Origin of the sequence: Stutzerimonas sp. R40042 (assembly GCF_026642215.1) — a bacterium.
GTDB lineage: Bacteria > Pseudomonadota > Gammaproteobacteria > Pseudomonadales > Pseudomonadaceae > Stutzerimonas > Stutzerimonas frequens.
The window spans coordinates 2,719,154-2,832,077 of record NZ_CP113258.1 but is presented as its reverse complement, the minus strand read 5'-3'; the positions used below and the strand labels follow the sequence as shown (position 1 = coordinate 2,832,077).

The 112,924-nt window shown below is 64.4% G+C and carries 105 protein-coding genes (2 of these 105 cut by a window edge); 57 read left to right on the top strand and 48 right to left on the bottom strand.

Going from position 1 to position 112,924, the window contains the following annotated elements:
• The 3 genes from yegS to OUY36_RS13270 all read left to right on the top strand — a co-directional run.
• A protein-coding gene (gene yegS / locus OUY36_RS13280) for a lipid kinase YegS (protein WP_267934630.1) crosses the window boundary here: on the top strand, positions 1-333 show its final stretch. 582 nt of this gene lie to the left of the window's left edge; only the last 333 of its 915 coding nucleotides appear in the window; its start codon lies off the left edge, out of view; its stop codon occupies positions 331-333.
• A 99-nt stretch (positions 334-432) separates the two neighbouring features.
• Positions 433-1,365 (top strand): chemotaxis protein CheV, encoded by a 933-nt coding sequence (locus tag OUY36_RS13275; RefSeq protein ID WP_102840270.1) that lies wholly within the window; start codon positions 433-435, stop codon positions 1,363-1,365.
• A 78-nt stretch (positions 1,366-1,443) separates the two neighbouring features.
• Positions 1,444-2,244, top strand: a complete 801-nt coding sequence (locus OUY36_RS13270; protein ID WP_110776582.1) for an MOSC domain-containing protein — start codon at positions 1,444-1,446, stop codon at positions 2,242-2,244.
• 36 nt (positions 2,245-2,280) lie between these two features.
• On the opposite strand, the gene OUY36_RS13265 is transcribed toward OUY36_RS13270, so the two are convergent.
• Complete coding sequence (locus tag OUY36_RS13265) at positions 2,281-4,203, bottom strand: transglycosylase SLT domain-containing protein (protein WP_267934627.1); 1,923 nt, start codon at positions 4,201-4,203, stop codon at positions 2,281-2,283.
• 294 nt (positions 4,204-4,497) lie between these two features.
• On the opposite strand from OUY36_RS13265, the gene OUY36_RS13260 reads away from it, so the two are divergent.
• Together OUY36_RS13260 and OUY36_RS13255 are read left to right on the top strand one after the other, a co-directional pair.
• A complete protein-coding gene (locus OUY36_RS13260) occupies positions 4,498-6,408 on the top strand; it encodes an ATP-binding cassette domain-containing protein (RefSeq protein WP_267934625.1) in 1,911 nt (636 codons plus the stop codon).
• Between the two features lie 132 nt (positions 6,409-6,540).
• Positions 6,541-7,233: a DUF6901 family protein gene (locus OUY36_RS13255; protein WP_156243884.1), complete on the top strand. Its 693-nt coding sequence runs from the start codon at positions 6,541-6,543 to the stop codon at positions 7,231-7,233.
• A 45-nt stretch (positions 7,234-7,278) separates the two neighbouring features.
• Here OUY36_RS13255 and OUY36_RS13250 read toward each other — a convergent pair whose 3' ends face one another.
• Positions 7,279-7,719: a universal stress protein gene (locus OUY36_RS13250; RefSeq protein WP_063540482.1), complete on the bottom strand. Its 441-nt coding sequence runs from the start codon at positions 7,717-7,719 to the stop codon at positions 7,279-7,281.
• 272 nt (positions 7,720-7,991) lie between these two features.
• On the opposite strand from OUY36_RS13250, the gene OUY36_RS13245 reads away from it, so the two are divergent.
• From OUY36_RS13245 to OUY36_RS13235, 3 genes are read left to right on the top strand one after another with little or no spacing between them, the layout of a single operon-like run.
• A complete protein-coding gene (locus tag OUY36_RS13245) occupies positions 7,992-8,468 on the top strand; it encodes an MFS transporter (protein ID WP_230724585.1) in 477 nt (158 codons plus the stop codon).
• Positions 8,469-8,506: 38 nt separating this feature from the next.
• The gene (locus tag OUY36_RS13240; protein ID WP_102840275.1) at positions 8,507-9,283 is read left to right on the top strand and encodes a class II glutamine amidotransferase; all 777 of its coding nucleotides are present in this window, start codon (positions 8,507-8,509) and stop codon (positions 9,281-9,283) included.
• Positions 9,283-9,798 (top strand): DUF2937 family protein, encoded by a 516-nt coding sequence (locus tag OUY36_RS13235; protein WP_102840276.1) that lies wholly within the window; start codon positions 9,283-9,285, stop codon positions 9,796-9,798. The genes OUY36_RS13240 and OUY36_RS13235 overlap by 1 nt, the downstream gene beginning before the upstream one ends.
• A gap of 60 nt (positions 9,799-9,858) precedes the next feature.
• Here OUY36_RS13235 and OUY36_RS13230 read toward each other — a convergent pair whose 3' ends face one another.
• The 4 genes from OUY36_RS13230 to OUY36_RS13215 form a co-directional block, all read right to left on the bottom strand.
• On the bottom strand, positions 9,859-11,037 hold the full coding sequence (locus OUY36_RS13230; protein WP_011913593.1) for a vWA domain-containing protein: 1,179 nt from the start codon (positions 11,035-11,037) through the stop codon (positions 9,859-9,861).
• A 42-nt stretch (positions 11,038-11,079) separates the two neighbouring features.
• Complete coding sequence (locus OUY36_RS13225) at positions 11,080-11,484, bottom strand: GFA family protein (protein ID WP_267934621.1); 405 nt, start codon at positions 11,482-11,484, stop codon at positions 11,080-11,082.
• A gap of 53 nt (positions 11,485-11,537) precedes the next feature.
• Entirely contained in the window at positions 11,538-12,386 is an 849-nt protein-coding gene (locus OUY36_RS13220) for an AAA family ATPase (RefSeq protein ID WP_063540477.1), read from the bottom strand.
• A 144-nt stretch (positions 12,387-12,530) separates the two neighbouring features.
• Complete coding sequence (locus OUY36_RS13215; protein ID WP_267934620.1) at positions 12,531-13,601, bottom strand: DUF748 domain-containing protein; 1,071 nt, start codon at positions 13,599-13,601, stop codon at positions 12,531-12,533.
• Between the two features lie 124 nt (positions 13,602-13,725).
• On the opposite strand from OUY36_RS13215, the gene cysK reads away from it, so the two are divergent.
• A complete protein-coding gene (gene cysK / locus OUY36_RS13210; protein ID WP_102840280.1) occupies positions 13,726-14,700 on the top strand; it encodes a cysteine synthase A in 975 nt (324 codons plus the stop codon).
• Between the two features lie 24 nt (positions 14,701-14,724).
• On the opposite strand, the gene OUY36_RS13205 is transcribed toward cysK, so the two are convergent.
• Entirely contained in the window at positions 14,725-15,642 is a 918-nt protein-coding gene (locus OUY36_RS13205; protein ID WP_267934618.1) for a DMT family transporter, read from the bottom strand.
• A 124-nt stretch (positions 15,643-15,766) separates the two neighbouring features.
• Here OUY36_RS13205 and aceK point away from each other — a divergent pair, with 124 nt between their 5' ends.
• Both aceK and OUY36_RS13195 read left to right on the top strand, forming a co-directional pair.
• Positions 15,767-17,488, top strand: coding sequence for a bifunctional isocitrate dehydrogenase kinase/phosphatase (gene aceK, locus OUY36_RS13200; RefSeq protein ID WP_267934616.1), 1,722 nt, complete (start codon positions 15,767-15,769; stop codon positions 17,486-17,488).
• Positions 17,489-17,696: 208 nt separating this feature from the next.
• The gene (locus OUY36_RS13195; protein ID WP_256070032.1) at positions 17,697-17,822 is read left to right on the top strand and encodes a PA1414 family protein; all 126 of its coding nucleotides are present in this window, start codon (positions 17,697-17,699) and stop codon (positions 17,820-17,822) included.
• Positions 17,823-17,831: 9 nt separating this feature from the next.
• Here OUY36_RS13195 and OUY36_RS13190 read toward each other — a convergent pair whose 3' ends face one another.
• Positions 17,832-18,500, bottom strand: coding sequence for a glutathione S-transferase (locus tag OUY36_RS13190; protein WP_267930639.1), 669 nt, complete (start codon positions 18,498-18,500; stop codon positions 17,832-17,834).
• Between the two features lie 86 nt (positions 18,501-18,586).
• Between OUY36_RS13190 and OUY36_RS13185 the strand changes: the two genes are divergently transcribed.
• The gene (locus OUY36_RS13185; RefSeq protein WP_267934614.1) at positions 18,587-19,171 is read left to right on the top strand and encodes a tRNA-uridine aminocarboxypropyltransferase; all 585 of its coding nucleotides are present in this window, start codon (positions 18,587-18,589) and stop codon (positions 19,169-19,171) included.
• Positions 19,172-19,209: 38 nt separating this feature from the next.
• On the opposite strand, the gene OUY36_RS13180 is transcribed toward OUY36_RS13185, so the two are convergent.
• The gene (locus OUY36_RS13180) at positions 19,210-19,629 is read right to left on the bottom strand and encodes a YbaN family protein (RefSeq protein ID WP_063540470.1); all 420 of its coding nucleotides are present in this window, start codon (positions 19,627-19,629) and stop codon (positions 19,210-19,212) included.
• Positions 19,630-19,847: 218 nt separating this feature from the next.
• Complete coding sequence (locus OUY36_RS13175; protein ID WP_102840284.1) at positions 19,848-20,435, bottom strand: UPF0149 family protein; 588 nt, start codon at positions 20,433-20,435, stop codon at positions 19,848-19,850.
• A 174-nt stretch (positions 20,436-20,609) separates the two neighbouring features.
• On the opposite strand from OUY36_RS13175, the gene recQ reads away from it, so the two are divergent.
• Positions 20,610-22,733: a DNA helicase RecQ gene (gene recQ / locus OUY36_RS13170; protein ID WP_267934613.1), complete on the top strand. Its 2,124-nt coding sequence runs from the start codon at positions 20,610-20,612 to the stop codon at positions 22,731-22,733.
• 181 nt (positions 22,734-22,914) lie between these two features.
• Positions 22,915-23,346, top strand: a complete 432-nt coding sequence (locus tag OUY36_RS13165) for a MarR family transcriptional regulator (protein WP_013983076.1) — start codon at positions 22,915-22,917, stop codon at positions 23,344-23,346.
• Here the strand turns inward: OUY36_RS13165 and OUY36_RS13160 are convergent.
• Positions 23,343-25,529 carry a patatin-like phospholipase family protein gene (locus OUY36_RS13160; RefSeq protein WP_267934611.1) on the bottom strand — a complete coding sequence of 729 codons (2,187 nt, stop codon included), beginning with the start codon at positions 25,527-25,529 and terminating at the stop codon, positions 23,343-23,345. The genes OUY36_RS13165 and OUY36_RS13160 overlap by 4 nt on opposite strands.
• Positions 25,530-25,599: 70 nt before the next feature.
• On the opposite strand from OUY36_RS13160, the gene OUY36_RS13155 reads away from it, so the two are divergent.
• Positions 25,600-25,881, top strand: a complete 282-nt coding sequence (locus OUY36_RS13155; RefSeq protein WP_063540466.1) for a SelT/SelW/SelH family protein — start codon at positions 25,600-25,602, stop codon at positions 25,879-25,881.
• A 2-nt stretch (positions 25,882-25,883) separates the two neighbouring features.
• Here OUY36_RS13155 and OUY36_RS13150 read toward each other — a convergent pair whose 3' ends face one another.
• From OUY36_RS13150 to OUY36_RS13135, 4 genes are all read right to left on the bottom strand, one after another.
• Positions 25,884-26,762 carry a DMT family transporter gene (locus tag OUY36_RS13150; RefSeq protein ID WP_133456758.1) on the bottom strand — a complete coding sequence of 293 codons (879 nt, stop codon included), beginning with the start codon at positions 26,760-26,762 and terminating at the stop codon, positions 25,884-25,886.
• A 139-nt stretch (positions 26,763-26,901) separates the two neighbouring features.
• The gene (locus OUY36_RS13145) at positions 26,902-27,660 is read right to left on the bottom strand and encodes a helix-turn-helix domain-containing protein (protein WP_267934608.1); all 759 of its coding nucleotides are present in this window, start codon (positions 27,658-27,660) and stop codon (positions 26,902-26,904) included.
• Positions 27,661-27,736: 76 nt separating this feature from the next.
• Positions 27,737-29,125 (bottom strand): adenylate/guanylate cyclase domain-containing protein, encoded by a 1,389-nt coding sequence (locus OUY36_RS13140; protein ID WP_110776596.1) that lies wholly within the window; start codon positions 29,123-29,125, stop codon positions 27,737-27,739.
• A 251-nt stretch (positions 29,126-29,376) separates the two neighbouring features.
• Entirely contained in the window at positions 29,377-29,694 is a 318-nt protein-coding gene (locus OUY36_RS13135; protein ID WP_267934606.1) for an Mpo1-like protein, read from the bottom strand.
• 125 nt (positions 29,695-29,819) lie between these two features.
• Between OUY36_RS13135 and OUY36_RS13130 the strand changes: the two genes are divergently transcribed.
• Together OUY36_RS13130 and OUY36_RS13125 are read left to right on the top strand one after the other, a co-directional pair.
• Positions 29,820-30,833, top strand: coding sequence for an AraC family transcriptional regulator (locus tag OUY36_RS13130; protein WP_253752003.1), 1,014 nt, complete (start codon positions 29,820-29,822; stop codon positions 30,831-30,833).
• 80 nt (positions 30,834-30,913) lie between these two features.
• Positions 30,914-31,837: a DUF808 domain-containing protein gene (locus tag OUY36_RS13125; protein WP_267938173.1), complete on the top strand. Its 924-nt coding sequence runs from the start codon at positions 30,914-30,916 to the stop codon at positions 31,835-31,837.
• On the opposite strand, the gene OUY36_RS13120 is transcribed toward OUY36_RS13125, so the two are convergent.
• On the bottom strand, positions 31,838-33,289 hold the full coding sequence (locus tag OUY36_RS13120; RefSeq protein ID WP_063540460.1) for a TrkH family potassium uptake protein: 1,452 nt from the start codon (positions 33,287-33,289) through the stop codon (positions 31,838-31,840).
• 188 nt (positions 33,290-33,477) lie between these two features.
• Between OUY36_RS13120 and OUY36_RS13115 the strand changes: the two genes are divergently transcribed.
• Both OUY36_RS13115 and OUY36_RS13110 read left to right on the top strand, forming a co-directional pair.
• Positions 33,478-33,849, top strand: coding sequence for a YkgJ family cysteine cluster protein (locus OUY36_RS13115; RefSeq protein ID WP_063540459.1), 372 nt, complete (start codon positions 33,478-33,480; stop codon positions 33,847-33,849).
• Between the two features lie 91 nt (positions 33,850-33,940).
• Positions 33,941-34,504 carry an NAD(P)H nitroreductase gene (locus OUY36_RS13110; RefSeq protein WP_267934605.1) on the top strand — a complete coding sequence of 188 codons (564 nt, stop codon included), beginning with the start codon at positions 33,941-33,943 and terminating at the stop codon, positions 34,502-34,504.
• Here OUY36_RS13110 and OUY36_RS13105 read toward each other — a convergent pair.
• From OUY36_RS13105 to OUY36_RS13085, 5 genes are all read right to left on the bottom strand, one after another.
• Positions 34,498-35,856 carry a sensor histidine kinase gene (locus OUY36_RS13105; RefSeq protein WP_267934604.1) on the bottom strand — a complete coding sequence of 453 codons (1,359 nt, stop codon included), beginning with the start codon at positions 35,854-35,856 and terminating at the stop codon, positions 34,498-34,500. The genes OUY36_RS13110 and OUY36_RS13105 overlap by 7 nt on opposite strands.
• 93 nt (positions 35,857-35,949) lie before the next feature.
• Positions 35,950-36,363: a Spy/CpxP family protein refolding chaperone gene (locus tag OUY36_RS13100; protein WP_125867839.1), complete on the bottom strand. Its 414-nt coding sequence runs from the start codon at positions 36,361-36,363 to the stop codon at positions 35,950-35,952.
• 157 nt (positions 36,364-36,520) lie between these two features.
• A complete protein-coding gene (locus tag OUY36_RS13095) occupies positions 36,521-37,198 on the bottom strand; it encodes a response regulator transcription factor (protein ID WP_125867838.1) in 678 nt (225 codons plus the stop codon).
• 12 nt (positions 37,199-37,210) lie between these two features.
• On the bottom strand, positions 37,211-37,597 hold the full coding sequence (locus OUY36_RS13090) for a hypothetical protein (protein ID WP_267934602.1): 387 nt from the start codon (positions 37,595-37,597) through the stop codon (positions 37,211-37,213).
• 73 nt (positions 37,598-37,670) lie between these two features.
• Positions 37,671-37,970 (bottom strand): YciI family protein, encoded by a 300-nt coding sequence (locus OUY36_RS13085; RefSeq protein WP_003294265.1) that lies wholly within the window; start codon positions 37,968-37,970, stop codon positions 37,671-37,673.
• Between the two features lie 344 nt (positions 37,971-38,314).
• Between OUY36_RS13085 and OUY36_RS13080 the strand changes: the two genes are divergently transcribed.
• The 14 genes from OUY36_RS13080 (at position 38,315) to OUY36_RS13015 (ending at position 53,777) form a co-directional block, all read left to right on the top strand.
• Positions 38,315-39,181 carry a PHP domain-containing protein gene (locus OUY36_RS13080; RefSeq protein ID WP_063540453.1) on the top strand — a complete coding sequence of 289 codons (867 nt, stop codon included), beginning with the start codon at positions 38,315-38,317 and terminating at the stop codon, positions 39,179-39,181.
• A 13-nt stretch (positions 39,182-39,194) separates the two neighbouring features.
• Complete coding sequence (locus OUY36_RS13075; RefSeq protein WP_267934599.1) at positions 39,195-39,818, top strand: L-threonylcarbamoyladenylate synthase; 624 nt, start codon at positions 39,195-39,197, stop codon at positions 39,816-39,818.
• 162 nt (positions 39,819-39,980) lie between these two features.
• Positions 39,981-41,156, top strand: coding sequence for a tryptophan--tRNA ligase (locus OUY36_RS13070; protein WP_267934597.1), 1,176 nt, complete (start codon positions 39,981-39,983; stop codon positions 41,154-41,156).
• A gap of 28 nt (positions 41,157-41,184) precedes the next feature.
• On the top strand, positions 41,185-42,003 hold the full coding sequence (locus OUY36_RS13065) for a segregation and condensation protein A (RefSeq protein WP_267934595.1): 819 nt from the start codon (positions 41,185-41,187) through the stop codon (positions 42,001-42,003).
• A 19-nt stretch (positions 42,004-42,022) separates the two neighbouring features.
• Positions 42,023-42,793 carry an SMC-Scp complex subunit ScpB gene (gene scpB / locus OUY36_RS13060; RefSeq protein WP_110776605.1) on the top strand — a complete coding sequence of 257 codons (771 nt, stop codon included), beginning with the start codon at positions 42,023-42,025 and terminating at the stop codon, positions 42,791-42,793.
• 183 nt (positions 42,794-42,976) lie between these two features.
• Positions 42,977-44,806, top strand: a complete 1,830-nt coding sequence (gene edd / locus OUY36_RS13055; protein WP_267934592.1) for a phosphogluconate dehydratase — start codon at positions 42,977-42,979, stop codon at positions 44,804-44,806.
• A complete protein-coding gene (locus OUY36_RS13050; RefSeq protein ID WP_267930629.1) occupies positions 44,803-45,765 on the top strand; it encodes a glucokinase in 963 nt (320 codons plus the stop codon). The genes edd and OUY36_RS13050 overlap by 4 nt, the downstream gene beginning before the upstream one ends.
• Positions 45,766-45,822: 57 nt before the next feature.
• Positions 45,823-46,557, top strand: coding sequence for a response regulator (locus OUY36_RS13045; RefSeq protein ID WP_063540451.1), 735 nt, complete (start codon positions 45,823-45,825; stop codon positions 46,555-46,557).
• Positions 46,541-47,992, top strand: coding sequence for an ATP-binding protein (locus OUY36_RS13040; RefSeq protein WP_063540450.1), 1,452 nt, complete (start codon positions 46,541-46,543; stop codon positions 47,990-47,992). The genes OUY36_RS13045 and OUY36_RS13040 overlap by 17 nt, the downstream gene beginning before the upstream one ends.
• Positions 47,993-48,151: 159 nt before the next feature.
• A complete protein-coding gene (locus tag OUY36_RS13035) occupies positions 48,152-49,399 on the top strand; it encodes an ABC transporter substrate-binding protein (RefSeq protein ID WP_200629812.1) in 1,248 nt (415 codons plus the stop codon).
• A 108-nt stretch (positions 49,400-49,507) separates the two neighbouring features.
• Positions 49,508-50,425 carry a carbohydrate ABC transporter permease gene (locus OUY36_RS13030; RefSeq protein WP_161612013.1) on the top strand — a complete coding sequence of 306 codons (918 nt, stop codon included), beginning with the start codon at positions 49,508-49,510 and terminating at the stop codon, positions 50,423-50,425.
• Entirely contained in the window at positions 50,418-51,260 is an 843-nt protein-coding gene (locus tag OUY36_RS13025; RefSeq protein WP_102840305.1) for a carbohydrate ABC transporter permease, read from the top strand. Before OUY36_RS13030 ends, OUY36_RS13025 begins: the two co-directional genes overlap by 8 nt.
• A gap of 11 nt (positions 51,261-51,271) precedes the next feature.
• A complete protein-coding gene (locus tag OUY36_RS13020) occupies positions 51,272-52,444 on the top strand; it encodes an ABC transporter ATP-binding protein (protein ID WP_267934589.1) in 1,173 nt (390 codons plus the stop codon).
• Between the two features lie 109 nt (positions 52,445-52,553).
• Positions 52,554-53,777, top strand: a complete 1,224-nt coding sequence (locus OUY36_RS13015) for a maltoporin (protein WP_102840307.1) — start codon at positions 52,554-52,556, stop codon at positions 53,775-53,777.
• A gap of 4 nt (positions 53,778-53,781) precedes the next feature.
• Here OUY36_RS13015 and OUY36_RS13010 read toward each other — a convergent pair whose 3' ends face one another.
• Positions 53,782-54,561: a hypothetical protein gene (locus tag OUY36_RS13010; protein ID WP_226687054.1), complete on the bottom strand. Its 780-nt coding sequence runs from the start codon at positions 54,559-54,561 to the stop codon at positions 53,782-53,784.
• An 81-nt stretch (positions 54,562-54,642) separates the two neighbouring features.
• Complete coding sequence (locus tag OUY36_RS13005; RefSeq protein ID WP_267934587.1) at positions 54,643-55,605, bottom strand: alpha/beta hydrolase; 963 nt, start codon at positions 55,603-55,605, stop codon at positions 54,643-54,645.
• Positions 55,606-55,750: 145 nt separating this feature from the next.
• On the opposite strand from OUY36_RS13005, the gene aroC reads away from it, so the two are divergent.
• The 6 genes from aroC to OUY36_RS12975 all read left to right on the top strand — a co-directional run bounded on the left by aroC (position 55,751) and on the right by OUY36_RS12975 (position 59,857).
• Entirely contained in the window at positions 55,751-56,842 is a 1,092-nt protein-coding gene (aroC, locus tag OUY36_RS13000) for a chorismate synthase (protein ID WP_156243934.1), read from the top strand.
• Positions 56,843-56,916: 74 nt separating this feature from the next.
• Entirely contained in the window at positions 56,917-58,068 is a 1,152-nt protein-coding gene (locus tag OUY36_RS12995; protein ID WP_267934585.1) for an MFS transporter, read from the top strand.
• Positions 58,069-58,177: 109 nt separating this feature from the next.
• Complete coding sequence (locus OUY36_RS12990; protein ID WP_200599541.1) at positions 58,178-58,723, top strand: 1,2-dihydroxy-3-keto-5-methylthiopentene dioxygenase; 546 nt, start codon at positions 58,178-58,180, stop codon at positions 58,721-58,723.
• Between the two features lie 163 nt (positions 58,724-58,886).
• Positions 58,887-59,096 (top strand): PLD nuclease N-terminal domain-containing protein, encoded by a 210-nt coding sequence (locus tag OUY36_RS12985; RefSeq protein WP_110776615.1) that lies wholly within the window; start codon positions 58,887-58,889, stop codon positions 59,094-59,096.
• A 5-nt stretch (positions 59,097-59,101) separates the two neighbouring features.
• A complete protein-coding gene (locus OUY36_RS12980; protein WP_102840313.1) occupies positions 59,102-59,293 on the top strand; it encodes a PLDc N-terminal domain-containing protein in 192 nt (63 codons plus the stop codon).
• A 3-nt stretch (positions 59,294-59,296) separates the two neighbouring features.
• Entirely contained in the window at positions 59,297-59,857 is a 561-nt protein-coding gene (locus OUY36_RS12975; RefSeq protein WP_267934582.1) for a histidine phosphatase family protein, read from the top strand.
• Between the two features lie 8 nt (positions 59,858-59,865).
• Here OUY36_RS12975 and OUY36_RS12970 read toward each other — a convergent pair whose 3' ends face one another.
• On the bottom strand, positions 59,866-60,741 hold the full coding sequence (locus tag OUY36_RS12970) for a DNA-3-methyladenine glycosylase family protein (RefSeq protein WP_267934580.1): 876 nt from the start codon (positions 60,739-60,741) through the stop codon (positions 59,866-59,868).
• A gap of 183 nt (positions 60,742-60,924) precedes the next feature.
• Here OUY36_RS12970 and speE point away from each other — a divergent pair, with 183 nt between their 5' ends.
• Positions 60,925-61,785 carry a polyamine aminopropyltransferase gene (gene speE / locus OUY36_RS12965; protein ID WP_267934578.1) on the top strand — a complete coding sequence of 287 codons (861 nt, stop codon included), beginning with the start codon at positions 60,925-60,927 and terminating at the stop codon, positions 61,783-61,785.
• A gap of 314 nt (positions 61,786-62,099) precedes the next feature.
• Entirely contained in the window at positions 62,100-62,441 is a 342-nt protein-coding gene (locus OUY36_RS12960; protein WP_063540435.1) for a ribonuclease E inhibitor RraB, read from the top strand.
• Positions 62,442-62,444: 3 nt separating this feature from the next.
• On the opposite strand, the gene OUY36_RS12955 is transcribed toward OUY36_RS12960, so the two are convergent.
• Positions 62,445-63,401, bottom strand: coding sequence for a LysR family transcriptional regulator (locus OUY36_RS12955; protein ID WP_267934576.1), 957 nt, complete (start codon positions 63,399-63,401; stop codon positions 62,445-62,447).
• A 109-nt stretch (positions 63,402-63,510) separates the two neighbouring features.
• Between OUY36_RS12955 and OUY36_RS12950 the strand changes: the two genes are divergently transcribed.
• Complete coding sequence (locus tag OUY36_RS12950; RefSeq protein WP_267934574.1) at positions 63,511-64,263, top strand: sulfite exporter TauE/SafE family protein; 753 nt, start codon at positions 63,511-63,513, stop codon at positions 64,261-64,263.
• Positions 64,264-64,269: 6 nt separating this feature from the next.
• Here the strand turns inward: OUY36_RS12950 and chrA are convergent, their stop codons facing one another.
• Entirely contained in the window at positions 64,270-65,487 is a 1,218-nt protein-coding gene (gene chrA / locus OUY36_RS12945) for a chromate efflux transporter (protein ID WP_267934572.1), read from the bottom strand.
• 59 nt (positions 65,488-65,546) lie between these two features.
• Positions 65,547-66,509 (bottom strand): DUF1853 family protein, encoded by a 963-nt coding sequence (locus OUY36_RS12940; protein WP_267934570.1) that lies wholly within the window; start codon positions 66,507-66,509, stop codon positions 65,547-65,549.
• Positions 66,510-66,734: 225 nt separating this feature from the next.
• Between OUY36_RS12940 and OUY36_RS12935 the strand changes: the two genes are divergently transcribed.
• The 8 genes from OUY36_RS12935 (at position 66,735) to OUY36_RS12900 (ending at position 77,360) form a co-directional block, all read left to right on the top strand.
• Positions 66,735-67,622 (top strand): NAD(+) kinase, encoded by an 888-nt coding sequence (locus tag OUY36_RS12935; RefSeq protein WP_063541006.1) that lies wholly within the window; start codon positions 66,735-66,737, stop codon positions 67,620-67,622.
• Positions 67,622-68,593 (top strand): metallophosphoesterase, encoded by a 972-nt coding sequence (locus OUY36_RS12930; protein ID WP_253751260.1) that lies wholly within the window; start codon positions 67,622-67,624, stop codon positions 68,591-68,593. The genes OUY36_RS12935 and OUY36_RS12930 overlap by 1 nt, the downstream gene beginning before the upstream one ends.
• Complete coding sequence (locus tag OUY36_RS12925) at positions 68,590-69,450, top strand: rhomboid family intramembrane serine protease (RefSeq protein WP_125867817.1); 861 nt, start codon at positions 68,590-68,592, stop codon at positions 69,448-69,450. The genes OUY36_RS12930 and OUY36_RS12925 overlap by 4 nt, the downstream gene beginning before the upstream one ends.
• A 71-nt stretch (positions 69,451-69,521) precedes the next feature.
• A complete protein-coding gene (locus OUY36_RS12920) occupies positions 69,522-69,800 on the top strand; it encodes a YeaC family protein (RefSeq protein ID WP_200595236.1) in 279 nt (92 codons plus the stop codon).
• Positions 69,800-70,639, top strand: coding sequence for a DUF2797 domain-containing protein (locus OUY36_RS12915; protein ID WP_267934566.1), 840 nt, complete (start codon positions 69,800-69,802; stop codon positions 70,637-70,639). The genes OUY36_RS12920 and OUY36_RS12915 overlap by 1 nt, the downstream gene beginning before the upstream one ends.
• Positions 70,640-70,919: 280 nt before the next feature.
• A complete protein-coding gene (gene pepN / locus OUY36_RS12910; RefSeq protein WP_267934564.1) occupies positions 70,920-73,580 on the top strand; it encodes an aminopeptidase N in 2,661 nt (886 codons plus the stop codon).
• A 410-nt stretch (positions 73,581-73,990) separates the two neighbouring features.
• Positions 73,991-74,989 (top strand): WD40/YVTN/BNR-like repeat-containing protein, encoded by a 999-nt coding sequence (locus OUY36_RS12905; protein WP_063541012.1) that lies wholly within the window; start codon positions 73,991-73,993, stop codon positions 74,987-74,989.
• A 16-nt stretch (positions 74,990-75,005) separates the two neighbouring features.
• Positions 75,006-77,360, top strand: coding sequence for an efflux RND transporter permease subunit (locus OUY36_RS12900; RefSeq protein ID WP_110776627.1), 2,355 nt, complete (start codon positions 75,006-75,008; stop codon positions 77,358-77,360).
• A 75-nt stretch (positions 77,361-77,435) separates the two neighbouring features.
• Here the strand turns inward: OUY36_RS12900 and cobA are convergent, their stop codons facing one another.
• The 4 genes from cobA to nirB are packed head-to-tail and all read right to left on the bottom strand — an operon-like array spanning position 77,436 to position 83,768.
• Positions 77,436-78,173: a uroporphyrinogen-III C-methyltransferase gene (gene cobA, locus OUY36_RS12895; protein WP_267934561.1), complete on the bottom strand. Its 738-nt coding sequence runs from the start codon at positions 78,171-78,173 to the stop codon at positions 77,436-77,438.
• 25 nt (positions 78,174-78,198) lie between these two features.
• On the bottom strand, positions 78,199-80,904 hold the full coding sequence (locus OUY36_RS12890) for a nitrate reductase (protein WP_267934559.1): 2,706 nt from the start codon (positions 80,902-80,904) through the stop codon (positions 78,199-78,201).
• Positions 80,905-80,948: 44 nt separating this feature from the next.
• Entirely contained in the window at positions 80,949-81,278 is a 330-nt protein-coding gene (gene nirD, locus OUY36_RS12885) for a nitrite reductase small subunit NirD (protein ID WP_200595223.1), read from the bottom strand.
• Positions 81,279-81,302: 24 nt separating this feature from the next.
• The gene (gene nirB, locus OUY36_RS12880; RefSeq protein ID WP_267934556.1) at positions 81,303-83,768 is read right to left on the bottom strand and encodes a nitrite reductase large subunit NirB; all 2,466 of its coding nucleotides are present in this window, start codon (positions 83,766-83,768) and stop codon (positions 81,303-81,305) included.
• A 492-nt stretch (positions 83,769-84,260) separates the two neighbouring features.
• Here nirB and OUY36_RS12875 point away from each other — a divergent pair, with 492 nt between their 5' ends.
• Positions 84,261-84,569, top strand: a complete 309-nt coding sequence (locus OUY36_RS12875; protein ID WP_015276770.1) for a hypothetical protein — start codon at positions 84,261-84,263, stop codon at positions 84,567-84,569.
• 3 nt (positions 84,570-84,572) lie between these two features.
• Here OUY36_RS12875 and OUY36_RS12870 read toward each other — a convergent pair whose 3' ends face one another.
• Positions 84,573-86,246 carry a bifunctional protein-serine/threonine kinase/phosphatase gene (locus OUY36_RS12870; protein ID WP_267934554.1) on the bottom strand — a complete coding sequence of 558 codons (1,674 nt, stop codon included), beginning with the start codon at positions 86,244-86,246 and terminating at the stop codon, positions 84,573-84,575.
• Positions 86,247-86,313: 67 nt separating this feature from the next.
• The gene (locus OUY36_RS12865) at positions 86,314-87,525 is read right to left on the bottom strand and encodes a nitrate/nitrite transporter (RefSeq protein WP_267934552.1); all 1,212 of its coding nucleotides are present in this window, start codon (positions 87,523-87,525) and stop codon (positions 86,314-86,316) included.
• A 350-nt stretch (positions 87,526-87,875) separates the two neighbouring features.
• Between OUY36_RS12865 and OUY36_RS12860 the strand changes: the two genes are divergently transcribed.
• Positions 87,876-88,811, top strand: a complete 936-nt coding sequence (locus OUY36_RS12860) for a 1-phosphofructokinase family hexose kinase (RefSeq protein ID WP_267934550.1) — start codon at positions 87,876-87,878, stop codon at positions 88,809-88,811.
• On the opposite strand, the gene OUY36_RS12855 is transcribed toward OUY36_RS12860, so the two are convergent.
• The 10 genes from OUY36_RS12855 to OUY36_RS12810 all read right to left on the bottom strand — a co-directional run bounded on the left by OUY36_RS12855 (position 88,808) and on the right by OUY36_RS12810 (position 99,146).
• A complete protein-coding gene (locus tag OUY36_RS12855; protein WP_063541021.1) occupies positions 88,808-89,251 on the bottom strand; it encodes a thioesterase family protein in 444 nt (147 codons plus the stop codon). The genes OUY36_RS12860 and OUY36_RS12855 overlap by 4 nt on opposite strands.
• Positions 89,252-89,452: 201 nt before the next feature.
• Positions 89,453-90,151 carry a hypothetical protein gene (locus OUY36_RS12850; RefSeq protein WP_267934548.1) on the bottom strand — a complete coding sequence of 233 codons (699 nt, stop codon included), beginning with the start codon at positions 90,149-90,151 and terminating at the stop codon, positions 89,453-89,455.
• A 291-nt stretch (positions 90,152-90,442) separates the two neighbouring features.
• Positions 90,443-91,021 (bottom strand): ANTAR domain-containing response regulator, encoded by a 579-nt coding sequence (locus OUY36_RS12845; RefSeq protein WP_013983023.1) that lies wholly within the window; start codon positions 91,019-91,021, stop codon positions 90,443-90,445.
• A gap of 13 nt (positions 91,022-91,034) precedes the next feature.
• Positions 91,035-92,252 carry a CmpA/NrtA family ABC transporter substrate-binding protein gene (locus tag OUY36_RS12840; RefSeq protein ID WP_267934546.1) on the bottom strand — a complete coding sequence of 406 codons (1,218 nt, stop codon included), beginning with the start codon at positions 92,250-92,252 and terminating at the stop codon, positions 91,035-91,037.
• Positions 92,253-92,390: 138 nt separating this feature from the next.
• Positions 92,391-94,019, bottom strand: coding sequence for a BatD family protein (locus OUY36_RS12835; protein WP_267938171.1), 1,629 nt, complete (start codon positions 94,017-94,019; stop codon positions 92,391-92,393).
• A complete protein-coding gene (locus OUY36_RS12830) occupies positions 94,019-95,725 on the bottom strand; it encodes a VWA domain-containing protein (RefSeq protein WP_267934544.1) in 1,707 nt (568 codons plus the stop codon). Before OUY36_RS12830 ends, OUY36_RS12835 begins: the two co-directional genes overlap by 1 nt.
• Complete coding sequence (locus OUY36_RS12825; RefSeq protein ID WP_014596948.1) at positions 95,722-96,741, bottom strand: vWA domain-containing protein; 1,020 nt, start codon at positions 96,739-96,741, stop codon at positions 95,722-95,724. The genes OUY36_RS12830 and OUY36_RS12825 overlap by 4 nt, the downstream gene beginning before the upstream one ends.
• Positions 96,734-97,228 (bottom strand): DUF4381 domain-containing protein, encoded by a 495-nt coding sequence (locus OUY36_RS12820; protein WP_208216182.1) that lies wholly within the window; start codon positions 97,226-97,228, stop codon positions 96,734-96,736. The genes OUY36_RS12825 and OUY36_RS12820 overlap by 8 nt, the downstream gene beginning before the upstream one ends.
• Positions 97,225-98,187: a DUF58 domain-containing protein gene (locus tag OUY36_RS12815; RefSeq protein WP_267934541.1), complete on the bottom strand. Its 963-nt coding sequence runs from the start codon at positions 98,185-98,187 to the stop codon at positions 97,225-97,227. Before OUY36_RS12815 ends, OUY36_RS12820 begins: the two co-directional genes overlap by 4 nt.
• Entirely contained in the window at positions 98,187-99,146 is a 960-nt protein-coding gene (locus OUY36_RS12810; RefSeq protein WP_063541027.1) for an AAA family ATPase, read from the bottom strand. The genes OUY36_RS12815 and OUY36_RS12810 overlap by 1 nt, the downstream gene beginning before the upstream one ends.
• Before the next feature lie 197 nt (positions 99,147-99,343).
• Between OUY36_RS12810 and OUY36_RS12805 the strand changes: the two genes are divergently transcribed.
• Positions 99,344-104,194, top strand: coding sequence for an NAD-glutamate dehydrogenase (locus tag OUY36_RS12805; RefSeq protein ID WP_267934539.1), 4,851 nt, complete (start codon positions 99,344-99,346; stop codon positions 104,192-104,194).
• 140 nt (positions 104,195-104,334) lie between these two features.
• On the opposite strand, the gene OUY36_RS12800 is transcribed toward OUY36_RS12805, so the two are convergent.
• Positions 104,335-105,249: a DUF6685 family protein gene (locus OUY36_RS12800; protein WP_267934537.1), complete on the bottom strand. Its 915-nt coding sequence runs from the start codon at positions 105,247-105,249 to the stop codon at positions 104,335-104,337.
• Positions 105,250-105,407: 158 nt separating this feature from the next.
• Between OUY36_RS12800 and OUY36_RS12795 the strand changes: the two genes are divergently transcribed.
• Both OUY36_RS12795 and OUY36_RS12790 read left to right on the top strand, forming a co-directional pair.
• A complete protein-coding gene (locus OUY36_RS12795; protein WP_063541030.1) occupies positions 105,408-105,629 on the top strand; it encodes a DUF2835 domain-containing protein in 222 nt (73 codons plus the stop codon).
• 109 nt (positions 105,630-105,738) lie between these two features.
• Positions 105,739-106,770, top strand: coding sequence for a quinone-dependent dihydroorotate dehydrogenase (locus OUY36_RS12790; RefSeq protein WP_267934534.1), 1,032 nt, complete (start codon positions 105,739-105,741; stop codon positions 106,768-106,770).
• A 91-nt stretch (positions 106,771-106,861) separates the two neighbouring features.
• Here the strand turns inward: OUY36_RS12790 and rmf are convergent, their stop codons facing one another.
• On the bottom strand, positions 106,862-107,077 hold the full coding sequence (gene rmf / locus OUY36_RS12785) for a ribosome modulation factor (protein ID WP_011913504.1): 216 nt from the start codon (positions 107,075-107,077) through the stop codon (positions 106,862-106,864).
• A 357-nt stretch (positions 107,078-107,434) separates the two neighbouring features.
• Here rmf and rlmKL point away from each other — a divergent pair, with 357 nt between their 5' ends.
• Positions 107,435-109,612: a bifunctional 23S rRNA (guanine(2069)-N(7))-methyltransferase RlmK/23S rRNA (guanine(2445)-N(2))-methyltransferase RlmL gene (gene rlmKL, locus OUY36_RS12780; RefSeq protein WP_267934531.1), complete on the top strand. Its 2,178-nt coding sequence runs from the start codon at positions 107,435-107,437 to the stop codon at positions 109,610-109,612.
• A 22-nt stretch (positions 109,613-109,634) separates the two neighbouring features.
• On the opposite strand, the gene dacB is transcribed toward rlmKL, so the two are convergent.
• Complete coding sequence (gene dacB / locus OUY36_RS12775; RefSeq protein ID WP_267934529.1) at positions 109,635-111,092, bottom strand: D-alanyl-D-alanine carboxypeptidase/D-alanyl-D-alanine endopeptidase; 1,458 nt, start codon at positions 111,090-111,092, stop codon at positions 109,635-109,637.
• Positions 111,093-111,357: 265 nt separating this feature from the next.
• On the opposite strand from dacB, the gene OUY36_RS12770 reads away from it, so the two are divergent.
• The gene (locus OUY36_RS12770; RefSeq protein ID WP_110776641.1) at positions 111,358-111,702 is read left to right on the top strand and encodes a YggL family protein; all 345 of its coding nucleotides are present in this window, start codon (positions 111,358-111,360) and stop codon (positions 111,700-111,702) included.
• Here the strand turns inward: OUY36_RS12770 and OUY36_RS12765 are convergent.
• Complete coding sequence (locus OUY36_RS12765) at positions 111,686-112,675, bottom strand: FUSC family protein (RefSeq protein WP_394375970.1); 990 nt, start codon at positions 112,673-112,675, stop codon at positions 111,686-111,688. The genes OUY36_RS12770 and OUY36_RS12765 overlap by 17 nt on opposite strands.
• Positions 112,676-112,785: 110 nt before the next feature.
• Positions 112,786-112,924, bottom strand: partial view of a deoxyguanosinetriphosphate triphosphohydrolase gene (locus tag OUY36_RS12760; RefSeq protein ID WP_102840347.1) — the 3' portion only. Its footprint extends 1,193 nt past the window's final position; only the last 139 of its 1,332 coding nucleotides appear in the window; its start codon lies off the right edge, out of view — the gene reads right to left on this strand; the stop codon is at positions 112,786-112,788.

Genomic DNA, 112,924 nt, shown 5'->3' with positions numbered 1-112,924 from the left:
AATGGTCGGCAGGCTGGCGGCGGTCAGCTGCTCTGTCCGCAGGCGACCATCAATGACGGTCTGCTCGATCTGTGCATCGTGCCTGCCCCGGCGGATACCGTCGGCACCCTGGGGACCCTGCTCAGCGGGGGACTGCTGGGCGTCGATGCCGTGTCGGTGAGCGCGCGCGTCCCTTGGCTGAACGTCGAGGCGCCGAAGGCAATCGACATCAACCTCGACGGCGAACCGTTTTCCGGCGCCACTCTGCGTTTCGGCGTGCGCGCCGGTGCGTTGCGCATGCACCTGCCGGCGGATTCGCCGCTGCTGGTGCGCCCCGATGCCGGCCCGGCGTGAGGGCTGCGGTTGGCTGGCTGAATTATTGTCCTTGGCGCTTAAAGCCAGGCCGGATACGGCCGATATGTGCTTTACGATGTTTTCCCAAGGAGCCTGGATATGGCCGGCATACTCGATTCAGTCGATCAGCGCACCCGACTGGTGGGGCAGAATCGCTTGGAAATTCTCATGTTCCGGCTCGGTGGACGGCAGAAGTTCGCCATCAATGTGTTCAAGGTGCAGGAAGTCGTCCAGCTACCGAAGATGACTCTCATGCCGCATCGACACGGCTCGGTCTGTGGCGTGGTCAATCTGCGCGGCCAGACACTGCCGGTCATCGACCTGTCCCGTGCCATCGGCCTGCGACCGCTGGTACCGGATGAGCGCAGCACCATCATCGTCACCGAATACAACCGCACCGTGCAGGCATTCCTGGTCGGCGGTGTGGACCGTATCGTCAACCTGAACTGGGATGAGGTGATGCCGCCGCCGAGCACCGCCGGCCGCCAGCATTACCTGACCTCCATCACCAAGGTCGACGACGAGCTGGTGGAAGTGATCGATGTGGAGAAGGTGCTGGCCGAAATCGTGCCCTACGACACCAGCATCTCCGCCGAGCGCCTGGCCGATCCTATTCTCGAACGAGCTCGCGGCCGTGAGGTGCTCTGTGTGGACGATTCCACCGTTGCCCTGGCGCAGTTGCGCGAGACCCTGAGCCAGCTCGGCCTGAAGGTTCACACCGCCAGTGACGGTCTGAAAGGCCTGAACATGCTCAAGGCTTGGGCCGACGCCGGTGAGGTGCTGACCGACAAGCTGCTGATGGTCTTCACCGACGCCGAGATGCCGGAGATGGACGGCTACCGGCTGACCACCGAGATTCGCCACGATCCGCGCCTGCGCGATCTCTACGTAGTGCTGCATACCTCGCTGTCCGGCAGCTTCAACCTGGCGATGGTGCAGAAGGTTGGTTGTGACAACTTCCTTTCCAAGTTCCAGCCGGAAAAGCTCGTTGACGTCATTCAGGATCGCTTGCAGCAGGGCAAAGACGCCTGACCGATCGACACCGGCCCGGCGGCTGAAATCCGCCGGGCTGCCCTGTATGCTGCTGTGCTTTGGCCCAGGAGGCGCAGCATGCATCTCTCCTCGCTTTATCGCTTTCCTCTGAAATCTGCCGCTGGCGAAGCGTTGCAGCAGTGCCCGAGCGATGCTCTGGGTCTGCTCGGTGATCGCCGCTGGATGGTCGTCGCGGCCGGGACTGGTCGGTTCCTGACGCAGCGCGCGGTGCCACGCATGGCACTGCTGCAAGCGCACTGGCAGAACGAAATGACCCTGCGTCTGGGCGCGCCGGGAATGCCGGAGTTGCTCGTGCCGGTGCCGGACGATACGACGCTGCGCTGTGTACAGATCTGGAACTCCAATCCGGTGGTCCCCGATGCCGGCGAGGCCGCGGCGACCTGGCTGTCAGAAGCGCTTGGCCAGGCCTGTCGGCTGGTGCATCTGCCTATCGACGATGGCATCCAGGTCGATCTGGATTACGCGCGGCTGGGCGAGCGCACGGCGTTCAGTGATGGTTTTCCTTTTTTGCTGATCGGACAGGCGTCACTCGACGATCTGAGCCGCCGCGTCGGCCGATCGCTGGAGATGCTGCGTTTTCGGCCGAACCTGGTGGTCAGCGGTGCCGAGCCCTATGCCGAGGACCGCTGGAAGCGCATTCGCATCGGTGCTCTCACGTTTCGCGTGGTCAAGCCCTGCTCGCGATGCGTCATCCCCACCCTCGACCCGCTGACCGCCGAGCGGGCGGCCGATCGGGAACCGCTGACCACGCTGTTGAGCTATCGCAAGGGGCCGGGTGGCGTCTTCTTCGGGCAGAACCTGATCGCCGAGGGCTGTGGCGAGCTGGCGGTCGGCATGCCGCTGGAGGTGCTGGAGTAGCACGCCTGAGCTGCGTTGCAGCGCAGGCCTGCTCGCTCATTGCGACTCGAAGAAGCGTTCGTGCCATTCCACCAGTGGCTGTGGTGAGTTCAGCTTCTGTCCGTAGATCACCGAGTAGGTCAGCACGTTCTGCACGTATTGGCGGGTTTCGTCGAACGGGATGTTTTCCACCCAGACATCGAACGACAGATGTTCGGCGTTACGCAGCCATTGTCGGACACGCCCGGGTCCGGCGTTGTATGCCGCCGAAGCCAGGACGCGGTTGCCGTTGAACTGGCCGTAGATCTGACTCAGGTAGGCGGTGCCCAGCTGGATGTTGGTGTGCGGATTGAGCACCTGCTGGGTTGAGGCCAGCGGGATGCCGAAACGCCTGGCGGTCTCCTTGGCTGTGGCGGGCATCAGTTGCATCAGGCCGGTGGCGCCGACGTGCGAGCGCGCATCGGACATGAATGCGCTTTCCTGGCGGGTGATGGCGAACGCCCAGCTCGGATGAATCTGCCGGGTCCGGGCGGCCTGGACCAGCGCGCTGCGATGAGCCATGGGGAAGCGGATGTCCAGGTCGTCCCAGTACTGGGCCTGGCTGATGGTGCGAATGGCCGGGAAATACCATTCCTTTTCATAGGCAAGCCGCGCCTGGGCCACCAGTTCGTCGCGACTGAACAGTCGGCTGACGTGATACCACTCGCGACGGCCATCGACGATCTGGCCGCGATCGTGAAACTCCAGCGCGCGGCGGATGCCTGCGGTGTTGCGTACCTTCTGCACGACTTTAGCGTCGAGCGCCAGCGGCTGGTGGTTGAGTTTGTAAGGCGCCTGGATGCGATCGGCCGAGAGGAAACCGTAGAAGTCGCGCTCCTGTGCCACCGGCTTGTAGAGCAGGGCAGTCTGCTTGCTCTCCGGCTTGGCGAGTTGCAGGCTACGCGCCTGCCAGTAACGCCAGCGATTGGTGTTGGCCAGTTCGTCGGGGAAGCGTTGAGTCAGCCGGTAGGCTTCGTCCCACTGTCCCAGGCGCAGGAGCAGGCGTGCACGCCATTCGCTGACGGTATTGTCGCGAAGCTCGGGATCGTACTCGGCCATGACCTTCAGGGCGCGGCTATCGAAGCGCTTGGCGAGCGTCAGTCCGACCTGCCGGGCGATCGCGACCTTCTCGTCGCTCGAGAAGGCGAAGCGACGCGCATAACTGTCGAGCAGGTTCAGCGCCTGTTCCGGGTCCTGTCGCGCCAGCCGACGCAGGCCGATCGAGACGACATCGGCCATGGCCGCGCTGGTCGAGGCGAAACGTTCCGGCTGGCGAAGCATCTGCGGTTTCTGCGCGACATCGATCATCAACTGGCCTTGCGCCTGCAACGTCGGCAGCCGCTTGACCAGATAGCTGGCGACGCCGTAGTTGCCACTCTCGACCGCGAGCTTGGTGCGCTTCCAGCGCCGCTCCTCGGTCAGCAGTCCCTTGGCCTGCCAGAGCTCGAACACCGGGTCGCAGGAGTTGTGCTGGGACTTGCCGACCAGCCAGAGACGCTCCACGGCAGCGTCGGCGCCCGGCAGGTCGTTGCGCAGCTGGTATCCGGCGAACAGACAGTCCAGTTCCGTGAAGTTCATCTTTGGGTCGTAGTGGCGGACGTAGGTCTGCCAGTCGCCGCGGGCGGCCAGCAGCCGCAGCCAGCGCAGCTTCATCCAGCTGATCTGCGGCAGGTCGCCGTGCTCGGCAAGGAATTTCTCGACTTCCTGATTGCTGGCGCTCTTGAGGCGGTTGGTCAGCTCGTCGTAGGCGAGGTACGGCGTCAGGGGATAGTCGCGCAGGGAATTGAGGTGACGGCGATAGGGTCCACTGTCGCCTTTGGCCAGGGCCTGCTTGGCCTCATCGTAATACTGGCGCTGCTGGCTGAGGGTGGCGGCGGACGCGTCCAGGCCAAGAGTTGCAACGAACAGGCAGAAACACAAACTGGAGAGTCGGCCGCGCATGGTACATCCGTAAAACGGGGGCTTCGGATAACAGGCGGCGTGCTGTGCTGGGGGGGGGGCTCAGGAACGGCCTGCTGCAGCAACTAGCTTAGCGTGCCGGATCGGCCAGTTAAACGCGGTTTAAGCTCTGGAAACAAACAATGGCGGACTTCCGACGAGCGTAGCCTCCAAACAGCGAAATCGCCGTTTCGCTGAGGGGTGCACACGCGTCGTCGAAGGGGGGAGCAGCCAATGTGATCGGGGCCCAGCGAGCGGCATCTGCTAGAATGCGCGCCCTGTTTTCCGGAGGTAGTCATGACCCTGCTCAAGTTCACCGATGTATCTCTCGCGTACGGCACCACGCCGCTGCTCGATGGCGTGTCCTGGCAGATCGCGCGGGGCGAGCGGGTCTGCATCATCGGCCGCAACGGGACGGGCAAATCCAGCATGCTGCGCCTGGTCAAGGGCGACCGCTCGGCAGATGACGGCGAGATCTGGCGCGCGCCGGGGCTGAAGATCGGCGAGCTACCGCAGGAACTCCCGCGCGCCGACGACCGCACGGTTTTCGACGTGGTCGCCGAGGGGCTGGCGGGCGTGGGTGAGCTGCTCGCCGAGTACCATCATCTGAGCATGAACATTCAGGATCAGGACGACCTGGACAAGCTCATGCATGTGCAGCAGGCACTGGAAGCCAAGGATGGCTGGCGCCTGCAGCAGCTGGTGGAGAGTACGCTGAGCCGCCTGCAGCTGCCGGCTGACCGGACTCTGGCCGAGCTGTCCGGTGGCTGGCGCCGCCGCGTGCTGCTGGCGCAGGCGCTGGTGTCCGAGCCCGACCTGCTGCTGCTCGACGAGCCCACCAACCATCTGGACATCGGTGCCATCGCCTGGTTGGAAGAGGCGCTGACCGGCTTCAACGGTGCCGTGCTGTTCATCACCCACGATCGTGCTTTCCTGCAGAACCTCGCCACCCGCATTCTGGAGCTGGACCGCGGCCACCTGATCGACTGGAACGGCGATTACGCCAGCTTCCTGGTGCACAAGGAACAGCAGCTTGCCGCCGAGGAAACCGCCAACGCGCTGTTCGACAAGAAGCTCGCTCAGGAAGAGGTCTGGATTCGCCAGGGCATCAAGGCTCGGCGCACCCGCAACGAAGGCCGGGTGCGTGCGCTCAAGGCGCTGCGTGCCGAGCGCGGCGAGCGGCGTGATCGGCAGGGCAAGGCCAGCTTCCAAGTGGAAGTCGCGGAAAAATCGGGCAAGCAGGTGGTTGTCGCCGAGCACATCAGCTTCGCCCATCCAGGTGGCGAGCCGCTGATTCGTGACTTCTCCATCGTTATTCAGCGCGGCGACCGCATCGGGCTGCTCGGTGCCAACGGCACCGGCAAGACCACCCTGCTCAAGCTGCTGCTGGGCGAGCTGCAACCCAGCAGCGGCGTGATCGAGTTCGGCACCAAGCTGGAAGTGGCGTATTTCGACCAATTGCGTCACCAGCTGGAGCTGGAGAAGACTGTGGTGGACAATCTCGCCGAAGGGCGCGAGTTCATCAGCATCGATGGCCAGAATCGCCATGTGCTGAGCTATCTCGGCGACTTCCTGTTCAGCCCGCAACGGGCGCGCACGCCAGTCAAGGCGCTGTCTGGTGGGGAGCGGGCACGGCTCTTGCTCGCCAAGCTGTTCAGTAAGCCGGCCAACCTGCTGGTGCTGGACGAACCGACCAACGATCTCGATGTGGAGACCCTCGAGCTGCTCGAGGAAGTGCTGCTCGGCTTCCAGGGCACGGTGCTGATGGTCAGCCACGATCGTGCCTTCCTCGATAACGTGGTCACCAGCACCCTGGTGTTTCAGGGCGGGGGCGAGGTGCGCGAGTACGTCGGTGGCTATCAGGACTGGTTGCGCCAGGGGGGGGCGCCGCGCCTGCTCGGCGTTGCCGAATCCAGCGGCGAGACGAAAGAGGCGAGCAAGCCTCAGCCGGCTCCGGTCGCACCGCTTGCGACCGAGGCCGCGCCAGCGAAGAAGAAGCTCAGCTACAAGCTGCAGCGCGAGCTGGAAGCGCTGCCAGGGCAGATCGATGAGCTGGAAAAGCGGATCGAGGTACTGCAGGCCGAAGTGTCCGAGCCGGCCTTCTACCAGCAGCCGACTGACGTGACTGCCGCCGCGCTGGCTCGTCTCGAAGCGCTGCAACAGGAGCTGGATGGGTTGCTGGAGCGCTGGGCCGAGCTGGAGGAGTAAGGCGGTACGTTCGCAGGCGATTCGAGCGAGCAGGGCAGGCTGCGGTCACGGCTTATGAGATGGATCAATGCCATGCGCGCTGACGCGTAGTTAAGTAGCCGCATTGGATCATGCAGTCATGATGGAGCGTCAATGGCAATCGAATACCGCATCACCCTGGATGATGAACACGATTTCAGTTACCGGATCGAACTGGATCGTGACTATGACCGGGAGGTCGCCGCACAGGCGCCGAAATGGACTCGCCTCGAACATCAACGTTGCTCGAATTGCCCGCTCAGCAAGGATCAGTTCAGCCATTGCCCGGCCGCGGTGGATCTGCATCGGGTGATCGAGGACTTTCAGGGCCTGCCGGCGGTGAAGAAGGCACTCGTCTGGGTGCGTACGCCGGAACGCGAGTACACCAAGCTGGTGGGGTTGGACGAAGGTCTACGCGCGTTGCTCGGGGTGATCATGGCGACCAGTGCCTGTCCGGTGCTCGGCCGGCTCAAGCCCATGGCCCAGCAACATCTGCCGTTCGCCAGCAATCATGAGTTCGTTCTGCGCGCAGTGTCGCTCTACCTGGCGCGGCAGTACTTCAACTTGCGCGAAGGTCGGCATGCCGACTGGGAGCTGCGCGGGCTGGTGCGTTCCTTCCAGCAGCTGCAGCTGGTCAATCAGGCGTTCTGGCAGCGCATTCACGATACCTGTCACGCCGACTCCAACCTCAAGGCCTTCCTGACCTTCTTTTCGATGGCGTCGAGCCTCACTTACTCGCTGGAGACCCAGCTGCAGAAGATCCGGCCGCTGGTCATGTCTGCTGGCGAAGGGGTCGAGGCCGTCTGAGCGACGGCTTGCGCGGTCGGCATCCGCGCAAGCCTGCCGCTGTCCTTACTCGGCTTTCTTGAGGCGTACGGCCAGCACGTCGCACGGGGCACCGTGCAGAATGTCGTTGGCCGTTGAGCCCAGCAACAATGCCAGGCCATGACGGCCGTGGCTGCCGACCACGATGAGATCGCAGTGTTGTTCCTTGGCCAGGCGGTGCACTTCCTGGCGCGGCTGACCGTAGGCGAGGTGGCGCTGTTCGGGCGCCAGGCTCGGGTAGCTATCGGCGAAACCGTTCATGCGTTCGCGCGCCTGGTCGAACTGTTGCTGCTGCAGCATGGACAGGTCCATCGGAACGTCGCCGCCGAAGGCCATGGCCATGGGTTCGATGATGTGCACCAGGCTGAGCTTTGCGCCGCTGGTGCTGGCCAGTGCCTGGGCACGCGCGACGACCGGGTGGCACTCTTCCGTCAGATCGACGGCGACCAGAATGTGCTGATAGGGCATGGCTTTTTCTCCTTGCGTACCGGTCGGCTGTGGCTGGCTTTCCGGCTTCATATGGGTAAGTACCCTTTTGTTTAACGGGTTTATACGACCTTGCTTCGAGCTGTGCCAGTGGCTTGTTGTCACTAGCGATGACGTCGACAGGGTACGGGCTGTTATGATGGCGGCCCTTGCGCCGCGTCACTGTCCCGGCTCGTCGAGCCGTTGCACGATCATGTGACGCCGGACCTGTCGCCGCGCGGCTTCCGTGAACGGCTTGTGATCGAGAAAACACCATGCTGATGTTCGACTCCGACTATTCGCTCGCCTGGGCCCTGTACGGCATCGCTGCGCTGGGCTGCCTGCTGTTCTGGTTCCGCGTGACACGCTGGATGTGGCGCTGGCTGCGCGAATCGCTGCGTCTGGCTGCCGCTGTGCTGTTGTTCACGCCGACGATCGTCGATCCTGCCAAGGAACTGTTTGCCCCGGCTGTGGCCATTACAGCCATGGATATCTTGTTCCAGGTCGGCAACAACGCCTGGCGGGCGGTGGCCGATCTGGCCCTGTACGGCTTGATCGCCTTTGCGCTCTATCTGGTGCTCGTGGCGATCCGCTGGCCGCTCGAACGGCGTTTTGGCCGCCGTGGCCAGGCGGCGGATGACGTCGAGGATCCGCGCACGCTGCGTGAGCGCCTCGAGCAGGATGACGACGACCACTACGAGCCGGACTATGCGCCAACGCGCGGGCGTGTCCGTACCGAGCCCCGTATCTAGGGCCTCGACGCTTCAAGTCAATCATCGGGAGATGACGCATGTGCGAGCTGCTTGGCATGAGCGCCAACGTGCCCACCGATATCGTGTTCAGCTTTACCGGACTCATGCAGCGGGGTGGCAAGACCGGACCGCACAAGGACGGCTGGGGCATTGCCTTCTACGAGGGGCGAGGCCTGCGCCTGTTCCAGGACCCTGTCGCCAGCTGTGAATCCGAAGTGGCGAAGATGGTGCAGCGCTACCTGATCAAGAGCGAGGTGGTGATCGGCCATATCCGCCACGCCAATGTCGGCAAGGTCGCGCTGGTCAATACTCACCCCTTCGTTCGCGAGCTGTGGGGCCAGCACTGGTGCTTTGCGCACAACGGCCAGCTGTCCGATTTCGAGCCGCCTCGGGGTATCTATCGCCCGGTCGGTGATACCGACAGCGAGCGTGCATTCTGCGATCTGTTGAATCGCATTCGTCTGGACTTCCCAGATCGTTGCGCTGCCGAGGATCTGCTGCCGGTTCTGCTGGGCGCCTGCCAGGAGTACCGTCGCAAGGGCGTGTTCAACTGCTTGCTAAGCAACGGTGAATGGCTGTTCAGCTTCTGTAGCAGCAAGCTGGCCGAGATCACCCGGCGCGCCCCGTTCGGTCCGGCCCAGCTCAAGGATGCCGAGTTGATGGTGAACTTCCACGCCGAGACCACGCCGGACGACGTGGTCACCGTACTGGCGACCGAGCCCCTGACCGACAACGAGCAGTGGACGCTGCACGAACCCGGGCAATGGAGCCTGTGGCGACTGGGCGAGCGTGTGGCGACGGGCAGGATGGCTTGATGCTGAGAAGTTACCTGCGGCTCACGCTGTTCACCTTCGGTCTGCTGGTCGGCATCCAGGTACCGGGCTTCATCGAAGCTTATGCGCAGCATGTCGAGGCCCGACGGCTGGAGGCGGAGCAGGGCTTGCGGGGCTTTCAGGAGACCGCGCGACGCTTCTTCGAGGGCGATCTGGATGCGCTCGTGCGGCACTACCGCGACAGCACCGACCCGGTTTTCCAGAGCGATGCGCAGAGCGTCGAACAGCTGGTGAGCCGTGCCCGTATGCTAGAGCGTGAGTGGCAAGCCATGCAGCGGCCCTGGTATGCGCGCGCCGTGCACGTCCTGTTCGGAGCGGAGCGCAGCCTGCGGCAGCAGGTCTGGGACAGCTACCGCTTCCAGGTACTGCTGGCGCCCGAAGCCATCGCCTGGGGGCTGAGCTGCGCGGTTCTGCTGGCCTGGCTGGTGGAAAGCCTGCTGCTGGCGGCGAGCTTTCCCTTTCGTTCTCGCGTGCGGCGCTACCGCTCGTTTCGCTGAGTACCGCAGCGGTATTGGTGTTCGCGGACCTGGTGTCGGCGCGTCCCTGTGCCGGTCCGATCACTTGGCGAGAAACTTCATCCCTTCTTCGAGCCCGCTGAGGGTCAACGGATACATGCGATCCTCCACCAGTTCGCGAACGATGCCGGTGGAGGTGGTATAGCCCCAGGTATCCTTGGGGTAGGGGTTGATCCAGATGAGCTTCTTGTACTTCTCCATGAAACGCTGCATCCACACGTAGCCGGCTTCCTCGTTCCAGTGCTCGACGCTGCCGCCCGGCTGGGTGATCTCGTAGGGCGCCATCGCGGCATCGCCGACGAACACCACCTTGTAGTCCGCGCCGTACTTGTGCAGCACGTCGAGGGTCGAGGTGCGCTCCGAGGTGCGGCGGAAGTTGTTCTTCCACACCGACTCGTAGATGAAGTTGTGGAAGTAGAAGTACTCGAGGTGTTTGAACTCGGTCTTGCAGGCCGAGAACAGCTCCTCGCAGACCTTGACGTGGGCGTCCATCGAGCCGCCGATATCGAACAGGATCAGCAGCTTCACCGCATTGCGCCGCTCCGGCCGCATCTGGATGTTGAGCAGGCCGGCATCCCGCGCGGTATGGTCGATGGTGCCGTCGATATCAAGCTCATCCGCCGCGCCCTGGCGAGCGAACTTGCGCAGGCGACGCAGGGCGATCTTGATGTTGCGCGTACCGAGTTCGACCTGGTCGTCGAGGTTCTTGTACTCGCGCTGGTCCCAGACCTTCACCGCCTTGCCCTGGCGCTTACCGGCATCGCCGATGCGGATGCCCTCGGGGTTGTAACCGCCCGAGCCGAAGGGGCTGGTGCCGCCGGTGCCGATCCACTTGTTGCCGCCGGCATGGCGTTCCTTCTGCTCCTCGAGGCGCTTCTTGAATTCCTCGATCAGCTTGTCGAGCCCGCCAAGAGATTGGATCTGTGCGCGCTCCTCATCGGTGAGGCTGCGTTCGAACTCCTTGCGCAGCCAGTCTTCGGGGATCAGAGCCTCGAGATGCTGGTCGAGGTTTTCCAGGCCTTTGAAGTAGGCGCCGAAGGCCCGGTCGAACTTGTCGAAGTGGCGCTCGTCTTTGACCATCACCGTACGGGCAAGGAAATAGAACTCGTCCATGTCGGCGAACACGACACGATGTTTGAGCGCGTCGATCAGATCCAGCAGTTCGCGCACCGAAACCGGAACCTTGGCGGCGCGCATCTCGTTGAACAGGCCAAGCAGCATGGCAAAACCTCTGGCGCCGGAGTGGCGCGCTGTACGTGGCGCTCAGCGGGGGCTGTCGCCGTTGTGTTGGGGCAGTCCTTCGCGGATCTCGTACCAGTCAGCCTTGGATCCGACGTAGATATGCGATTGCGGTGGCACCGGCAGCGGCGAATCCAGGGTGCCGGCGGCAACGCCGACCTCGTGCTCGCGATTGTCGACGAACAGCAGATTGGCGCCGCAGCGGATGCAGAACGTGCGGGTTACGTGCTCAGAGGAGTGGTAGACGCCGAGCTGATCCTTGCCGGACATGAAGTGGAAGGCATCCAACGGCACGCTCGCGTAAGTGGCGAATGCGGCGCCGTGAGCCTTGCGGCACATCTTGCAGTGGCAATGGGTCAGCGCATCGATTGGGGCGTCGATGCGATAGCGCACGACGCCGCACAGGCAACTACCGGTATGCGTTTGCATGTTTCGTTCCTCCAGTGAGTGCACGGTCGGCTCCACCGGGAACCCGGTGCCGATCAGCGGCTGTTGGCGCGCCGACTCATGAAGGCTAGACGCTCGAGCAGCATCACGTCCTGCTCGTTCTTCACCAGCGCGCCGGCCAGCGGCGGGATGGCACGAGTCGGGTCGCGCTCGCGCAGCACGGCTTCGCCGATGTTGTCGGCCATCAGCAGCTTCAGCCAGTCGACCAGCTCGGAAGTCGAGGGTTTCTTCTTCAGCCCCGGCACCTTGCGCACGTCGAAGAAGACGTCCAGCGCCTCGCTGACCAGCGACTGCTTGATACCGGGGTAGTGCACATCGACGATCTTCTGCAGCGTCTCGCGATCAGGGAAGGCGATGTAGTGGAAGAAGCAGCGACGCAGGAAGGCGTCCGGCAGTTCCTTCTCGTTGTTCGAGGTGATGATGATGATCGGGCGCTGGGTCGCCTTGATGGTTTCGTTGGTCTCGTAGACGTAGAACTCCATCTTGTCGAGTTCCTGCAGCAGGTCGTTGGGGAACTCGATGTCGGCCTTGTCGATCTCGTCGATCAGCAGAATGACCCGCTGCTCGCTCTCGAAGGCCTCCCACAACTTGCCTTTCTTGATGTAGTTCTTCACATCGTGGACCTTGTCCACGCCCAGCTGCGAATCACGCAGGCGGCTCACTGCGTCGTATTCGTAGAGGCCCTGGTGCGCCTTGGTGGTGGACTTGATGTGCCAGGTGATGAGCTTGGCGCCGAAGGATTCGGCCAGCTGCTCGGCCAGCATGGTCTTGCCGGTGCCCGGTTCGCCCTTCACCAGCAGCGGACGCTGCAGGGTGATGGCGGCATTGACCGCGAGTTTCAGGTCGTCGGTGGCGACGTAGGACTGGGTGCCTTCGAATTTCATTGCGGATTCCTTCGGCGGGGCCTGGCACGCAGGCGCTCGTTGTAGTCAGGGGGTCGACTATAAGGGAAGGCCATGCGACTGTGAACGCGAGCGCATCATTCAGTCACTGAATGGCTGGCATGGAGTTTCTGGTGACGCTGCCATTCACTCATCGTCGCCCATGGCGCGCTCGAAGCGGGCCGTGAAGGCCTCGACGAATCCGTTGCGCAATATGGCGATGAACGCCTGGAACGGGCTGACTTCGGTGTCCTTGGTGGTACCCGACAGCTCGACGCGGGTAGCGAATTGGTCCTTACGCTGATTCTGCAGCACTTCCTGACCGCCGCCGACGACAGCCTCCCACAGTCCGCGCAGGAAGCCCTTGTCATCGTTTTCGACATCCTGTTCGTAATCGAAGACGTCGACGTCGCGTAGCAGCGGCTTGATGTAGCCGTCGAGCTGGCTGTCTTTGGCTGCCACTTCGAGCACCAGGTCGCCGGTGCCGCCGACGAAATCGAAGTTGCCATAGGCACGGCTGAAGTCGTTCAGCTGCTTGAGTGGAACGTCCGTCACCCGAAGATCGACCTCGAAATCTTCCCAGTCGGTGAAAGGATCGAAGCGGGCGCTGGCTTCGATCGGTGCCTGATCGAACAGCTTGCCGGTGCCTTCGAAGGTCGCGGTACGGGTGCCATCGGCATCGTCGGTGTTGGTCAGGTTGTACAGGGTCGCCTGGATATCGCTGGCATAGACATGCACTTGCGGGTCGGATGAGAAGTTGCGGAACGACAGTTGGCCATCGATGACGCGGATTTCGTTCAGCGTGATCGGTACCAGGGCCTCGAGCTGATCGCGCCAATCGACGCCTTCGCCGCTCTGCGAGTCGCGACTGTCGCCACCGTCGACGAAGTTCAGGTGCGGTTGCTCGAAGGCCACTTCGCCGACGATCTCCTGGTGGTCCAGGATGGCATTCCAGCTGATGGCGATATCGATACCCGGTGCCTTGAACAGCGGTGCCTGCACGCGCTCGTCCTTCTTCTCGATCAGTAGCCCCTCGATACGATAGGCCCCGCGCCACCAGGCCAGGTCGACATCTTGGACATGGCCCTGATAATCCCCCATGTCAGCCATCTTGTCGTTCAGGTAGTTGCGTACCAGATGCGGCAGGGCAAGGTGCAGCAAGAGCAGCAGCAGGCCGAGCGCGAGCAGGATCCACAGAGGAAGCAGGCGACGAGTCATGGCATTCCGGAGGATGGCTGGATGTTGACGATGGACCTCGCCCGGCACCCTTGAGTTCGGCTGGACTGTCGCCTGGACTGCGCATAGTCTGATCGGTCTGGTACACCTCGGACAGGGCATTCCCATGAGTCGCATATACGCAGACAACGCACGCTCCATCGGCAACACTCCGTTGGTCATGATCAACCGTCTCGGCCCGAAGGGCGTCAGCATCATGGCCAAGATCGAAGGGCGCAATCCGGCGTATTCGGTGAAGTGCCGGATCGGCGCCGGCATGATCTGGGACGCCGAAGACAGCGGCCGGATCAAGCCCGGTATGACGCTGGTCGAGCCCACCTCCGGAAACACCGGGATCGGCCTGGCCTTCGTCGCCGCGGCACGCGGCTACAAGCTGATGCTGACCATGCCGGCCTCGATGAGCCTGGAGCGACGCAAGGTGCTCAAGGCGCTCGGCGCTGAGCTGGTGCTGACCGAGCCTGCCAAGGGCATGAAGGGCGCTATCGAGAAAGCCGCTGAGATCGCCGCCTCGAACCCGGAGCAGTACTACATGCCGCAGCAGTTCGAGAATCCGTCCAATCCGGCAATTCACGAAAAGACCACCGGGCCGGAAATCTGGAATGACACCGATGGTGGCATCGACGTGCTGGTCGCCGGTGTCGGTACCGGTGGCACCATTACCGGGGTATCGCGCTACATCAAGAACACCAAGGGCAAGCAGATCCTCAGCGTTGCCGTGGAGCCCAGCAGTTCCCCGGTGATCAGCCAGACCCTGGCCGGCGACGAGGTCAAGCCAAGTCCGCACAAGATCCAGGGCATCGGCGCCGGCTTTGTGCCGAAGAACCTCGACCTGTCGATGGTCGATCGCGTTGAACTGGTCGATGACGAAGAGGCTAAGCAGATGGCGCTTCGCCTGATGCGCGAGGAAGGCATCCTCTGCGGTATTTCCTGTGGCGCGGCGATGGCCGCGGCGGTGCGGCTGGCCGAGCGTCCGGAAATGCAAGGCAAGAACATCGTGGTGATCCTGCCCGACTCGGGTGAACGCTACCTGTCCAGCATGCTGTTCAGTGACATGTTCAGCGAGCAGGAGCTGGTGCAGTAAGGCGCTTGCGTCGCGGCTGCTGGATCAGCCGCGGCGCAGATCGGTTCGTGGCTGGAGCGGCGTTCCCGGACGCAGAATCAGCCACAAGGCCAGCGCGATCAGCGCACCGCCCTGGACATAGGCCCAGGACAGCGGCTCATCGAGCAACAGCACGCCCCACAGCACGCCGAATGGCGGGATCAGGAAGGTCACGGTCAGGGTTCTCACCGGGCCGATGTCCGCCAGCAGGCGGAAATACAGGATGTAGGCGAAGGCCGTGCAGACCAGCCCGAGCCCCAGCAGGCTGAGCCATACGGTCTGATCGCCCCAGCTGCGCGGCGATGCCTGCAGCAGCGAGAGGCCGAACAGGGGCAGCAGACACAGCATGGCGCCGGCCTGGCTGGCAAAGGCCACCATCTCGCTGTTCAATCCATCGCCCTGCTGATTGATCCAGCGGCGGGTAAGAAATCCACCCAGGCCATAACAGGCCGTAGCACCCAGGCAGGCCAGCGCGCCGAGCAGCAGATCGGCATCCAGTGGCACCGGACCAATGCGCATCAACAGCGCGACGCCGCCGAGCCCGCTGAGCACTCCGACGATCTTCGCCAGAGTCAGCTCCTCGGCGAAGAACAGCGCGCCGATCAGGACCCCCATCATCGGCGTCGTCGCATTGAAGATGGCCGAATAGCCCGCCGGCACCAGTTGCGCCGCTACCGAATACAGGGCGAACGGCAGTCCCGAGTTGATCATGCCAAGCACCAGGCATAGGCCGAACTTACCTCGGAAGTCCCAGCGGGTGCGCATCAACACAAGAATCACCAGCAGGCCGGCGGTGCCCAGCAACACACGGAAAAACGCCGTGGGAAAGGTGCCAAGCACCGGCGCGATGATGCGCAGGAAGAGGAAGCTCGCGCCCCAGATGGCAGCAAGGGCGAGCAGTCGAAGCAGATCGAGCGGGCGCATGACGGGGCTCCATCGATGGAGCGGCAAGTGTTGTCGTCCTTGGCGCAACTGGCAATCCGAAACCGACTTTCAAACCGCGGGCTGCTAAGCTCGGCGGACTTCCAGACCCTGCAGCGAGGGCAGCATGGTGCAGCATGAACTGGCCGTGGATATAGCGCGGCAGATCCTTCTCGGCTTCGACGACTACCGTGAGCAGTTCCGTCTGATTACCGAGGGTGCGCGGGCACGCTTCGAGCAGGCCCAGTGGCAGGAGGCGCAGCGCGCTTCGGCGGCGCGAATCAATCTCTACGAAGAAAAGGTCGGCGAAACCCGGCGCCGCTTGCTGGACAGTTTCGATCATGCCGATTTGCTAGAGGTCGAGGCCTGGCCGCAGATCAAGGGCGCATACATCGATCTGATCAATCCGCGCTTCGACGATGAGCTGTCGGAGACCTGGTACAACTCGATCTTCTGCGGCTTGTTCAGCCACGACTGCATCAGCGACCGCACCATGTTCATCCAGACTACCCGGCCAGCGGTGCGTGCCCATGAGCGCATGGCACAAACCCGCACCTACCAACCCAATGGCGATCTGGCGGGTATGCTGGAGCAGATCCTGCGCGATTATGCGTTTTCGGTACCTTACTGCGACCTGTCGGGCGATCTGCGACGGCTGCAGACGCAGTTGCAGGAAACCCTGCCCGACTGGGTGTGCAAGGATCCCGAGTTGATGGTCGAGCTGTTCGTCTCGGTCCTCTATCGCAACAAGGGCGCATACCTGCTCGGACGGATCTTCACGCGCGACGAACAATGGCCGCTGGTGATACCGCTGCTGCACCGCGAGGACGATGGAATCGTCGCCGACGCTCTGATAACCGACGAGGCGGAGGTGTCGATCATCTTCTCCTTCACTCGCTCCTATTTCATGGTCGAAGTGCCGATTCCTGCCGAGTTCGTTGGTTTTCTCAAACGCATCCTGCCGGGCAAGCACATCGCCGAACTCTATACCTCGATCGGCTTCTACAAGCACGGCAAGTCCGAGTTCTACCGCGCGCTGATCGACCATCTGGCCAACACCGATGACCGCTTCGTCATGGCGCCCGGTGTGCGTGGCATGGTGATGACGGTGTTCACCCTGCCGGGCTTCAACACGGTGTTCAAGCTGATCAAGGATCGCTTCTCACCGGTCAAGAGCGTCAATCGAGCCAACGTCATCGAGAAGTATCGCCTGGTCAAGAGCGTCGATCGGGTAGGGCGCATGGCCGATACCCAGGAGTTCGCCGACTTCCGCTTTCCCAAGTCGAAGTTCGAGCCCGAATGCCTGGCCGAACTACTGGAGGTCGCTCCGTCGACGGTTGAGGTGCAGGGCGATACGGTGCTGGTGCGCCACTGCTGGACCGAGCGGCGCATGACGCCCTTGAACATCTATCTGGAGCACGCCAGCGAGCAGCAGGTGCGCGAGGTGCTGGAAGATTACGGCCTGGCCATCAAGCAACTGGCGGCGGCCAATATCTTTCCCGGGGACATGCTGCTGAAGAACTTCGGCGTCACGCGCCATGGCCGGGTGGTGTTCTACGACTACGATGAGATCAGCTTTCTTACCGAGGTGAATTTCCGCCACATCCCGCCGCCGCGTTACCCCGAAGACGAGATGGCTTCCGAGCCTTGGTACTCGGTAGGGCCGAACGATGTCTTCCCGGAGGAGTTTCCGCGCTTTTTGTTCGCCGATCATGGGCAGCGACGGCTCTTCGCCAGCCTGCACGGTGAACTCTACGACGCGGATTACTGGAAAGGTCTGCAGGATGCGATCCGTGAAGGGAAGGTCATCGACGTGTTTCCCTATCGGCGCAAGGCGGACCGCAACTGATTGGCTGCGCGGCCGTCCCGACCGTCGGCGAATCCTGAACGCCTCCTGCCGGGTTGGGTCGCAGTTGTAAAGCGCCGTAACAAAGCGCTGACGGCTCCGGGGCTGCCGCTGGCGACATGCACGAGCGCTTGTGTGGAAGTTGAATTATGCTGGTGACGAAGCCCGCATGGCTCCGATGTAACCCGTTATCTCGCAGGAGGGTGTGACCATGAAAGCAAGGCTCTATGAAACGTTCTGGAAGTTGGCGGTCACGCTTGGGCTGATCCAGCCGCCGCGCATGCAGCCTATTCCGGTACGTGCCCGTCGCGAGCAGGAGCGTCGCCAGTCTCGTTGAGGCCGGGTTCTAGGCGTTCGGCAGCGCGGGGCCTCCGCGCTCCACGGCTCGTTGATAAGCGGGCCGCTGCTTTATGCGATGCAGGAAGTCCATCAGGCGTGGGCGGCAATCGTCCAGGCCGCCTCTGGCGCGCGCGGCCTCGATCGGAAAGCTCATCTGAATATCCGCTGCGCTGAAGCTCTCGCCAGCGAACCAGGCCGAGCGGGCGAGTTCCGACTCCATGTAATCGAGATGAGTCTTCAGCTGCGGCCCGATGAAGGCGCGCTGGGCGCCCTTGGCAATGGCCCGCGCCACCGGCCTGACGAAAAAAGGCATAGGGCCGTCGGCGACCCGGTCGAAAACCAGTTTCAGCAACAGAGGCGGCATCGCCGAACCCTCCGCGTAATGCATCCAGTAGCGAAACCGACGATGGTCTGCAGCGTCGTGCGGCCTCAAACGTCCGTTGCCGTAGCGCTCCAGCAGATACTCCAGGATGGCCCCCGACTCGGCCAGCGTTAGGTCGTCATCGGTAATGACCGGGGATTTTCCAAGCGGATGAATCGCTCTCAGCTCAGCAGGCGCGAGCATCGTCTTCGGGTCACGTGGGTAGCGCTTGAGTTCGTAGAGCAGTTCCAGTTCTTCCAGCAGCCAGAGCACGCGATGCGAGCGTGAGTGGTTCAAGTGATGGACGGTGATCATGCCGGCTCCTCTTGGTGGCTCGGCCCAAGCATAGCCGCTCTGCAGAGCGCTGCTCGGTATGGCAGACTCCGCAGCCGAGGTGAATCATGTCCCGTCCATGTTGTTCGCGCTGTCAGCGCCCGTTAGCCCATTGCCTGTGCGAATTGATCCCGGCATTGGACAGCCGCACCCGGTTGCTCATCCTGCAACACCCCAGCGAGGCGGGGCATGCGCTGAATACCGCGCGGCTGGCGGCGCTCGGGCTTCGCAATGCGCAATTGAAGATCGCCGAGCGCTTCGAAGAGGATGTCGATACCGATCGGCCGAGTTACCTACTGTTTCCCGGGGAGGGCGCCTTGCCGGTGAGCAGCCTCGCCGATGCAGGGAGCTCGCTACGGCTGATCGTGCCGGATGGCACCTGGCGAAAGGCGCGCAAGTTGCTGCACGTCAATCCATGGCTCGCGGCGCTGCCGCGGGTTGAGCTACCAGGGGGGCTGACGTCGCGCTATCGCTTGCGCAAAGCGCCGATGTCCGGCGCGTTGTCGACCATCGAGGCGATCGTAGCGGCGCTCGATATTCTCGAAAGCCCGCGACGTTACGACGAGCTGTTGCGCCCGTTCGAGGCATTGATCGAAGGTCAGATCAGCGCGATGGGCCCGGAGGTCTTCCAGCGCAACCACGGCAGTCGATAGCGACCTGGTCCTATTCGGCCAGGCTGCGGAAGCTGGTGCTATCTGGCTTCAGGTTGCTTGGCGATCGACAGGGTCTTCTGCCGGAGGATGTAGAGGGTCACCAGGGTGGCGCTGAGCAACATGCCCACGCGAGCCCAGAACAACGGGACCAGCCAGCAGGACACGCCAATGCTGAGCCACATGGTCGCTATGGTGTAGACCTTGCCCTTGAGCGGGATGCCGTGTCCTTCCAGGTAGTCGCGAAACCATGGGCCCAGGCGCGGGTGACCAACCAGCCAGTCGTAGAAGCGTTGCGAGCTGCGCACGAAGCAGGCAGCGGCCAGCAACAGGAACGGGGTGGTGGGAAGCACCGGCAGGAAGATGCCGATGACCCCAAGGGCGACGGCGAGCCAGCCCGCCGCCAGCAGAAGCGAGCGGATAAGGGGGTTACGATGCTGGCGAACGTCGCGGTGGCTCATGCCGGGCTACCTCTCGCCGTTCGCCGGTCCGCTGTGAAGTCTCTGGATATGGCAGCCGTTGCTCGATCGGTTTCTGCCATGCCGCGGCGGGCAATCAGAATGCACGGACATGCTGACGAGCCTCCTCTGGTGAGTGAGCCCGCTGCCGCGGGCCGGTGCCGAGCGCGGTGGCGCCGCGCCGGCTGAACTCGATCTGCGCTTTGTTGAGGTCGTCGGGGTCAGTGGCGACGCGGCTTGAGCAGGGCCGGTTTTTCCTCAGGCGCATGGCAGATGAGGTACAGCGCCGTCAGCAGTTCCGGAATCTGCGCGACCATTTCGTCGACCAGATCGGGGTTGTCGGCGATATCGGCGAACTCCGGCTGTTCATCGAACAGGCCCGAACCCACCATGATCGGTAGCAGCAGCTCGCTGACTTCTTCCTCGGCGTCTTCGAACCAGACCGCCTCGCGCATGAATACGCCTTCCATGAAGCCGATGCACCAGCCTCGCAAGTCGGATTCGTCGGGCTCCTCACCCAGGTCAAGCTCGCAGGGCAGTTCCATGTCCTCGTCGCTGGCCAGCTGACGAGCGATATGGGCCTTGAGCTGGACAAGCGTGGCCTCGATGGCCTCGCGCTCGGTGTCATCCTTGTACTTGGGGGGCTCGGAGAACAGCGCATCGATCCATTCGCGCTCGGGCACCTGTTCGGAACAGATGCACAGAGCCGTCAGGTAGCCATGGGCGGCGATGTAATCCAGTGCTTCCTCGTGCAGGTCATCTGCATCCAGGAAGACTTGCAGGCGGGCGAGTTGCTCGGCGAATGACATCGGGAACTACCTTGGGGTGGGAAGACAACCCGGATTCTAGACGAGGCGCGGGGCGCAGGCTACTCAAGCCTGCGGAGCGCCGCCTGGGCAAGGGCGACTCGTCCGTTAGCGGGCCGCGGTCCTGAACTCGCGGTCCCGCTGGCGTATACTGCGCGCCTTGTTTCGGAGACCGGCATGCTCGACCAGGCACAGCGCATCCTCAAAGACGTATTCGGCTATGACGCCTTTCGTGGCAACCAGGGCGCGATCATCGAGCGGGTCGGCGGTGGCGGCGATGCGCTGGTGCTGATGCCGACCGGCGGCGGCAAGTCGCTGTGCTATCAGGTCCCGGCGCTGTTGCGCGAAGGCCTGGCAGTGGTGGTGTCGCCATTGATCGCCTTGATGGATGATCAGGTCGCCACGCTGGAGGAATTGGGTGTCGCGGCTGTTGCGCTCAACTCCACGCTTGGCGCCGAGGAGCAGCGCGACATCGCCGAGCGCATCCGGCGCGGCGAGATCAAGATGCTCTACCTGGCGCCCGAGCGGCTGGTCCAGCCGCGCATGCTGGCGTTTCTGCAGCGGCTGGATATTGCGCTGTTCGCCATCGATGAGGCCCACTGCGTCTCGCAGTGGGGGCACGACTTCCGTCCCGAATACATGCAGCTCGGGCAGCTGGCCGAGTTGTTTCCCGAGGTGCCGCGCATTGCCCTGACCGCCACGGCAGACAAGCGTACCCGGGAAGAGATCGTTCAGCGCCTGCACCTGGAGAACGCCGAGCGCTTTCTCTCCAGCTTCGACCGCCCGAACATCTTCTATCGCATCGTGCCGAAGGAGCAGCCACGCAAGCAGCTGCTCGGCTTTCTCGCCGAGCGCCGTGGCGATGCCGGCATCGTCTACTGCATGTCGCGCAAGAAGGTCGATGATCTCGCCGCATTCCTCACCGAGCAGGGCTTTCCGGCGCTGCCTTACCATGCCGGGTTGTCGAGCGATCTGCGCGCCTATCACCAGAAGCGCTTCCTCAACGAGGAAGGCCTGATCATGGTCGCGACCATCGCCTTCGGCATGGGCATCGACAAGCCCAACGTGCGCTTCGTCGCTCATCTCGACCTGCCCAAGTCGCTCGAGGCGTATTACCAGGAGACCGGGCGGGCAGGGCGTGATGGCCTGCCGGCGGATGCCTGGATGGCTTATGGCCTGCAGGATGTGATCTTTCTCAAGCAAATGCTCAACAACTCGGAAGGCGACGAGCGGCATAAGCGCGTCGAGCAGCACAAGCTCGACGCCATGCTGGCGCTATGTGAGGAGACTCGTTGCCGACGTCAGGCGCTGCTGGCCTACTTCGACGAAGAACTGGCCAACCCATGCGGGCACTGCGACAACTGCGTCGACGGCGTGCAGACCTGGGACGCTACCGAGCCGGCACGCCAAGCGCTTTCAGCGATCTATCGCAGTGGCCAGCGCTACGGCGTTGGCCATCTGGTCGACCTGCTGCTCGGGCGCGACAACGACAAGGTACGTGGCCTCGGTCATCAGCATCTATCGGTGTTTGGCGTCGGCAAGGCGCTGTCGGAGGGTGAATGGCGATCGCTGTTCCGCCAGCTGGTCGCTAGAGGACTGGCCGATGTCGATCTGGAAGGGTTCGGTGGCCTGCGCCTGAGCGAAAGCTGTCGCCCGTTGCTCCGCGGCGAGGTGACCCTTGAGCTGCGTCGCGACCTGTCCAGCAAGGCGCCGAAACCGGCTGCCAGTGCTGCCAGCCAGTTGGTGCGCGGCGAAGAGCGGGAGACCTGGGAGGCGCTGCGCGCACTGCGCCGCAAGCTGGCCGAAGAGCACAGCGTGCCACCGTACGTGATCTTTCCGGACGCCACCCTGCTGGAGATGCTGCGCAGCCAGCCGGCATCGCTGACGGACATGGCGCGTATTAGTGGTGTCGGTGCTCGCAAGCTGGAGCGCTACGGCCAGGCGTTCCTCGAAGTGCTGCAAGGAACTGCGCAGGCGGCGAGGTCGCCTGCCGACCTGCGGCATGAGTTGATCAGCCTGGCGCGGGCCGGCATGACGCCCATGCAAATCGCTCGTCAGCTGGACTGCAGCGAGAAGAACGTCTACGCCATGCTGGCCGAGGCGATCGGGCAGCAGCAGTTGAGTCTTGAGCAGGCACTCGACCTGCCCGAAGAACTGCTCGGCGAGATCCAGGAAGCCTTCCTTGATGGCGAGGGCGAGCTGCCGCCGGTCAGCGCCGTGGCCGCCCAGTTCGCCGGTCGTGTGCCGGAGCAGGTGCTCTATTGCGTGCGCGCCGCACTGCAGGTCGAGTTCGAATTGTAACCGGGTGCATCGCATTCGACGCCGCAAGGCGCAGCGCTGAGGGCATTGCACGGCTACATCTGGGCGCGTAGTGCCATCATTTCGACTTCTGTCGGGCTATCAACGGCCAAAGGTCGTCTTGCCTGCATTTCAGAGCTGTGATTAGCTCACTAATAATTAGTTTTTGCAGGAAAAGTCGTACATGTACGCCGAGCAACATCGCTTCGCCATGCAACTGGCACAACTCTCGCGTGGCTGGCGCGCGGAACTGGACCGCCGCCTGGCCGATCTGGGGCTGTCACAGGCACGTTGGCTGGTGCTGCTGCACCTTGCTCGTTTCGATCACGAACCTACTCAGCGCGAGCTGGCGCAGAGCGTGGCGGTGGAAGGCCCCACGCTGGCGCGTCTGCTCGATAGCCTCGAAGCGCAGGGGCTCGTGCACCGCAAGGCTTCGGCGGAAGATCGGCGTGCCAAACGAATATCGCTGGGCGCACCGGCACTGCCACTGATCGAGAAAATCGAGGCGATTTCCACCCAGGTTCGCCAGGAGGCCTTTGCCGGCATCGACGAGGAGGATCTGCGCAAGTGCCAGCAGGTGCATGCGCGAATTCTCGCCAATCTGGACAAGCGCTAGAAGCTGCGTCCCAGGTTCATGTAGAGCGCCTGCTCGTCCTCGTCATTGACGCCGTAGCCGAAGTTCAACGGGCCCAGCGGCGTATCGTAGCCAAGGAATACGCTGGCTGCGTTGATGTAGCCACTGTCGAAGTCGTTGCCGTTGTTCCAGGCACGCCCGCGCTCCAGTGATGCTCCCAGATACACCGGGAAATCCAGCGGCAGGAAGCTGCGTTGCGTCATGCGACGGTAGTAAACCACCCGCCCCAGGCTGATGTTCTGCCCGGCCAGCGCGTCCTGACGGAAGCCTGATAACTGCCGCGCTCCGCCGAGGAGAAAACTCGACGTCACGATTTCGGCATCATCCAGTGTGCGACCGTAGCGCCCGCCGAGCACCCAGGTATTGGCATCCTGGCTAAGCGCCTTGTCCAGCTTGAGCTGCCATTGCCGGTAGCGCTGATCCGAGCTCAGGCTGGGGTCGTACTGGCGAAGGGTCAGGCGAATGTCTTCGCCTTCGCGCGGAAAATCGACATCGTCCAGCGTGTCGAACGAGTACTGCAGCTCGTAGTAGCCTTCGGTGAAGCTGAAGTCCGGCAGGTCGCGCTCACCGATCCGAACGTCTGCCTCGCCCCAGGCCTGGCCGATACCGAAGCGGATCTCGCCATTGTTGGCAATCTGGCGACCCAGATTCATACCGTAGCCGTAGCGCTGCAGGCGATATTCGGCGATCGGATCGTTGTCGAGAATGGCCTCGATGTTCTGCGCTTCGATGAACAGATTCGGCGCGACGAACCAGCGTGAGCCTGCGTCCAACGGCTGGTAGAACTCGCTGTAGAGCTCCTGACGGTCGCCCAGCTGCAAGCGCGTGAGCCATTCGGCACCCAGTTGGTTGATGCCGTTCTTCCGGTAGCTGGCGCCCAGGTTGAATACGCTGTCGCCCTGGAAGTCGTCGGACAGGCTGAGTCCCAGGCGCAAGTAATCGGTGCCGCTGCGCTTCTCGCGCGCACTGATGACCAGCGTATTGCCCAGCTTGCCGCGCTGGACGCGGTATTCGACCCGCTCGAAGTAATCCAGTCCGTAGAGCGTGCCCATATCCTTCTGCAGGTCTTCCAGATCGAGCGGCTCGCCCAGCCGCTGGCGGATGTGCCGGCGAATAACTGCGTCGCCCACCTTGGAATCGTTGTCCACCCGGATCGCGGTGATCACGGGTGTGCGCGGGTCGCTTGAGCGTGCCAGGCTGAGCGCGGGGTTGCCGCCGGTTGTGGTACGCAGCTCGGCCAGGCGCCCCTCGAGGGCGAGCGTGGCGCGGTAACCGGCATCGACCAGCTGCTCGGCGCGGTCGAAGTCGGTCGAGCCATAAGCCGCCAGCGGGGGTTGGATCAGCAGGTCCTGAGGCTGCAGCGTCGCCAGCTGTGCCTCGGAGTTGCGCCGCGTCATCATCGTCGTGGTCTGGTTCAGTACATCGACCACGGTCAGCAGTTCCTTGCGCGGCTTGAGCGGCGTACCGATGTCGACCACGATGAGCCGATCGACGCCCATGTCGCGCGCCACGTCCATTGGGATGTTGTCTACCATGCCGCCGTCGACCAGCAGCCGGTCTTCGATTTCCACCGGTGCGAACACCGCCGGGATCGACATGCTGGCGCGAATGACCTGCGGCAGGTGGCCGCTGCGGAAGACCACCTTCTCATCGTTGGCAATGTCGGTGGCCACGGCGCGGAACGGGATCGGCAGCTGGTCGAAGTTGCGGGTATCGCTGGCATGAACCAGCAGGCGCTCGAGCAGCAGGGCGAGATTCTGGCCCTGGATCACGCCCAGCGGCAGGCCGAGGCTACCGTCGTCGCGAAAGCTGAGTTTCTGTTTGATCAGGAAGTCGCGATCATCCTGCTTGCGGCGGTAAGGGATGTCCTGGCGTGGCGGATCGTCGGACAGCACCTGTTGCCAGTCGAGGGTCAGGGCCAGGCGCTCCAGCTCGGCCACGCTGTAGCCGGCCGCATACAGCCCACCGACTACAGCGCCCATGCTGGTGCCGGCGATCGCATCGACGCGCACGCCTTGCTCCTCCAGCGCCTTGAGTACGCCGATATGGGCGAGGCCGCGCGCCGCGCCGCCGGACAGGACCAGGCCGACCTTCGGCTGGACCGGCTCGGCTGCGGCAAGTGGCAGGACGACGAGCAATAGCAGGGCAGAGAGCAGGCGGAACATGGCTTGGGACCGGGGCGAGCTTGGCGGGGCGGCTATTATAGGCCGCCATACACCGATCGGAGACGCCACCATGACCCATGCCAAGCCCGAGATCGCCATTACCTACTGCACGCAATGCCAATGGTTGCTGCGCGCGGCCTGGCTGGCCCAGGAGCTGCTTTCGACCTTCGCCGACGATCTCGGTCGTGTGTGCCTGGTCCCGGCTACCGGCGGCACCTTTCACATCACCTGCGACGGCGAGCAGATCTGGGAGCGCAAGCGCGATGGTGGCTTTCCCGAGGCCAAGGAACTGAAGCAGCGGGTACGTGACCGCATTGACCCGCAGCGCTCGTTAGGCCACAACGATCGCTGAGGTCAGCTCGCCAGCTTCGCTACGGCGCCAGGCGGGCTCTTCAGCCGGCTGGTGATGATGCTGGCGACGATGATCATCGCTCCGCCCAGCAGCATGCGCAGAGTCGGCTGCTCGTTGAACAGCCACCAGGCAAAGGCGATACCGTAGACCGGCTCCAGAGCAAAGATCACCGACGTGGTGCGTGCCTTCAGGACGCGCAAGCTGGCGACGAACAGGCTATGGGCCAGTCCCGTGCAGAGTATCCCGAGCAGAGCCAGCCAGAGCCAGTCCGGTGCTGGCACGGCGGGAAGGCCTCGCCAGCTCCACGGCAGCAGGCAGGCGAAGACCGCGAGATTCTGCCAGAGCGCCGAGTGCACCGGATCCAGACCGCGGGTGACCGCTCGGTTGAGCAGCGACAGCAGCGCGAACAGCAGTCCCGAGAGCACGCCGTAGAGGAGGCCCGCAGTCGGGGCGCTGTCGAGGTCGAACGTAGGTGCTACCAGTAGCAGGCCCGCGCATACAAGGCCGACCATGGTGAATTCGACGGCACGGGTGCGTTCGCGAAACAGAACGCCTTCGAGCAGCACGGTGAAGGCTGGGAAGCTGGCGAAACCGAGCGTGGCGATGCCGACCCCGGCGATCTTTACCGCGATGAAGAACGTCAGCCAGTGTGCGCCGAGCAGCAGGCCACCGAGCGCCAGTCTGCCGCGCTGTCGCCAATCCGGCAGCGCACCGTTGGGCTTGAGTAATTGGGCGACGAGCAGCAGGGCCAGTACGGCGAACAGCGCGCGGCCGAAGGTGATGATCAGCGCCGGACTGTCGGCCAGTTTTCCGAGCACGCCGGAGAGGCCGAACATCAGTGCGCCGAGATGGATCGCCAGCAGGGCGTTGCGTGGTGTCATGACCGGCACGAGCGTCCGGGCGCTGCGCACCGGCCAGATTGTGGATGGATCGAACGCGAAATGTTCATGGGGTTGTCGTTGCCTGCAATTGCAGTTGAAGGCCCCATGCTAGACCGCGACGGTGTGCCAGTCTGTCGCGTTACTGCCGGGTTTTATCGCGAAACTCGCGTCGCGACGCTCGTGGCGTACAGCCCCGTTCTCGGACCAGCGCGGCGGTGAAGGCGCTTTGCGAGCTATAGCCCACCCGCGCGGCGATCTCGCCGATCGGCAGGTGGGTCTCGTGCAACAGCTTCTCGGCGTGGTGCAGGCGGCGTTGACGTACGTAGTCGATCGGTGTGTGCCCGGTTTCCTCGAGCAGCCGTGCGTGCAGGCGCGCAGCCGAAAGGCCAGCGACCCGCGCAAGGTCAGTGACTTGCAGCGGATGCGCCAGATGTCGGTCGATGAAGGCATCGATCGCCGCCAGCCCGAGCGTTCGGCCGCCACGCGGCTGCACTGGCTCCCCGGCCAGGCTGGCCAGCAAGAGGACGCCACCCTGTTCGGCCACCAGTGGATCGTTGATCGGGCCGTTGGCCAGCCAGGTAATGATGTTGCACTGAGCGGGTGTCAGCTGCAGGGTGTTCGGTCGGTCCAGCAGGCGCAGGCTGTGCTCGGTGTGGCGGCCCAGGTGTTCACTCACCCAGCGCTCGGATGGAACGTCCAGCACCAGGCAGCGACTGCCCTTGGTGCTCGAGCAGGCGTGATGCACTGCTGAGGGAATCACTGCCAGGCGCTGTTCGCCGACGCAGCTACCGCGCCCGGCAATCTCGAATTCCAGCAAGCCATCCAGGCCGAATACCAGTTGCGGATGGTCATGGGTATGCGCGATGAGATCATGGCGATAGTTGCGCAGCGAAAGCATGAAGCTGGGTCTCGTGGGGGCAGGCATCGCAGAATGCGGAGCCTGCGGAAAACGGCCAGAAGCTTGTCTCAGGTAATCAGAGGATGACCTTGTCGCGAAGTTTCTCGGCAGCCTGCTGCAGGGCCTGGATGACTCGCTCTTTGTCGAAGTTCTGCACGCCATTGGTGTCGAGATACATGGAAAAGCCCGGCAGTTCGTGTTCGACGAAACTGCAAGTGGCGCCCAGGTCGCGACGGAAGTCGACCACCTGATAGATCTGTACCGGGCGGGAGAAGCCCTTGACCGCGATCTGGCCCTTGTCGCGGCACATGATCACGTCCTTGATCAGCGAGTAGGTCTCGTGCGAGACCAGAATCTCGCTGGCCTCGGCAGCGCTTTCCAGGCGGCTGGCGAGGTTCACTTCGCGGCCAATGATGGTGTAGTCCATGCGCGTATCGGCGCCGAAGTTGCCCACCGTGCAGTAACCGGTATTGATGCCCATGCGGATCTCCATCGGGCGCGTGATGCCCTGCGCGCGCCATTGCTGACGCAGCACCTTCATGTGCTTGCGCATGGCGATGGCCATGGATACCGCGGCCACTGCATCCTTCTTCGCGCCCTGGCTGGTTGGGTCGCCAAAGAACACCATGACGCAGTCGCCGACGAATTTGTCGATGGTGCCGCCGTACTTGAGGGCGATCTTCGACATCTCGTTGAGGTAGTTGTTGAGCAGGTCGGTGAGGGCTTCGGCTTCCAGCTCTTCCGACAGTTCAGTGAAGCCCTTGATGTCGGAGAAGAATACGGTGAGGCGTTTACGTTGGGTCTCGAGGCGCACGCTGCGCTTGCCGGTAAAGATCGATTCCCAAACCTGCGGCGAGAGGTACTTGGCGAGGTTGCGGGCGAGGCGGGCGGCCTTGGCCTGTTCCGTTTCGATCTCCTTGCGTGCCTGGGCCAGGCGTTGGCCCTGTTGATGAACGAAATAGGCCGTGGCGCAGACGTAGAAGGTGGTGAAGAGGATGCTGACCAGCGAGACCAGTGGCGGTGTAGTGCCCTGGTAGGTCAAGGGCAGCAGCAGGTAACCGGCCCCGAGTCCGATCACGACGCACACCAGTGCCAGCGTCAGGTTGCGCAGGCTGCCGATGACCAGCGCGCTGAAGCTGAGGGTGAGCAGGAACATCAGACTGGGTACGACCGAGAAACCGAGCAGGTAAATGCCGGCGCCGGCGTTCAGCGCATCCAGGCAAAGCAATGCCTGCGAGGTCCGCTCGGGATGGTCGCGCTTGAAACGGTAGCTCAGGTGATAGGCCAGGTGTGGGTAGAGCAGTGCGTACGGCACCATCCACAGCAGGTCTATCGAGAAGTATTGGGTGTAGGTTCCGGCAGCAAGCGTGGCGGCGCAGGCCAGGTAGGCGAGCACACGAGAGTAGTACTCGCGTAACGGGCGAGTTGCGAGGCCATTGCGGCGCTCAACCGTGCTGGAAGTCATGTGTGCTTACGATCCCTGGTAATGATTCGACGCCTTTTTCTATGCGCCTTGCAGGCTGAGGCGGGGGTCGTCGCACGCACGATCTGCTGTGAGACGGTTGTCGAGCTGCGCTCAGCCTTGCCATTGCGCAGCCCGCTCGGCGGTCAGCGGCTGCGCGATAGCCGGGTGATCATAACCAAGCGGCGCAGCATCGCCAAACCAGAGGTCGAAAAGAATGGTGGCATCGGTCGGATATGCTGCCACCGTCGCACTCAGAAGCGGATTCGGCCGGTCAGCATGTCCCTGAACATGACCCAGTCGCCGAGAAAACTGTACAGCGGGTACTGGAAGGTGGCCGGGCGGTTCTTCTCGAATATGAAGTGGCCGACCCAGGCGAAGCCGTAGCCGGCCAGCGGCATCGCCAGCAGCCATGCCCATTTTCCGGTGGACAGGGCGTAGCCGAGGATCGTCAGTACCAGCAGGCTGCCGACGAAGTGCAGCCGGCGGCAGGTCGGGTTGCTGTGCTCGGCCAGGTAGAACGGGTAGAAATCGGCAAAGCGGGTGAAGCGTTCGGCGGTTTGCGTTTTCATGGCGTACCTCCTGTTATTGTCGTCGGCCAGCTTAGCCTTGCCTTGTCCGGCCGGTCAGTGACAATCAGGGCCAGTTTAGTAGCCTTGGGCTTCGTAGCCCGATCATTCGAAGAACAAGAAGCCTCATGAGCGAACGCACCACTTCATCCAGTTGGGCGCAGGGCATCGTCCAGGCGCTGGAGTCGGCAGGCGTAGACTGCCGGCAGCTGTTCACAGAGCTAGGCCTGGACTACGCGGCCCTCAACGATGCCGACGCCCGTTTCGCCCAAGACGACATGACTCGTCTGTGGCAGCGCGCCGTGGAGGTTTCCGGCAACCCGGCGATCGGCCTGGACATGGCCCGCCAGGCCCGCCCGGCTGCATTGAACGTGGTGGGCTACGCCCTGATGTCCAGTCGCAATCTGCAGGACGGCTTCGCCCGTCTGGTGCGCTATCAGCGAATCATCGCCGAGGGGGCTGATCTGGACTTCCAACCCTGCGCCCAGGGCTACCGACTCAGTCTGACCATCCACGGCGATCGCCTGCCGCCTGCCCGGCAAAGCGCCGAGGGCTCGCTGGCCGGCTGCCTGACGTTTTGTCGCTGGTTGACCGGTACCGCCTTGCGGCCGCTGGAAGTCAGCTTCCAGGGCCCGGCACCGGATGATCTGGAGCCCTATCGGCAGCTGTTCCAGGCCCCGCTTCGTTTCGGCGCAGCACGCTACGCGCTGCTGTTTCGCCAGGCTGACGTCGAAGCCCCGCTGCCGACGGCCAACGAAGCCTTGGCGCAACTGCATGACCGCTTTGCCGGCGAATACCTCTCGCGCTTCGTCGATACGAGGGTGATGCACCAGGCTCGGCAGATGCTGTGCCGGATGCTGCCGCAAGGCGAACCCCGGCGCGAGACAGTGGCGCAGGCGCTGTGCCTGTCCGAGAGGACCCTGCAGCGCCGCTTGCAGGAGGAAGGCAGCAGCTTCCAGAAGTTGCTCGACGATACGCGCCGCGATCTGGCGGTACAGTACCTTTGCCAACCGGATCTGGCGCCTCTGGCGATCGCCTATCTGCTCGGCTTCGCCGATCCGAGCAACTTCTATCGGGCCTTCAAGCGCTGGTTCGGGGTGACGCCAGGCGAATACCGTCTGGCTCTGCGAGGGCATGCCTAGGAACCTGTTCTGGCGTACATAGCCTTATCTACGACGGGCCGCTACGGCTGCGAAACATTTCAACCGATGGAGACATGCAATTGGCCAGCAGCCTGCTCGCACTGATCGACGATATCGCGACCGTGCTCGACGATGTGTCGGTAATGACCAAGGTCGCGGCGAAAAAAACCGCGGGGGTACTGGGCGATGACCTCGCGCTCAACGCCCAGCAAGTCACTGGCGTCAAGGCCGATCGCGAGTTGCCGGTGGTCTGGGCAGTGGCCAAGGGTTCGTTTCGCAACAAGGCGATTCTGGTGCCTGCGGCGCTACTGATCAGCGCGTTCATCCCCTGGGCGATCACGCCACTGTTGATGCTGGGCGGCGCGTTCCTCTGCTATGAGGGCTTCGAGAAGCTCGCGCATCGTTTCCTGCATCACGATGACGCCAGCCAACATGCCGAAACGGTAAGGGCCCTTGCGGACCCCTCGGTGGATATCGTCGCGTTCGAAAAACGCAAGATCAGTGGCGCTGTGCGTACTGATTTCATCCTCTCGGCCGAGATCATTGCGATCACCCTCGGAACGGTCGCGGCTGCGACTTTCACGCAGCAGGTGCTGGTGCTGGTGGGCATCGCCATCGTCATGACCGTAGGGGTGTACGGGTTAGTGGCCGCGATCGTCAAGCTGGACGATCTCGGACTGGCACTGAGCAGGACATCCAGCGGCGCGGCCAGCGCCTTCGGGCGCGGCATCCTCGTGGTCGCGCCCTGGCTGATGAAGGCCTTGTCAGTAGTCGGCACGGCCGCGATGTTCATGGTCGGCGGGGGCATTCTCACCCACGGCATCGGCGCTGTTCATCATTTCATCGAAAGCAGCGCCCATGATGCGCTCGGGCTGCCCTATGTCGGCGTGGTACTCGGCGGACTGCTGCCGACGCTGCTCGATGCGGCGTTCGGCATTCTGGCCGGCGGTGTGGTGCTTGCGCTGGTAAGCCTCGGCGGGCGGCTGTTCAGGCGCAGCAGCTGATCAGTGCCGCCAGAACGCGGGCGTCAGCAGCACCAGGACGGTGATGATTTCCAGCCGTCCGAGCAGCATGCCAATCGACAGTAGCCATTTCGCGGTGTCCGGCAGCGTCGAGAAGTTGCCGGCCGGGCCGATGATCTCGCCCAGGCCCGGACCGACGTTGCAGACGGCGGTTGCTGCGCCGGTCAGCGCCGTGATGGGGTCGAGCCCGAGCAGCGCCAGGCACAGCGCCAGCACGCCGATGGTCATGGTGATGAAGAATGAGAAGGTGAGGATCGAGCGAACGATTTCCTCGTCCAGGTTGTGTCCGTTGTATTGCTGACGGATGACCGCGCGGGGGTGGATCAGTTGCTTGAAGTTGGCGCGTAGCAGCGAGTAGGCCACCTGGAAGCGGAACATCTTCAAGCCACCCGAGGTCGAGCCCGAGCAGCCGCCGATGAAGGTCAGGTAGAAGAACGCCATCACCGCGAAACCACCCCACTGGGTGTAGTCATCCACGGCGAAGCCGGTGGTGGTGACCACCGATACCACGCTGAAGGTGACGATGCGCAGTGCATCCAGTGCCGGCACATCGTTGTTCAGCCAGTACCAGCCGCTGAACAGCAGGCTCGTGATGGCCAGCATGAGCACGAACCCGCGCACCTGTTGGTCCTTGAGCAGCGCAGTGCGATGGCCGCGCAAGGTCATGACGTACAGCGTGAACGGCAGGCTGCCGAGGATCATGAAGAAGACTGCGACCCAGTGGGCGGAGGGGCCGAACTTGCCCATCGAGGCGTCCGAGGTGGAGAAACCGCCGGTGGCGACGGTGGACATCGCATGGTTGATGGCATCGAAGGCGCTCATGCCGGTCAGCAGGAAGGCGATGAAGGCCGCAAGCGTGAAGGCCACGTAGATCATCAGCAGGTACTGGCCAGCAATATGCGAACGCGGCATGACCTTTTCCGACCAGTCGGAGGATTCGGTCTGAAACAGCCTCATGCCACCAACCCGCAGCAACGGCAGGATCGCGATGGCCATACCGATGAAGCCGATGCCGCCCAGCCAGTGCAGCAGCGAGCGCCACATGAGCAGGCCGGGCGAAGCATTGTCCAGCCCGGAAATTACCGTGGCGCCGGTGGTGGTGATGCCGGACATGGTTTCGAAGAACGCGTCGGAGTAGCTGACATGCTGGATCAGCATCAGCGGTAGCGCGGCGAAGCAGCACACCACCACCCAGCTGATGGTGGTCAGGAAGTACATGTCGCGTGGTCGCAGCTGGGTATTGGCCGGCCTGCCCGGGGCGACCAGCGCGAAACCACAGGAAAAGGTGATCAGGCTACCCCAGATGAACGCCTGCAGATCATCGGTGCGTTCGAATACGAGCAAGGTCAGCATGGGAATGATCATGCTCACGGCCAGCGTGATCAGGAAAATGCCGAGTATGAAACCGATGATGCGCAGAGTCGGCAAAGCCATGTAGGGGTGCTCGGCACGGTGGGGAAGAGGGCGGACATTCTACCCGCGTCGTTGCCGCAGTAAACCGCTCGGCGGTTGCGCGAAAAATGTTTTCGCGGCGCGCTCGAGGCCTCTTCCCAAGCGCATTGGCATGAATAGAATAGCCGCCCGGGCGCCGGCCCATTCCGGTCTCTGGGTGTTCACCTCTCATGTCCATCGACAATCCCTGCCTCACGTGCGGCGCCTGCTGCGCGTACTTTCGTGTGTCCTTCTATTTTGGTGAATGCGTGTCGGCGGGCGGCGCGGTGCCCGACCATCTGACTGTCCAGGTATCGCCGTTCCATGCCGCCATGCTCGGCACCGACAGCAAACCCGCGCGCTGCGTTGGCCTGCTCGGTGACGTCGGTTGTGGGGTCCGTTGCAGCATGTACGAGCAGCGTTCGAGCACCTGCCGCGAGTTCGAGGCCTCCTGGGAGAACGGCGAGCACAATCCGCACTGTGATGCCGCCCGTGCTGCCCATGGCCTGCCACCGCTGGTGCCGCCGCTGCAGCCACATCTGTCGCCGGATCGGGTGGCCTGAATCGGGAGATAGACTGAACTGTCGGCCAGCCATCACTCGCGACAAGGCGGCAACTGCCTCTAGAATGTCCGACCGCCTTAGGAGGTAATGGATGGACGCTCTGGATCTGCTGCTCAACCGCGTTTCGGTCACCCGCCTGTGCGAACCGGCTCCAACCGCCGATCAGCTTGACCTGATGTTCCGTGCCGGACTGCGCGCTCCGGACCATGGTCAACTGCACCCGTGGCGCTTCCTGATCATCGAAGGTGATGCCCGCCACAAGCTCGGCGAGCTGTTCGCCGAGGCCCTGCGTGTGCGCAATACCGATGCTGCCGAGGAGGCGTTGCAGAAGGCGCGCAACATGCCGTTGCGGGCACCGATGCTGGTGCTGGTGATCGCCAGCGTGAAGCCACATCCGAAGGTGCCTGATGGCGAGCAGGTACTCGCTGCCGGCTGCGCGGCGCATGGTCTGCTGCTCGCCGCGCATGCCCAGGGCATCGGAGCGGTGTGGCGCACCGGGGAGTTTTCCTACGATCCGCGGGTGCTCGAGGGGCTCGGGTTGTCCGAGCAGGAGCGCCTGCTGGGCTTCCTCTATCTGGGCACACCGGAAGGACGCGTGCGCAGCGCGCCGGTTCTCGCACCCGAAGAGTTCGTCCAGCGTTGGACCGGTCAGTGAGACGCCAGGTCCTCTGAAGTCCTGCTCGCCACGCCAGTCAGCGGTAGATGCAGGCTGGCGACGAAGCCGCCGTCGGGGTGATTGGCCAGTTGCAGGCTGCCGCCGTGGCGCTCGGCAGCGCGCCTGGCGATGGCCAGTCCAAGGCCATGCCCGGCCGCGGTCTGGCCCGGAGCGCGAAAGAAGGGTTCGCTGAGCTGGGACAGATGCTCGTTGGCGACGCCGGGGCCATGGTCGCGAATGCTGATCACCAGATTCATACCGTCGCGCTGCGCGCAAAGCTCTACCGGCTCCCCCTCGGGATTGAAGCGCAGGGCATTGCGCAGCAGATTGTCCAGCGCACGCTCGAGCATATCCGGCCAGCCGGTGTACGAGACGTCGGGCTCGACACGACTGTCGATGCGTTGCGCCGGGGCAATGATCCGGGCGTTGTCCTTCAATTGCTCGAACATTTCGGACAGGTCGATGATGTTTGCTGCACCCGGCTCGGCATCCAGGCGTGAGAGTTCGAGAATTTCGCTGATCAATGCTTCCAGCCGGTCACATTCCTTGGCCAGACGTGGCCAGATCACCTCGCGTTCGCTGGGGGTGGCGCGTTCGGCCAGGCCCAGGGCAATGCGCAGCCGCGCCAGTGGCGAGCGAAGCTCGTGGGACACGTCGCGCAGCAGTTGGCGCTGGCTGCCGATCAGCGCCTGCAGGCGCGCACCCATGCGGTTGAAATCGCTGGCCAGCACACCGAGTTCGTCACGGCGTTTGGCCAGCCGAGCCAGGGATTGCTGCTGATAGGTCGTCTGGCCAAGGTCGTGCACCGCCCGGCGCAGGCGATCCAGCGGACGGGTGATGGAGAGCGTCAGCAGCAGGCTGAAACCGGTCAGTACCACCAGTGCGATGCCCAGTGCGCTGAGCGGCCAGGCCAGGCTGCCACGGTGCCAGGCCTGCAATTCCGGATGCGGGATGCGGTAGATGAACAGGTAGGTTTCGCCGCTGGTTGGGCTCGTATAGTCGGCCGTCAGGCGCCGCCAGGGCAGTTGTCGGTCACGGTTCTGATGACGGGCCTCGAAGGCCGCTGCCCGGGCCGGAAAGGTGCCACGGATGATCGGCTGGCCATTTTCCGCCAACACCTGCACATCGACCCGCGCGCGATGGCGGTGCTGCTCGAGCAGCCGCTGTGCGGCCTGCGGGCCCTGTCGTTCGTAGACTTCGGTCCAGGTCTCGGCCAGGCCCTGCAAGCCCGGGTGGCGGCTCAGAATCCAGGCATCCTGGTTCAACGCGTGGCCGAGCAGCATCGCCAGGCCGGCGACCAGGGCAATGGCCAGCCAGAAGGTTGCGAATATGCGCCAGAACAGTGATCGCACCGGGTCTCTCCACGGCGAAAGCCCGGCAGTTTCCGCCCATCACATTTGATTTGATGGGCGGAAACTGCCGGGCGGGCTTCAATGGACCGCGGATCAGTTCTTCTGATCGCGCTCGGCCTTCCACTTGAGGAACTCGGCGCGTTCGGCGCGCTTGTCTTCCATTTTCTTCAGGCCTTCATCGAAAGCTTTCTGCTGTTCCGGCTTGAGCAGCGCGCGCATGCTCTGGTGGGTCTTTTCGCGGCTGGCGTCCAGATCCTTCTGCATGGCCTGACGCTCGGCTTCCGGCAACTTGTCGAGGTAGCGCTGGGTGATCGCCTGGCGCTGCTTCATCTGTTCGCCCATCAGCTTGCGCATTTCGCGCTGCTGTTCCCTGGTCAGGTCCAGGTCCTGGAACATGTGCGGGGCTCTTTGGCCGCCATGGGGGCCGTCGTGCATACCGCCGGGCATGGCGAAGGCGAGGGTCGGCAGGGCAGCGGCGATGAACAGGGCTACGAGTGACTTGCGCATGAAGGAGCTCTCCTATGTATGGAAACCGGTCGTGCCGCAGCGGTATTGAAGAAGCTGGTGGCTGTTCGGTGACCGGATGAGTTCAGTCTACGTAGCGCAAGGTCAAGGGCGGTCAGCCCTGGGTAAAGCCTCGGTAAAGACGATCAGCCGATGCCGATCAGGCCGAGTAAAGATAGCCACGGCTGCGCAGGGCAACGATCCGCGGGCGACCGTCGGTGTGTGGGCCCAGCTTGCGTCGCAGGTTGCTGACATGCATGTCCAGGCTGCGGTCGTAGAGTGTGAGCTTGCGACCCAGTGCATGCTGGGCAAGGGCCTGCTTGTCGATCGGCTCGCCGGCCTGGGCCAGCAGCGCCTCGAGGATGCGGCCTTCGGACAGCGTCAGACTGATGTCATGCCCTCCGACATTGGCAACGCCGCGGGCTGGGCTGTAGCTGAGGTCGCCAAGCTCGAGCTGGCTGGGCTGCGCCGCCGGTTGGCTGCGGCGCAGCACGGCGCGCAGGCGCGCGGTCAGTTCACGCGGGTCGCAGGGCTTGGCCAGATAGTCGTCGGCACCGAGCTCGAGTCCGAGGATGCGGTCCAGCGGTTCGCCCCGGCCCGACAGCATCAGCACCGGCAGTTCCGGATGTTCGCTACGCAGCTGCTTGAGCAGTTCGAGACCGCTGCCGTCCGGCAGCATCACGTCCAGCACCACCGCGGCGGGCTGGTGCTGCGCCAACGCCTGCTTCGCGCTCTGCCCGTCATGGCAGGCGCGGGCGACGAAGCCCTCCTGTGCGAGCCAGCTGATCAGCAGCTCGCACAATTCCTGGTCATCATCGATAAGCAGTAATTCGCTCATGTTTGCCTGTACTCAGTTGAGCCACTGGCGCCGACGCCGGCTGCGCGTCACCAGCAGACCCAGAACGAAACTGCTGACACCGACGGCTCCACCTACCGCGAACCATTGCTGCTGCTCGTTCAGCAGCGCCGGCAGAACCTTCGACTGCTCGGCCTGCAGCTGCATGCGCAGTCGGCGGTTTTCCTCGCGCAGGCGCAGCAGCAGTGCCTCGGTGGTATCGCTGGCCAGGCGTGCCGCCTGGGGGGTGGGGTCGGTTTGCTGCGCCTCGGCCGGCGCGGATTCGTCGGGCTCGGTGGTTTCCAAAGCCGGAAGGGCCGGCTCGGTTGGCACTTCTTCAGCCTGCAGCGCTGGCGCCAGCAGGATCAGGGCAAGCAGCAGGGAAAGCGGTCGTTGACGCATCGGAACTCCTATTTCCTTACGAGGCCGTGGAAGCCCAACGGCCGGGCGGATTCGCTATCCCCGCTGTGTCGGCTCAGGGCAGCACTTTCTTGAAGGGCTTGACCACCACATTCACGTAAACGCCGGCGGCCTTGTATGGATCGGCGTCCGCCCACTGCTGCGCGGCTTCCAGCGAATCGAACTCGGCGACCACCAGGCTGCCGCTGAAACCGGCTTCGCCCGGGTCGTTGCTGTCGATCGCAGGGTGCGGGCCGGCGAGCACCAGGCGGCCCTCGTTCTTCAGCTGTTCCAGGCGCGCCAAGTGGGCCGGGCGGGTGGCGAGGCGGTCCTGCAGGGAGTTCGGTGCGTCGGTGGCGATAACGGCGTACAGCATGGTCGTTCCTCGTTCGCGTGGGTTGCGGCGGTAAAGGGAAATTTGCATCCACGCCGGGCAGCGCGGGCGTGTGCCGAGCCCGGCGTTGACGTCCGCAGGCCGGCAGCGCGGCATCATAGCAAACGGCGCCTGGCGGGAAACTGCCGAGACCGACGACGCATCGCACGGCAAGCGCCATCGGCTGTCGAAGCAGAAGGTTTCCCAGGGGCGGGCACCGTTGGCGCGAGCCAAAGCCCCGGCGCGGCGTTAGACTAGCCAGCCGTTCGCCCGCTCTGTCTTGCTCGAGCTGGGTTTTCGGACAGTTTTTTTCGAGGTGCCAGCACCTCACTGGAGTGCGCTACCTGATGATCGTCGATCTGCATTGCCACAGCACCGCCTCCGATGGCGTGCTGGCGCCCGCCAAGCTGGTGGAGCGCGCCCACGGGCGCGGCGTCCAGCTGCTGGCGCTTACCGACCACGACACCGTCGACGGCCTCGCCGAGGCGCGGACTGCCGCGCAGGCGCTGGGTATGCAGCTGGTCAATGGCATCGAGCTCTCGTGCCTGTGGAACGGGGCTACCATTCATGTATTGGGCTATGGGTTTACCACCGATGCGCCGGCACTGCAGCAGGCGATCGCGCAGCTGCACGAAGGGCGCTGGCGCCGGGCCGAGCAGATTGCTCAACGGCTCGAAGCGAAGGGCATGCCGGGCGCTTTGGAAGGCGCTCGGGCGATCCAGCAGGAGCTGGGTGACAGCGGCAACGCGCCGGCCCGCCCACATTTTGCGGAGTTCCTGGTGCGTGCCGGCCATGTGCGCGACCGTGCCGAAGCGTTTCGCAAGTGGCTCGGCTCGGGCAAGCTCGGCGACGTCAAGCAGCATTGGCCGAGCCTCGAGCAGACGGTTCGGACCTTGCGCGAGGCGGGCGCCTGGATCAGCCTGGCGCACCCGTGGCAATACGACTTCACCCGCAGCAAGCGGCGTCGGTTGGTGATCGATTTCGCCCAGGCCGGCGGTCATGCGCTGGAGGTGGTCAATGGCATGCAGCCGCTGGAGCAGGTTGGCGGTCTGTCGATCCTGGCGCGCGAGTTCGGCCTGATGGCCACTGTGGGCAGCGACTTCCACGCGCCGGGCGACTGGTCCGAGTTGGGGCTGTACCGCAACCTGCCGGAGGATCTGTCACCACTCTGGAGACATTTCGACCATGAGCGCCGCCTACCTGCTGCCAGCTGAACAGGGAGTTCCCATGAGCCAGTTCTTTCAGATCCACCCGGACAACCCGCAGCCACGCCTGATCAAGCAGGCCGTGGAGATCATCCGCAAGGGCGGGGTGGTGGTGTATCCCACCGATTCCAGTTACGCCATCGGTTGTTCGATGGGCAACAAGGCCGGCATCGAGCGCATCCGCCGGCTGCGCCAGCTAGACGACAAGCACAACTTCACCCTGGCCTGCCGCGACCTGTCGCAGCTGGGCCTGTTCGCCAAGGTCGACACCGCCGCCTTCCGCCTGCTCAAGGCGCATCTGCCCGGTCCCTACACGATCATTCTCACGGCGACGCGCGAAGTGCCGCGCATGTTGCTGCATCCCAAGCGCCGCACCATCGGCCTGCGTGTGCCCGCGCAGCCGATCGCCCAGGCGCTGCTGGAGGAACTCGGTGAGCCGCTGATGAGCGTTAGCCTGATCCTGCCGGGCGAAGAGCTGCCAATGAGCGATCCGTACGAGATGCGCGACGCGCTGGAGCATCAGGTAGACCTGATCATCGATGGCGGGTACGGTGGTCTGGAGGCCTCGACCGTAATCAGCCTGGTCGATGACCAGCCCGAGGTGGTGCGGGTCGGCTGCGGCGATCCCGAACCCTTCATGGCCTGAGCCTGGATGGCGAGTGAGCCCGTACAACATCTGGCCTGTGCGGTGAGTGGGTTGAGCCAAGTTCGGATGCCAACGTTGACCAACTGAACTTACCAAGCAAGCCAATTAACCAAGGACACCCTTTTGAGCTCCATGGATTCACAGCGGCGCGTGGTTTCCGGCATGCGTCCCACGGGCCGACTTCACCTCGGCCACTACCACGGTGTACTGAAGAACTGGGTCAGGCTGCAGCACGAGTACGAGTGCTTCTTCTGTATCGTCGACTGGCATGCGCTGACCACCGACTACGAATGCTCCGGCGAGATCTCGCAGAACGTGATGGACATGGCGGTGGATTGGTTGGCGGCCGGGGTCAGTCCGAGTTCGGCGACGCTGTTCATCCAGTCCCAGGTTCCCGAGCACGCCGAGCTGCATCTCTTGCTGTCGATGATCTGCCCGCTGGGTTGGCTGGAGCGGGTGCCGTCCTACAAGGAGCTGCAACAGAGCCTGCAGGACAAGAACCTCGACACCTATGGCTTTCTCGGCTACCCGCTGCTGCAGGCGGCCGACATCCTGCTCTACCGTGCCGGGCTGGTGCCGGTGGGAGCGGACCAGCTGCCGCATATCGAGTTCGCCCGCGATGTGGCGCGGCGCTTCAATCACCTCTATGGGCGCGAAGCGGATTTCGAGGACAAGGCCGAAGCGGCGATCCGCAAGCTCGGCAAGAAGACCTCCAAGCTCTACGTCAGCCTGCGCAAGAGCTATCAGGAGCAGGGCGACGTCGAGGCACTGAACACTGCCCGTGCGCTGATCAAGGAGCAACAGACCATCACCATCGGCGACCAGGAGCGGTTGTTCGGCTACCTGGAAGGCTGCGGCAAGTTGCTGTTACCGGAGCCGCAGGCACTGCTTGGCGAGTCACCCAAGCTGTCCGGGCTCGACGGCGGCAAGATGGCCAAGTCCAACAGCAATGGGATCTATCTGCGCGACACGCCGAACGAGATCGAGGAGAAAATCCGCCGCATGCCCACCGACCCGGCGCGCGTACATCGTAGCGACCCCGGCGAGCCGACGCGCTGCCCGGTGTGGCAGATGCATCAGGCGCATTCCGAGGAGGCGGTGTGCCAGTGGGCCGAGCAGGGCTGTCGCAGCGCCGGCATCGGCTGCCTGGAATGCAAGGCGCCGCTGATCGATTCGATCAAGGCGGACCTGGCGCCGCTGCAGGAACGCGCGTTGGATTACGAGCAGAATCCGGACCTGGTGCGCAGCATCCTCGCCGAGGGGGCAGAGCACGCACGCGACGAAGCCCGCGAGACGCTGATCGAAGTCCGCCAGGCGATGGGCCTGACCTACCGCTGACGCGCGCCCGCCGCCTTCGAGGATGATCATGCAGACCGAACCCCAGAGCCCCGAACTGACTCAGCCCGGCGAGCAGCTGCGCCTGGCGCTGGTCTATGGCGAGGCGGTGACCGAGCTGCCGCTGGACCTGTATATCCCGCCGGATGCGCTGGAAGTCTTTCTCGAAGCCTTCGAAGGCCCGCTTGACCTGCTGCTGTACCTCATCCGCAAGCAGAACATCGACATCCTCGACATCCCGGTGGCGGAAATCACCCGCCAGTACATGGGCTACGTCGAGCTGATGAAGTCGGTGCGTCTGGAACTGGCCGCCGAGTACCTGGTGATGGCCGCCATGCTCGCCGAGATCAAGTCGCGCATGCTGTTGCCGCGCTCGGCCGAAGACGCCGAAGAGGAAGACGACCCGCGCGCCGAGCTGATCCGCCGGTTGCAGGAATACGAGCGCTTCAAGGCCGCCGCCGAGGATCTGGACGAGCTGCCGCGGGTCGGCCGCGACCTGCAGATGCCACGCCTCGACGCCCCGGATGCCCGCGCGCGCAAGCTGCTGCCGGATGTAAGCCTGGAGGAACTGCTGGTGTCCATGGCCGAGGTGCTGCGCCGTGCCGACATGTTCGAGAGCCATCAGGTGACCCGCGAGGCGCTGTCGACCCGCGAGCGCATGAGCGAGGTGCTCGAGCGGCTGAAGGGAGGCGGATTCGTCCCGTTCGTCGCGCTGTTCCATGTGGAGGAAGGGCGCCTGGGCGTGGTGGTGACCTTCATGGCCGTACTCGAGCTGATCAAGGAATCGCTGGTCGAGCTGGTGCAGAACGAGCCCTTCGCGCCCATCCATGTGCGCAGCCGAACCGAATAGCCAATTGCAGGAGTCAACCGTGGACCTGTCCGATCCCAAGGATCTCGCTTCGCTGCTCGAAGCCTTTCTGCTCGCGTCCGGCAAGCCGCTCTCTCTGGAGCGCCTCGGCGAGCTGTTCGAGGAGCACGAACGACCCTCGTCGGCGCAGCTGAAGAAGGCCCTGGAGGTGTTGGACAAGTCCTGCAAGGGCCGCGCCTTCGAACTCAAGGAGGTGGCCAGCGGTTATCGTTTGCAGGTGCGCCAGCGCTTTTCGCCATGGGTCGGCCGGCTCTGGGAAGAGCGCCCCCAGCGTTACTCCCGTGCGTTGCTGGAAACCCTGGCGCTGATCGCCTACCGCCAGCCCATCACCCGCGGCGAGATCGAGGACATCCGGGGCGTCGCGGTCAACAGCCAGATCGTCAAAACGCTGCAGGAGCGCGAATGGATTCGCGTAGTTGGCCATCGTGACGTGCCGGGTCGGCCGGCAATGTTCGCCACCACCCGCCAGTTTCTCGACCACTTCAACCTGAAGAACCTCGACGAGCTTCCGCCACTCGCCGTATTGCGCGAGATGGAACCGGAACTGCGCCCGGTGCTGGACGACGAGGATGCCGCGGTGCCGGTCGCGCTGCAGGCCCGCGCCGACGAGGCCCTGGACGAGCCGCAGGCGCCTGTGCGCGAGCAGACCAGCTTCCGCAGCCTGCTGGCGGAACTCGATGGCATGGAGCAGGGGCTCAAGACCGACTTCGATGACTTGCTCGAAGCGCAAGCGGCGGACATCGACCCGGACGAGGAAGCACCGGCGCCATAGCCGCGGTTTCGTGCGACACCTGGATTACGGCCGCCTCGACCCCGTAGAGCGCTCGCTGCTGGCGAAACGCTCATGTTGCTAGGCTGCGCGCGCAACCATTGGCCTTGCGTCCTGTCCGAACGCCAACCGACTCCGGATGGTTTATGGTTGTCGAAGAACAAAATTTCGCAGCAGGAGAGAGGCATGCACCCGCGAGTTCTGGAAGTCACCGAGCGCCTGGTCGAGCGCAGCCGCAAGACGCGTGAGCGTTACCTGGCGATGATGGCTGCAGCCGCCAGCGAGGGGCCGCAGCGCGGCAAGCTGCAATGCGCCAACTTCGCCCACGGGGTTGCCGGCTGCAATTCCGGCGAGGACAAGCAGAGCTTGCGCCTGATGAACTCGGCCAATGTGGCCATCGTCTCGGCGTACAACGACATGCTCTCGGCGCATCAGCCCTACGAGCACTTCCCGGAAATGATTCGCCAGGCGCTGCGTGAGATCGGCTCGGTCGGCCAGCACGCCGGCGGCGTCCCGGCGATGTGCGATGGGGTGACCCAGGGCGAGGCGGGCATGGAAATGAGCCTGGCCAGCCGCGAAGTGATCGCCATGAGCACGGCGGTCGCGCTGTCGCACAACATGTTCGACGCTGCGCTGATGCTCGGCATCTGCGACAAGATCGTCCCAGGCCTGATGATCGGCGCGCTGCGCTTCGGTCATCTGCCGACCATCTTCGTACCGGGCGGGCCGATGCCCTCGGGCATCCCCAACAAGGAAAAGGCCGCGGTGCGTCAGCGCTACGCCGAAGGCAAGGCCAGCCGCGAGGAGCTGCTGGAGTCGGAGATGAAGTCCTACCACAGCCCTGGCACCTGCACCTTCTACGGCACCGCCAACACCAATCAGGTGGTGATGGAGATCATGGGCCTGCACCTGCCAGGCTCCTCGTTCGTCAATCCCTACACGCCGCTACGCGATGCCCTGACCCGGGAAGCTGCGCGGCAGGTCACCCGCCTGACTCCGCAGTCGGGCAACTATCTCCCGCTGTGCCGGGTGGTGGACGAGAAATCCATCATCAATTCGGTGGTCGCGCTCAACGCCACCGGCGGTTCGACCAACCACACCCTGCATATTCCTGCGTTCGCTCGTGCCGCCGGCATCCAGCTGACCTGGCAGGACATGGCCGATCTTTCCGAGGTGGTGCCGACGCTGGCGAAGGTCTATCCCAACGGCCAGGCCGACGTGAACCATTTCCATGCCTGCGGCGGCGTGCCCTTCATGGTGCGCACGCTGCTCGACGCCGGGCTGCTGCATGAGGATGTGCACACGGTGGTCGGCAAGGGCCTACGCCGCTATATCCAGGAGCCGTTCCTCGACGGTGATCAGCTGGTCTGGCGTGACGGACCGGCGCAGAGCCTCGACGAAGCCATCCTGCGTCCGGCCGAGCGGCCGTTCTCGCCCGAGGGCGGCCTGCGCGTGCTGGAAGGCAACCTGGGACGCGGCGTGACCAAGATCTCCGCCGTGGCGCCGGAACATCGTGTGGTCGAGGCGCCGGCTCGGGTGTTCATCGACCAGAGCGAGCTGGCAGCAGCCTTCAAGGCCGGCGAGCTGGAGCGCGATTTCGTCGCCGTGGTGCGCTTTCAGGGGCCGAAGGCCAACGGCATGCCCGAACTGCACAAACTCACGCCGTTCCTCGGCGTGCTGCAGGACCGCGGTTACAAGGTGGCGCTGGTCACCGACGGGCGCATGTCCGGCGCCTCCGGCAAGGTGCCGGCGGCGATCCATGTCTGCCCCGAGGCGCTGGATGGTGGCCCGCTGGCGCGAGTGCGCGATGGCGACATCATCCGCGTCGATGGCGAGACCGGCGAGCTGCGGGCGCTGGTCGATCCGGACGAGTGGGACGCGCGGGAGCCGGAGATTCGCCCTGAAGACATGGGCATCGGCTGTGGTCGCGAGTTGTTCGCCTTCATGCGCGCCTCGTTCAGCACGGCGGAGCAGGGCGCCAGCGCATTCACCGAGAGTCTGGAGGCGCTCAAGTGAAGACAGCGCTGGTTGGCGACATCGGTGGTACCAATGCACGCTTCGCGCTGTGGCGCGATCAGCGGATCGAGCAGGTCCGGGTGCTGCCCACCGCAGACCATGCGCGGCCGGAGCTGGCCATTCGCGCGTACCTCGACGAGGTGGGCCAGCCGCTGGAGGCGCTGGAAGCGGTGTGCCTGGCCTGTGCCGGGCCGGTGAGTGGCGATCACTTCCGCTTCACCAACAACCACTGGCAGCTGAGCCGACAGGCGTTCTGCCGCGAACTGGGCCTGAAGGATCTGCTGCTGATCAACGACTTCACCGCCATGGCCCTGGGTATGACCCGGCTGCGCGATGACGAGCGCATCACGGTCCGTGAGGGCGAGCCTGAACCCGGCCGGCCGCGTCTGGTCATAGGCCCCGGCACCGGGCTGGGGGTTGCCGGGCTGCTGCCGCTGGTCGGTGGCGGCTGGCGCGCGTTGCCGGGCGAGGGCGGGCATATCTGCCTGCCGATCGGCAGCGAGCGCGAGGCGGCGATCTGGACGCAACTGCACCGCGCACAGGGCCACGTGAATGCCGAAGCTGTACTCAGTGGGCCGGGATTGCTGACGCTTTATCGTGCCTGTTGCGCGCTGGATGGCCGAGCGGCCGAACACGACTCTCCGGCCGAGATCACCAAGGCTGCGCTGGCTGGCGAGCCGTACGCAGTGGCCGTGCTGGAGCAGTTCTGCCGCTGGCTGGGACGCATCGTCGGCGACAACGTGCTGACGCTCGGTGCACGCGGCGGGGTATATATCGTCGGCGGCGTGGTACCGCGCTTCGCCGAGTTCTTCATGCACAGCGGCTTTCGCGATGCCTTGTGCGAGAAGGGCCATATGAGTGGCTATTTCGATCGCTTGCCGGTATGGCTGGTGACCGCGCCTTATCCGGGCCTGGAAGGCGCAGGCGTGGCGTTGCAATCGCTGCTGGAGGGCGTCTAGCCGGCTGGCAGGGAAAGGCGACGGGCGATCGGATAACAACAAGAAAAGGGACGTGACGTGAGCCAAGCAGGTAAGAACATCCTTCTGGTCGACGACGATCAGGAAATCCGCGAACTGCTGCAGACCTATCTCAGCCGCTCGGGCTTTCAGGTCCGCGGCGTGCCGGACGGCGCGCAGTTTCGCAGCGCGCTGTGCGCCGAACCGGCTGATCTGGTGATTCTCGATGTGATGCTGCCCGACGAGGACGGCTTCAGCCTCTGCCGCTGGATTCGCCAGCACGAACGGCTGGCCTCGATGCCGATCATCATGCTCACCGCCAGCTCCGACGAGGCCGACCGGGTGGTCGGTCTCGAGCTCGGGGCCGACGATTACCTCGGCAAGCCGTTCAGCCCACGCGAGCTGCTGGCGCGGATCAAAGCCCTGCTGCGACGGGTCAGCTTCGCCCAGGAGCGTGGCAGCGACGTGCTGGCTTTCGATGAATGGCGGCTGGACATGATCAGCCACCGTCTGTTTCACGCCGATGGCGAGGAAGTCTTTCTTTCCGGTGCCGATTTCGCCCTGCTCAAGCTGTTTCTCGATCATCCGCAGCAAATTCTCGACCGCGACACCATCGCCAACGCCACCCGTGGCCGCGAGGTGATGCCGCTGGAGCGCATCGTCGACATGGCGGTCAGTCGCCTGCGCCAGCGCCTGCGTGACACCGGCAAGTCGCCGCGGCTGATCCGCACGGTACGTGGCAGCGGTTACTTGTTGGCTACCCAGGTGACGCCGCACCATGAATCTGCGCACTGAGCGGCGGCGCCTGCGGCTGGTGCCGCGCTCGCTGCTCGGACGCATGCTGTTGCTGACCCTGCTCGCGGTGCTGCTGGCGCAAGGGCTGTCGAGCCTGATCTGGCTATCGCAGCTGCGCGCCAGCCAGATGGAGGGGCTGCTGGCCAGCGCCCGCAGCCTGGCGCAGTCGATGGGGGCGAGCGTCAGCTACTTCCGTTCGCTGCCGCTCGGCTACCGACCACTGGTGCTCGACCAGCTGCGCAGCATGGGCGGCACGCGCTTCTTCGTCTCGCTCAACGACAAGCCGCTGGAGATGAAGATCCTGCCGGAGACGCCACGCAAGCGTGCGGTGCTGCACGAGGTGGAGCAGGTGCTGCGCCAGCGTCTGGGTGGCGCGGTGGACCTGACCATCGAGTTCGTCAGCCCCGACGATCTGCGCATCTTCAACAGCGGCATCAAGCTCGAGGAGCTGCCGCGCTCCTGGGCCCACTACGCGCTGGGCTTCGAACCGCTGGCGCCACCGGTGCTGGTGACGCAGATCCAGATCGCGCCGCAGGAGTGGCTCTATCTCGCCTCGCTGATGCCGGCACCCTACGTCAGCCTGGAAGACGAGGGGCTGCCGGTGCAGCAGCTGTGGTTCATCGTGCTGACCAGCGCCTTCCTGCTGCTGTTCATCGGCCTGCTGGTGCGCTGGCAGAGCCGGCCATTGAAGCGCCTGGCCAAGGCGGCGCGGGAGCTGTCGGTGGGAGGGGAAGTGCGGCCGCTGGCCGAGATCGGTGCCAGCGAGATCGTCGAGGTCAGCCGCGCCTTCAACAACATGCGCGAGCGTATCAGCCGTTATCTGACCGAGCGCGGCCAGTTGTTCAGCGCCATCTCCCACGACCTGCGCACGCCCATCACGCGCCTGCGTCTGCGGGTCGAATTGCTGGAGGACGAGGCCCAGCAAGTCAAGTTCAACCGCGATCTCGACGAGCTGGAATTGCTGGTCAAGGGCGCCCTGCAGTGTGTGAAGGACACCGATATCCACGAGAACATCGAGGCGGTGGATCTCAATCTGCTGCTCGAACACATCGTCGAGCCCTACCAGGCCTGCGACCAGACCCGCGTGACCCTGGATGGACGCGCGCTGGCGACCTACCCCGGCAAGCCGCTGGCACTCAAGCGCTGCATCGGCAACCTGCTGGACAACGCCCTGAAGTACGGCGAACGCGCCCACCTGCACGTCGAGGACGGCAAAGAGGCGCTGGTGCTGCACGTCGACGACGAGGGCCCGGGTGTGCCGGAGCAGCGCCTGGAGCAGGTTTTCGAACCCCATGTACGGCTCTCCGGCCAGCAGCAGGGCTACGGCCTGGGGCTGGGTATCGCGCGTAATATCGCCCATGCCCACGGTGGCGAGCTGAGCATGCGCAACCTGCAGCAGGGAGGGCTGAGGGTGACCCTCACACTACCGCGCTGATCCGGCTCAGTGCGCCTCGTTACGATCACTGCGGCTTTGTAACGGCTCTGTGACCATCGACTATCCCTTCGTTACCCAATGTCCATTTTTCCGGGCATAGACTCGGTCCATCGCAAGCGACCCACGACTTGCAGGATAAAAACAAGAAGGTACTCCTCCATGAATGCGATCCATCGTCTCGCTCTTTCCGTTTCCCTTGCCCTGCCATTGCTCGCCCACGCCGGTGAGGTCGAAGTTCTGCACTGGTGGACCTCCGGCGGCGAGAAGCGCGCCGCCGACACCCTGCAAAAGATGGTCGAGCAGAAAGGCCATACCTGGAAGGATTTCGCCGTCGCCGGTGGTGGTGGCGAGGCCGCCATGACCGTACTGAAAACCCGCGCCGTTTCCGGCAATCCGCCATCGGCCGCGCAGATCAAGGGCCCCGACATCCAGGAGTGGGGCGAACTCGGTCTGCTCGCCAACCTCGACGACACCGCCAAGGCCGAGCGCTGGGACGAGCTGCTGCCCAAGCAGGTCAGCAAGATCATGCAGTACGACGGCTCCTATGTGGCCGTGCCGGTCAACGTGCACCGGGTCAACTGGCTGTGGATCAACCCCGAGGTGTTCGAGAAGGCCGGCGCCACGCCGCCGAAGACCCTCGACGAGTTCTTCGCCGCTGCCGAGAAGCTCAAGGCCGCCGGTTTCGTGCCGGTCGCCCACGGCGGCCAGCCGTGGCAGGACGGCACCGTGTTCGAGGGCTTCGTGCTCAGCATTCTCGGGCCGGAGGATTATCACAAGGCATTCGTCGAACTGGACGAGGACACCCTGACCGGCGACAAGATGGTCCAGGCGTTCATGGCGCTGAAGAAACTGCGTGACTACATAGACGCCGATGCCGCCGGTCGCGAGTGGAACCGCGCCACCGGCATGGTCATCGACGGCAAGGCCGGCATGCAGATCATGGGCGACTGGGCCAAGAGCGAGTTCACCGCAGCCAACAAGGTCGCCGGCAAGGACTACCAGTGCCTGCCGTTTCCCGGCACCCAGGGCAGCTTCACCTACAACATCGACTCCTTGGCGATGTTCAAGCTGAGCGACGATGACAACCGCAAGGCCCAGGAAGATCTGGCGCGCGCCGTGCTGCAACCGGAGTTCCAGACCTTCTTCAACCAGAACAAGGGCTCCATCCCGGTTCGCCAGGACCAGGACATGAGCGAGTTCGACGCCTGCGCCCAGCAGTCGATGAAGGATTTCAAGGCGGCGGCCCAGGGTAGTGGCCTGCAACCCAGCCTGACCCACGGCATGGCCGCTTCGAGCTACGTGCAGGGCGCGGTGTTCGATGTCGTGACCAACTTCTTCAACGACCCCAAGGCCGACCCGCAAAAGGCGGCCAAGCAACTGGCGGCGGCAATCCAGGCCGTGCAGTAGCGCCCAGGGCGGATCGCTCCGCCCGGTTCCCGAAACGTGCGTCCCGGTACCTGCTTCGGCATGTGCTGCGGGCGCCGACATCCCGGATTTCCATGAGGGATCACACCCATGAGCTCCATCGCGCTTCAAGCCAGGCCCGCCAAGGCCTCGTCGCTCGACGCCCTGCAGCGCTGGCTGCCGAAGCTGGTGCTGGCGCCGAGCATGCTGATCGTGCTGGTCGGCTTCTATGCCTACATCGGCTGGACCTTCCTGCTCTCGTTCACCAACTCACGCTTCATGCCCAGCTACAAATGGGCCGGTCTGCAACAGTACGAGCGCCTGTGGGACAACGATCGCTGGTGGGTCGCGAGCCAGAACCTGCTGGTATTCGGCGGCCTGTTCATCGCCATCAGCCTGTTCATTGGCGTGGTGCTCGCCGTGCTGCTGGACCAGCGCATCCGCCGCGAGGGGCTGATCCGCACCATCTACCTGTACCCCATGGCGCTGTCGATGATCGTCACCGGCACCGCCTGGCAGTGGCTGCTCAATCCTGGCCTGGGGCTGGACAAGCTGCTACGCGATTGGGGCTGGGAGGGCTTTCGCTTCGACTGGCTGGTGGACCCGGATCGGGTCATCTATTGCCTGGTGATCGCCGCCGTGTGGCAGGCCTCGGGCTTTGTCATGGCGCTGTTCCTGGCCGGTCTGCGCAGCGTCGATCAGTCGATCATTCGCGCCGCCCAGGTGGACGGCGCGAGCCTGCCGACCATCTACCTGCGCATCGTGTTGCCGAGCCTGCGCCCGGTGTTCTTCAGTGCGCTGATGATTCTTGCCCACATTGCGATCAAGAGCTTCGACCTGGTGGCGGCGATGACCGCTGGCGGCCCCGGCTATTCCAGCGACCTGCCAGCGATGTTCATGTACACGCACACCTTCACCCGTGGCCAGATGGGGCTGGGGGCGGCGAGCGCCATGCTGATGCTCGGCGCGGTGATGGCAATCATCGTGCCGTACCTGTATTCCGAGCTGAGGAACAAGCGCCATGTCTGACTTCGCGCAACCGCGCCTGACCCTTGGGCGCCTGACCATCCACGCCACGCTGCTGCTGGCCTGTGCCGTCTATCTGGTGCCGCTGATCGTGATGCTGCTGACCAGCTTCAAGACGCCGGAAGACATCCGCACCGGCAACCTGCTGAGCTGGCCGGAGGCGTTCACCGGCATGGGCTGGCTGACCGCTTGGGATGCCGTTGGTGGCTACTTCTGGAATTCGGTGAAGATCGTCATTCCGGCGGTGCTGATCTCCACCGCACTCGGTGCCATCAATGGCTACGTGCTGTCGATGTGGCGTTTCCGCGGCTCGCAGCTGTTCTTCGGTCTGCTGCTGTTCGGCTGCTTCCTGCCGTTTCAGGTGATCCTGCTGCCGGCGTCCTTCACCCTCGGCAAGCTCGGCCTGGCCAATACCACCACCGGCCTGGTGCTGGTCCACGTGGTCTACGGGCTGGCCTTCACCACGCTGTTCTTCCGCAACTTCTACGTCAGCGTGCCGGATGCGCTGGTGCGCGCGGCGCGGCTGGACGGTGCCGGTTTCTTCACTATCTTCGGGCGCATCCTGCTGCCGATGTCGGTACCGATCATCATGGTCTGCCTGATCTGGCAGTTCACCCAGATCTGGAACGACTTCCTCTTCGGCGTGGTGTTCGCCAGCGGCGATACCCAGCCGGTCACCGTGGCACTGAACAACCTGGTGAACACCAGCACCGGCGCCAAGCAATACAACGTCGACATGGCCGCCGCGATGATCGCCGGTCTGCCCACGCTGGTGGTCTACGTGATCGCCGGCAAGTACTTCCTGCGCGGGCTGACTGCCGGCGCCGTCAAGGGTTGAGGAGAATAACGATGGCTTCCCTGGAACTGCGCAACGTTCATAAGAGTTATGGCAACAGCCAGATCGCAACGCTGAAGGACATCGCGCTGAAGATCGATGCCGGTGAATTCCTGATCCTCGTAGGCCCCTCCGGCTGCGGCAAATCCACCCTGATGAACTGCATCGCCGGGCTGGAGAACATCACCGGCGGCGAGATCCTCGTCGACGGCGAGGACATCAGCCAGGCCAGCCCGAAGGATCGCGACATCGCCATGGTGTTCCAGTCCTACGCGCTCTATCCGACCATGAGCGTGCGCGACAACATCGCCTTCGGCCTGAAGATGCGCAAGGTGCCGGCGGCGAAGATCGAGGAGGAGGTGGCGCGGGTCGCCAAGCTGCTGCAGATCGAGCCGCTGCTCGAGCGCAAGCCGTCGCAGCTGTCCGGTGGCCAGCAGCAGCGCGTGGCCATGGGTCGGGCGCTGGCACGGCGGCCGAAGATCTATCTGTTCGACGAGCCGCTGTCGAACCTCGACGCCAAGCTGCGGGTGGAGATGCGCACCGAGATCAAGCTGATGCACCAGCGCCTGAAGACCACCACGGTGTACGTCACCCACGATCAGATCGAGGCGATGACCCTCGGCGACAAGGTCGCGGTGATGAAGGATGGTGTGATCCAGCAGTTCGGTACGCCGCACGAAATCTACAACGACCCGGCCAACCTGTTCGTCGCCAGCTTCATCGGCTCGCCGCCGATGAACTTCGTGCCGCTGCGCATTCGCCAGCGTGACGGGCGCTGGGTAGGGGTGCTCAACAGCGAACAGGGCAGTTGTGAGCTGCCGCTGCCGATTACCACCGACGAGGGTCTGCGTGATCGCGAACTCATCCTCGGCATTCGCCCTGAACAGATCGGCCTCGCCGGAGTCGGAACAGCTGATTTTTCGCTGGCGGTCGACATCGAAGTGGTGGAACCCACCGGGCCAGACACCCTGGTGGTGTTCACGCTGAATCAGGTCAAGGCCTGTTGCCGGTTGATGCCGGACCAGGCTCCGCGGGTGGGGGAGACGCTCAATCTGCAGTTCGAGCCGCGCAAGGCGCTGCTCTTCGACGCGCAGACCGGCGAGCGGCTTGGCGTTGCGCAGCCGGAGCCGGTGCGCGAGAGCAAGGTCACCCGGCTGGTTTCCAACGGAGCGGGCACAGCGCAGTGAACTGCCGCCTGCCTTGCCAGCAGGCGGTCGATGAAAGTGGACGGTTACAGGAATGAACAGAGCCGACTGGCTCGATCCAGCGATCAATAACAACAAAAGCGGAGTGGATATGAAAAAAACACTGACAGCCCTGGGCGTTGCCAGCGCCATTGCGGGTCTGAGCCTGCCTCTCGGCGCCCATGCCCTGGAGTTCACCGGTTACATGCGCAGCGGGGTCGGCGAATCGGTCAACAGCGATTCGCAGTCCTGCTTCCAGTTGCCCGGTGCGCCGAGCAAGTACCGTCTGGGTAACGAGTGCGAGCAATACGCCGAGCTCGATCTGCGCCAGGACCTCTACACCTTCGCCGATGGCTCGGTGCTGAGCCTGGAAGGCATGGCGGCGCTGTACAACCAGTACAACCACACGCCGGAGTTCACCGGCGACCACGGCTGGGCACGGATGGTCCAGGCCTATGCCGAGTGGAGCAAGGTGCCGGCGCTATACAACGGCTCGCTATGGGCGGGCCGTCGTTTCTACAAGCGTAACGACATCCACATCTCCGATTTCTACTACTGGAACCAGAGCGCCACCGGCGCCGGCGTAGAGGACATGGAGATCGGCGGGTTGAAGTACAGCTATGCCTTCTCGCGCAAGGACAGCGTGTTCCAGAAGGAGTACGTCTCTCGTCACGACTTCAACGTTGGCGGCTTCGACAGCAATCCCGGCGGCGAGCTGGAGTTCGGCCTGAGCTACCTCGACAAGCCCAGCCGTGATGATGCCAACAGCGGTTGGGCGGTGACGGTGCAGCATGTGCAGGCCGACTTCCTCGGCGGCAAGAACACCCTGGCGCTGCAGTACGGCGAGGGCCCGGGCACCGGCCTCGGCTACACCGGCGACGTTACGCTGGACGACAGCGCCAAGAGCTGGCGGGTGGTTGAGTACTTCGACTGGCAGGTGACGCCGCGCTTCGGCGGCCAATTCCAGGTGGTCTACCAGAAGGACAAGCGCGATGACGGTGGTGACCAGGACTGGTGGTCGGTAGGCGCACGTCCGGTCTATGCCTTCAGCGAGCAGTTCAAGCTCGTTGCCGAGGTTGGCCATGACCAGATCGACGCCACCGACGGCACGCGCAAGCTGAGCAAGTTCACCATTGCGCCGACCTGGTCACCGTCTGGCCCGGGCTTCTGGGCACGTCCGGAATTCCGCCTGTATTACACGTACGCCAGCTGGAACGAAGCGGCGCAGCGTGCGGCCAACCTGATGGCCGAAGGCTCGGCGCTGTCGGACACTGGCGCATTCGGCAATGCCCGCCACGGCTCGAATTTCGGCGTGCAAGTCGAGCACTGGTGGTGACTGGTTAGCGGGTCGCCATCCAGATCAGCAGGCCGGCCTGGAACAGCGCCAGCGCAATCAGGCAAACGATAGTGAATCGCAGCGCACCGTCCTCACGGCGGAAGCGGGCGATTCGCTCCTGCAGATCGCGGATCTGGTTTTCCTGCGCCTGCAGGTTGCGGTCGGCCTGCTCCAGCATGGCCGCTGCCTCCTGCAGCTCGACGACCTGGACCTTCTCGCCGTTCCAGTCCGCTCGCAGGCTGCTGACCCGCGGCGCGCCGTAGCTCGCCTTGCCCGCCTGATCCTTGGGGTAGTCGACATCGAAGCCCTGGGTCCGCAGGCAGTGGTCGCGGCGCAGGCGCTGATCATCGCTCGTCACATCCTTGGGTAATGAGCCGCCCTCGACCAGGTAGTGACCCCAGCGCTTCTGCGCCCAGGCCGCGCCCTGAGCCAGCAGGAAACGGCCGAGCCCACGATTCGCCGGTTCCAGTTGCAACCCGCTGTCCGGCCCGAAGCGCAGTTCCTTGCTGCGGTGATCGGCCCATACCTCCAGCACGTTGCTTTTGCGCGAGCGCACCTGCCCCGGAATGTTGATGAACATCCGCAGCAGGCTCTGCTCGGGTGTGTGGCGTTCCAGCTGCGCCAGCTCGACGAAGCGCAGCGGGCGTGCGCCGCCGTCGCGTTCGGTGGGCAGTGGCGCCAGGCGCAGCAGGCGGAAGCGGTCGGGCTTGAGCTCCGCCCACGGATGCTTCGGCGCTGCTGGCTGGTCTTTTTCAGTGCTCTGGATGGTTTCGCTGTCGGTCATCTGCGCGTTCCTGGGCCTGCGCGGCGGCTCGTTCAGGAGCCAATCGGGCCCTCGTCATGCGGGCTATCGGCAGCGCGGCGCCTAACTGGAGGCTGGCAGGATGCCATTGGCCTCTAGGAAGCGCCGGATACGTTCCTGCAAGCTCCAGGCGAGCGGCAGATCGGGGTCGTCATAGGAGGCCAGCTGTTGCGCATCCGCCGGCACGATGCGCAGCACATGGTTCATGCCATCGATCAGCGCCAGTTCGGCGTCGGGCTTGGCACGCTGCAGGGCTTCGGCGTCCTCGATGCCGACCTGGATGTCGTGGCGGCCCTGGATGATCAGCGCGGGTGTCTCGACGGCCGCGAAGACCTCGGCCGGGTCGTAGGCGAACAGCGAAATCAGGTACGGCTGCACGCTGGGACGGAACAGCACCTGCAACGGCTCCGGCACTTCGGCGTGGGTTCGGCCGGCCTTGAGCTCGTCGATCAGGTAATGGCTGGTGGCGAGCAGTGTTGGTGGTAGGCGGCCCTGCAGTTGCTCGCGCAGCACCTCGTCGATCGGCCGGCCGCTGCCGGCGAGGCTGATCAGCGCCGCGGCGCCCGACTTCGGCGCGGCGAGACTGGCGATCAGCGCGCCTTCGCTGTGGCCGATCAGGATCAACTGGCCGAAACGGGGATCGCCCTTGAGCTTCGCGCTCCAGGCCAGCGCATCGCTGACATAGCCCTCGACGCTCAGCTCGCGCTCGTCCGCTGCGGCCGCCAGGCTGGCGCCGACGCCGCGCTTGTCGTAGCGCAGGCTGGCCACGCCCAGTTTGGCCAGGCCCTGGGCCAGGCGTTTGAGGCTGTCGTTGCGCCCGGCCGGGTTGTTGCCGTCGCGGTCGGTCGGGCCGGAGCCTGCGATCAGCAGCGCTACCGGTACTGGCTGGTCGCTCTTGGGCAGCAACAGACTGCCCTGCAGCACGCCGCTGCCGGTATCCAGGTTCATGGTCTGGTTGAGCAGGGTCTGCGCCTGCAGGAAAGAAGGGGACATGGTCAGTAGCAGCAGTATCAGCAGGGCACGCATGAAAGGATTTCGTTGATCACGGAGCAGGTTGGACGCGGCAATCGACGCAAAGGTCAGTATGCGCCGGCAACAGGAGCGATGACACCGTAGCGGCCTCAGGTATACTTCTGGCCCCTGTTTTTCGGTCGATCGCGGAGCGTCCTGCATGTCCGGCAATACCTACGGCAAGCTGTTCACCGTCACCACTGCCGGCGAAAGCCATGGTCCTGCGCTGGTGGCCATCGTCGACGGTTGCCCGCCCGGGCTGGAGCTGTCGCTGGAAGACCTGCAGCGCGACCTCGACCGCCGCAAGCCGGGTACCAGCCGGCACACCACGCAGCGCCAGGAGGCCGACGAGGTGGAAATTCTCTCCGGTGTGTTCGAAGGCAGGACCACCGGTTGCCCGATCGGCCTGCTGATCCGCAACACCGACCAGAAGTCCAAGGACTACTCGGCGATCAAGGACCAGTTCCGCCCGGCCCATGCCGATTACACCTATCACCATAAGTACGGCCTGCGCGACTACCGTGGCGGTGGCCGCAGTTCCGCGCGCGAGACGGCCATGCGCGTGGCTGCCGGCGCCATCGCCAAGAAGTACCTGGCGACCCTGGGCATCCAGGTGCGTGGCTACATGAGCCAGCTCGGGCCGATCGAAATCCCGTTCAAGACCTGGGACAGCGTCGAGCAGAACGCCTTCTTCAGCCCCGACCCGGACAAGGTGCCGGAGCTGGAGGCCTACATGGACCAGCTGCGCCGTGACCAGGATTCGGTGGGCGCGAAGATCACCGTGGTCGCCGAGGGCGTGCCGCCGGGCCTCGGTGAGCCGATTTTCGACCGCCTGGACGCCGAGCTGGCCCACGCGCTGATGAGCATCAACGCGGTCAAGGGCGTGGAGATCGGCGCCGGTTTCGCCTCGGTCGCCCAGCGTGGCACCGAGCATCGCGATGAGCTGACCCCGCAGGGCTTTCTGTCCAACAATGCCGGCGGCATCCTCGGTGGCATTTCCTCGGGTCAGCCGATCGTCGCCCATCTGGCGCTCAAGCCGACGTCCAGCATCACCACGCCCGGTCGCTCCATCGACGTGAACGGCGAGGCGGTGGACGTGATCACCAAGGGTCGCCACGACCCCTGCGTCGGCATCCGTGCCACGCCGATCGCCGAGGCCATGATGGCCATCGTGCTGCTCGATCACCTGCTGCGCCACCGTGGACAGAACGCCGATGTGCAGGTGACGACGCCGGTGCTGGGCCAGCTTTGACCAGCAATCGACACGCTGCGAGCCGCACGCGGTTGGCTTCGTCGCCTCCGCTTGTGGCCTGAAGCCTGCCGCGTATGAACGCTCCGTTGCCGTACTGGCGCCTGTCCGGCTTCTATTTTTTCTACTTCGCCTTGCTCGGCTCCACGGCGCCGTTTCTCGGCCTGTACTTCGATCATCTGGGTTTCTCGCCGGAGCGCATCGGCGAGCTGATCGCCATTCCGATGTTGATGCGCTGTCTGGCGCCGAACCTCTGGGGCTGGCTGGGCGACGTCAGCGGCCGCCGGCTGGAGATCGTCCGCCTCGGCGCCCTGTGCACGCTGCTGTCCTTCGGCCTGATCTTCTTCGACAAGAGCTTCGCCTGGCTGGCGCTGGTGATGGCCCTGCATGCGTTCTTCTGGCACGCGGTGCTGCCGCAGTTCGAGGTCATCACCCTGGCGCATCTGCACGAGCAGCCCGAGCGCTACAGCCAGGTACGGTTGTGGGGCAGCATCGGCTTCATCCTGGCGGTGGTGGGGCTTGGGCTGCTGTTCCAGCGGTTGAGTCTGGACCTGTATCCGACCGCGGTCGCCGCGGTGATGCTGGGCATCGTGCTGAGCAGTGTCTGGGTCCCGAACGCGCAGCCGCGCCAGCGCGCCGAGTCGGACGGGCAGGGCGGGTTTCTCGCTCAACTGCGCCGACCCGGGGTACTGGCCTTCTACGGCTGCGTGGCGTTGATGCAGTTGGCCCATGGGCCGTACTACACCTTTTTCAGCATCCACCTGGAAGCACTGGGCTACAGCCGCAGCTTTATCGGGCTGATGTGGGCGCTGGGCGTGGTCGCGGAAATCCTGCTGTTCCTGGTCATGGCACGTCTGCTCGAGCGCTTCTCGCTGCGCCAGGTGCTGCTGGCCAGTTTCCTGATCGCCGCCCTGCGCTGGGTATTGCTCGGGCAGTTCGCCGAGCACCTGGCCGTGCTGCTGATCGCGCAGCTGATGCATGCGGCGACCTTCGGCAGTTTCCACGCCGCCGCCATTCACTTCGTCCAGCGCAGTTTCGGCCATCGCCAGCAGGGCCAGGGCCAGGCGCTGTATGCCAGCCTGTCCGGCATCGGTGGAGCACTGGGTGCGCTCTACGCAGGCTACGCCTGGTCTGGCCTGGGGCCGGGCTGGTCGTTCGCCATCGCCAGTCTGGCGGCGTTGGCCGCAGCCGTTATCATTGCTTGGCGTTTGCAGGAGGACCGGGCATGACTGTCGCATTCGAATTTTTCGACTGCCAACTGAAAATGCGTGCCCTGCACAGCAGATGAATTCCAGCTGTCCGGGTAACCGGTCAGACGACCCTTTCGGAGAGCCGAACATGAGTGTCCTCAGCGTCTATCACGAATCCCGCCCCGACCAGCCGCTCAAGGTGCTGACCCACCTCGAAGACATCGCCCCGACGCTGGCCCAGGTTGGCGTACAGCTGGAGCGCTGGGAAGCCGGCGCGCCGGTCCCTGCTGGCGCCAGCCAGGAAGAGGTGATCGCCGCCTACCAGCCCCAGATCGACCGACTGATGACCGAACGCGGCTACCTCTCCGTCGATGTCATCAGCGTGACTCGCGACCACCCGCAGAAGGAAGAACTGCGCGCGAAGTTCCTCGATGAGCATCGCCATGCCGAGGACGAGGTGCGCTTCTTCGTCGCCGGGCGCGCACTGTTCAGTCTGCATATCGACGACATGGTCTACGCCGTGCTGTGCGAGAAGAACGACCTGATCACCGTACCCGGCGGCACGCGCCACTGGTTCGACATGGGCGAAGAGCCGCACTTCGTCGCCATTCGCCTGTTCGGCAATCCGGACGGCTGGGTTGCCGAGTTCACTGGCGAACGCATTGCCGACCAGTTCCCTCGACTGGACGACTGATACACCGACCATGGCCATCGACACCGTTGCAGGCGCAGATATGACCGTCAGCAGCTTTGCCCGGCCGATCCGACGCGCTGCTGAGCCGCTCTGGCACGCTAACTGAACCCTGCCGCCGCGCTGGCATCCTAAATTAGGTACTCACCCAAACAGGAGCGTACCCATGGGAGATGCATTCGGCGGTATTTTCGGCCTGCTCATCCTGATACTGGATATCTGGGCAATCATCAGCATCGTTCGCAGCGACAGCACCACCGGCAAGAAAGTGCTCTGGGTTCTGCTGATCATCATCCTGCCAGTGCTCGGCCTGATCATCTGGGGAATCATGGGCCCGCGCGGCAATCGCCCCGATGCCCGTGGACCTCTGCGGTAACACCGGTGGAAAGCCTCAGCGCTCCGCTGGCCCTGGTGGTGCTGGTGCTGGATGTGCTCGCCATCGCGCATGTCTGGCGCAGCCCCATCGAGACTGGCCGCAAGGTCATCTGGTCGCTGGTGATCGTATTGCTGCCGGTGGTCGGCCTGATCATGTGGGCCGTGGCGGCCGGGCCGTTCGGCAAAGCGCGGCTGTGAAGCATGCGTGGCAGTGGCTTGCTGTTAGCCGTGCTGCTGCTCGTCTCTGTCCCGGTAGAGGCGGACGATGACGAAGCCTGGCAGGCATTACGCGAAGGCCGTGCGCTGCTGATCCTGCGCCACGCCAATGCGCCAGGCCTGGGCGATCCGCCTGGCTTCAGACTCTCCGACTGCAGCACCCAGCGTAATCTCGATGAGCGCGGCCGAGCCCAGGCCCAACGCTGGGGTGTGCTGTTGCGCGATAGAGGCCTGGCCGAGGTACGGCTTTTGAGCAGCCGCTGGTGCCGCGCCCTGGAGACGGCCGAGCAGATGGCGCTCGGCCCGGTCGAGCCGCTGCCTGCGCTAGATTCCTTCTTCGCCACGCCGGCCAGCGAGGGACGGCAGACCATTGAGCTGCGCGAAGTCTTGGCCGGGCTGGAGCCCGGTGAGGTGGCGGTATTGGTCAGCCATCAGGTCAATATCACTGCGCTGACCGGCATCTTTCCGCAGTCGGGCGAGGGGCTGATCCTGGCTCGGCCGCTGGCCGTACCTCCGCAGATCCTGGCGCGCGTCCCGCCGCCTTAGCCTTACCGTCAGCCGCCCTTGGCATAGTTGTCCCAGATGTGGATCGCCGCGTAGGCACGCCATGGGCGCCAGGCTTCGGCGCGTGCGGCCAGTGCCTTGGCGGTCAGCCCATCCGCTCCCCAGAGCGGCGCCTTGAGCAAACCGAGATCGGCACTGGGAAAGGCATCTGCCACGCCGAAGCCGCGCAGCGCGATGTATTCGGCGGTCCAGGGGCCAATGCCCGGCAGCTCGCACAGGCGCCGGACCAGCGTGTCGGCTCCATCTCCGACATGCAGCTGCAACGCGCCCTCGGCCACTGCAGCGGCCAGCCGGCGCAGCGCCTGGGCGCGCTTGGCGGGCATGCCAATGGCCTCCAGCGGGTCGTCGGCGATCGCCTGCGCGCTGGGAAATAGCATTTCCAGTCCGGCTGGCGCCTGTGGTAACGGCTCGCCGAGGCGCTCGACGATACGGCGCGTAATGGTCACGGCCGCCTTGACGGTGACCTGTTGACCGACGATCGCGCGCACGGCCTGCTCGAATGGATCGTAGGCCGCCGGCAGGCGCAGGCCGGGTTGAGCTGCGACCAGCGGGCCGAGCGCCGGGTCGCTGGCGAAGTGCGTGGCGATCGCCTGCGGGTCGGCGTCCAGGTCGAACATCTTGCGCACCTGGGCTACCAGTGGCTGGGTGGCGTGCCGCAGCGAGTCGGTGAGGGTGAGTTCGAGCACGGGGCGGTCGTGGGCAGCATTGACGCTGAGCCAGCCGCAGGCCTCACCGAGGCGCAGCGTACGGGCATAGCCGCGTGGCTCCAGGCGCTCCACACCAGGCAGAAGACGCAGGGCGAAGTGGCGGTGGAATTGTTGCCAGTCCCAGGGCTCGAGGTAGGGCAGGTGAATGGTTTCGCTCATTTCCAGACCCTAGCGCCTGCGCGTCGCTTTGTCGTCCCTAAGTGTGCTTTCGAACCCCCATGGTTCCTCCTGTCATCTAGGCCACCGTAGAATGCGCCTCCTTTCGGTGGGCGATTCATCGCCCGTCCCCAGCCAGCTTGCAGACGTCGCGGCGTTGCGCGATGCCTGCCAAGGGAGACAGCCATGAGCGACTTTCAGGAAACTCTCTACGAGGGATACGGGCAGCGGTTCCAGATCGACAAGCTGCTGCACGAGGTGCGCACCGAGCACCAGCATCTGGTGATCTTCGAGAACCCGCGCATGGGCCGCGTCATGGCTCTCGATGGGGTGATCCAGACCACCGAGGCCGACGAATTCATCTACCACGAGATGCTCGCCCATGTGCCGATCCTGGCCCACGGCCTGGCGCGCCGGGTGCTGATCATCGGTGGTGGCGACGGTGGCATCCTGCGCGAAGTGGCGCGCCATCGCGACATCGAGAGCATCATCCTGGTCGAGGTAGACGGCGCAGTGGTGGAGATATGCAGGGAATTCCTGCCGAACCATTCAGCCGGTACCTTCGATGATCCGCGGCTCAAGCTGGTGATCGATGACGGCATGCACTTTTTGGCGGAAACCGAGGAGAAGTTCGACGTCATCATTTGCGATGCCACCGATCCCGTCGGCCCGGGTGAGGCGCTATTCTCCGAGAACTTCTACCAGGCGTGCCGGCGCTGCCTGAACGAGGGCGGTATCCTGGTCGCGCAGAACGGCACGCCGTTCCTGCAACTGGGCGCGGTGCAGACCACCGCCAAGCGCATGCAGGGTCTGTTCGCCGACTGGCATTTCTATCAAGCCGCGGTGCCGACCTACATTGGCGGTGCGATGACCTTCGCCTGGGGCGCCAGCAATGCCGAGAGCCGCAAGCTGCCGCTGGAAACCCTGATGCAGCGCTACAGCGGCAGCGGCATCGTGACCCGTTATTACAACCCGCATCTGCACATCGCCGCCTTCGCGCTGCCGCAGTACGTGCTACACGCGATCGCCAAGCCCAGCAACGACTGATCGCGCACGGCGCATCGCCCCTCGAGCGGCCCGCCCGGCAACGGTGCGGGCCGTTTTGTGTTCCGCGGTCCGGTTGAACTGCCACATGTCTCGCGGGTTCTACTGATGAAGCCCGCGACCCTGGCACGCGGTGGCGTCGAGTCATCGAGTCCGTGCAGTCAGGTCCCTGGCCTGCTAGCTTGTCACTGTGGACGTCGTCCACGCGTCTCTTCGACTAGCTGTTGCGACTCCCGTTTGCCCGATGTCTCGACGACGGAGCCGATCTCCCGCTGAGTTCGTGGCAACTTCATCCAGGTATGAGAGGAGGTTGAATCATGAGCACCACCTTCCATGAGGATGTCAGCAGCACCGTTCTGCGCCGGATGAAAGAGGGCGGTTTCGATTTCGCCCGTGTGCATCCCATCGAGTTCTACGCGGTATTCCCCGAGCGGGACCGTGCCCAGATCGCCGCCGAGAACTTTCGCGGTGAAACCATCAACACCCAGGTCTTTCCGCGTGAGGACGGAAGCTGGAATCTGCAGGTCAGCAAGGTGATGTACGCGACGTTCGACGGCATCGGCGACTTCGAGCAGGATCTGGAGGATCTGGTCGAACCCCTCGGTGGGGTGCTCGATGGCTGGGGCGTCACCCAGGAAATCGAAAGCCAGAGCCTCTGACTGTCACTCCCTTTTCAAATCGCTATTGAGCGCCTGGTCCCATGGCGGGACCGGGCCGAAGCGGGATTTGAGAAACTCCAGCAGCAGTCGGGTCCGCGAGTCGGCCTCGCGTGTCAGGCGCAGGGCATAGATGCCGCTGGCTTCCGGTTGCGGCAGTCCGCTTTCGCAGAACAGCGGAAGCAGTTCGCCGCGCAGCAACTGATCGCTGATCAGCCAGGTCGGCAGGTGAGCGATGCCGAGCCCGGCCAGCGCTCCGGCCAGTAGCGCCTCGGCATTGTTCGCCACCATCCGCAGGCGTCCGGGACGCAGCAGGCGCGGCTTGCCGTCGCGCTCGAAGCGCCAGGCATGCGGCGGAGCCAGCGCGTCCCAGTCGAGCCCGTCATGCTCGGGAAGCTCCTCCGGCTGCAATGGCAGTCCACGACGTTCCAGGTAGGCCGGGCTGGCGCAGACGATTCGCACCATCGGCGCCAGCGGCGTGGCGACCAGCCGCGTGTCGGCCAGCGGACCGATGCGCAACACCAGATCCACCTCCCCCAGATGTTCACCTTGCAGATCGACGAAGCTGTCGATCAGCCGCAGCTGGATGTCGACACCTGGATAGGCCTGCAGGAACTCAGCCAGCGCCGGCGCCAGGTGCCGACGCCCGAACGGCGCAGGGGCGTCGATGCGGATCCGACCTTCCGGTGCGCTGTCCAGCGACGTCGCTTCGGCGCGCGCCAGATGCAGTTCCTGCACGATGCGCCGGGCGCGCTCGGCGAAGGCCAGTGCAGCAGGCATCGCCCGCACGGCATGGGTGCTGCGGCTGAACAGCTGACCGCCGAGGGCCTGCTCCAGTGCATCGATACGCCGTGCCACGGCAGAGGGCGTGAGGCCATGCCGGCGCGCAGCAGCGGAGAAGCTGCCGCATTCCAGCACGTCGAGGAAGAGTTGGAGTTGAGCGGAAAGGGCGTCTGGCAGCATTGGCGACTCGGCTTGTGCGTAAAGTGCAAAGCCATTGTGCGCGGCTGTGCGTATCGATGCCAGCCGTAGCGGCGTAGCATTCGCGTCTCTCTGACAATGGAACGCGCATATGCTGCTGGACATCGGGCTGAACATTCTGCTGGGACTGGCGTTGGGCACGCTTGGCGGACTGTTCGGCATTGGCGGCGGGCTGATCGCGATTCCGGTGCTGGGCGTACTCTTCGGATTGGACCAGCAACTGGCCCAGGGTACGGCGCTGGTGATGGTAGTGCCCAATGTGCTGCTCGCCATCTGGCGCTACCATCAGCGCAACCGCATCGACTGGCGCCACGCCGCAGCGCTGGCCGGAGCCAGTTTTTTCTTCGCCACTCTCGGCGCGGGCGTGGCGGTCTCGCTGGACGCCGGCCGCATGCGCCTGGCGTTCGTTGGCTTTCTCTTGGCCCTGGCGGCCTACAACCTGCTGCGTGTGTTTCTGCGGCCTGCGCCCGGTAACGGTCAGCTGCGGCATTCCTGGCCATGGCTCAGCGTCCTCGGCGCGGGGGCGGGGGCGGCGGGCGGGCTGTTCGGCGTGGGCGGTGCGGTGATCGCCACACCGATTCTGACCAGCGTATTCGGCACCTCGCAGGTGGTTGCCCAGGGGCTGTCACTGGCGCTGGCGGCGCCGAGCACTGGCGTTACCCTGGTGACCTACGCGCTGCATCATCAGGTCAACTGGCTGCTGGGCTTGCCGCTAGCCGTTGGCGGGCTGCTCAGCATCAGCCTGGGCGTGCGCCTCGCCCATGCGCTGCCGGAGCATCTGCTGCGCCTGCTGTTCAGCGGATTCCTGGTGACCAGTGCGGTGCTGCTGGCGCTGGAGAGCTGAGCAGTTTCAGCCCGTCAGGCCGAGTAGGCCGCCGCCGAGCGCACCGGCGATTACAACCGCCCACGGCGACAGCTTCCAGTAGCTCAGTGCGGCGAAGGCCAGCACGGCCAGGATGAAGTGTTCCGCGGCCTTGATTGCGCTGGTCCAGACCGGGTCGTACAGCGCCGCCAGCAGCAGCCCGACCACGGCGGCATTGACGCCCGCCAGCGCCGCCTGGCTACGGCGATTGCCGCGCAGCCGTTCCCAGAATGGCAAGGCGCCGAACACCAGCAGGAAGGAGGGTGCGAACACGGCGACCAGGCAGATGGCTGCGCCGAGCCAGCCGCCGGGGCCGCTGTTCATCGACGCGCCGAGAAACGCCGCGAAGGTGAACAGCGGACCAGGTACGGCCTGAGCCGCGCCATAGCCGGCGAGGAAGGCGTCGTTGTCGACCCAGCCGGACGGCACCACTTCGGCCTGCAGCAGCGGCAGCACCACGTGGCCGCCACCGAACACCAGCGCACCGGTGCGATAGAACGCATCGATCTGCGCCAGCGCCTGGCTGCCGCTGACGCCGGACAGCACGGGCAGCAGCACCAGCAGCGCAAAGAACGCAAACAGGGCATACAGCGCGGTGCGCGTCCTGATGCGCACGGGCAAGTTGGGGGGTGCCTCGCCTGGGGTCGGGCGGAACGCCAGCAATCCGATCAGCCCCGCCACGATGATGATCGCCACCTGGCTCCAGACGAAAGGCAGCAGCAACACGGCGCTTGCTGCGCCGAGCATGATCGCAACACGCGGCCCGTCGCTGCACAGCGAGCGTGCCATGCCCCACACGGCCTGGGCGACGACCGCCACCGCCACGATCTTCAGGCCCTGGATGAAGCCGCCGGGCAGGGCGTCGCCCCAGCGGGCGATGCCCAGCGCGAACAGCGTCAGCGCGACGGCCGAGGGCAGCGTGAAGCCGGCCCAGGCCGCCAGCGAGCCCCGATAACCGCCGCGCAGCAGGCCGATCGCCAGGCCGACCTGGCTGCTGGCAGGGCCGGGGAGGAACTGGCAGAGCGCAACCAGATCGGCATAGCCGCGCTCGTCCAACCAGCGGCGGCGCGCGACGAATTCGTCGCGAAAGTAGCCCAGATGCGCCACCGGGCCGCCAAAGGAGGTCAGCCCCAGACGCAGGAAGATCAGAAAGATGGTCCAGGTTTTCAGGGGCTCGGCGGCGGGGCGTTGGGCGTCGATGGACATGTGGGGATGGGCTGATCTGCAAGGGTCGAGTCGGGCGGAAATTCTAGCCGGCGATTGTGTCAGGCCGATGATGCGCGTGTCGCTTCGCCATTGTGTGGCCAGTCGTCCGCCACGAGGAACAGCCGTTCCTGCTCCAGCCAGTCGCCGGATGCGTCAGGTTCCAGACGCACCATCAGCTGCGCCCGCGTTCGGGCCGGATGGCCCGCCAGCCATTCGGCAAGCCGGCTGACGCTCCACAGCTCGCTGTGCGCGATGCGTGCTGCGGCCAGCCAGGCCGCGCGGGGCAGCGGTTGCCAGACGGTGTCGGGCGTCGCAGCCTGATAGCCAGGCCAGTCGGACTGACGCAGCCAGCGACCGCGCAGATGTCGAGGATTGACTCCATGAGGCAGGGCGCAACCCTGTGGCCAGGGCTGGAACAGGTAACCGCTGAGCCAGAAACTGCTCTGCACCTCGCGCCCGGTGAGTTCGGCGAGCACGGCCTGTGTCGCCGGCTGGTTGCACAGGGGCAGCTGGTGCTGGCACAGATGGGCGAGCTTGAGATCCAGGCGGTCATGATTGCCCGGTCCGAGCCAGTGGGCGTGCTGGCTGCCGTCGCCAGGTCCGAAGCCCAGATAGAGCTTTATCGCCAGCTCCAGATGGTGCACGCCCTGATCATCGCAGAACAGCAGGTCCAGCTCGCCGAGGGTGCTGCCGTTCTGGCGGATCGGCAGGTTCGCCGCAAGCAGCTGGATATCGGGTGCCTGGCAAAGCGCGTACTGCCAGAGGCGCTCGTAGTACAGACCCAGGCGGCGATTGCTGCGCTGCGACAGCCAGGCCTCAAGCATCGATGGTTCGGCATCCTGGCTCAGCAGCCAGGTGGCCAGCAGCTCGGGTTCGCGATGCCAGCGGCTCGCAGTTAGAGGATGGCGCTGGCGCAGCGGCGCTTCGCTCAGCAATGCTGGCGACAGCAGCGTCCAGGCGAGATCGCGCACCTGTGGATGGCGAAGCAGGCTGGACAGCTCGGCAAGACTGATTGGGTTCATGTCAGCAGCATAGCCGTCGGTTTGCCGCCGGTTCGACGTTTCGCCGATAATCCGCTGCCGCTGAACAGAGGCGCCGCGGCACCGCTCTAACGGCTGTCAGCGAACGTTCGAGCGCATCTGCTGGCACGTCACGCCCAGGCCGGCTGCCTCGCAGGCGCGTCGCATGTTAACTTTCGGGCGTTGCGACGCCCGCAACCATCCGCCCAGCCACACCAGGGAGCGTCAATGGAGCAATTCCGCAATATCGGCATCATCGGCCGCCTGGGTAGCTCCCAGGTGCTGGATACCATCCGCCGGCTGAAGCGATTTCTCGTCGAGCGCCATCTGCATGTGATTCTGGAGGAGAACATCGCCGAGGTCCTGCCCGGGCATGGCATGCAGACCTCGTCACGGCAGCGGCTGGGTGAATCCTGTGATCTGGTGATCGTGGTCGGCGGTGATGGCAGCCTGCTCGGCGCTGCGCGGGCAATGGCCAAGCATCGGGTGCCGGTGCTGGGCATCAACCGCGGCAGCCTCGGCTTTCTCACCGACATCCGCCCGGACGAGCTGGAAGAGAAGGTCGCCGAGGTGCTCAACGGCCAGTACACCCTGGAAAACCGTTTCCTGCTCGAGGCCCAGGCGCGCCGCTTCGATGAGCCGATCGGGGAGGGCGACGCACTCAACGACGTGGTGCTGCATCCGGGAAAATCCACGCGCATGATCGAGTTCGAGCTGTACATCGACGGCCAGTTCGTCTGCAGCCAGAAGGCCGACGGCCTGATCGTGGCGACCCCGACGGGCTCCACCGCCTATTCGCTTTCCGCCGGCGGGCCGATCATGCACCCGCGCCTGGACGCCATCGTAATCGTGCCGATGTACCCGCACACGCTGTCCAGCCGGCCGATCGTGGTCGACGGCAACAGCGAGCTCAAGATCGTGGTGTCGCCGAACATGCAGATCTATCCGCAGGTGTCCTGCGACGGCCAGAACCATTTCACCTGTGCGCCCGGTGACACCGTGACCGTACGCAAGAAGCCGCAGAAGCTGCACCTGATCCATCCGCTGGATCACAACTACTACGAAGTGTGCCGGACCAAGCTGGGCTGGGGCAGTCGCCTCGGCGGAGGCGATTGATGCAGCTTGATCCCGAGCGTGGCTACGACCTGATCGGCGACATCCACGGCTGTGGCCATGCACTGGCGCGGCTGCTGGATCAGCTGGGCTACCGTCAGCAGGGCGGAGTCTGGCGACATTCACGCCGGCAGGTGATCTTCCTCGGCGACATCATCGACCGCGGTCCGCATATTCGCGAGGCGCTGCATCTGGTTCATGGGATGGTCGAGCACGGCCAGGCGCACTGCATCATGGGCAACCACGAGTTCAACGCGCTGGGCTGGTACATGCCCGCGCCGCCGGGAAGTGGCCGGGAATTCGTGCGTGCGCACTCGCCGCGTTTCGCACGCCTGCTGCAGGAGACGTTCGAGCAGTTCGAACACTATCCGGACGAGTGGCAGGCCTTCCGCGACTGGTTCTACGAGTTGCCGCTGTTCCTGGAAACCGAACGTTTCCGAGTGGTGCATGCCTGCTGGGACAGCAGCGTGATCGCGCGCCTGCGCCCGCTGCTCGACGATGGCCGGATCAACCCGGCGCTCCTGCGCGAGGCCGGACTGCCGGGTACCTTCATCTGCCAGGCGCTGGATCGGCTGCTGCGCGGCACCGACATGCCGCTGCCCGAGGGCATGACGCTGACCAGTGAGGAAGGCTTCGTGCGCACCTTCTTCCGCACCAAGTTCTGGGAAGAGAACCCGCAGACCTACGGTGACGTGGTATTCCAGCCCGATGGCCTGCCGGAGCATGCGGCGCGCCTGCCGCTGTCGCCGCAACAGAAGAATCGGCTGTTCCTTTACGGGCCGGACGAGCCGCTGCTGTTCGTCGGCCATTACTGGCGCCGCGGCCAGCCGGGGCCGCTGCGCGGCAACCTGGCCTGCCTGGACTACAGTGCGGTGAAGAACGGCAAGCTGGTGGCCTATCGGCTGGACCAGGAAACGCGCCTGGACCCGGCGAAGTTCGCCTGGGTCGAGGTCTGCGCGGTGTTCCGTCCATGAGTGTCGCGGTGAGCGAAGCGCTGCGCCTGCCGCTGTCGGAAGACCTCAGCGGCTTCATCGCGCTGCTGCGCCGCCTGCGCGTGCCTTGCCGGGTTTCGGAAGAGGGCGATCAGCAGGTGCTGCGGGTACCGAGCGAGGTGGTCGAGCAGGTGCGCGACCTGTATTCGCGATACCCGCATGGAGACGACAGCGTGGTGGCCGAGCAGCCCCGGCGGCGCGGCGGTTTCGTCGCCGCCTTGCGCGCCAGCCCGCTTACCGCGGCGATGCTGCTGATCACTCTCGTGGTTGCCGGGATCACCCTGCTCGGCGAGAACTTTGCCACGATCCGCTGGTTGAACTTCGTCGACTTTCGCATCGACGGCGAGTATGCCTACTTCGCCACGCTGGAGCAGAGCCTCGCGGCCGGCCAGTGGTGGCGACTGATCACGCCGATCTTCGTGCACTTCGGCATCCTTCATCTGGCCATGAACAGCATGTGGTACTGGGAGCTGGGGCGGCGTATCGAAGCACGTCAGCGTGCCTGGATGCTGCTGGCGCTGACCGTGCTGTTCGGCCTGGTATCCAACTTCGCCCAGTATCTGTTCGGTGGGCCGGGCATCTTCGGTGGCCTGTCCGGTGTGCTCTACGGTCTGCTCGGTCATTGCTGGCTGTATCAGAAGCTTGCACCGAACGAGGCCTACCGGCTGCCGCCCGGCGTCGTGGTGCTGATGTTGGTGTGGCTGGTGATTTGCCTGACCGGCGTCATCGAGGTGCTCAGCTTCGGCGCGCTGGCGATCGCCAACGCGGCGCATGTCGGCGGGCTGGTCGCCGGCTGCCTGACCGGTGTGATTGGCGGCACGCTGGCGCGGCGCCGCTAGCGGGCTGTCGCGCTTTTCCCTAAAGCGCGACAGCCCGGTAGAATGGCCGCTCGTTTCCCCCGGAGCTGGCCATGTCGACCTTTATCCAAACCGCCGAAAACATCACCCCCGAAATCTACGCGAGCCTCAAGCAGGCCCTCGAACTGGGCAAATGGGCTGACGGCCGCAAGCTGACCCCCGAGCAGAAGGAAACCTGCATGCAGGCGGTGATCGCCTGGGAGATGAAGAATCTTCCCGAGGAAGAGCGCACCGGCTACATGGGTGGCCAGGAATGCGGCTCCAAGAGCAAGAAGGCCGAGGCCGCCATCGACACCAGCCTGTTCACACCGGCTTCCGGAACCCGCCACTGATGCTGGAGCTCGGACGCGGCGCGCTGGAGAAGATGTCGGTTCAGCTCGAATCGGGCGTGCCTGTGCAGTACGCCTTTCGCCTCGGCGAAGGACTGGTGCCGGTCAACCCGCTGATCGGTCGGCAGGTTCGGCTGGAATACCTGGGTGCCATCCACTGCACCCACTGCGGGCGCAAGACCAACAAGAGCTTCAGCCAGGGCTACTGCTATCCCTGCTTCAAGAAGCTGCCGCAATGCGACGTCTGCATCATGAGCCCGGAAAAATGCCACCACGACTTCGGCACCTGCCGTGATCCGCAATGGGGCATGGACTTCTGCATGACCGACCATGTGGTCTACCTGGCCAACTCGTCGGGCATCAAGGTTGGCATCACCCGCGCCACCCAGCTGCCGACCCGCTGGCTCGACCAGGGTGCGAGCCAGGCGCTGCCGATCATGCGGGTCGCCACCCGTCAGCAATCGGGCATGGTAGAAGACCTGCTGCGCAGCCAGGTCGCCGATCGCACCAACTGGCGCGCGCTGCTCAAGGGCGACGCCGAGCCCATCGACCTGATCGAGATGCGCGAGCGGATCTTCGATGCCTGCGCCGTCGGGCTGCAGGATCTGCAGCAGCGCTACGGCCTGCAGGCGATCCAGCCGGTCGCCGATGCCGAGGTGGTGGAGATCCGTTATCCCGTGGAGGCCTACCCGACCAAGGTCGTCAGTCTCGATCTGGACAAGACGCCGGTGGTCGAGGGCACGCTGCTGGGCATCAAGGGTCAATACCTGATCCTCGATACCGGCGTGATCAATATCCGCAAGTTCACCGCCTACCAGGTGGCCGCCAGCGCCGCCGCGTAGGGTGGATGACGGCGCAGCCTTGTCCACCGCAGGGCAGGACACAGTGAGTGCATACGGTGGATGTAAGAAGCGACACCACTCTACGGAGCTAAGGGTTGCCGGCTCAAGGATGAGCCGCCGGGGCAATCGCGTGGAAAAGGCTGCGCCGTTTTCCACCCTACAAGTCCGCCGCGACAGGCGCTAAGCTCGAACTCAATCGCAGCCCGGGTTCCCCGGGCTGGCACCATCGCCATATTCCCGCTTGAAGCGTGCCGCTTGAAGCTCAGTCGACGAGGTTTCCATGCGTACCGAACAACCGAAAGTCATTCATCTGAAGGATTACCAGGCCCCCGAGTACCTCATCGATGAAACCCACCTGACCTTCGAGCTGTACGACGACCGCACCCTGGTGCACGCCCAGCTGGTGATGCGCCGCAATCCCGAGCGCCCGGCCGGCAAGCTGCCACCGCTGGAACTGCACGGCCAGGAGCTTGAGCTGCTGTCCATCACGCTGAATGACCGCGCGCTGGGCCTGGGCGACTACCAGATCAGCGAAGACTGCCTGACCCTGCAGCCGGACAGCGACAGCTTCGTCATCGACAGCTCGGTGGTGATCCACCCGGAAACCAACACAGCGCTGGAAGGGCTGTACAAGTCCGGCAGCATGTTCTGCACCCAGTGCGAGGCCGAGGGCTTCCGCAAGATCACCTATTACCTCGACCGCCCGGACGTGATGAGCAAGTTCACTACCACGGTGAGCGCTGAACAGAAGGCCTACCCGGTGCTGCTCTCCAACGGCAACCCGATCGCCAGCGGCAGCGAAGATAACGGTCGCCACTGGGCGACCTGGGAAGACCCGTTCAAGAAACCGGCCTATCTGTTCGCCCTGGTGGCGGGTGACCTCTGGTGCGTCGAAGACAGCTTCACCACCATGAGCGGGCGCAACGTGGCGCTGCGTATCTACGTCGAGCCGGAAAATATCGACAAGTGCCAGCACGCCATGGACAGCCTGAAGAAGTCGATGAAGTGGGACGAAGAGGCCTATGGTCGCGAGTACGACCTGGACATCTTCATGATCGTCGCGGTCAACGACTTCAACATGGGCGCCATGGAGAACAAGGGCCTCAATATCTTCAACTCCAGCGCCGTGCTGGCGCGCGCCGAAACCGCGACCGATGCTGCGCACCAGCGCGTCGAGGCCATCGTCGCCCACGAATACTTCCACAACTGGTCGGGCAATCGCGTGACCTGTCGCGACTGGTTCCAGCTGTCGCTCAAGGAAGGCTTCACCGTCTTCCGCGATTCGCAGTTCAGCGCCGACATGAACTCGGCGACGGTCAAGCGCATCGAGGATGTCGCCTACCTGCGGACCCACCAGTTCGCCGAGGATGCCGGCCCCATGGCGCACTCGGTGCGCCCGGAATCCTTTATCGAGATTTCCAACTTCTACACCCTGACCGTCTACGAGAAGGGTGCCGAAGTGGTACGGATGATCCAGACGCTGCTAGGTGAAGAAGGCTTCCGCAAGGGCAGCGACCTCTATTTCGAACGCCATGACGGCCAGGCCGTGACGGTCGACGATTTCGTCAAAGCCATGGAAGACGCCAACGGTGCCGATCTGAGCCAGTTCAAGCGCTGGTACAGCCAGTCCGGCACGCCGCGTCTGGCCGTCAGCGAGCAATACGACGAGGCGGCGAAGACCTACCGCCTGACCTTCCGCCAGAGTTGCCCGCCGACACCGGGCCAGCCGACCAAGGAGCCGTTCGTGATTCCGGTGGCGCTGGGCCTGCTTGCCGCCGATGGTTCGGACATGCCGCTGCGTCTGGACGGTGAAGCCTCCGCCGTCGGGACCAGCCGCGTGCTGGCGGTGACCGAAGCCGAGCAGACCTTCACCTTCGTCGACGTCGCCGAGCGCCCGCAGCCATCGCTGTTGCGTGGCTTCTCCGCGCCGGTAAAGCTGGATTACCCGTACAACCGCGACCAGCTGATGTTCCTCATGCAGCATGATTCCGATGGCTTCAACCGCTGGGAAGCGGGTCAGCAGTTGTCGGTGCAGGTGCTGCAGGAGCTGATCGGTCAGCATCAGCGCGGTGAAGGGCTGACGATGGACGAGCGCCTGATTTCGGCGCTGCGCACCGTGCTGCAGAACGATGGGCTGGATGCGGCGATGGTCGCCGAGATGCTCTCGCTGCCGGGTGAAGCCTACCTGGCTGAGATCAGCGAAGTGGCGGACGTGGACGCCATCCATGCCGCCCGTGAGTTCGCCCGCAAGCGCATCGCCGACGCGCTGTTCGAGCCGCTGTGGCAGCGCTACCAGGCCAATCGCGAAACCTCGCGCAACACACCCTATGTCGCCTCGGCCGAACATTTCGCCCGTCGCGCCCTGCAGAACATCGCATTGTCGTACTTGATGCTGAGCGAAAAAGCCGAAGTCGTGGAAGCCTGCCTGGAACAGTTCGAGCAGGCCGACAACATGACCGAGCGCCTGACCGCACTGGCCGTGTTGGTCAACTCGCCGTTCGAGGCCGAGCGCGACAAGGCGCTGCAGGCCTTCGCCGAGCACTTCAAGGACAACCCGCTGGTCATGGATCAGTGGTTCAGCGTTCAGGCCGGCAACCCGTTGCCCGGTGGGCTGGAGCGGGTGCAGACGCTGATGCAGCACCCGGCGTTCACCCTGAAGAACCCGAACAAGGTGCGTGCGTTGATCGGCGCCTTCGCCAACCAGAACCTGGTCAATTTCCACCGCGTCGATGGCGCCGGCTACCGCTTCCTCGCCGACCAGGTCATCACCCTCAACGCGCTGAACCCGCAGATCGCCTCGCGCCTGCTGGCACCGCTGACCCGCTGGCGCAAATACGACAGCGCCCGCCAGGCGCTGATGAAGGGCGAGCTGGAGCGCATCCTTGCATCCGGAGAGCTGTCCAGCGATGTCTACGAAGTGGTGAGCAAGAGCCTCGCCTGATTCGATAAGGCCGATCGTGCAATGCGATCGGCCTTTCTTTTGCGAGAGCCTGTTCCCTGGCGCTATCCAGGAGAACAAGCCTTCCTGCGTATCGTGACCATCCACTGGCGCCTCGCGTCGGATCGTCACTGCGCGCGCGAACGAGGCGGCCGGCCATACTGGCCACTGGCCCAATCAGCCTGGCTGATCATGCGTCAATCATTGCGTGAGAGTTAACAATTCATAACGTCCGGCCAATTGTGCCTGCCCGCGGAAGCTGGCTAGGATGGCTGCGCCTGTATCTCAGGCCTTACCTAATAAGAATAAAGGGGGTATGTATGAGTGAGCCCGTTCAGCGGCGCACACTATCCGGCCGCGCCGAGGTTCCAAGCCAGGCGAGGGCGTCGCGTCTTCACTCATCGGTTGCCGGCATGCTTTCACTGTGCGGCGCCGTTTCGCTCCTGTTGCTGGCAGCAACGGCACCAGCCCAGGCCGCTACCGACGGCCAGACCCGCTACTCCATCGAGTCGGCGAAAGCCGTATCCAATCTTCTGCTCGACATCGCCCAGGCTGGTGAACGCCTCGTTGCCGCGGGCGATCGGGGCCACATTCTCTATTCCGATGACGACGGCGCCAGCTGGACGCAGGCCAAGGTGCCGACGCGTCAGCTGCTGACCGCTATCGACTTCGTCGACGACAAGCACGGCTGGGCGGTGGGCCACGACGCGCTGATCCTGGCCACCGCCGACGGCGGTGAGAGCTGGACGGTGCAGTACGAGGATCGCGAACGCGAGGCACCCTTGCTGGACGTCTGGTTCGAAGACACCCAGCACGGCATCGCGGTAGGCGCCTACGGCGCGCTGCTCGAAACCATCGATGGCGGGCAGAGCTGGGAGGACATCAGCGAGCGCCTCGACAACGAGGACGGTTACCACCTGAACGCCATCGCCCATATCCAGGGCTCGGGCCTGTTCGTGGTTGGCGAACTGGGCGGCATGTTCCGTTCCTCCGATCTCGGCGAAACCTGGGAGCGCGTCGAGTCGCCATATCAGGGTTCGTTCTTCGGGGTGGTCAGTGGTTCGGAGCCGGGGGTTGTGGTTGCCTTCGGTCTGCGCGGCCACCTGTTCCGTTCCGTCGATTTCGGCGACAACTGGGAACGCATCGAGCTCAGCAACGGTAACGGCAATGTGCTGGAGTCCGGGCTGGCCGACGGCAATCTGCTGCGCGACGGGCGCATCGTGGTGGTCGGCCATGGCGGTGCGGTGCTCACCAGCGACGATCAGGGCCGTAGCTTCAAACTGTTCAATCGTCCCGACCGCCGTTCGCTGTCGGGCGTTACCTCCGATTCCCAAGGCAACCTGATCCTGGTAGGGCAGGGTGGTGTTCGCATCGCCTCGCCATCGGGCGCGGATCTGGCCCCAAAACAATAAAGCCGGGAGAGTCTGCATGACCAAGCACCAACAGAAGCCGGCGTCGTTTCTCGAACGCCTGATATTCAATAACCGGCCGGCAGTCGTCGTACTCTGCCTGCTGATCAGCGCGTTCCTGTTTTATCAGGCGGCCCAGGTTCGGCCCCAGACCAGCTTCGAGAAGATGATCCCGCTGGGGCATCCGTACATTCAGAAGATGCTCGAGCACCAGAACGACCTGGCCAACCTCGGCAACACCGTGCGGATTTCGGTGGAAGCGGTGGAGGGCGACATCTTCTCCAAGGAGTACATGGAGACGCTGCGGCAGATCCATGACGAGGTGTTCTACATCCACGGCGTCGACCGCTCGAACATGAAGTCGTTGTGGAGCCCGAGCGTGCGCTGGACCGAGGTTACCGAGGAGGGCTTCGCTGGCGGCGAAGTGATCCCGCAGACCTACGACGGCTCGCCCGAAAGCCTGGATGACCTGCGCGACAACATCCTCAAGTCCGGCCAGATCGGCCGTCTGGTGGCGAACAACTTCAAGTCGAGCATCATCGATGTGCCGCTGCTGGAATCCTACCCGGACCCGGAAGACCAGAGCCGGCAGATCAAACTGGACTACCAGAAGTTCTCCCACGAGCTGGAAGAGAAGATCCGCGAGAAGTACCAGGCACAGAACCCTAACGTGAAGGTGCACATCATCGGCTTCGCCAAGAAGGTCGGTGACCTGATTGACGGGCTGGTTGGCGTGGCGCTGTTCTTCATCGTCGCCATCGGTATCACCTTCGTGCTGCTGCTGTGGTTCACCCGTTGTCTGAAGAGCACCATCGCGGTGCTGATCACGACGCTGATCGCGGTGGTCTGGCAGCTCGGCCTGCTGCATACCCTCGGCTTCGGGCTAGACCCCTATTCGATGCTGGTGCCGTTCCTGGTATTCGCCATCGGTATTTCCCACGGCGTGCAGAAGATCAACGGGATCGCCATGGCTTCGGGCTATACCGAAGATCCGGTGACGGCAGCACGCATGGCGTTCCGCCAGCTTTTCATTCCGGGAATGGTGGCGTTGCTGTCCGATGCGGTGGGTTTCGTCACCCTCCTGCTGATCGATATCGGTGTGATCCGCGAGCTGGCCATCGGCGCTTCGCTCGGTGTGGCGGTGATCATCCTGACCAACCTGATCCTGCTGCCGGTGGCGATCTCCTACATGGGGATCAGCCAGAAGGCGATCAAGCAGGCCCGCGAAGAGGCCTCGCGCGATCATCCTTTCTGGCGCGCGCTGTCGAACTTCGCCAGCCCGAAAGTGGCGCCGATTTCCATCACCATTGCCGTGGTCGCCCTGGTTGGTGGTCTCTGGTACGGACAGAACCTGAAGATCGGCGACCTCGACCAAGGCGCACCGGAGCTGCATCCGGACTCGCGCTACAACCTGGACAACGACTTCGTCATCCGCAACTACTCGACCAGCTCCGACGTGTTGGTGGTGATGGTCAAGACCGCGCCAGAAGGCTGCTCGCACTACGACACGCTCGCCGCCATGGACGAGCTGATGTGGAAGATGCAGAACACCGAGGGCGTGCAGTCGGCGGTATCGATGGTGTCGGTGGCGCGCCAGGGCATCAAGGGCATGAACGAGGGCAGCCTGAAATGGGAGACGCTGTCGCGTAACCAGCATGTGCTGAACAACTCCATCGCCCGTGCTGAAGGGATGTACAACAGCGACTGCTCGCTGGCGCCGGTATTGGTGTTCCTCAACGATCACAAGGCCGAGACGCTGGAACACGTGGTGGCCGCGGCAAAGGACTTCGCCGAGGAGAACAACCGCGAAGGTCTGGAGTTCGTGCTGGCCTCGGGCAACGCCGGGATCGAGGCGGCCACCAACGAGGTTATCGCCGCGTCGGAAACCACCATGCTGATCGCCGTCTACCTGGCGGTGAGCATCATGTGCCTGCTGACCTTCCGCTCGCTGGCCGCGACGCTCTGCGTGATCCTGCCGCTGGTGTTGACATCGATCCTCGGCAACGCGCTTATGGCCTTCATGGGCATCGGGGTGAAGGTCGCCACGCTACCGGTGATCGCGCTGGGCGTGGGCATCGGTGTGGACTACGGGATCTACATCTACAGCCGCCTGGAGACCTTCCTGCGTCAGGGGATGACCCTGCAGGAAGCCTACTACCAGACGCTGAAGTCCACCGGCAAGGCGGTGATCTTCACCGGCATCTGCCTGGCGATCGGTGTGGTGACCTGGGTGTTCTCGGCAATCAAGTTCCAGGCCGACATGGGTCTGATGCTGACCTTCATGTTCCTCTGGAACATGGTCGGCGCGATCTGGCTGCTGCCGGCCCTGGCTCGCTTCCTGATCAAACCGGAGAAGCTGCGTCAGAAAGCGTGATGATCACGTCGTAACGAAAACCGCGGCCCTGGGGCCGCGGTTTTTTTATGGGTTTCTTACGCAAGACAGCTACGCTCAGGCGCTCTGGCTTACCGCCTGGAACGCAGCCTGCGCGGCGACTTCGCCGATCACCAGAATCGCCGGGCTCTTCAGCTTGAAGGTCAGGGCATCTCGGCACATGTCGGCGAGGCTCGAACGGCATTCGCGTTGCTGCGGCAGCGAAGCGTTCTCGATCATCGCCACTGGCGTCGAAGCGGCAAGGCCACCTTCCAGCAGCCCGACCTGTACCTGCTCCAGCTTGCTGACCCCCATGTACACCACCAGCGTGGTGCCGCTTTTGGCCAACGCCTGCCATTCCGGGCTGCTGTCGTCGAGCGTGTGCGCCGTGACCAGGGTGACGCCGCGGGCCACGCCGCGCTGGGTCAGCGAGATGCCGCATTGCGTGGCGCCGGCCAGGCCGGCGGTGATGCCGTTGACCAGTTCGACCTCGATGCCGCGTGCCGCCAGCCATTCGGCCTCCTCGCCGCCACGGCCGAAGATGCATGGATCGCCACCCTTGAGGCGCACCACGCACTTGCCCTGGCGGGCGTAGCGCAGCATCAGCCGGTGGATGAAGGCCTGCGGCGTCGAGCGGCAGCCGCCGCGCTTGCCCACGGGGATGATGTGGGCATTCGGGCAGTGTTCGAGCACGGCGGGATTGACCAGGTCATCAATCATCACCACCTGTGCCTCGCCCAGCGCGCGCACGGCCTTGAGGGTCAGCAGTTCCGGGTCGCCAGGGCCGGCGCCTACCAGCCAGACTTTTGCGCTCATGGGGTAATCCTCGTCTTGGTTGGTATCAGAGAAGTGCGCGTTCCGGCTGGTGGGCCAGCAGGCGCTTGAGTTCGGGCACGCAGGAGCCGCAGCTGGTGCCACAGCCGAGTTCCTGCTTGAGGCCGGCCAGATCGAGACCGCGCTCGATGCCAGCGCAGATCGCGCTCTGGCTGACGTTCAGGCAGTTGCACAGCGTGCGGTCGGTTCCGACCTTGGCATTCCCCGGTGGCGCACTGAGCGGCGCCAGCAGCCAGCGGCGCAGTTCGGCGTCCGCACTGCCGCTTTCCCAGAGCCCGCGCAGCCACTGCCGGGCGGCGGTTTCGCCGGCCAGGCGCAGGGCGACGATGCGGCCGTCCTCGATGCGTACGCGCTTGCCGACTGCACGACGCGGGTCGTCATAGGCCAGCACCGGGCCGTCGTCGAGGCCGAGCAGGCGGTCGATGGCATCCAGTTCGGCAGCGGTTGGCGCCACGTCGCGGGCGGCGCGGATCAGTAATGCCGAACGCTCGCGACCACCGAGGCTGAAGCTGGCGTAGTCGAACGTTTCGAACAATGGCCGCAGCGCCTCGAAGCGTCGCTGCACATCGCCCTCAACCAGCGCGAAGAATTGCCAGGGCAGTTCGACTCGTTCGACTTCGATGCCGGCGTGCTTGAGTTCAGGCTGCTTCGACAAAGGGTCGACGCTGGCCAGGGTCAGGACGTTGCTACCCAGCCCCTTGAGAAAGCGATCGCCCCAGTGCATCGGCAGGAACGCCTGGCCGGCGCGCAGGCTGTCGTCCTTCTGCACAGGCAGGATCAGGCTGCCGCGCCGGCTCTTCACCTTCACCAGCTGGCCGTCCAGCAGACGCCGGCGACGCATGTCCTCGGCGTTCATGCCAAGCAGTGCTTCCTCGACATGGCCGAACAGCCGCGCCGCGGTGCCGGTGCGGCTCATGCCGTGCCACTGGTCTCGCAGCCGGCCGGTATTGAGCGTCAGCGGGTAGCGCGCCTCGCGCTTTTCCTTCGGCGCCTGGTAGTGCTCGGCGATGAAGCGCGCACGACCATTGGCAGTGGGAAACACACCGTCACCATACAGCCGCGCGGTGCCCTGTTGGCTGCCCGGCGGGAATGGCCACTGCTGCGGACCGAGGGTGTCGATCAGTGCGTAGCTCAGGCCGCTGTAGTCCAGATCGCGGGCCGCGGTGAGCGGCTTGTACTCCTCGAACAGCGCCTCGGCATTCTCGAACGCGAACAGGCTCGGCTCGCCGGGGCGCAGGCGACGTTCCAGGCGTCGGGCGAAATCGCAGGTGATCGCCCAGTCCGCACGGGCTTCGCCGGGCGCCGGCACGGCGCGACGCACATGGCTGATGCGGCGCTCGGAGTTGGTCACCGTGCCTTCCTTCTCGCCCCAGCTCGCGGCCGGCAGCAGAAGGTCGGCGTGGCGGCAGGTCTCGGTGGTGAAGAAGGCTTCCTGCACAACGATGAAGGGGCAGGTGGCCAGGGCCTCATGGACTTTTTGCTGGTCCGGTAGTGACTGCGCCGGGTTGGTACAGGCGATCCACAGCGCCTTGATATTGCCTGCACGCACCGACTCGAACAGCTCGATGGCGGACAGGCCAGGCTGTTTTGGCAGCTGCTCGACGCCCCAGTAGTCCGCGACTTCGGCACGGTGTTCGGCGTTGGCCGCTTCGCGGTGACCGGGCAGCAGATTGGACAGGCTGCCGGTCTCACGACCGCCCATGGCGTTCGGTTGGCCGGTGAGCGAGAAAGGCCCGGCGCCCGGCTTGCCGATCTGCCCGGTGGCCAGGTGCAGGTTGATCAGCGCGCTGTTCTTGGCGCTGCCGGCAGTGGACTGATTCAGCCCCATGCACCACAGGGAGAGGAAAGCAGGCGCGCTTCCAATCAGCCGCGCACAGGTTTGCAGATCATCTACCGGGATGCCGCAGAGGTCGGCGACCATCGCCGGGGTGTAGTCGCGCACCAGGCTTTTCAGCGCATCGAAGCCCTCGGTATGCGCATCGATGAAGCGGCGGTCGATCCAGCCTTCCCACATGAGGATATGCAGCAGGCCGTGGAACAGCGCGACATCGGTGCCGGGCAGGATCGGCAGGTGCAGATCGGCCAGCTCGCTGGTGTCGGTGCGCCGCGGGTCGACGACGATGAGGGTCATCTCCGGTCGCTTCGCCTTGGCCTCTTCCAGGCGGCGAAACAGTACCGGATGCGCGTAGGCCATGTTGCTGCCGGCGATCAGCAGGCAGTCGGCCAGCTCGATGTCCTTGTAGGAGCAGGGTGGGGCGTCGGCGCCCAGGCTGCGCTTGTAGCCGACCACCGCCGAGGACATGCACAGCCGCGAGTTGGAATCCAGGTTGTTGGTACCGACCAGGGCGCGGGCCAGTTTGTTGAAGGCGTAGTAGTCCTCGGTCAGCAGCTGGCCGGAGACATAGAAGGCGACGCTGTCCGGCCCGTGTTCGCGGATGGTCTCGGCGAATACGCTGGCCGCATGCTCCAGCGCGCTGTCCCAGTCGGTTCGGCCGCGGGCCAGGCCCTTGCCCAGACGCAGCTCAGGGTAGAGCGCGCGGGCCCCCAGGTCGCCGGTCAGGTGCAGGGTCGAGCCCTTGCTGCACAGCTTGCCGAGGTTGGCCGGATGGCTGGGGTCGCCGGCCACGTCGAGGATGCGCTCGCCGTCGTGCTCGATCAGCACGCCACAGCCGACTCCGCAGTAGCAGCAGGTCGAGGCGGTTGTCATACGCATGGCGTCGTCTCCTGGGGAAAAGGTGCTGGTCAACTGCGGTGTGCTCAGGCCGCGCATTCCTTGCGCGGGTTCAGCGAAAGCTGCACGCGCCCGTTCTCGACGCGAGCTTCGTGGCGATGTGCACAGCCGACGTCTGGGGCCAAGGCATCACCGCTGGCCAGATCGATCTGCCAGTTGTGCAGCGGGCAGGCAACCTGCTTGCCGTAGACGATCCCCTGCGACAGCGGCCCGCCCTTGTGCGGGCAGCGGTCGTCGAGGGCGAAGACCTGATCGTCCGCGGTGCGGAATATCGCAATATCACCCTTGGGGCCGGCGATGATGCGCGAGCCAAGCGGGTTGATCTCATCCAGTGCACAGATATCGAGCCAGTTCATGCGGTGTTCCTCCAGATCAGGTGCTCAGGCGTTTTCCAGCTGCTTGACGGCGATACGGTCGAATTCCTTCTTCAACTGCGGCTTGGAAAGCTGCTCCTGCCACGGGTCCTGCTCGAAGGAAAGCGAGAACAGCAGTCGCTGGTGCAGCGCCTTGCGCCGCTCGGCATCGTTCAGCACGGCCTGTTTGATGTGATCCATGCCGACGCGCTGCAGGTAGTGCACGGTGCGTTCGAGGTAGAAGGCTTCCTCGCGGTAGAGCTGGAGGAACGCCAGGCTGTATTCCATGACCTCCTCGGCGCTCTTCACCTTGACGAAGAACTCGCCGGCCTCGGTCTTGATGCCGCCGTTGCCGCCGATATACAGCTCCCAGCCGGAGTCCACACCGATGATGCCGACGTCCTTGATGCCGGATTCGGCGCAATTGCGCGGGCAGCCGGATACGGCCAGCTTGACCTTGTGCGGCGACCACATGTTGAACAGCGCGTGTTCCAGGTCGATGCCCATCTGCGTCGAGTTCTGCGTACCGAAGCGGCAGAACTCGCTGCCGACGCAGGTCTTCACGGTGCGGATGGATTTGCCGTAGGCGTGACCGGAGGGCATGTCCAGGTCTTTCCAGACGCCCGGCAGGTCTTCCTTGCGGATGCCCAGCAGGTCGATACGCTGGCCGCCGGTGACCTTGACCATCGGCACCTGATACTTGTCCGCCACGTCGGCGATGCGCCGCAGCTCGGCGGCGTTGGTGACACCGCCCCACATCCGCGGCACCACGGAGTAGGTGCCGTCCTTCTGGATGTTGGCATGGGCACGTTCATTGATGAAACGCGACTGCGGGTCGTCCTTGGCCTCGCCCGGCCAGGTGGAGATCAGGTAGTAGTTCAGCGCCGGGCGGCAGGTGGCGCAGCCGTTCGGCGTGCGCCATTCCATGAAGGCCATGGCCGCGGGAATGCTGGTCAGATGGTGTTCGCGAATGGCCTTGCGCACCTGGCCATGGTTGAGATCGCTGCAGCCGCAGATGGCTTTTTCGCTCTTCGGCTTGACATCGGCCGCGCCGCCCACGGTGTTGATCAGGATCTGTTCGACCAGCCCGGCGCAGGAGCCGCAGGAACTGGCGGCCTTGGTGTGCTTTTTCACCTCGTCCACCGAGAACAGCCCGTGCTCCTGGATCGCCTTGACGATGGTGCCCTTGCACACGCCGTTGCAGCCGCAGACTTCCATGTCGTCCGGCATGGACATGGCCTTGCTCTGGCCCTGGTGGCCGGCGTCGCCGATGGCGCCTTCGCCTAAGCCGGCCGCGCCAAACATCAGATGGTCGCGGATCTGCGCGACGTTCTGGCCCTCGCGGACCTGGCGGAAGTACCAGCCGCCATCGGCGGTGTCGCCATACAGGCAGGCGCCGACCAGCACGTCGTCCTTGATCACCAGCTTCTTGTACACACCGCCGATGGGATCGGAGAGGGTGATGGTCTCGGTGCCTTCGCCGCCGATGAAATCGCCAGCGGAGAACAGGTCGATGCCGGTGACCTTGAGCTTGGTCGAAGTCACCGAGCCGAGATAACGGGAAAAGCCGAGCATGGCCAGGTGGTTGGCGCAGACCTTGGCCTGTTCGAACAGCGGTGCGACCAGGCCGTAGGCGGTGCCGCGGTGGTTGGCGCATTCGCCGACAGCGTAGATGCGCGGGTCATAGGTCTGCAGGGTGTCGTTGACCAGGATGCCGCGGTTGCACGGGATGCCGGCCTGTTCGGCCAGTTCGCTGTTGGGGCGGATGCCGGCGGCCATCACCACCAGGTCGGCGGGGATCACTTCACCGTCCTTGAACTTGACCGCGCAGACCCGGCCTTCGTCGTTGCCGATCAGCTCGGCTGTCTGCTTTGGCAGCAGGAACTTCAGGCCGCGGCTTTCCAGGGCGCTTTGCAGCAAGGTGCCGGCGGTCTTGTCCAACTGGCGCTCCATCAGCCAGTCACCGATGTGCACCACGGTCACATCCATGCCACGCAGCTTGAGACCGTTGGCCGCCTCCAGGCCGAGCAGGCCGCCGCCGATGACCACCGCGTGCTTGTGGGTCTTGGCGGTTTCCATCATCACCTGGGTGTCGGCAATGTCGCGGTAGCCGATCACCCCCTGCAGGTCCTTGCCGGGAATCGGCAGGATGAATGGGTTGGAACCGGTGGCGATGAGCAGGCGGTCGTATTCCGCCTCACTGCCGTCATCGGCGATGACCCGGCGTTTGACGCGATCGATCTTCACCACCTTGCGGTTGAGCATGAGGCGGATGTCGTTCTCGGCGTACCAGTCCAAGTCGTTGAGTACGATCTCTTCGAACTGCTGTTCGCCGGCCAGTACGGGGGAGAGCAGGATGCGGTTGTAGTTGGGATGCGGCTCGGCGCCGAACACCGTGATGTCGTAGAGCTCGTTGGTGAGCTTGAGCAGTTCCTCGAGGGTTCGCACGCCGGCCATGCCGTTGCCGATCATCACCAGTTTGAGTTTCTTCATGCCCGTTCTCCGTGCCAAGCGACGTCTGCCGCCCGGCCTGCTCGAAATTTTTCAACAACAAAAAAGGCGTCCCACCGGTTACCCAGTGAGGACGCCTTTGTCCATGTCCCGCTCAGTCGGGAAACCTGCCGCTCCACGTTGAGGGTCAGGTCGTAATGATTCTTCGAGGTTCTGCTTTGCAGAGGCTGTGCCAACTTGCGATTGCGCCGGTTTTCAAGGGCTTGAGCGCCTGCTGTGAAGTGGCCCTGACCGATCAGTTGCACCGATATGCAGCGGCTTGCGCCCTGATGGTGCGAATCCGCCTTGAGATCGACTCCGAAAAACGCCGTTGACAGGCTGCGGCCAGCTTTCTAAAGTTTCGCCCATGCGCCGATTTAGTCAGCTACTTGCGGGGCGCCTGGAGCCGATGGCTTCGAAATACCGCTAAAGCGCTGGTTCCGGTGTCGCCTCCCACCGCTGCCCAGCGGAATCCTCGAGGCGGAAGTTGAATTGATGAACGCAAAGCACGCCCAGTTGCGCCTGGCCCCGATCACCAGCGGCCTGCACCCCAGCAATCCGAAAATCCTGCTGGGTGGTACTCACCAGCCATCCCTGTTGCGCTACCTCGAAGGTTGGCCGCGACGTCATCGCAAATCCCGCGCCCTGCTTATCCAGTTCGCCACGGCCGACGAGTCGCTGGCGCGTTTCGCCACCGACAGCTTCGATCTGGCGGTGATTCAGGCACCGACCGCTGAGCGCCTGGAAGAATGCGTGCGCGAGCTGACCCGGGTGGCGCGCCAGGGGCTGATTACCCGGCGCTGAGCGTCACGCGCCTTTCATCAGCAGTACGATCAGTAGCAGATTGAGTAGCAGCGACAACAGCGCCATGCCGCGCCAGACCTTCAGCGGTTCGCGTTCGAGGAGCGGGCGTGGTCGAAGACTGGCGCTGCGCTGTTCGCCCTGTTCCAGCTCAAGCAGCCATTGCTCGGCGGTCTCGAAGCGCTGCCGTGGATCGACCGCCACCGCGCGGCCAAGACTTTCCTCCAGCCAGTTCGGCACGTCCGGGCGATAGCGGCTGGCCGGTGTCGGATTGCCGAAGCGCGGACGCTGGAAGGCTTCGATCTCGCCGTATGGGTAGTGCCCGGTCAGCAGGTAATAGAGCGTCACGCCGGTCGCATAGAGATCCTGCGCTGCGCTGGGTTCGACTCCCGTAAATGCCTCCGGGGCAATGAAACTCGGGGTTCCGGGCAGTTGATTGGGCAGGTCGCGGGACAACCCGGGGCAGAACGCCAGGCCGAAATCCAGGATGCGCAGCTCGCCGTCCTCGCCCAGCAGCAGGTTCTCCGGCTTGATGTCGCGGTGCAGGATATTGCGCCGATGCAGCATGCCTACCGCGCGGATCAGCCGGGAGGCGACCTGTAGCAGATCGGCCAGTGGCAGGGGACCGTCCCGCTCGAAGCGTCGCGCCAGGGTCGTCCCGCTGTACTCACGCTGCACGTAATAGAGGTGTTGGCGTTCTGGTAGCGGATGCAGTTCGGCGAAGTTGCGCCCGGCGACCCGACGCATGAACCACTCTTCCTGCAGCAACGCCGGCCCGGCGTCCGCCTCGTCCTGCCGGCTGGGTGGCAGCGTCTTCAACAGCCAGGCCTGGCCTTGAGCATCATGCACTTGGTAGATCAGCGACTGCCGCGACTCGTGCAGCAGTGCATACACCTGCCAGCCCTCGAACAGCTGGCCGGGGCGCAGCTTCGGCGGCAACGGCCAGTGATCGAGCTGGGCGAGGGCATCGGCCAGCACCGCTTCGGGCAGCGCCTCGACGCGCAGCAACAAGGCACTGGCGTTGTCCTGGCTGCCGCTCTGGTGCGCCAGATTGACCAGCGCTCGTGCCGCGGCGCCGAGGTCAGGTTGATCGTGCAGGATATGCGCGATGTCGCGCTCGGGGACGAAGGACCAGACACCGTCGCTCAGCAGCAGGTAGCTTTCGCCTTCCTGCAGCTCGCCGTCGAGGTAGTCCATCACCAGGTGTTGATCCAGCCCCAGCGCACGCTTGAGCACATGCTGCATGCCCGACTGTTCCCAGACGTGATCTTCGCTGAGTCGCTCGAGCTGCGAGCCGTTCCAGCGGTAGGCGCGGCAATCGCCGACATGGGCCAGGGTGAAGCGCCGACCCCGCAGCACCAGCGCGGTGAGGGTGGTCAGCAGTGGCTGACTGCCGCCGTTGGCCTGCAGCCAGCGGTTGTGCGCCACCAGCACGCGATCCAGCGATTGCGCGACGGCCCAGGTTTCCGGTGTCGCGTAGTAGTCGAAGGCCAGCGCCTGCAAGGTCGCCCGCGCGGCCAGTCCGCCATCGGCGCACTGGCTGACGCCATCGGCCAGGGCGAACAGGTAGCCCTTGCCGGTCGCCAGCCCGGGCGCCGGGGTGACGATGCGTATCGCGTCCTGGTTTTCCGCGCGCGGGCCGGCGGCGCTGGCCTCGCCGTAGCTCAGTTGCAGGGGCATGGTCGTTCTCGAATGACTGCGTACTGCAGTAGAGCAATATTCGCGCCCTGCAGGATCTGCTTGGGCATTACACTCGCGCCGCGGTCACAGCCGCCGAACCCCAGGTGGTGCGCCAGCGACGCTTGACGCCATGCAGGCCGAACCAGGCCAGCACGCCGAGGCTGGCGAACAGCCAGAGGCCGAGCTGGTAATCACCGGTGGACTGCTTGACCGCGCCCAACCCGGCGGTGAGCAGAAAGCCACCGATACCGCCGGCCATGCCGACCAACCCGGTCATCACGCCAATTTCCTTGTTGAAACGCTGCGGCACCAGCTGGAACACAGCACCGTTTCCGGCACCGAGGCTGAGCATGGCGACCACGAACAGCGCCAGGGCGGCCGTGGAACTGGGCAGGTTGAAGCCAACCGCGGCGATACAGATGGCAGCGACCGTGTACATCACCAGCAGCGCGCGAATGCCGCCGATGCGGTCGGCCAGGGCGCCGCCCAGTGGCCGCAGCAGGCTGCCGGCGAACACGCAGGCGGCGGTGTAATAGCCGGCCTTGACCGGGTCGAAGGCGTACTGGTCGTGGAAATAGCCGGGCAGGGTGCTGGCCAGGCCGAGGAAGCCGCCGAAGGTCACGCTGTAGAAGAACATGAACCACCAGCTGTCGCGGTCGCCCAGTGCCTTCATGTAGTCGGCCAGCGACTTCGGCGCCGGGCGGTTTGGCGCATTCTTCGCCACGCTGGCGAAGATGATCAGGGTGAGGACCAGCGGGATCAGCGCCAGGCCGAATACGTTGTTCCAGCCGAAGATGGCTGCCAGGACCGGCGCGAACAGGGCCGCCAGCACGGTGCCGGAGTTACCGGCACCGGCGATGCCCATGGCCTTGCCCTGGTGCTCGGCCGGATACCACTGAGAGGCCAGCGGCAGCGCCACGGCAAAGGAGGCACCAGCCATGCCGAGGAACAGGCCGAGCAGCAGCGCCTGCTCATAGCTGTTGATGCCGTGCAACCAGGCCACCAACAGGGCAACGATGACCACGCTCTGGCCGAACAGCCCGGCGGTCTTCGGCGAGGTGCGGTCGGCGAGGACGCCCAGCACCAGGCGCAACACGGCGCCGGCGAGGATCGGTGTGGCGACCATGAAGGCGCGTTGCTGGGTGGTCAGGCCCAGGTCGGCAGCGATCTGCACGCCGAGCGGGCCGAGCACGTACCAGACCATGAAGCTCAGGTCGAAATAGAGAAAGGAGGCAAACAGGGTCGGCGCGTGGCCGGCTTTCCAGAAAGTTGTGCTCATTGGATCGACTCCAGGGCGTACGTGGCGCGGCGTTGGCCGCCAGGGCTGCTCGATCCGCCCCATCGACGAGGCGGAAAACAAAAAGGCGTCGCAGCACGCCTGCCGGAACAGGAGTGGTGCGACGCCTTTGTCGTATGGGCAGACCGCCGTTGGCCTGCGTGTCCAGAACAAAGCATCTAGCGTGCCAGCCATCGCGAAGGCCCGTCGTGCTTGGGCTCCCGACGGATAAGTCGCAAGTGGCGGTGCGGCAGCTGCACAACGAGCGCGCAGTGGTGGGCCAAATCGGGGCAGGGCGGTGCAGTCGCCGCGGTTGCTGGTAGGCTTGGGCAGCACTTGCCAAGGAGCGAGCGATGCCCCTGATTGCGACCCTGACCCTCAACCCGGCGATGGACCTTTCCGTCAGTACCGCCCGGGTCACCGATACCCAGAAGCTGCGCTGTTCGGCGCCTCGCCACGACCCTGGCGGTGGCGGCATCAACGTGGCCCGGGTGGTGAAGACCCTCGGTGGCAAGGCAGTCGCCGTCTACCCAGCGGGCGGTCCGTTCGGCGATCTGCTGCGGCGCTCGCTCGACGAGCTCGGACTGGTGCATCGCCCGGTGCCCATCGCCGGCGATACGCGGGAGAGCTTTACCGTCGATGAACTGGAGTCGGGCCTGCAGTACCGCTTCGTGCTACCTGGCCCGGTGCTGTCGGCTCAGGAGCTGGAGCGCTGCCTGCAGACGCTGGCGGCGCTGCGCCCGGCACCCGCATACGTGGTACTGAGCGGCAGCTTTCCGCCCGGCACGGACCTGGCGTTCTTCGATGACCTGCGCGCCCTGAGCCTGCGGCTCGGTGCCCGGCTGGTGGTCGATCTCTCCGGCGATCCGCTGCGTTACGCGGCCCAGCGTGGCGGGGTGTACCTGATGAAGCCCAGCCTCGATGAGCTTGCAAGCCTGATGGGCAGGCCGCTGATCAGCGAGGTCGAGCAGCAGGAGGCCTTGCGCAGCCTGATCGCCAGAGGCTGTGCCGAAGTCGTCGTGCTGTCGCTGGGGGCCGAGGGTGCGTTGTATGCCTATGGCGACAGGCTGGAACGCCTGCGCTCGCCGCAGGTGCCGGTGGTCAGCGCAGTGGGGGCCGGCGACAGCATGTTGGGTGCCATCGTGCAGGCACTGGCGGATGGGCGTTCGGTGCCGGCTGCGGTGCGCCAGGGCATCGCGGCCGGTGCCGCGACGGTGATGCGGCCAGGCACCGAGCTATGCCATCGCGAGGATGTGCAGCGCTTGCTCGAGGGACTGGAGCACGCCTAGTCGATCCGGTTGACCCGCGGAAACTTGGCGGCGAATGCCTCGGGCATCGCCACCACCCGCGCCTGCCCATAGTCGTAGAACACGAAGCCGGACTTGGCCATGGCGATCAGCCTGCCGTCCGCCGGCCGGGTGATGCGGAAGATGATGTCACCGCCGTACTTGTTGAAATCCATCACGCCGACCTCGAACAGCAGTGCGTCGCGAGCGTGGGCTTCGGCCTTGTAGGTGGTGGCAAGGTCGGTGACGATGATGCCGCTGCCGTCCTGGCGGGTCTCCGGCACCCCGTAGGCGAACAGAAAGCGCGCCCGCGCTTCGGAGATCATCGAGATCATCGAATCGTTGGCCAGGTGGTTGGCCGCGTTGATATCGGTGATCCGCACGGTGAGCTGGGTGGAAAAGCAGTACTGATCTTCCGGAAACTGAAGGTTGAGGCGCGCCATGAGGTGCTCGGTCGTCGAATGAAGGCGGGCATTCTAGCGCTGTGTCACTCGCCCTGGGCAGGCGCGGGAGCGGCCTTGTCTGCGAATGGACCAGCTTAAGGCGGTACTTCATGGGCAAGGCCGCTCCACAGGCGACCACCGCTCATTGGGCCTGTTCCACGACCATCGCCACGGTCGCCGGATAGCGTGGTCATGATCCCATCACCCCGGCTTATGCGCGGGGGGCAGCTCCTTCAGGCTGTCATGCTCCAGACGTTGCTGGATCGAGCGCAGGCGCGCGTCGATCAACGGTGTGATCAGTGCGAAGCACTGCAGCGGGCTGAGTCTCGGCTGTTGTGCATGGATCACGCCGCGCTCCAGTTTGCCGATCAGGCGTTTCAGCTCCACGTCCGGGTCGCTGCCGAGGCGTCGGCACAGGGACATGAGACGGGCCTGCAGGCCCGGTGTGCAACCGCCCTGGTTCGAGGCAAGCACGCACAACCCGCGCAGGCGCGCCACATCCTCCAGCGTACGGCAGGCCTTACCAAGCGGCTCGCGCTTGTCGATGGCGGCGATCAGCCTATCGATCAGGCGGCTATGGCCGTCGAAATCGGCCGGCGTGTCGCGCAGTTGGTCCCAGTCAGCGGCGATCGCGTGTGGATCGGGCATAGCGCTGCGCTGTTGCAGCCGCTGGGTCAGGCTGGCGGCCACGGCATGGCGCAGTGCAACGGCGGCGGCCTCGTGCTGCGCGCCGAGGCCGCGGTGTTGTTGCAGCAGGCGCAGAATTTCCAGGTCTTCCAGCAGTGCCCGTACGCGCAGATCGCGCACGCGCTGGGCGTGGCTGGCAGTGGCCATGCGGTTCAGGTAATGGCCGAGCAGCAGCAGGGCGCAGGCGATCGCCACGGTCGCGGTTAAGGTCATCTTGAAACTCCCCAGCCTTGGGCGCGAAGCGCGCAACAAAAAAGGCGTCCGACCCGCATGCGCACATGCAGTCGAGGACGCCTTTGTCTGTGCCGACACCTTCGTTGGTTCGGCCTATCCAGCCCAAGCAAGCGGCTTGCCAGTTCCGCGCTTGGCGTTCGCCGGCCAGTGCGATGCCGCTAGGATGGGGCGCAGCGGCGTTTCTCGGCAGCGGTGGTGCACGATGATTCGCTGTAGCGCCTGCCCGCCGCTGGTGCGGTGGGCCGCCTGGCGCACCGTGACCAGGCGCGCTCATTCACCGAGCAACTCGTTCATCGCGATGATCTGCTCGGCGACCTGGATCAGCTTCTGCTGCCGGCTCATCGCCTGACGGCGCATCAGGGTGTAGGCCTCTTCTTCCTTGCAGTTGCGCATCTTCATCAGCATGCCCTTGGCCAGCTCGATGCGCTTGCGTTCGGCCAGCTGCTGCTCCCGGGCCTGCAGTTGCGCACGTATTGCCTGATCGCTTTCGAAACGGGCCATTGCCACGTCGAGGATCGGCTTGAGGCGCTGAGCCTGGATGCCTTCGACGATATAGGCGCTGACCCCGGCGCGAATCGCCTGGCGCATGGCGTCCGGGTCGCTGTCATCGGTGAACATGACGATGGGGCGTGGCTGATCGCGGCTGACCAGTACCACCTGCTCGAGCACATCGCGGCCGGGTGAGTCGGTGTCGATCAGCACCACGTCGGGACGGATCGCCTCGACCCGCTCGGGCAGGTCGATGGTCAGGCCGGATTCGTCGATGACCTCGAAGCCGGCCTCGATCAGCGCGCTCTTCAGGCGGCCGATCTTCCGCGGGGTGTCGTCGATCAGGAGGATACGCAGCATGCCGGAGTCCTTCTCAAAGCGCGGCCATGGCAGGGCTTGCCATGGCATGCAGCGCGAAACTGCGGGCATAGGTGGCCGGATCGCTGCCGTCCCAATGTTTGCCATCCATCAGCGTGGCGCTGCGCATGGCTGAGTCAGGCAGGGCGATGCCCAGCGCGCCAGCGGCCTGGCGATAGAGTTCGATCTGCTGCACCTGATTGGCCACCTGCAGGTAGTCCGGGTCTTCGCGCAACAGGCCCCAGCGCCGCAGCTGGGTCATGAACCAGAGGCCATCGGAGAGATAGGGCAGGTTCGCCGCCCCCTCACCGAAGAAGCGCAGCGGATGCTCGTCCTGCCAGGCATTGCCGAGGCCATCCTGGTAGAGGCCGAGAAAGCGTGACTCGATGGCCGCCAGCGGTGCATCGACGTAGTCGCGCCCGGCGATCAGCTGCGCGGTGCTGCGGCGATTCTCCTGGCTCTGGTCGATGAAGCGGCTCGCTTCCAGCACGGCCATGACCAGTGCTCGGGCGGTGTTGGGGAACTGTTCGACGAACGCGCGGGTGCAGCCCAGCACCTTTTCCGGGTGGTCCGGCCAGATCGACTGGCTGGTCGCCAGGGTGAAGCCGACACCTTCGGAGATGGCCTGCGCCCCCCAGGGTTCGCCGGCGCAGAAGCCATCGATGCGGCCGGCGCGCAGGTGCGCGACCATCTGCGAAGGCGGCAGTACCAGCGTTTTCACGTCCCGCAGCGGGTCGATTCCGTGGGCGGCCAGCCAATAGTTGAGCCACAGTGCATGGGTGCCGGTGGGGAAGGTGTGCGCCAGGGTCAGGCGTGCACCGCTTTGGCGCACGCTGGCGCGCAGTGCCTCGGCATCGGTCACGCCTGCGGCCTTCAACGGGGCGGAGAGGTTGATGCTCTGGCCGTTCTGCGCCAGGCCCATGAGCACGGCCATGTCCACCGCCGGGCTGCCGCCGATGCCCAGATGCACCGCGTAGATCAGGCCGTACAGCCCGTGTGCCGCGTCCAGTTCGCCGCCGATCAGCTTGTCGCGCAGCGCGGACCAGGAGTTCTGCCGCTGCAGGTTGAGCGTCAGCCCGAATGGCTGGGCGAAGCCCTGGGTGGCGGCGACGATCAGCGAGGCGGCATCGGTGAGCGGCAGAAAGCCCAGGTTGACCGAGCTCTTTTCCGGTGCATCGCTGCCGGCGACCCAGGCCAGTGCGTCGTGTCGGTGCGGCGAGAGGGGGTCCGTCATGCTTGATGGCCTTTTTCCGATGGCGCGGTGCGCAAGATTGGTTATGCCAACCCTGAAGCAAGCCATATGCCAGCGAGAAATTGGTGCATGCCGCCGCGAGCAGCCCAAAGGTTCACCAGGGCCGCCGATAGACGGCCATCAGCGTGGATAGAGCGGCGGCAATGCGCCCTGTTCCTGATCGAGATTCGGACTGCTGGCCGGTGGTAGGGTCTGGATCGCCTGCCACAGCGCATCGCCCTGCCAGCGTTGGCCGGCTTCGCTGTACAACGCGCCATTCAGGCCATCCAGCGCGTCGGACAGCGGCACGAAACGCGCCGCCATGTCCGCCAGCGTTTCCGGCTGCTGCCGCGCCCAGGCGTCCAGTGCCTGGCGTGTGGCCTGCGAATCGTTGGCCTGGCAGGCGCGGCGCAGATCGTCGAGCAGGCTGCGTGGGGTAGGGCCGGGTTGCAACGCACGCTGCACCGCAGGCTGCCGGCGCGCATGCAGCCACAGCCCGAAGCCGATCAGCGTCGTGAGCGCGAGCAGAGCTGTGCTCAGCTGCCAAGGCCAGACAACGGCCTGCTCCGCCGTCGATGCCGACGGCACCGGCGGCTCGGTCGCTGGCGGGGCGAGATTCGGATTGTCCGCGACATCCAGCGTGCGTGCCTCAAGCGTGGTGCGCTCCAGGCGATCTTCGACCGTGTTCCACCAGACGACTTCGAGCGCGGGCAGCTGCAATGGCCCGCTGCGGGTGGGGATCAGGGCTTCGCGCTGTTCCCGACTGCCGACCAGGCCGGCTGCGCTGACCTCGTTGGCCAGGCTGGGCTGATCGGGATAACGGCGCAGTTCGGCGTTTTGCGGGGAGCCGATCGCCGGCAGCTGCGTGCTGGTCAGCCCCTCGGCCTTGAGGAGCAGGCTGCGGGTCAGCGATTCGCCGACCTGGGCCTGCTGCGGGTCCGGGCTCCAGGCTTCAACCAGCGTCAGGCTGCGAGCCGGTAGCCAGGGCGCGCCGGCTGGATAGTCGACCGGTTTGGCCTTGACCGTCAGCGGGATGCTCGGCGACCGGACCTGAGTCGAACGACCGCCACGCGAGCCGAACACCGAGTTGCTGCCATTGGTGACGGTGGTGGCGCTGAACAGCTGGGCGGGGATGGTCAGTTCACCGGATTTCTGCGGGAACAGCGCATAGCGCACCTCGATGACGCCATGGCGGATACCGTTGATGGTCTTCTCGTACATGCGCGGCTCGCCGAGGCGTTCCACCAGCGCCTCGGGCATCTGCAGCGGGGATAGGGTGCTGTCGTCGTACAGCGAGACCGAATGGTAGATGCGCAGCGTGAGGATCACCTGCGCCTGTACGTAGACGCTTTCCTGGTCGATGCTGGCGTCGATGAAGATAGGCGCCAGCTGATCGCTTTCGGTGTCCTTCAACGACTCCTGCACCAGCACCGTGATCGGCTCGCTGCGCCAGTCCGCCACCTGCAACGGTGGAATCACCACGTAACCGGTCTGGCGCGGGCGCAGGGTGATCAGCCAGCGGGTGCTCGCCATGGCTTCGCCGTTGCTGCTGGACAGGCGGTTGACCTGGCGCGTATCGAAGATTTCGAACAGCTGCTCCAGAGGCTCCAGATCGGGTTTGCCGAAGGCGGCACCACCCTGGGTCTCCAGCGTCAGTTCGAGGGTTTCATCGATGCTCAGCTGAGTGCGATCCACCCGCGCAAACAACCCAGCGGCGCTGGCCTGAACGGCCAAAAGGCCGAGCAGAAGAATAGCCATCAGGCGCATCATCATCGGTTCACTTCCTGACGCTTGCGTTGTTCGTAAAGGAATTTGCGCCGCAGCAACTCGCCGGGCTCGTCGGGAACCTGGCGTAGCCACTGTTCCATCGCCTGCTCCCTTTCCAGATCGGGCAGGCCATCGTGCTGTGCCTTGGCCTGGAGTGGGTCGGTTTCGCTGGTCTTCTCGTTTGCCGAAGCCTGCGCTGCAGCGCTGGCTTCGCTGGCCTGTTGGCCCTGGGCGTCATCCGGTGTCGGAGCACTGGCCGAGCCGGACTCCGGCGGTCGCTGCTGCGGCTGCGATTGTTCCGGCTCTGTCTGCTCCTGCTGCTCAGCCTGCTCGGGCTCAGGTTGTTGCTCGCGGCGGCGCAGCAGTTCCTCGACCAGCGTCTTATTGCGAAGTGCTGCCTGCAGGTCGGGTTGCCGTTCGAGCGCCTGGTCATAGGCTTCGATGGCCGCCTCGAAGGCTTCGCTGCGGGCCAGCGCGTTGCCGCGGTTGAAGTGATCGGCGGCGCTGTCGCCCTCTGCAAACAGCTCGGCCGCGCCAGCGTAGTCGCCGGCACGATAGCGGGCCACGGCCTGCCAGCGGCGGTCGGTAAAACGCTCGGCCGCCTCGGCCGGCTGTTGCGCTTCCAGCAGACGCTGGCCCTGCTGGTCGCGGCGCAGCCACAGGTCCTCGAATTCCATGGCGCTGGCCGGTGGTGCTTGCAGCAGCAATAGCGGCAGGCAGAACAGCCAGCCGCGGCGACCAGCCAGCGCGGTGAGCAGGAGCAGTGGAATCAGCAGCCAGTGGCCCTGATCCAGCCAGGCTTCCAGCCGAGTCATCTCGTTCTCCTGTTGCAGTGCACCGCTGGCGTCGAGCAGGCCGAGCGCAGTCAGGTCGCTGTCGCCGATGCGTGCCTGCTGGTAGCGACCGCCGAGCGAGCCGGCGAAGCGCTGCAGGCCGGCGCTGTCCAGTCGCGGAATCAGGATGGCGCCTTGTGCGTCCTTGAGGAAGCTGCCGTTTTCAGCGGCGATCGGTGCGCCCTGTTCGGTGCCGATCCCGAGGATCAGCAGCCGCCCGTCCTGGTCGCTCAGCAAGGCGCGGATGGCGTCGCGTTCCTGCTCGTCCAGGCTGCTGCCGATCAGCAACAGGCGGCCGCGACCGAGGCCAGCCTGTTCGATGAGGGCGAGCCCCTTCTCGACGGCAAGGTCGGCACGCTGTCCGGGCTCGGGCATCAATGCTGGGTGGAGAACGTCGAGCAGATTGCGGGTGGTGGCCAGGTCATCCGAAAGCGGTACCAGGGTGTGGGCGCTGCCGGCATAGACCACGACGGCCGTCTGTACGTCCTGGCGGCGCTCCAGCAGGTCGAGCAGCTCGCGCTTGGCCTGGGCCAGGCGAGTCGGTGCCGCGTCGCTGGCGAGCATCGAAGGCGTCAGCTCCAGCAATACCACCAGCGGATCGCTGCGCTTGATGCTGGGCTGCTCGTAGCGCTGCCAACTCGGGCCGAGCAGGGCGCCGACTGCCAGCAGCCAGGCCAGCCCGAGCACGATCCAGGGCAGACGGCTTTGGCGCAACCGCCCACGGGTCAGCAATGCTGCGTGGAAGGTTGCCGGCAGCAGGCGCTGCCAGCGTCCGACCTGCAACTGCCGATGCCACAGTCGCCAGAGCAACCAGATCAGCAGCGGCAGAATCAGCAGCCAGTAGGGCCGCAGCAGCTGTGGCAGCCATTCGCTCATCGACGCTGCTCCCGCCGCCACGCCAGGCGCTGCAGCTGTGCGCTCCACAGGCTGGCGGCGACCATCATCAGGCTGATCAGCAATGCGGCGCACAGCGGCCAGACATACAGGGCCTCGGCTACGCGTGCCTGGGTCGGCTGCTGGACTGCGGGCTCGAGACGGTCGAGGGCTTCGCCGATGGCTTGCAGCTGTTCGCTGGAGGCCGCGCGAAAATATTCGCCGCCGGTTTGCTCGGCGATGGCGCGCAAGGTGGGTTCGTCCAGATCCAATCCTGGGTTGAAGCCGAAGCGGCTGAGCACGCCCCCTTCCTCTGGTACCGCGCCAATGCCGATGGTGTGAATGCGGACGTTTTCTTCCGCGGCGAGCGTCGCCGCCAGCAAGGGTTCGATCTCACCGCCATTGTTGGCGCCGTCGGTGACGAGCACCAGCACTCGGCTGTTCGCCGGGCGTTCGCGCAGACGCTTGAGCGCGAGACCAATGGCATCGCCAATGGCGGTATTGCTGCCGGCGATGCCCACGCTCGCTTCGTCCAGCCAGACGCGTACGGTCCGCCGATCGAAGGTCAGTGGCGACTGCAGATAGGCCTTGCTGCCGAACAGGATCAGGCCGACGCGGTCGCCGTGGCGCTGCTCGATGAAATCACCGAGCAGCACCTTGACCAGCTCGAGGCGCGTCAGCTCCTCGCCCTGCCATTGCATGTCCGGGTAGTCCATAGAACCGGACACATCCACCGCCAGCAGCAAGTCGCGGCCGCTGGTCGGCAGGGGTAATGGCTCGCCCAGCCACTGCGGGCGCGCTGCCGCGAACAGCAACAGCAGCCAGATGGTCAGGTAGGGCAGCTGCTGCCGCCACGAGGGCAAGGACACCCGGGCGCGGCGTCCGGAAAGGTGCTGCAGCTCATCGAGAAAGCTGACCTTCAATGCGGCCTCACCACTGTCGGCCGCCGGCAGCAGCGCCCGCAACAGCCAGGGCAGCGGGGTCAGCAGGAATATCCACGGCCAGGCCAGTTCAAACATGCTTGCGAATCCAGATTTCCACGGCCTGTTCGAGCCCGTCGATGGCCTTGTCGTCCAGGCGGCACTCGGCGCGATAGGCGCCCTCGACCAGGACCATCCAGCGCGTCAGACCGGCGGCGGGGCAGCGGTTGTCGAGGAATGCCAGCCAGGCGCGCCCGCTGAGGGTATGCGGGTGGTTGGCCGGATAGCGGATCCGGCAGAGTCGCTTGAGCAGCGCGTTGAGCTGTTGCAGCCACTGGCTGGCCGGCTGTCCGCCGTAGGGTTTGTGCAGGCGCGCCAACTCGACCAGCGCCTCCTGGCGCTGGGGATCCAGCTCCGGTTCGGGCCGTACGCGGGGTTTGCGCCTGGTCAGTCGATGGCGAAGCCGCCAGAACAAGCCAAGGCTGGCCAGCAACAACAGCCCCAGCAGCCACCAGCCCGGTGCCGGTGGCCACCAGGCGATCGGTTCCGGGGTGATCAGCGGCTCGAGTTGATCGAGGGGATTCATGGTTGGTTGCCCGGTCGCTGGACGCTCAGATGCTCGCGCAGCTGTTCGACCAGGTCGCGCTGGGTATCGAGTGGCATCAACGGTACCCGCAAGCGATCGGCCAGACGTCGCCAACGCATGGCGCGGGCCTCGCCGAGCTCACGATAGCGCTGACGCAGCCCAGCGTCGTGGGTGTCCAGCTCCAGGCCCGCATTGCCCTGGCTGAAGCGCAGCAGCCCGGCCGCCGGTAACGCGTGGTCGAGCGGGTCGTGTATCGGCAGCAGCAACAGATCGACATGCCGCGCCAGCAGGCCGAGCTGCTGCTCGGCAGCGTCGGTCAGAGTCCGTTCATCACAGAGAACCACCGATAGGCTACCGGGCCGCAGCACTTCACGTACACGCCGCAGCGCCAGGCTGAACGCCTCGGGATCGAGCGCGGTGTCCGGTTGCAACTGGCGATTGGCGCGGGTCAGACGGTCGAGCAGCTGCAATAGACTCTGCTTGCTGCGCCGTGGCTTGATCTCCTGCTGCTCGGCTCCGAACACCAGCCCGCCGACCCGGTCGTTGTGGCTAAGTGCGGCCCAGCCAATCAGGCTGGCAGCCTGTGCCGCCAATACCGACTTGAACAATTGGCCGCTGCCGAAGAACAGGCGCGGGCTCTGCTCGACGACGATGTAGATTGGCCGTTCGCGCTCCTCATGAAAGAGTTTGGTGTGCGGCTCCTGGGTGCGCGCGGTAACGCGCCAGTCGATGGTGCGCACATCGTCTCCGGCCTGGTAGATGCGCACCTGATCGAAATCCACGCCGCGGCCGCGCAGCTTGGAGTGGTGCAGGCCCACCAGCGGGCTGCGCCGGTTGGGCGTCGAGAACAACGGCACTTCCCGCACGCGATGACGGATGTCGATGAGTTCGGCCAGGGTCACGCGTGTGCCGTGGTCCGGCTCGCTCGGCCGTCCGCCCTCGGAAGCCTGCGGTTGCATCAGGCCACCGCCACCACGTCGAGAATGCGTTGGATGACGCGGTCCTGGTCGATGCCGGCGGCTTCTGCTTCGAAGGAGAGAATGATGCGATGGCGCAGCACGTCGAAGAGCATCGCCTGGATGTCCTCGGGGCTGACGAAGTCGCGCCCGGCCAGCCAGGCGTGGGCGCGTGCGCAGCGATCCAGGGCGATCGAGCCGCGGGGGCTGGAGCCGTACGCGATCCATTCCGCCAGCTCGGTATCGAACTTGCCGGGCGTGCGGGTGGCCATGACCAGCTGCACCAGGTATTCCTCCACCGCATCGGCCATGTACAGGCCGAGAATTTCCTTGCGTGCGGCGAAGATCGCCTGCTGGCTGACCCTGTGCTCGGGTACCGCCTCGCCATTGATAGCCTCGCCTCGGGCCTGCTGCAGGATGCGGCGTTCCACCGAGGCATCGGGAAAGCCGATCTTCACGTGCAGCAGGAAACGATCCAGCTGCGCCTCGGGCAGCGGGTAGGTGCCTTCCTGCTCGATGGGATTCTGCGTGGCCATGACCAGAAAGAGGGGCGGCAGGTCGTATGTGCTGCGACCGACGCTGACCTGGCGCTCGGCCATGGCTTCGAGCAGCGCCGATTGCACTTTGGCCGGCGCGCGGTTGATCTCGTCCGCCAGCACCAGATTGTGGAAGATCGGTCCTTGCTGGAAGACGAAGCTGCCGGTCTCCGGGCGATAGATCTCTGTGCCGGTAATGTCGGCGGGCAGCAGGTCGGGGGTGAATTGGATACGGTGGAACTCGGCCTCCAGGCCTTCGGCGAGTTCCTTGATCGCGCGCGTCTTGGCCAGCCCCGGCGCGCCTTCGACGAGCATGTGGCCGTCGGCGAGCAGGGCGATCAACAGTCGTTCGATCAAGCGCTCCTGGCCCAGGATCTGGGTGGAAAGGAACTGTCGCAACGCGATTATCGATTCACGGTGATCCATCGTCTCGATTCTTCCAGGTGGGGCAGTTTCGGTCGGCCCGGCTGGCAGGGCCACCGGCTGCAACAGTCTGTCGCAGGAGGCGGCAGGGGCGTGCCACTTTACTGCATTACGCCTCGACTAGACTAACCTTGAACCTTCGACCTGTGGCGTCAGTCACTAGCGACACGTCTTCCCCAGCAAGCCAATCGGAGCCGTACATGGCGTTCTTTTCAGCGGCCAGCAAGGCCGACTTTCAGCAGCAACTGCAGACCGCACTGGCACAACACGTAGACCCCCAAATCCTGCCGCAGCTGAGCGTCTTCGCCGAGCAGTTCTTCGGTATCGTCGCGCTGACCGAGCTCACCGAGCGGCGCATGGGCGATCTGGTCGGTTCGACGCTGGCCAGCTGGCGCCTCCTGGAGCGCTTCGATCCAGCCATGCCGGAAGTGCAGGTGTTCAACCCGGACTACGAGAAACATGGCTGGCAGTCGACCCATAGCGTGGTCGAGGTACTGCATCCGGACATGCCATTCCTGGTCGACTCGGTGCGCATGGAGCTCACCCGCCGCGGTTACAGCATTCATACGCTGCAGACCAGCGTGCTGCAGGTAAGACGTTCCGCCGATGGTGCCCTGCTGGAATTGCTGCCCAAGGATCAGCGGGCGCCGGACAGCCACGCCGAGTCGCTGATTTTCGTCGAGATCGACCGCTGCGCCAGTGCAGCCGCGTTGCGCGAGCTGGAGCAGTCGCTGCTAGGCGTGCTGGCCGATGTGCGCCAGGTGGTCGGTGATTTCGCTGCCATGAAAGGCAAGGTCGGCGACCTGCAGGCGCGGCTGGATCAGGTCAACCTGCGCATCGACGCCGACGAGCTGGATGAGATCCGTGATTTCATGCGCTGGCTGGCCGATGACCATTTCACCTTCCTCGGCTACGAGGAATTTTCCGTAGTGGAGCAGGGCGACGGCGGACGCATCGCCTATGACGAAGGCTCGCTGCTGGGTCTATCGCGCAGCATGCGCACCGGGCTGTCGGACGAGGAGCAGTCGCTTACCAGCCAGTCGGTCAGCTACCTGCGCGAGCCGCTTCTTCTCTCGTTCGCCAAGGCAGCGATGCCCAGCCGCGTGCATCGGCCGGCCTACCCGGATTTCGTCTCGTTGCGCGAGTTCGACGAGCAGGGTCGTGTCGTGCGCGAATGCCGTTTTCTCGGGCTGTTCACCTCGTCGGTATACACCCAGAGCGTACGTCGCATCCCGTTCATCCGCCGCAAGGTGGAAACCGTCGTGCAACGTGCCAACTTCGGCAGCTCGGCGCACCTGGCGAAGGAGCTGGTGCAGGTGCTTGAAGTGCTGCCGCGAGACGAACTGTTTCAGGCGCCGATCGACGAGTTGTTCGAAAACGCCATCGCTATCGTGCAGATTCAGGAGCGCAACCGCTTGCGTCTGTTCCTGCGCTTCGACCCGTACCGGCGCTTCTGCTACTGCCTGGTCTATGTGCCGCGCGACAGTTATTCGACCGAGACGCGGTTGAAGATTCAGCAGGTCCTGCAGGAGCGACTCGAGGCCAGCGATTGCGAATTCTCCACCTATTTCTCCGAATCGGTGCTGACGCGTGTGCAGTTCATCCTGCGCCTCGATCCGAACAAGCCGGTGCAGGTCGACCCGGCGCGCCTCGAACAGGAGGTGCTGCAGGCCTGCCGCACCTGGCAGGATGACTATCAGGGGCTGGTCGTCGAGCGCTTCGGTGAAGCGAAGGGTACGCATCTGCTCAGCGAGTTTCCCAAGGGCTTTCCGGCGGGCTACCGCGAGCGCTTCTCGGCTCAATCGGCCACGGTCGACATGCAGCATCTGCTCGACCTGAATGATGATCGCCCGCTGGTGATGAGCTTCTACCAGCCGATCACGGCGGGCGAGAACCGTCTGCATTGCAAGCTCTACCACATGGATACGCCGCTGCCGCTGTCGGACATCCTGCCGATCATGGAGAACCTCGGTCTGCGGGTGCTCGGCGAATTTCCGTTTCGCCTGCGCGACAGGAACGGCCGTGACTACTGGATCCACGATTTCGCCTTTACCTACGCCGATGGGCTGGAAATCGATCTGCTTGAGATCAACGAAACCCTGCAGGATGCCTTCATACACATCTATGGTGGTCTGGCCGAGAACGACGCGTTCAACCGGCTGGTGTTGACCGCTGGGCTGACCTGGCGCGAGGTCGCGCTGCTGCGCGCGTACGCGCGCTACCTCAAACAGATTCGCATGGGCTTCGATCTGGGTTACATCGCCAGCGCGTTGCTCAATCACACCGACATCGCCCGCGAGTTGGTGCGGCTGTTCAAGATGCGCTTCTATCTGGCGCGCAAGCTCGGCGACGACGACCTGGCGGACAAACAGCAACGCCTCGAGCAGGCGATCCTCAGCGCCCTCGATGAGGTCGCGGTGCTCAACGAGGACCGCATCCTGCGGCGCTACCTGGCGCTGATCCAGGCCACTTTGCGCACCAACTTCTACCAGCCGGACGCCAACGGCAAACCCAAGCCGTATTTCAGCTTCAAGCTCGATCCGCGGGCCATCCCGGAGATGCCACGGCCAGCGCCGATGTACGAGATCTTCGTCTACTCGCCGCGCGTCGAGGGCGTGCATCTGCGCGGCGGCAAAGTCGCCCGTGGCGGGTTGCGCTGGTCGGATCGCGAAGAGGACTACCGCACCGAGGTGCTTGGCCTGGTCAAGGCGCAGCAGGTGAAGAACGCCGTGATCGTGCCTGGTGGCGCCAAGGGTGGCTTCGTCCCGCGCCGCCTGCCAAGTAGCGGGACACGCGACGATATCCAGGCCGAAGCCATCGCCTGCTATCGCATCTTCATCAGCGGTCTGCTGGATATCACCGACAACCTGCGCGAAGGCCAGGTGGTACCGCCGGCCAACGTGCTGCGCTACGACGGCGATGATCCCTATCTGGTGGTGGCGGCCGACAAGGGCACGGCGAGCTTTTCCGACATTGCCAACGGCATTGCCGCCGAGTACGACTTCTGGCTCGGCGATGCTTTCGCTTCGGGCGGCTCGGCTGGCTACGACCACAAGAAGATGGGCATCACCGCGCGCGGCGCCTGGGTGTCGGTGCAGCGCCATTTCCGTGAACGCGGCATCAACGTGCAGACCGACGTCATCAGCGTGATCGGCATCGGCGACATGGCCGGTGACGTGTTCGGCAACGGCCTGCTGATGTCCGAAACCCTGCAGCTGGTGGCGGCCTTCAACCACCTGCATGTCTTCATCGATCCGAACCCCGACCCTGCGCGCAGCTTTGCCGAGCGCAAGCGCCTGTTCGCGCTGCCGCGCTCGGCCTGGACCGATTACGACGCCTCGCTGATATCCGAGGGCGGTGGCGTGTTCCCCCGCTCGGCGAAGCGGGTGACGATCACTGCGCAGATGAAGGAGCGCTTCGCCATCGAGGCGGATCAGCTGACCCCGGCCGAACTGATCAACGCGCTGCTCAAGGCACCGGTCGACCTGCTCTGGAACGGCGGAATCGGAACCTATGTGAAAAGCAGCAGCGAGAGCCACGCCGAGGTAGGGGACAAGGCCAACGATGCGGTGCGGGTCAACGGCAACGAGTTGCAGGCCAAGGTGGTGGGCGAGGGCGGCAACCTCGGCATGACGCAGTTGGGGCGGGTCGAGTACGCGTTACATGGTGGCGCGAGCAATACCGACTTCATCGACAACGCTGGCGGGGTCGACTGCTCCGACCATGAGGTCAATATCAAGATTCTGTTGAACGAGGTGGTCAGCGCCGGCGACATGACGGCCAAGCAACGCAACCAGCTGCTGTTCGAGATGACCGACGCGGTGGCCGAATTGGTGCTGCAGAACAATTACAAGCAGACCCAGGCGTTATCCCAGGCACAGCATCGCTCGCGTGAACGGGCCGGTGAATATGTCCGGCTGATCAGCGCGCTGGAGACGACGGGCCAGCTCGATCGATCGCTGGAGTTCCTGCCGTCCGATGACGCGCTGGCTGAGCGTGCGAACCTTGGCAAGGGGCTGACCCGGCCAGAGCTGTCCGTGCTTATCTCCTACAGCAAGATCGAACTCAAGAAAGCGCTACTGGATTCACGGGTGCCCGACGACGATTACCTTGCGCGGGAAATGGACACTGCCTTTCCACAGCAGTTGGCTGAACGTTTTCGCGCCGCGATGCTGCAGCACCGCCTCAAACGCGAGATCGTCGCGACGCAGATCGCCAACGATCTGGTCAACAACATGGGCATCACCTTCGTCCAGCGGTTGAACGAGGCGACCGGTATGAGTGCGGCGAACGTCGCAGGCGCCTATGTCATCGTGCGCGACATCTTCCATCTGCCGCACTGGTTCCGGCAGATCGAGGCGCTGGATTACAAGGTGCCCGCGGACCTGCAGCTGAAGCTGATGGACGAGTTGATGCGGCTTGGCCGACGTGCGACGCGCTGGTTCCTGCGCAACCGTCGCAGCGAGCTCGATGCCGCGCGGGACGTCGCGCACTTCGGTCCTCGGGTCGCAGCCCTCGGGCTGAAGCTGGACGAGCTGCTGCAAGGCTCGACCCGCGACCATTGGCAGGAGCGTTATCGGCGCTACACCGAAGCGGGCGTGCCCGAGCTGCTGGCGCGGATGGTCGCCGGCACCAGTCATCTGTACACCTTGCTGCCGATCCTCGAGGCGGCCGACGAAACAGGACAGGTGCCGGCGCAGGTTGCCGCTGCCTACTTCGCCGTCGGCGGAGCGCTGGAGCTGCCGTGGTACCTGCACCAGTTGACCAATATGCCGGTGGCCAATAATTGGCAAGCGCTGGCCCGCGAAGGCTTCCGCGACGACCTCGACTCGCAACAGCGCAGTATCACGGTGTCCGTGCTGCAGATGGAGAATGGTCCGGAACCGATCAGTGAACGGGTCGATGCGTGGCTGGCACAAAGGCCGGTGCAGCTGGAACGCTGGCGTTCGATGTTGGCCGAGCTACGAGTCGCCAGCGGCAATGACTATGCGATATACGCGGTGGCCAGCCGTGAGTTGCAGGGGCTAGCCCAGTCGGTTGCGCATGGTTGAAGGCCTGCAGGCCGCTCTGCGGGCGTCAGCCCTCAGGCGGCCAGCCAGGCTTGAGCGTGTACGGCGCACCAGCCGACCGGGACGCTGCGCCGTATTTGCGATTGGTTCGGTATGAGGGGGTCGCAGGTGCCGCGCGGCGTTCAGTTCTGGGCGGGCAACCCGACCTTGAAGCGGGTAATTTGCGGCAGGTCTCGCAGGTAGCGAATCAGGTCCGGTGCTCCGGCCAGCTTGAGCCCTTCACCGATGGCGTTGGCCGTGGGGTCACGCTTCTCCAGCAGAAGCAGTTCCGAATTGCTGGTATCGCGTAGCAGGGTCAGACGCGCATAGGGCACCTGACTGTCGAGAAGCAGGGCCATGAACTCGCGATCGCTCCAGGCCTGGGCGGGCATGGTCACGGCGTGGTAGTCCGCATCCAGCGCGTGAACGCCTGAGCGGTCCAGGCGATAGTCGGTGACGTCCGCCGGCAACATCACTTCCAGGCCGCGCAGGCGCGCATAGGCCACGGCGCAGGCGAAGGCTTCCAGGTGGTGCTCGCCAGCCCAGTACAGCCGTTCGCCCAGCCAGCTGGCCTGGCGCACTTCGATTGGGGCACCGGTATCGAAACCGGGCAGCGCCGCCCCCAGGGTGCGAACGAAATCCTTGTAGCTGATGATTCGAATCTGCCGGCAGGCAGGTGTAGCGGCGAAGGCTTCGAATGTCGCATAGCTGGCACCGCCGCTCTGCGGGCCGCCAAAGCCGTCGATCTGACGGAGATCGAGCTGCAGCCGGATACAGTCCTTGCTGATCAGATGGGTCAGTGCCGCATGGGCGCGGGCTTTGTCTTCCTGCACCGGACCGGAGAGCGCGCCGCGCGGCAGTTCCAGCAGACGTTGCAGGCAAGGGCCGTCAGTCCAGAAAATGCTGGGCTCGGGTTCCGGGAGGCGGCTGAACGGCAGCTGCAGGTTGCTGGCGCGCTGCAGTACCGAATGCGCAGCCTTGGAGCGTAGCCCGAGGCGTTGCGCAAGTCGTGCAATTTGAGTTGTCAGTGAAGGCATTGGCTCGGGCAGGCTCATCATGATGCTTGAGCTCTCAGGGCTACGGCCGAAGTGTGGCAGACCTGTGCGATTTGCGCACGGGCTTTGCTCGATCCGCGGCGGTGCCGCTGCATACGGACCTGACCGACGAGGGAAGGGCGTTGTGGCACTATCGCTGAATTGAACATCAAGGAGCCTCCATGCCGAACCTGGTGCTGGATATCGCGCTGTCCGCCGAGCGAATGAAGGCGGTGTATCAGGGCCATGCGAATCGAGTCCTGATTCGAAGCCGCGACGGCACGCGAGTCAGCTTGCCCGCGCATCACCTGCGCCCGTTTCTGACCCATGAAGGCGTATTTGGTTCATTCGAGCTGGAGTTCGCCGAACAAGGGCAGCTGCTCGGCCTGAGGCGTCTGAAATAGCTCGCAGGTCTCGGTTTGCTGCGGCGCATCCGGATGCTATCGGCAGCGGCTGGACGGTCCTCGTGCTGCTATACTCCGCCACCACATTTCCCGAGACCTTAGGCTGCGTATGTATAACCTGGCCCGCCGGCTGTTGTTCAAGTTATCCCCGGAAACGTCCCATGAGCTTTCTCTCGAGCTGATCGGCGCTGGTGGGCGTCTGGGGCTCAACGCAATGCTGAGTAAAGCGCCGGCCAATCTGCCGGTACGAGTCATGGGGCTGGATTTTCCGAATCCCGTGGGGCTGGCGGCCGGACTGGACAAGAACGGCGAAGCGATTCGTGGTTTGTCGCAGCTGGGGTTCGGTTTCATCGAAGTTGGGACCGTGACGCCGCGCCCGCAGCCTGGCAACCCGAAACCGCGGATTTTCCGCTTGCCGGAAGCCGAAGCGATCATCAACCGTATGGGATTCAACAACCACGGGGTCGATGCCTTGCTGGCACGCGTCGAGGCAGCCAGGTTCAAGGGCGTTCTGGGAATCAACATCGGCAAGAATTTCGATACCCCTGTCGAGCGTGCCGAGGACGATTACCTGCTGTGCCTGGAGAAGGTCTATCACCACGCCAGCTACGTCACGGTCAATGTCAGCTCGCCCAACACGCCGGGCCTTCGCAGCCTGCAGTTCGGTGATTCGCTCAAGCAGCTGCTCGAAGCGCTGCGTCTGCGCCGCGAAGACCTTGAGCTCATGCATGGCAAGCGCGTACCGCTGGCGATCAAGATCGCCCCTGACATGACCGACGAGGAAATCGCGCTGGTAGGTGAGGCGGTGTTCCAGGCCGGTATGGATGCGATCATCGCAACCAACACAACGCTGGGTCGGGAAGGGGTGGCCGGTTTGGCTCATGCGGACGAGGCCGGTGGGCTGTCCGGTGCGCCGGTGCGTGACAAGAGCACGCATACCGTTCGGGTGCTGGCGCAGACGCTCGGCGGGCGCTTGCCGATCATCGCCGTGGGCGGCATCACCGAGGGCAGGCATGCGGCGGAGAAGATCGAGGCGGGCGCCAGTCTGGTCCAGCTCTACTCGGGGTTCATCTACAAGGGGCCGGCGCTGATCAGCGAGGCGGTGGATGCCATTGCGGCCCTGCGCTCGCAGGCACGTTGATTTGTCGGGAAGGGGCTCCTGTTGGAGCCCCTGGGCTTCTAGCCCGCCGCCCGGGTAGGGCGTGCCGTATCAAGTCGGGTGGATCGGTGAATCAGCCGACCGCGTGAAGTTCGTTGAGTCTATGCAGACCGGCCGTGCCGGTCAGACCATCCCAGTTGTCGCCGCGACCCTCCCGCCAGCCGTTGATCCAGGCTTGGCGAACTTGGGGATGGGAGAAAGGACAGAGGTCGCGAGATTTGCCATGTATGCCATGTTGATAACCGCGCAGAAATGCTCGTTCCATCGGATCACGCTTGAGTCTTCTCATTGGGTATTGCCCTCAGTGGTTGACTGGTGTTCCTGTGGCCTCATGGCGAGACCGGGCAGATAGACTGCCAATTGAAGCGCGCTGCCGGCGTGGCGCGCCTCGCCGGCATCGTTGCGATGCCGGCCTAGGACGAGTTCTAACCCAATGCTTGGTACGCTGGAACGATCGTTTTGTCATAAGTAGGTAACGAATCTGTGGATCTACCCATAAGCCGGCCGACCGTTGTGCGTAACCTGCAGTACTGAGCGCGGTCGCAATGCGCACCGGCAATTTTTCGAATCATCTGTAATTCATTCCTGCTGGGCTTGTTCCGACGAAAGGGTCGTGGCGGTCCGAAGCACTCTTTCTGGAACCACCATGACCGATCGCCATGAACTGATACTGACCTGCCCCAAGGGACTCGAAGGCCTGCTACTTGAGGAAGCCACCCAGCTCGGCCTGGAAGAACCCCGCGAGCAGACGGCAGCGGTCCGCGGCTACGGAGCGCTGGACGTAGCGTACCGCCTATGCCTGTGGTCACGTCTGGCAAACCGTGTGCTGCTGGTACTGAGCCGCTTCTCGACGACGGATGCCGAAACGCTCTACCAGGGGGTGCATGCAGTCGATTGGGCGGAGCACATGTTGCCGTCCGGCAGCCTCGCAGTGGAGTTCAGCGGGCGTGGCTCGGGCATCGACAACACGCATTTCGGTGCGCTGAAGGTCAAGGACGCGATCGTCGATCGGCTGCGTACTGCCTCGGGCGAGCGCCCAAGGATCGATAAGCTCGATCCGGATTTGCGGGTACACCTGCGGCTCGACAAGGGACAGGCGGTCCTGTCGCTGGATCTGTCAGGGCACAGCCTGCATCAGCGTGGCTACAGGTTGCAGCAGGGCGCGGCCCCGCTGAAGGAAAACCTGGCAGCGGCGATCCTCATCCGTGCCGGCTGGCCGCGTATCGCCGCTGCGGGTGGTGCGCTGACCGATCCCATGTGCGGCGTGGGTACCTTTCTCGTCGAGGGCGCGATGATGGCGGCCGATATCGCGCCGAACCTCAAGCGCGAGCGCTGGGGATTCAGCGCCTGGCTTGGTCATGTGCCGGCGCTATGGAACCGCTTGCATGAAGAGGCGCGCTCGCGTGCGCAATCCGGTCTGGCCAGAACGCCGCTGTGGATTCGTGGCTACGAAGCCGATCCACGCCTGATCCAGCCTGGGCGCAACAATATCGAGCGCGCCGGGCTGTCGAACTGGATCCGCATCTACCAGGGCGACGTCGGGACTTTCGAGCCGCGCCCGGACCAGAACCAGAAGGGGCTTGTCATCTGCAACCCGCCCTACGGCGAGCGTCTGGGTGACGAGGCGAGCCTTCTTTATCTCTATCAGAACCTCGGCGAGCGCCTGCGCCAGGCTTGCCTCGGCTGGGAGGCCGCCGTGTTCACTGCCGCCCCGGACCTTGGCAAGCGCATGGGGATCCGCAGCCACAAGCAGTATGCATTCTGGAACGGCGCGCTGCCGTGCAAGCTGCTGCTGATCAAGGTCGAGCTGGACCAGTTCGTTACCGGTCAACGCGTTGCCTCCACCGAGTCACAGCCTCAGCAGACCCCGGTGGAGCAGGCACGACTGAGCGAAGGCGGGCAGATGTTTGCCAACCGCTTGCAGAAGAACCTGCGTCAGCTCGGCAAATGGGCGCGTCGCGAGGGCATCGAATGTTATCGGCTGTACGATGCCGATATGCCGGAATACGCTCTCGCGGTCGATCTGTATCGCGATTGGGTGCATGTGCAGGAATATGCTCCGCCACGCTCCATCGATCCGGACAAGGCCCAGGCTCGCCTGCTCGATGCCCTGGCGGCCATTCCGTCGGCGCTGGGCATTGCGCGTGAGAAGGTTGTGGTCAAACGTCGTGAGCGGCAGACCGGCACGCGTCAGTACGAGCGCCAGGCCGCTCAGGGTCAATTTCTCGAGGTCGGCGAGGGTGGCGTCAAGCTGCTGGTCAACCTGACCGACTACCTGGATACCGGCCTGTTCCTCGATCATCGCCCGCTGCGCCTGCGCATCCAGCGCGAAGCGGCCGGGAAGCGCTTTCTCAACCTGTTCTGCTACACCGCGACGGCGACGGTGCACGCGGCCAAGGGCGGAGCGCGCAGTACCACCAGTGTAGATTTGTCCAAGACCTACCTGGATTGGGCGCGGCGCAACCTTTCGCTCAACGGCTTCTCGGACCGCCAGCGGCTGGAGCAGGGAGACGTGATGGCCTGGCTGGAAGCGGATCGCGGCGAATATGACCTGATCTTCATCGACCCGCCGACCTTCTCGAACTCCAAACGCATGGAAGGTGTGTTCGACGTGCAGCGTGACCACGTCGCCTTGCTCGACCTGGCCATGGCGCGCCTTGCTACCGGCGGGACGCTGTACTTCTCCAACAACTTCCGCAAATTCGTGCTGGACGCAAGCTTGGCGGATCGTTACGCGGTAGAGGAAATCACCGCTTCAACGCTGGATGAAGACTTCCGCCGTAATCCGCGCATCCACCGCGCCTGGAAACTCCAGGCACGGTGATGATCAGGTCTGCCTGGAGCGATCAGCGCTGAGCGGTGCTTTCGCCGCGCTGGTTGTACAGGCTGACCAGCACCTGATCGAGAATCGATGAGGCACCCCATGGGCGCGGGTGGTTGAGGATCGCCACTACAGCCCAGACATTGCCGTTGCCGTCTCGGCTGTAGCCCGCGATCGCGCGCACCGTGTTCAGTGTGCCCGTCTTCACATGTGCCTTGCCGGCGACCGGTGTGTTGCGCAGGCGCTTGCGCATGGTGCCGTCGACTGCTGCCAGGGGCATCGACGAGATGAACTCGGCCGAGTAGGGGCTGCGCCAGGCAGCCTGCAGCAGGCTCGCCAGCTCGCGCGCGCTGACCCGCTCGGCACGGGAAAGGCCGGAGCCATTCTCGATCACCAAATGTGGGGAGATCAGTCCCTTCTTTGCCAGCCACTGGCGGATTACTCGCTGGGCCGCCTTCGCATCATCGGCATCCGCGTCGTTGCGGAATGCCGCACCAAGGCTCAGGAACAGCTGTTTGGCCATGGTGTTGTTGCTGTACTTGTTGACGTCACGAATGATCTCGGTGAGGTCCGGCGAGTAGGCCCTGGCCAGCAGGCGGGCACTGCTTGGTACCTGAGCGACACGGTCAGTGCCGAGGATGCTCCCGCCCAGTTCGCCCCAGATGGCGCGTACCGCACCGGCGGCATAGCGTTCGTGATCCAACAGGGAAAGATAGGTCTGCGCGCTGCAGCCAGCGGCGAGCTTGCCAGTGACCACCACGGTAACGCCGTCGCCGTTGGTGACCGGGTTGTACAGCACGTCCGGCCAGCCTGGACACTTGGCCGCCGGCAGCGCCTTAACTCGGTTGTCGACGCGTACGCTGGCGATGGGCGGCTCGACCGCCACGTTCACCTTGCCGCCATCGTTGCGCACGATGAAGCGCAGGGCTTTGAGGTTGACCAGCAATGAATCCGGCCCGACCAGGAACGGCTTGTTCTGGTCACCGCCGTCATCGTCGAATACCGGCAGGTCGGGTTGGACGAAGTGGCTGCGATCCAACACCAGATCGCCAGTGACTTTGCTAACGCCGTTGGCGCGCAGATCGCGCAGCAGCAGCCAGAGCTTCTCCATGTTCAGCTTTGGGTCGCCGCCACCTTTCAGATAAAGATTGCCGTTAAGCACGCCGTCCACTAGCGGACCATCGGAATAGAACTCGGTTTTCCATTGGTGATTGGGACCGAGCAGTTCGAGCGCAGCATAGGTCGTGACCAACTTCATCGTCGAAGCTGGATTGACCGAGACGTCCGCATTGACGTACGTCGGCGCGGCGTCGCCGGTGAGCGGCAGCATGACCACGGACAGCGCATCGCTGTTGATCTTGTTGGCCTTCAATGCCTGCTCTACACGGGCAGGCAGCGTCTGGTTCACGCCGGCCGCATGAATCGGTAGCGCAATGGGCAAGGCCAGAACGGCCAAGGAGATACCACGAAGGATTCTGTTCATTTGCGAGCGCCTCTGAGCGCACACAGGGAGCTGCTGGTGATTCGATTCGGCATGCGATTTCCCACTGCACCAAGGGAACGATTGCGGGCCATTATGCCCGGCCCGTAGAGGCGCTGTGCCTCTATCCGATAAGCGTAGCTGCGTCACACGGATTACTGCAAAACAAGATGGCGAGCCGTTGCGAAGCCGGTTCTCGGTCATCGCCTTGGCATCGGGTTGCTGTTAGAGTGCGCGCCGTCATCACGTAGAAAAAAGGATCGATCCAATGGCTACCAATCGTTCGCGTCGCCTGCGCAAGAAACTCTGTGTCGATGAGTTCCAGGAGCTGGGCTTCGAGATCAATCTCACCTATCGCGACGGTATCGAAAGCAAGGCCGTGGATGACTTCCTGGAAGCGTTCATCAGCGAGGCGATGGAAGCCAACGACCTTGGCTATATCGGCGGTGAAGACTACGGGTTCGTCTGCCTGGCGCGCCGTGGCTCGGTTACCGAGGAGCAGCGCGCCAAGGTGGATGCCTGGCTGAAGGGCCGCGGCGAGCTTGCCGAGTACAGCGTCAGCCCGCTGATGGATGTGTGGTATCCGGAAAACCCGATCAGGACCGAGAAGTAGTCTGCTCGTCGGTTCGTTGCGCTGCTGCCAGCTGGGCTTTCCTTCGTGAGCGCCTGGCCAGCAGCAGATGCAGCAGGTGCATCAGCGCTGCGATGAACAATGCTACGCCTACGCCGATGCTGGCATTGACGAGGCGTATCTGCGGCAGATTCCAGTCCTGCGCTAGAGTTTCCGCAAGCAGCAGGAAGAGCAGGGTGGTCTGCAGCACGAACAGCCCGTAGTGATTCGCCTGGAAGGCCCTGCCGAGTACCACCAGCGGCAGCAGGATCATCACCATCAGCGGTGGGTCGGCCAGGCCATGACCGATGTAGATGAGGATGGCGGCGGCGGCCAGGATTCCGAGGCTGGCCTGCAGGGCACGGACCAGGCTGCGTTCCAGGTCCATCTGCAACGTTGTGAACACCGCCAGCGTCAGCCAGTAGCCTCTCGGCAGCTGCGCCATATTCACAATCACACCGCCCAGCGCGCCGGCCAGCATGTACGTCAGTGCGTGCACTCGCCACTGCCGGATCGGCGTCCGCCTAGCGTGCCGGCGCAGCACGCGCAGAATGCTCAGCAGTCGCGGCATGTACGGCCACATGCGCAGACCATGCATGCCGCGCAAGCCGAATGCCAGCAGTGTCACCCAGAGCCCTCCAAGCGCGAACAGAAAGGCAATTGCGTAGGGGTTGTTGAAGTCGGCAATGCCATGCTGTCCCTGGCCAAGGCACAGACAGATCGCCAGGCCTATTCCCAGCTTGCCCGCCTCGCTGCCGAAGCGCTGAAGCCAGGCCAGGAGCAGCCCGTAGAAGGCGAACAGTCCAAGGCTTATCAGCGGGTGGGTGGCGGACCAGTAGCCCAGGCCGGCGCTACCGGCCCCCAGCGCAATGAGCAGGAGCATGCGCAGCATGCCGAAGCGGTGCAGGGGGTTCGCCTTGGCCGCCTGGAAAGCCCCGACTGTCGCCCAGAGGAATCCGGGGTGGCCGCTGAACAAGCCTAGTAGAAGCGGTAAGGCGCAACCGAAACCGGCCACCATCGCAGCGCCCCAGGCAGGGCGCCCGGGGTGCCAACGGATGCTCTGTCGCAGCAGGCGTTTCATGGACGTCAGACCGGGCTGGAGCGGCCGGTCATTTCGCCGGCCATTTCGGTGGCGTAACTGTCGGTCATTCCGGCGATGAAATCGATCATGCGCAGGAATGACTGATACAGCGGTAGGCCGGGCGCGGGTGCGCTGCGCCCAAGC

Bases quoted from the DNA above. Each gene is read 5' to 3' on its own strand.
- OUY36_RS13275 (WP_102840270.1), top strand. From the start codon at position 433: ATGGCCGGCATACTCGATTCAGTCGATCAGCGCACCCGACTGGTGGGG.
- OUY36_RS13270 (WP_110776582.1), top strand. From the start codon at position 1,444: ATGCATCTCTCCTCGCTTTATCGCTTTCCTCTGAAATCTGCCGCTGGC.
- OUY36_RS13265 (WP_267934627.1), bottom strand. From the start codon at position 4,203: ATGCGCGGCCGACTCTCCAGTTTGTGTTTCTGCCTGTTCGTTGCAACT.
- OUY36_RS13260 (WP_267934625.1), top strand. From the start codon at position 4,498: ATGACCCTGCTCAAGTTCACCGATGTATCTCTCGCGTACGGCACCACG.
- OUY36_RS13255 (WP_156243884.1), top strand. From the start codon at position 6,541: ATGGCAATCGAATACCGCATCACCCTGGATGATGAACACGATTTCAGT.
- OUY36_RS13250 (WP_063540482.1), bottom strand. From the start codon at position 7,719: ATGCCCTATCAGCACATTCTGGTCGCCGTCGATCTGACGGAAGAGTGC.
- OUY36_RS13245 (WP_230724585.1), top strand. From the start codon at position 7,992: ATGCTGATGTTCGACTCCGACTATTCGCTCGCCTGGGCCCTGTACGGC.
- OUY36_RS13240 (WP_102840275.1), top strand. From the start codon at position 8,507: ATGTGCGAGCTGCTTGGCATGAGCGCCAACGTGCCCACCGATATCGTG.
- OUY36_RS13235 (WP_102840276.1), top strand. From the start codon at position 9,283: ATGCTGAGAAGTTACCTGCGGCTCACGCTGTTCACCTTCGGTCTGCTG.
- OUY36_RS13230 (WP_011913593.1), bottom strand. From the start codon at position 11,037: ATGCTGCTTGGCCTGTTCAACGAGATGCGCGCCGCCAAGGTTCCGGTT.
- OUY36_RS13225 (WP_267934621.1), bottom strand. From the start codon at position 11,484: ATGCAAACGCATACCGGTAGTTGCCTGTGCGGCGTCGTGCGCTATCGC.
- OUY36_RS13220 (WP_063540477.1), bottom strand. From the start codon at position 12,386: ATGAAATTCGAAGGCACCCAGTCCTACGTCGCCACCGACGACCTGAAA.
- OUY36_RS13215 (WP_267934620.1), bottom strand. From the start codon at position 13,601: ATGACTCGTCGCCTGCTTCCTCTGTGGATCCTGCTCGCGCTCGGCCTG.
- cysK (WP_102840280.1), top strand. From the start codon at position 13,726: ATGAGTCGCATATACGCAGACAACGCACGCTCCATCGGCAACACTCCG.
- OUY36_RS13205 (WP_267934618.1), bottom strand. From the start codon at position 15,642: ATGCGCCCGCTCGATCTGCTTCGACTGCTCGCCCTTGCTGCCATCTGG.
- aceK (WP_267934616.1), top strand. From the start codon at position 15,767: ATGGTGCAGCATGAACTGGCCGTGGATATAGCGCGGCAGATCCTTCTC.
- OUY36_RS13195 (WP_256070032.1), top strand. From the start codon at position 17,697: ATGAAAGCAAGGCTCTATGAAACGTTCTGGAAGTTGGCGGTCACGCTT.
- OUY36_RS13190 (WP_267930639.1), bottom strand. From the start codon at position 18,500: ATGATCACCGTCCATCACTTGAACCACTCACGCTCGCATCGCGTGCTC.
- OUY36_RS13185 (WP_267934614.1), top strand. From the start codon at position 18,587: ATGTCCCGTCCATGTTGTTCGCGCTGTCAGCGCCCGTTAGCCCATTGC.
- OUY36_RS13180 (WP_063540470.1), bottom strand. From the start codon at position 19,629: ATGAGCCACCGCGACGTTCGCCAGCATCGTAACCCCCTTATCCGCTCG.
- OUY36_RS13175 (WP_102840284.1), bottom strand. From the start codon at position 20,435: ATGTCATTCGCCGAGCAACTCGCCCGCCTGCAAGTCTTCCTGGATGCA.
- recQ (WP_267934613.1), top strand. From the start codon at position 20,610: ATGCTCGACCAGGCACAGCGCATCCTCAAAGACGTATTCGGCTATGAC.
- OUY36_RS13165 (WP_013983076.1), top strand. From the start codon at position 22,915: ATGTACGCCGAGCAACATCGCTTCGCCATGCAACTGGCACAACTCTCG.
- OUY36_RS13160 (WP_267934611.1), bottom strand. From the start codon at position 25,529: ATGTTCCGCCTGCTCTCTGCCCTGCTATTGCTCGTCGTCCTGCCACTT.
- OUY36_RS13155 (WP_063540466.1), top strand. From the start codon at position 25,600: ATGACCCATGCCAAGCCCGAGATCGCCATTACCTACTGCACGCAATGC.
- OUY36_RS13150 (WP_133456758.1), bottom strand. From the start codon at position 26,762: ATGACACCACGCAACGCCCTGCTGGCGATCCATCTCGGCGCACTGATG.
- OUY36_RS13145 (WP_267934608.1), bottom strand. From the start codon at position 27,660: ATGCTTTCGCTGCGCAACTATCGCCATGATCTCATCGCGCATACCCAT.
- OUY36_RS13140 (WP_110776596.1), bottom strand. From the start codon at position 29,125: ATGACTTCCAGCACGGTTGAGCGCCGCAATGGCCTCGCAACTCGCCCG.
- OUY36_RS13135 (WP_267934606.1), bottom strand. From the start codon at position 29,694: ATGAAAACGCAAACCGCCGAACGCTTCACCCGCTTTGCCGATTTCTAC.
- OUY36_RS13130 (WP_253752003.1), top strand. From the start codon at position 29,820: ATGAGCGAACGCACCACTTCATCCAGTTGGGCGCAGGGCATCGTCCAG.
- OUY36_RS13120 (WP_063540460.1), bottom strand. From the start codon at position 33,289: ATGGCTTTGCCGACTCTGCGCATCATCGGTTTCATACTCGGCATTTTC.
- OUY36_RS13115 (WP_063540459.1), top strand. From the start codon at position 33,478: ATGTCCATCGACAATCCCTGCCTCACGTGCGGCGCCTGCTGCGCGTAC.
- OUY36_RS13110 (WP_267934605.1), top strand. From the start codon at position 33,941: ATGGACGCTCTGGATCTGCTGCTCAACCGCGTTTCGGTCACCCGCCTG.
- OUY36_RS13100 (WP_125867839.1), bottom strand. From the start codon at position 36,363: ATGCGCAAGTCACTCGTAGCCCTGTTCATCGCCGCTGCCCTGCCGACC.
- OUY36_RS13095 (WP_125867838.1), bottom strand. From the start codon at position 37,198: ATGAGCGAATTACTGCTTATCGATGATGACCAGGAATTGTGCGAGCTG.
- OUY36_RS13090 (WP_267934602.1), bottom strand. From the start codon at position 37,597: ATGCGTCAACGACCGCTTTCCCTGCTGCTTGCCCTGATCCTGCTGGCG.
- OUY36_RS13085 (WP_003294265.1), bottom strand. From the start codon at position 37,970: ATGCTGTACGCCGTTATCGCCACCGACGCACCGAACTCCCTGCAGGAC.
- OUY36_RS13080 (WP_063540453.1), top strand. From the start codon at position 38,315: ATGATCGTCGATCTGCATTGCCACAGCACCGCCTCCGATGGCGTGCTG.
- OUY36_RS13075 (WP_267934599.1), top strand. From the start codon at position 39,195: ATGAGCCAGTTCTTTCAGATCCACCCGGACAACCCGCAGCCACGCCTG.
- OUY36_RS13070 (WP_267934597.1), top strand. From the start codon at position 39,981: ATGCGTCCCACGGGCCGACTTCACCTCGGCCACTACCACGGTGTACTG.
- OUY36_RS13065 (WP_267934595.1), top strand. From the start codon at position 41,185: ATGCAGACCGAACCCCAGAGCCCCGAACTGACTCAGCCCGGCGAGCAG.
- edd (WP_267934592.1), top strand. From the start codon at position 42,977: ATGCACCCGCGAGTTCTGGAAGTCACCGAGCGCCTGGTCGAGCGCAGC.
- OUY36_RS13040 (WP_063540450.1), top strand. From the start codon at position 46,541: ATGAATCTGCGCACTGAGCGGCGGCGCCTGCGGCTGGTGCCGCGCTCG.
- OUY36_RS13035 (WP_200629812.1), top strand. From the start codon at position 48,152: ATGAATGCGATCCATCGTCTCGCTCTTTCCGTTTCCCTTGCCCTGCCA.
- OUY36_RS13030 (WP_161612013.1), top strand. From the start codon at position 49,508: ATGAGCTCCATCGCGCTTCAAGCCAGGCCCGCCAAGGCCTCGTCGCTC.
- OUY36_RS13025 (WP_102840305.1), top strand. From the start codon at position 50,418: ATGTCTGACTTCGCGCAACCGCGCCTGACCCTTGGGCGCCTGACCATC.
- OUY36_RS13020 (WP_267934589.1), top strand. From the start codon at position 51,272: ATGGCTTCCCTGGAACTGCGCAACGTTCATAAGAGTTATGGCAACAGC.
- OUY36_RS13015 (WP_102840307.1), top strand. From the start codon at position 52,554: ATGAAAAAAACACTGACAGCCCTGGGCGTTGCCAGCGCCATTGCGGGT.
- OUY36_RS13010 (WP_226687054.1), bottom strand. From the start codon at position 54,561: ATGACCGACAGCGAAACCATCCAGAGCACTGAAAAAGACCAGCCAGCA.
- OUY36_RS13005 (WP_267934587.1), bottom strand. From the start codon at position 55,605: ATGCGTGCCCTGCTGATACTGCTGCTACTGACCATGTCCCCTTCTTTC.
- aroC (WP_156243934.1), top strand. From the start codon at position 55,751: ATGTCCGGCAATACCTACGGCAAGCTGTTCACCGTCACCACTGCCGGC.
- OUY36_RS12995 (WP_267934585.1), top strand. From the start codon at position 56,917: ATGAACGCTCCGTTGCCGTACTGGCGCCTGTCCGGCTTCTATTTTTTC.
- OUY36_RS12990 (WP_200599541.1), top strand. From the start codon at position 58,178: ATGAGTGTCCTCAGCGTCTATCACGAATCCCGCCCCGACCAGCCGCTC.
- OUY36_RS12985 (WP_110776615.1), top strand. From the start codon at position 58,887: ATGGGAGATGCATTCGGCGGTATTTTCGGCCTGCTCATCCTGATACTG.
- OUY36_RS12975 (WP_267934582.1), top strand. From the start codon at position 59,297: ATGCGTGGCAGTGGCTTGCTGTTAGCCGTGCTGCTGCTCGTCTCTGTC.
- OUY36_RS12970 (WP_267934580.1), bottom strand. From the start codon at position 60,741: ATGAGCGAAACCATTCACCTGCCCTACCTCGAGCCCTGGGACTGGCAA.
- speE (WP_267934578.1), top strand. From the start codon at position 60,925: ATGAGCGACTTTCAGGAAACTCTCTACGAGGGATACGGGCAGCGGTTC.
- OUY36_RS12960 (WP_063540435.1), top strand. From the start codon at position 62,100: ATGAGCACCACCTTCCATGAGGATGTCAGCAGCACCGTTCTGCGCCGG.
- OUY36_RS12955 (WP_267934576.1), bottom strand. From the start codon at position 63,401: ATGCTGCCAGACGCCCTTTCCGCTCAACTCCAACTCTTCCTCGACGTG.
- OUY36_RS12950 (WP_267934574.1), top strand. From the start codon at position 63,511: ATGCTGCTGGACATCGGGCTGAACATTCTGCTGGGACTGGCGTTGGGC.
- chrA (WP_267934572.1), bottom strand. From the start codon at position 65,487: ATGTCCATCGACGCCCAACGCCCCGCCGCCGAGCCCCTGAAAACCTGG.
- OUY36_RS12940 (WP_267934570.1), bottom strand. From the start codon at position 66,509: ATGAACCCAATCAGTCTTGCCGAGCTGTCCAGCCTGCTTCGCCATCCA.
- OUY36_RS12935 (WP_063541006.1), top strand. From the start codon at position 66,735: ATGGAGCAATTCCGCAATATCGGCATCATCGGCCGCCTGGGTAGCTCC.
- OUY36_RS12930 (WP_253751260.1), top strand. From the start codon at position 67,622: ATGCAGCTTGATCCCGAGCGTGGCTACGACCTGATCGGCGACATCCAC.
- OUY36_RS12925 (WP_125867817.1), top strand. From the start codon at position 68,590: ATGAGTGTCGCGGTGAGCGAAGCGCTGCGCCTGCCGCTGTCGGAAGAC.
- OUY36_RS12920 (WP_200595236.1), top strand. From the start codon at position 69,522: ATGTCGACCTTTATCCAAACCGCCGAAAACATCACCCCCGAAATCTAC.
- OUY36_RS12915 (WP_267934566.1), top strand. From the start codon at position 69,800: ATGCTGGAGCTCGGACGCGGCGCGCTGGAGAAGATGTCGGTTCAGCTC.
- pepN (WP_267934564.1), top strand. From the start codon at position 70,920: ATGCGTACCGAACAACCGAAAGTCATTCATCTGAAGGATTACCAGGCC.
- OUY36_RS12905 (WP_063541012.1), top strand. From the start codon at position 73,991: ATGCTTTCACTGTGCGGCGCCGTTTCGCTCCTGTTGCTGGCAGCAACG.
- OUY36_RS12900 (WP_110776627.1), top strand. From the start codon at position 75,006: ATGACCAAGCACCAACAGAAGCCGGCGTCGTTTCTCGAACGCCTGATA.
- cobA (WP_267934561.1), bottom strand. From the start codon at position 78,173: ATGAGCGCAAAAGTCTGGCTGGTAGGCGCCGGCCCTGGCGACCCGGAA.
- OUY36_RS12890 (WP_267934559.1), bottom strand. From the start codon at position 80,904: ATGCGTATGACAACCGCCTCGACCTGCTGCTACTGCGGAGTCGGCTGT.
- nirD (WP_200595223.1), bottom strand. From the start codon at position 81,278: ATGAACTGGCTCGATATCTGTGCACTGGATGAGATCAACCCGCTTGGC.
- nirB (WP_267934556.1), bottom strand. From the start codon at position 83,768: ATGAAGAAACTCAAACTGGTGATGATCGGCAACGGCATGGCCGGCGTG.
- OUY36_RS12875 (WP_015276770.1), top strand. From the start codon at position 84,261: ATGAACGCAAAGCACGCCCAGTTGCGCCTGGCCCCGATCACCAGCGGC.
- OUY36_RS12870 (WP_267934554.1), bottom strand. From the start codon at position 86,246: ATGCCCCTGCAACTGAGCTACGGCGAGGCCAGCGCCGCCGGCCCGCGC.
- OUY36_RS12865 (WP_267934552.1), bottom strand. From the start codon at position 87,525: ATGAGCACAACTTTCTGGAAAGCCGGCCACGCGCCGACCCTGTTTGCC.
- OUY36_RS12860 (WP_267934550.1), top strand. From the start codon at position 87,876: ATGCCCCTGATTGCGACCCTGACCCTCAACCCGGCGATGGACCTTTCC.
- OUY36_RS12855 (WP_063541021.1), bottom strand. From the start codon at position 89,251: ATGGCGCGCCTCAACCTTCAGTTTCCGGAAGATCAGTACTGCTTTTCC.
- OUY36_RS12850 (WP_267934548.1), bottom strand. From the start codon at position 90,151: ATGACCTTAACCGCGACCGTGGCGATCGCCTGCGCCCTGCTGCTGCTC.
- OUY36_RS12845 (WP_013983023.1), bottom strand. From the start codon at position 91,021: ATGCTGCGTATCCTCCTGATCGACGACACCCCGCGGAAGATCGGCCGC.
- OUY36_RS12840 (WP_267934546.1), bottom strand. From the start codon at position 92,252: ATGACGGACCCCCTCTCGCCGCACCGACACGACGCACTGGCCTGGGTC.
- OUY36_RS12835 (WP_267938171.1), bottom strand. From the start codon at position 94,019: ATGATGCGCCTGATGGCTATTCTTCTGCTCGGCCTTTTGGCCGTTCAG.
- OUY36_RS12830 (WP_267934544.1), bottom strand. From the start codon at position 95,725: ATGAGCGAATGGCTGCCACAGCTGCTGCGGCCCTACTGGCTGCTGATT.
- OUY36_RS12825 (WP_014596948.1), bottom strand. From the start codon at position 96,741: ATGTTTGAACTGGCCTGGCCGTGGATATTCCTGCTGACCCCGCTGCCC.
- OUY36_RS12820 (WP_208216182.1), bottom strand. From the start codon at position 97,228: ATGAATCCCCTCGATCAACTCGAGCCGCTGATCACCCCGGAACCGATC.
- OUY36_RS12815 (WP_267934541.1), bottom strand. From the start codon at position 98,187: ATGCAACCGCAGGCTTCCGAGGGCGGACGGCCGAGCGAGCCGGACCAC.
- OUY36_RS12810 (WP_063541027.1), bottom strand. From the start codon at position 99,146: ATGGATCACCGTGAATCGATAATCGCGTTGCGACAGTTCCTTTCCACC.
- OUY36_RS12805 (WP_267934539.1), top strand. From the start codon at position 99,344: ATGGCGTTCTTTTCAGCGGCCAGCAAGGCCGACTTTCAGCAGCAACTG.
- OUY36_RS12800 (WP_267934537.1), bottom strand. From the start codon at position 105,249: ATGATGAGCCTGCCCGAGCCAATGCCTTCACTGACAACTCAAATTGCA.
- OUY36_RS12795 (WP_063541030.1), top strand. From the start codon at position 105,408: ATGCCGAACCTGGTGCTGGATATCGCGCTGTCCGCCGAGCGAATGAAG.
- OUY36_RS12790 (WP_267934534.1), top strand. From the start codon at position 105,739: ATGTATAACCTGGCCCGCCGGCTGTTGTTCAAGTTATCCCCGGAAACG.
- rmf (WP_011913504.1), bottom strand. From the start codon at position 107,077: ATGAGAAGACTCAAGCGTGATCCGATGGAACGAGCATTTCTGCGCGGT.
- rlmKL (WP_267934531.1), top strand. From the start codon at position 107,435: ATGACCGATCGCCATGAACTGATACTGACCTGCCCCAAGGGACTCGAA.
- dacB (WP_267934529.1), bottom strand. From the start codon at position 111,092: ATGAACAGAATCCTTCGTGGTATCTCCTTGGCCGTTCTGGCCTTGCCC.
- OUY36_RS12770 (WP_110776641.1), top strand. From the start codon at position 111,358: ATGGCTACCAATCGTTCGCGTCGCCTGCGCAAGAAACTCTGTGTCGAT.